This is a genomic window from Pelagovum pacificum, from assembly GCF_016134045.1.
GTDB lineage: Bacteria > Pseudomonadota > Alphaproteobacteria > Rhodobacterales > Rhodobacteraceae > Oceanicola > Oceanicola pacificus_A.
The window spans coordinates 1,107,713-1,216,371 of the sequence record NZ_CP065915.1; the positions used below are offsets into that span (position 1 = coordinate 1,107,713).

Sequence of the window (108,659 nt, forward strand, 5' to 3'; positions counted from 1 at the left end):
GCCCAAGACGCTGTCTCCCGCCTCGACACCTTTATTGCGCTCTCCGATTTCGATCGGCCGACGCTCGTCGTCGACCTCGACCGGGTCGAGCAGCAGTATCGCGCGCTCGACGCAGGCCTTGGCCGTGCCCAGATCCACTATGCCGTGAAGGCCAACCCGGCGGAGGAGGTGATCGACCGCCTCGTCACGCTCGGCAGCCACTTCGACGCCGCGTCGAAGGGCGAGATTTCGCTGTGCCTGTCGCGTGGCGCGAAGGCGCACCAGATCTCCTTCGGCAACACGATCAAGAAGCCGTCCGACATCGCCTGGGCCTGGGATCGCGGCATCACGCTTTTCGCCGCCGATGCCGAGGAAGAGCTTGAGAAGATTGCCGAAAACGCGCCCGGTGCACAGGTGTACATCCGCCTCATCGTCGAAGTGTCCGAGGCCGACTGGCCGCTGACGCGCAAGTTCGGCTGCGACGCCACGAAGGCGCTCGAGCTGCTCGACTACGCCCGCGACCTCTGCCTCGAGCCGGTCGGCTTCTCGTTCCACGTCGGCTCCCAGACCCGCCGTGCCGAGATGTGGATCCCCGCGCTCGACGCGCTCGCGCAGACCTGGAAAGCGGCGCAGGACGCCGGCCACGACCTGTCGGTGCTCAACATCGGCGGCGGTTTCCCGGCGTTCTACGGTGAGGAAGTCGACGCGCCCGAAGCCTACGCCGCCAAGGTGATGGAGCTCGTGACCGAGCGGTTCGGCGACGTGCGCCACATCATGGCCGAGCCGGGCCGCGGCATGGTCGCCGAGGCCGGGACGATCGTGGCCGAGTGCATGCTGGTATCGCGCAAGTCCGAGCGGGATCTTCACCGCTGGGTTTACCTTGATATCGGCCGTTTCTCCGGCCTTGCCGAGACCGAGGGCGAAGCGATCCGCTACCAGCTCGAGACCGCGCGCGACCACGAGGCGACCGGCCCCTGCATCCTTGCCGGGCCGTCCTGCGACAGTGCCGACGTGCTCTACGAGAAGCGTCCGGTTCAGCTTCCGGTCGGTCTGAAATCCGGCGACCGCGTGCTCATCCGCAACACGGGCGCCTACACGTCGACCTACTCGTCGGTTGGCTTCAACGGCTTCCCCCCGCTGGACGTCGTCTGCATCTGATCGGCTTGGACGTGTGCGGCGGTATACCGTCGCACACGTCTAACGTTCCGATCAGAAATGAAAACTCTGCTTACAGCGCCGGTCCGGATCCTTTTAGGTAACGCCACCCGAAGGACTCCGACAGATACCGTTCTAAGACCATCCCGACCGCTACGACGTCGCCAAAGAGCCGTACAAGGCGATGGCCATGCTCGGCCCCGTGACGGCGCTCGGCCCCGCCGATCGGATTCGCCGGATCGACGGCGGCCGTGGGGATATCAAAGACGACGCTTGGTGCCCTGCTGATGCTGCCGGTTGTCAGACTGGTCGCGCGGATCCGGCGGCGCATGGGGCATTAGGCCGCCGGGCCTTGTAGTGGCGCGGTGAGTGCGTCAGGGTCTGGCGGTCCACCAGATCGCGGAGCCTCCCCCATGCCCATCAAGAACCGATTCTCAGAGCTTCTGCCAGAGATCACGGAGTGGCGGCGCGACCTGCACCAGCATCCCGAGCTGTTGTTCGACACGCACCGCACGGCTGGCTTCGTCGCGGAAAAGCTTGAGGAATTCGGGGTAGATGAACTCGTGACCGGTATCGGACAGACCGGGGTCGTTGCGGTCATCAAGGGCAGGTCCGACAGCAAGGGCCGGGTCATCGGGCTGCGCGCGGACATGGATGCACTGCCGATCGAGGAGGCGACGGGGCTCGATTATGCCAGCCGCACTCCCGGACAGATGCACGCTTGTGGACACGACGGGCACACGGCGATGCTGCTCGGTGCGGCAAAATACCTAGCCGAGACGCGCAACTTCGACGGCACCGTCGTGCTGATCTTCCAGCCCGCCGAAGAGGGCGGCGGCGGCGGCAAGGTGATGGTCGACGAGGGGATGATGGACCGCTGGAACATCCAGGAGGTCTACGGAATGCACAACTGGCCGGGGTTGCCGCTTGGCACTCTCGCGATCCGTCCGGGGCCGTTCTTCGCCGCGGCGGACGAATTCAACATCGTTGTGACCGGCAAGGGCGGCCATGCGGCCAAGCCGCACGAGACGGTCGACAGCACCGTCGTCGCCTCGCACATCGTGATCGCGTTGCAGACCATCGTGAGCCGGGTCGTCGATCCGGTCGAGAACCTCGTCGTGTCGGTCACGGCGGTCGAATCCTCGTCAAAGGCACACAACGTGATCCCGGCGCGGGTGCACCTGCGTGGCACGGCCCGGACGATGGACGAAGGGGTGCGCAACATGGCCGAAGCGCGGATCACCCAGATCGCGGAGGGCATCGCGGCGAGCTTCGGTGCGACGGCACGTGTCGAATATGACCGCGGCTACCCCGTGATGGTCAATCACGAGACCGAAACCGGGCACGCGTCCGACGCGGCGACCGCGGTCGCCGGCGCCTGCGACGAGGCGCCGCTCGTGATGGGAGCGGAGGACTTCTCCTACATGCTGGAAGCGCGGCCCGGCGCCTACATCCTGCTCGGCAACGGGGACACGGCGCCGGTCCACCATCCGGAATACAACTTCAACGATGAGGCGATCCCCGCCGGATGCTCCTGGTGGGCGGAAGTCGTTGAGCAGAGGATGCCGGTCAGCTGACCGGTAACGGACATGGAAACGATTACGGTCGCCTGCATCAAGTGGGGCACGCTGTTCGGGCCGGAGTATGTGAACCGGCTCTACTCGGGCGTGCGGCGCAATCTCTCCGCGCCGGTGCGGTTTCTCTGCATGACGGAACATGCCGAGGGGCTGCACCCGGATGTCGAAGTTCTGCCGCTGCCCGAGGAGCCGTTTCACGCCGAGATGGCGGCCGCGCTCGCCGTGGCAAACCGGCAGGGGGCGATGCGCAAGGTGTCGCTGTTCCGGCCGGGGCTGATCGAAGGCCTGTCGGGACCGGTTCTGGGGTTCGACCTCGACGTCGTGATTACTGGCGATCTGTCCCCGATCTGGGAGATGGCGCCGGGCAAGGTCGCGATGCGCGCCGACTGGGTCGAGGCGCGGCGCGGACGGCCGACCGGACACGGGTCCGTTTTCAGATACGCGCCCGACAGGCATGGATATCTCTATGAAGACATCGCGAAGGCCCCGACTGCCGAGGTCGAGAAAGCCCGCGGGTCGGAGCAGCGTTACACCTCGCTGAAGGCGCAGGGTCGCGGCGATTTCGCCTATATCGACAAGGATCTCGTGGTCAGCTTCAAGCACGATTGCCTCGGCCTGCCGCCGGTGAACTGGCTGCGCCCCGCACGGCTGCCGGACAATGCACGGGTAGTCTGCTTTCACGGGCACCCGAAGATGCCGGAGGCGGTGGACGGCTACAGCGGATCGCTGCTTCGTTATGCGAAACCCGTGCCGTGGCTGCAGGATCACTGGATCGACAGGGCCCGCGACGATCTGGGCGCCGACTGGACGTAAGGGGCACTGGATCTTGCCGTCCCGATGGGGCAAGAGGTGGACAAAGGCCCGGAGGACACGATGAGCGTGCTGAACAGGATCAAACGCATCTTCACATGGTGGGACGGGCAGACGCTCAACACCCAGTTCTTCACCAGCCGTCACGGCAAGAAGGTGGGTGAGGACGCGCAGGGTAATATCTATTACCGCAATGCCGACGACAGCAAACGCTGGGTGATCTACAACGGCGAGATCGAAGGCAGCCGGGTAAGCCCCGACTGGCACGGCTGGCTGCACCGGACGTGGGACGAACCGCCGTCCGACAAGCCGCTGGTCCACAAGCCGTGGGAGAAGGAGCATATCCCGAACCTCACCGGCACGATGGCGGCCTATGCGCCGCCCGGCTCGATCCGGCGGCCGGAACCCGCGCCGCGGACGGACTATGAGGCCTGGACCCCCGAGTGATGCGCGAGAACACGACAGAAGTCGTCACCGGCGGCGTCGTGCTCGTCCTGGCGGTCGCATTCCTGTTTTACATGTTGCAGGTCGCCGGCGTGTCCGGCCGGACCGGCGGAGGCTATCCGCTGGTCGCGACGTTCAGCTCTGCCGAGGGGGTGAGCGTCGGGTCGGACGTGCGGCTTGCGGGCGTGAAGGTCGGCACGGTCACGGGGCTTGAGCTGAACCCGGAAACCTACCTCGCCGACATGGAAATCCAGGTCGTCAACGGCATCGAGGTGCCCGACGATTCGTCGCTCGCCGTCTCGTCCGAAGGGTTGCTCGGCGGGAACTTCATGGAAATCATTCCCGGTGGCTCCTTCGAATTCTTCGAGCCGGGGGGGCAGTTCCTCGACACGCAGAGCTCGGTCAGCCTGATCACCCTGCTGCTGCGCTACGTCGGCGGAAGCGGCGAGGAATGAGCCGCGCGCTTGGCCTCTGCCTTGCGCTGGCGGCCAGCCCGGTCGCCGCGCAGCAGGTGAACTCTGCCGGCGGCGGCGTGCTGCGGGTGCTCGACAAGGTGTCGGGCACCGTGCGCGATCTCGAGATGACGAGCGGCGAGACGCAGGGCGCGGGACTGCTGGAAGTCACGCTCGAGGAGTGCCGTTATCCGGCGGGCAACCCGTCGGGGGATGCCTTCGCGCTGCTGACGATCAGCTACCAGGACGAGCAGGTCTTTCGTGGCTGGATGATTGCCTCCGCACCGGCGCTGAACGCGCTCGACCATCCGCGTTACGACGTCTGGGTCATGCGCTGTATGACGTCCTGAGCGGGCGGCACCTGTCCTTGCAGATCGAAGTTCGCGGACCGGCGCAGCGCGTCGGCGAGCTGATCGCGATACTCGGCGCGCGGGATCTCGATCGCGCCGAGGCTGGCGAGGTGCGGGGTGAGGAACTGGGTGTCGAACAGCTGAAAGTCCCCGACCCGAAGCCGGTCGACGAGATAGGCGAGGGCGATCTTGCTGGCGTCGGTGGCGCGGCTGAACATGCTTTCGCCGAAGAAGGCCGCGCCGAGCGAGACGCCGTAGACGCCGCCGATCAACTCTCCCTCGTTGGTCCAGACCTCGAGCGAGTGGGCGTGTCCACTATCGAACAGCGCTTCGTAGAGCTCGTAGATCGTGTCGTTGATCCAGGTTTCCTCGCGATCCGCGCAGCCCTGCACCACGGCGGGAAAGGCGGTGTCGGTGGTGACGCGGTAGTCCGCGCGGCGCATCCGACGGGCGAGTGAGCGGGAGACATGGAAGCGGGTGAGCGGAAACACCCCGCGGTAGCGCGGGTCGACCCAGAAGATCTCAGGGTCGCTGCGGCTCTCCGCCATGGGGAAGATCCCAGTGGCGTAGGCCGTCAGCAACATATCCGGGGTCAGAGTTGCCGGTTCGCCCTTCATTCCGCCGATGTCTGTCGATAGCTTCTGAAGCAATTCTGGCAGGGGCGGGGAGGAATATGAACGGCTTTTTCGATTTTCTGGCGGATATTCCGCCATACGAGGACAGCCCGACGGTGATCGACCGGCTGAACAAGCGGCACGAGATGTTTATCGCGCCATTCGCGGAAGAAATCGCAGGCGCGCGGGTGCTCGACCTCGCGGCTCATGACGGGCGGTGGAGCCATGCCTTCGCCGGGGCCGGCGCACGCGAAGTGACCGGGATTGAGGGCCGGCAGGAGCTGGTCGACCGTTACGCGCACTATCCGTCGCCTGAGCTGAAAGCCCATGTGTCGCTGCGCACCGGGGACATCTTCGACGGGATGGAGGATCTCGTGAAGGCGGGCGAGACGTTCGACGTCGTCGGCGTCCTCGGCATCTTCTATCACATCATGGATCACTTCCGGCTGCTGCGGCTCGCCTCGCTTCTGAAGCCCAAGCTGATCATCATCGATTCGGAGTTTTCGCTGCGTCCGGGGCCGCTGATCATGCTGTCGCGCGAGCGGACGGCCAAGGATCTGAACGCGATCGAGCAGGTCGAAGGGCAGGAGACGGCGGTGATCGGCATCCCGTCGCGCGCGGCGACCGAGGTGATGGCCGACGTTCTGGGCTATTCGTGCGAATGGCTCGACTGGGAGGGGCGGCGCGGTGCGGCTCGGAAGAACCTTGCCGACTATTACCGGCCGGAACGGAAGCGGCGCGGGACCTGCATCCTGCGGCCTCGGCGCGCCTGAGTGGCGAGGCCTGATCCAGCGGTGAGGCGCCTGCGGCGCCTCGCTGTTTGCCGGAGCCCGTGACGCGGTCCGCTCGATTCCTGCCGGCGTCGGGCGGGCGGCACTGGGCCGCCTGCCTCCGGCGGGAGGTATTTTCGGCCAGATGACGGGGTTACGGTGTCGCGTACCGTTCCTTCAGCCAGCTTTCGAGCCAGTGGATCGTGTAGTTCCCGGTCTGGATATCGGGCTCTGCCAGCAGGTCGTGGAAGAGCGGGATCGATGTATCAATACCGTCGACGATCAGCTCGCCCAAGGCGCGGGCAAGGCGGGCAAGCGCCTCGGGCCGATCGCGGCCGTGCACGATCAGCTTGCCGATCAGGCTGTCGTAGTAGGGCGGCACGACGTAGCCGTTGAACAGCGCGCTGTCCATGCGCACGCCAAGGCCGCCGGGCGCGTGGTACTGGCTGATCCGACCGGGGCGCGGTGCGAATTCCGGAATCTTCTCGGCGTTGATGCGCACTTCGATCGCGTGGCCGCTGATCTGCAGGTCCTCCTGCGTGAAGGAGAGCGGCAGGCCTTCGGCGACGCGGATCTGCTCGCGCACGAGGTCGACGCCGAAGACCGCTTCGGTCACCGGGTGTTCGACCTGGAGGCGGGTGTTCATCTCGATGAAGTAGAATTCACCCTTCTCGTAGAGGAATTCGATGGTGCCGGCGCCGGCGTAGTTGATGCGCGCGACGGCATCGGCGCAGACCTTGCCGATCTCGGCGCGCTCGGCCGGCGTGATGACGGGGCCGGGCGCTTCTTCGAGAACCTTCTGGTGGCGGCGCTGGAGCGAACAGTCCCGCTCGCCGAGGTGGACGGCGTTGCCCTTGCCGTCGCCAAAGACCTGGATCTCGATATGGCGCGGCGTCGTGAGGTACTTCTCGATATAGACTTCGTCGTTGCCGAAGGCGTTCTTGGCCTCGGAGCGGGCGGTCTGGAAGGCGCGCTCCATCTCCTCGGCGGTGTGGGCGACCTTCATGCCGCGCCCGCCGCCGCCGGCGGTGGCCTTGACGATGACGGGGTAGCCGATCTCCGCACCGAGCTTCTGCGCCGTCTCGAGGTCGGGCACGCCGCCCTCGGAGCCCGGCACGCAGGGCACGCCGAGCGCCTTCATGGTGTCCTTGGCCGTAATCTTGTCGCCCATGACGCGGATGTGCTCGGCCCGGGGGCCGATGAAGGTGAGGCCGTGATCCTCGACCACCTGCACGAAGCTCGCGTTCTCGGAGAGGAAGCCGTAGCCGGGGTGAATGGCCTGCGCGCCGGTCACTTCGCAGGCCGAGATGATGGCCGGGAAGGACAGGTAGCTTTGCGGCGAGGGCGGCGGGCCGATGCAGATCGCCTCGTCCGCCATGCGGACGTGCATCGCGTCGGCGTCCGCTGTGGAGTGGACGGCAACGGAAGCGATGCCCATCTCGCGGCAAGCGCGGATCACGCGGAGGGCGATTTCGCCGCGGTTCGCGATCAGGATCTTTTCGAACATCGCGATGGCCTTATTCGATGATGAGGAGCGGAGCGCCGTATTCCACCGGTGTCCCGTCCTCGACCAGCACGCGTTTCACCGTGCCGGAGCGGGGGGCGGGAATCTGGTTCATGGTCTTCATCGCTTCGATGATGACCACGGTGTCGCCTTCCTTGACTTCCTTGCCCACGGCAATGAAAGGCGCGGCGCCCGGTTCGGCCTGCAGGTAGATGGTGCCGACCATCGGGGAGGTCACGGCGCCCGGGTGGCTTGCCAGGTCTTCGGGCGATGTCGCCGGGGCCGGCGCGGCAGCGGCTGTCGGAGCGGCGGCGGGCGCCGGTGCGGCGGGGGCCGCTGCGGGGGCGGGCAGCGCGGCCATCTGGCGGCTGACCGTCACGTTGAGACTGTCGTTTTCCCCGTACTCGCGCTTGACCTGCAGTTCGGTGAGATCATTGGCCCGGAGAAGTTCGGCCAGTGCACGGATGAAATCCACGTCGCTGTCGTGGGGGGATTGGTCGCTCATACTTTCCTCGGGCCTCTGCCTGTGCATCCGGAGGCACGCCGAGGGGGGCGCGCCATGCGGACGCTTATACGCAAGGCCCCCAATAGGGGAAAGCGGTCACGGTTGCAAAGCCCCGCGTCATCAGACCGGCGGATCTTCGGGCGGCGTTGCGTTCTGCGCGGTGTCCTGCGGGGCCGGTGGCGGGGTGCGATCGGCCTCCGCGGCGTCCCGTGCGGCGACTTCGGCCTTGGCATCGGCGTCGGCCTTGAGCGCCGCTGCCGCGTCCGCGCGGGCGGCGGCGGCGCGCGCCCTGTCGCGTGCGGCCTGCCGGGCGGCGTCGTCCGGGAGCATCCGAATGCCCCACGGTTTCAACGTGCGCTCCACCGGTGCGAGACTGCCGACTGCATCGGGGGACAGGCCGAGGCGGGCGGAGATGGTCGCTGCACCCTGAGACGTCGACGCGGGCAGGGGCAGCGGAGTTTCGGGCGTTGGGTCGCGGGCAAGCGCCGTCGCGTCCGCGGTGGGGCGCTGGTCGGCGACGAGGACGGGCGCCGCGATGGCCGGGCGAAAGGTGACCTCCAATCTGACCTCCATCTGTGAAGGGTTACGGGGGCGTTGCTGTGGACAAAACTACAACGAGCGTTGGGCCCGAGTCGTTAATGCGCCCCCGAAATCTTCACAGATGGTGAACCCCCGGTCAGGATCAGATGGCGAGGTACTGGGCGCGCAACTTCTCGTCGTCGAGCACGTCCTGCGCGGAGCCGTCGTAGACCACCTTGCCGATGTCGAGGATCACCGCGCGGTCGGCGAGCTTGAGCGCGGCGACCGCGTTCTGCTCGACGATGACGGTGGTGATGCCCTGGTCGCGGATCAGCTCCAGAGTCTTGGCGATCTCCTGGACGATGACGGGGGCGAGCCCCTCGTAGGGTTCGTCAAGCAGCAGGACCTTGATGTCCCGGCAGAGCGCGCGGGCGATGGAGAGCATCTGCTGCTCGCCGCCGGACAGCGTCACGCCTTCCTGGCGCCGCCGCTCGGCGAGGCGGGGGAACAGCTCGTAGACGCGGTCGAGCGACCAGCCGACGGGTGGGGCGATCTGCGCGAGCTGCAGGTTCTCCTCGACCGTGAGGCCGGGGATGATGCGACGGTCCTCGGGCACCAGCGCGATGCCGGCGCGCGCGGCCTCGTGAGCGCGCATCTTGTGGAGCGGCTGGTGGTCGAGCCAGATCTCGCCATGCCGCAGCGCGGGATCGTCGAGCCGGGCGATGGTGCGCAGGGTCGAGGTCTTACCCGCGCCGTTGCGGCCGAGCAGGGCGAGGATCTCACCCTCGTGGATGTCGAAGCTGACACCCTGAACGATGTAGCTTTCGCCGTAATAGGCTTCGATGTCCCAGACGCTCAGGTACTTGGCGTGGGTCGCGGCCATGTTGCGGTGGCGGTCGTAGGTGCCTTCGGCACGCAGCGTTTCGACGTTGGTCATGGCAGCTCTCCTCAGACCTGTGCTTCGCCGAGATAGGCTTCGCGGACCTTCGGGTGGCCCTTGATGTTCTCCGGCGTCTCCTCGACCAGCGGCGACCCCTGGGCGAGCACGGTGATCCGCTCGGCCAGCGAGAAGACGACATGCATGTCGTGCTCGATGATGCACATGGTGATGTCGCGCTTCTGCTTGATCTCCTTGAGCAGGTCGATCGTGTTGTTGGTGTCGGCGCGGGCCATCCCCGCCGTCGGTTCGTCGAGCAGCAGCAGGCGCGGGTTCTGCACGAGGCACATCGCCATCTCGAGCCGCCGCTTGTCGCCGCGCGAGAGCGAGGAGGCGAGCATGTCGCGCTTCTCGGCCATGTTGACGTCTTCCAGCATCGTCTCCGCCTGCTGGCGCAGGTCGCGTTCGCGGCTGACGCTTTCGAGCGCGTGCATCCGGAACGCGCCGTCGCGCTTGGCGAAGCAGGGGATCATCATGTTCTCGATCACCGTGAGATCGGCGAAGATCTCGGGCGTCTGGAACACGCGGGAGATGCCCATCTGGTTGATCTCGTAGGGTTTGCGCCCCAGCACCGACTGGCCGTCGAACATGACCGAGCCGCTGTCGGGGATCAGCTTGCCGACGAGGCAGTTGAGCAGGGTCGACTTGCCGGCGCCGTTCGGGCCGATGATTGCGTGGACTGTGTTCTCCTTCACGGAGAGGTTCACGTCGCCGAGCGCCTGCAGGCCGCCGAAGCGCTTGTTCACGCCTTTGACTTCAAGGATTCCCATGTCTCAGCTCCTCATTCGGCGGGTGTCTTGGAGGCATCGGCGGCGCGGCCTTCCCGCGACCGGCGGCGGCTGAAGAGCCGGCCGATCCGCTGGCCGCCCTCGACGAGGCCACCGGGCAGGAAGATGACGACGAGCATGAAGAGGATGCCGAGCGTCAGGTGCCAGCCCTGGCCAACGAAGGGGTGGATCACCGCGATCAGCCCATTCTCGAGCCAGTCGGGCAGGGCGGCGAACCAGCCGTGCAGGACCCCGTCGTTGATCTTGGAGAAGATGTTCTCGAAGTACTTGATGAAGCCCGCACCGAGCACCGGGCCGATCAGGGTGCCCGCGCCGCCGAGGATGGTCATCAGCACGACTTCGCCCGAGGCGGTCCACTGCATCCGCTCCGCCCCGGCGAGCGGGTCCATGCAGGCCATCAGGCCACCGGCGAGGCCGGCGTACATGCCCGAGATCACGAAGGCGGCGAGCGTGTAGGGCCGCGAGTTCAGACCGGTGTAGTTCATCCGGTTCTGGTTCGATTTCACGGCCCGCAGCATCATCCCGAAGGGCGAGCGGAAGATGCGGATCGCGAGGTAGAAGGCGACGATCATCACGACGGCACAGAGGTAGTAGCCGGCGTTGAAGTTGAAGGTCCAGAAGCTCTCCCCGAAGGCGCCGGGCAGGATCTGGGCGCTGCAGGTGGCGCCGTCGGTCGAGGCGGTGCCGCCGACCTTGAGCATGCAGCTCTCGCGCATCTCCAGCCCGAAGAGGTTGGTCGCCCCGGACGCGTTCGCACCGGCCAGGACCTGCGGATCGCTGGAATAGACCTGAAGCCCCGTCTCACCGTTGGTGAGGTTCACGAAGTTCGGGTTGCCGAGCACCGAGTAGGCCAGCGCGAAGGACATCTGCGCGAAGGCGAGCGTCAGGATCGAGAAGTAGATGCCCGAGCGCCGCAGCGAGATGTAGCCGATCAGCACCGAGAAGGCGCCGGCGACGACCACCGACAGGACGATCGCGGGCAGGACGTTGAAGCTGAGCAGCTTGAACATCCAGACCGCCGCGTAAGAGCCGACGCCGAGGAAGGCGGCGTGCCCGAAGGAGAGGTAGCCCGTCAGGCCGAACAGGATGTTGAAGCCGATCGCGAAGATGCCGAAGATCACGAAGCGCTGCATCAGGTCCGGGTAGCCGGCGTTGAACTGTGCGAGTCCCGAGGTCGCCGGGAACGGGTTGAGCAGGATCGGCGCGCAGATCGTCATGATGACGACGATCAACAGCATGACGCTGTCCTTCTTGCCAAGTCCGAGCATGGCTTATTCCTCCATCACGCCGCGGCGGCCGAGCAGGCCCCGGGGACGGGTGAGCAGAATGGCGATGGCGACGAGGTAGATGATGATCTGGTCGATGCCGGGGATGATGTCCTTGATCCAGTTCATGGAGGCGAAGGACTGCAGGATGCCGAGCAGGAAGCCCGCCAGCACCGCTCCGGGCAGCGAGCCCATGCCGCCGACGACCACCACGACGAAGCTCAGGACGAGGAAGTCCATTCCCATGTGGTAGTTCGGCGAGTTGATCGGCGTGTACATCACCCCCGCGAGCCCCGCGACGGCGGCCGCGATGCCGAACATCAGCGTGAAGCGCTTGTCGATGTCGATGCCGAGCAGGCCCACCGTCTCGCGGTCCGCCATGCCGGCGCGGACGACCATGCCGAAGGTGGTGAACTGCAGGAAGGCGAAGACGCCGGCGATGATGAAGGCCGAGAAGAAGAAGTAGACCAGCCGCCAGTAGGGATAGATGATCGTGTTGGGGTCGAAGCCGAGCCAGATACCGAAGTCCAGGCTGCCGCGGAACACGTCCGGCGCGGGTGTCGGGATCGGGTTGGCGCCGTAGATTTCCTTGATGATCTCCTGAAGCACGATGGCGAGGCCGAAGGTCACGAGGATCTGGTCGGCGTGGGGGCGCTTGTAGAAGTGCTTGATGAGGCCCCGCTCCATCACGAAGCCGACGAGCAGCATCACGGGAATGGCCAGCAGGATGGCGATCGGCACGGCCCAGTCGATGATCGTGTTGCCGAGCGACTCGCCGAACCAGGTGGTCACGTAGGGCACGTCGACCTCGAGCGGGTTGCCGAGGAAATCGGTCCGGCTGTTGTCCACGGTGGTGTAGGACAGCGACAGCAGCTTGCTCATCGTCACCGCGCAAAAGGCGCCGATCATGAAGAGCGCGCCGTGCGCGAAGTTGACGACACCGAGGGTGCCGAAGATCAGCGTCAGCCCGAGCGCGATCAGCGCGTAGGCCGAGCCCTTGTCGAGACCGTTCAGGAATTGGAGGATGATGGCGTCCATGTCCCCGCCTTCGTGGATGGAGTTCCGGATGGTGTAGGATGGGGGCGGACCCCCATCCTACGGTCGGGCATCAGGCGCCCGGGTTGCACTCGCCCAGTTCGCCGCCGGCGAACATCGGGTGGTCCTGCTCGTAGGTCACCTGGTCGACCGGGGTCGCCTCGACGATCTCGACGAGGTCGAACTCGTTCTCTGGGTTCTCCTTGCCGCGCACGACGATGACGTCCTTGAAGCACTGGTGATCGTCCGCCCGGTAGAGCGTCGGGCCGTTGCCCATGCCGTCGAACTCGAACCCTTCGAGGGCTTCCACCACCGCACAGGGGTTAAAGGAGTTCGCCCGCGTCACCGCGTCGGCATAGAGCAGCGTCTGCACGTAGCAGGTGTGCGCGGCCTGGCTCGGCGGGAAGCCGTACTTCTCACCGAAGGACTGCACGAAGGCGTTGGTGCCGGCGTAGCGGTCGCCGAGCTCGTTCTCGAGCTTCCAGTCCCAGTTCTGGGAGCCGGGGATGCCCTTGATGTTCTCGCCCGCACCACGGGCCATCAGCTCGGAGTAGAGCGGCACGACGATCTCGAACTGCTTGCCGTTCGCCTGCGCTTCGCGGAGGCCGAACTGCACGGCGTTGGTGAGCGAGTTCACCATGTTGCCGCCGTAGTGGTTCAGGATCAGCACGTCGGCGCCCGAGTTCAGGACCGGCGCGATGTAGGACGAGAAGTCGGTCTCGGCCAGCGGCGTACGGACGTCGTTCACCGTCTCCCATCCGATTGCCTCGGTCGCGGCGGCGATCGATTCCTGCTGCGTCCAGCCCCAGGTGTAGTCGGCGGTCAGGTGGTAGGCCTTGCGGTCGTTGCCGTAGAGGCTTTCCAGGACCGGTGCCATCGCGGCGGCGGACATGTAGGCGTTGAAGAAGTGGCGGAAGCCGTTGGCCTTGCGGTCCTTGCCCGTCGTGTCGTTCGAGTGCGTCAGGCCGGCCATGAAGATCACGCCCGCTTCCTGGCAGAGACCCTGCACGGCGACCGCGACGCCCGACGAGGAGCCGCCGGAGATCATGATCGCGCCGTCCTTCTCGATCATCGAGCGGGCGGAGGCGCGGGCGGCGTCCGACTTGGTCTGCGTGTCGCCGGTGACGTAGTTCACGCGGCGGCCCAGGATCCCGGTGCCGTCGAGGACCTTGGACGAGAAGGTGTTAAGCATCCCGCCGTCGCCTTCGCCGTTCAGGTGTTCGACCGCGAGTTCGAACGCGCGCAGCTCGTCCGCGCCTTCATCGGCATAGGGGCCGGTCTGGGGCACGTTGAAGCCGAGGGTGACTTCGCTGTCGCCGGGGGCGTTCAGGAAGCTTTCTTGTGCCCGCAGATACGTCGGCAGGGCCAGGCCCATGCCGGCCACCGAGCCGGTCCTGAGTAGCCCGCGGCGGGTAAAATTGGATTTCGACATGGATATCCTCCCTGTTTTGGTCCGGCGCGTTTCTCCTCAGAACGCGGTCCGGCGCGCTTTTCAGCGTGGACGGAGTATCGGGCGTCGGCGGAAAAATGATCAACAAGTGCCCGGTAGGCCCAATTTTTTCTGTAAATCTCTACACAGTGATGCGTTAATATTTGTAAAAGCGTTTTCTTGCTCATGCAGCAAAGCGACGGGAAAGGAGCCAGACATGCCGCAACGCCAGCTGACCGGCAGCCGCATCCGGTCGCGTCGGCTCGACCTCGGTCTGAGGCAGTCGGACCTTGCCCGCCTGGCCGGAATTTCCCCGTCCTATCTCAACCTTATCGAGCATAACCGCCGCCGGATCGCGGGGCGGTTGCTGAACGAGATCGCCCGCGCGCTGGAGGTGGAGACGGCCGCGCTGAGCGAAGGTGCCGAGGGCGAATTGGTCGAAAAGCTGCGCCGCGCCGCGGCACGTCCGGACCTTCGCGGGCGGCTCCGCGACCTTCCGGAGGACCATCGGGCAGAGGATTTCGCCGGTCGCTACCCGGGCTGGGCGGCGCTGGTCGGGGCGCAGGAGGACCGGATCTCCGCGCTCGAGGGGCGCGTTCGGGTGCTGTCGGACCGCCTCGCGCACGATCCGCAGCTCGCCGCATCGCTCCATGAGGTGATTTCCGCCGTCACCTCGATTCGCTCCACGTCGTCCATTCTCGTCGGGGGTGAGGAGGTCGACGCCGACTGGCAGAACCGTTTCCACCGCAACATCAACGACGACGCTCTGCGGCTGGCCGAGAGCAGCACGACGCTGGTGCGTTACCTCGACAATGCCGACAGCGGGCAGGCGGCGCCCTTGTCCGCCGGGGAAGAGGTGGAGCTGTTCTTCGGTCATGCGGGTGGCCGGTTCGAGGCGATCGAGGCGGAGGGCGCGGCAGCCATTCCGGCACTGCTCGACGCGTCGGAGGAGTTGACCTCGACCGATGCACGGGACGGCGCGACGCGGCGGCTGCTGCGCTACGCGGCCGATGCGGCGGCGCTGCCGCTGGAGGGCTTCGCGACGCTCGCGCGGGCGCGAAACTACGATCCCGTCCGGCTCGTCGCGGAGACCGGCGCGCCGTTCGACCGGGTGCTGCGTCGGCTCGCCAGCCTCCCGGCGGAGGAGGGGCATCCGCGCACCGGCCTCGCCATCTGCGACAGCGCGGGCGGGTTGCTGACCATGCAGCCGTTCGGGCAGGTGGCCTTTCCCACGACGAGCGCGGCCTGTCCGCTCTGGCCGATCTTCGCGGCGCTGTCGCGGCCCGGCCAGCCGCTGCGCGAGACGGTGGAGCTTCCGGCGCCCCGACAGCGTCGGCTCGTTGCGCACGCGATCGCGGTGCCGCTCGGCGCGCCGAGCTACGACCGGCCTTTCGGCCACGAGGCGACGATGCTCATCATGGCGGCCGACACGACGGAGGACACGCCCGCCCGGCCGGTCGGGCTGACCTGCCGAACCTGTCCGCGCGAGGCCTGCCCGGCCCGGCGCGAGCCCTCGATCCTCGGCGGTGCGCCCGCGTAAGTCGCTTTTGACATCCCGCACGGGCACCCCGATACTGCACCGACGACCGGACCCCGTGGGGAGGAGAGGGGAATGGGTAAGCGAGTTCTCGTGATCGAGGACGAACCCAACATCATTGAAGCGATCAGCTTCGTCCTGTCTCGGGACGGATGGACGGTGCACACCCATTCGGACGGGGAGACGGCGCTCGACCGGCTGCTGTCCTATCCGCCCGACGTGGTGATCCTCGACGTGATGCTGCCGGGCCGCAGCGGCTACGACATCCTGCAGGACATCCGCCGGACGGAGGCGCTCGCCCACCTGCCGGTGCTGATGCTGACCGCCCGTGGCCAGCTGAAGGACCGGGAGCTTGCGGAGCGGCTGGGCGTCGACCGGTTCCTGACCAAGCCCTTCTCGAACGCCGAAGTGCTGGAGCAGGTGCGAGAGCTGGCTGGGGCATGACCGGGCCGCCTCGGACGTCGACGTTCCTCGCCCGCGCGTCCTACCGGCGGCGGCGGATGCGGGACGCATCGCGGATGCTGCCGATCTTCGGCACCGTCCTTGTGCTGGTGCCGCTGCTTCTGGCGGTCGGCGAGGGCGCGAAGACGAGCGCCGTTCTGATCTATCTCTTCGTGCTCTGGACCGTGCTGGTCGTCGTGGCCGCCCTTCTGTCGCGTATCCGCGAGGACGAGACGGATCCCCCCGGCCGAGACGGTCCACCGCCGCCGGCGGCGGAGACAGGGGGCGGCTGATGGTGTCGTTCAATCTCCTGATCGCGGTCGCGCTGAGCTACGTCGCCTTCCTGTTCCTGATCGCCTTCGTCGCGGAGAACCGCGCCGCGCAGGGGCAGGACGCGTGGATGCGGTCGTCGACCATCTACACGCTGTCTCTGTCGATCTATTGCACCGCCTGGACCTTCTACGGCGCGGTCGGCTACGCGGCGCGGTCGGGGCTGGAATACCTGACGATCTACCTTGGCCCGACGCTGGTGATGGTCGGTTGGTGGTGGATCCTGCGCAAGCTGGTGCGGATCGGACGGTCGCAGAGGATCACCTCGATCGCCGACCTCGTGTCGTCCCGCTTCGGCAAGTCCGGCGCGCTGGGCGTGCTGGTGACGCTGATCGCCGTGGTCGGCACCGGCCCCTACATCGCGCTGCAGCTTCAGTCGGTCACCCAGTCCTTTGCCGTCTTCGCCGAGGCCGCCGGCCGGCCCTGGGGCGAGGCGGGGGTCGACGCGGCGGCGCTCTGGGTGGCGTCGGGGCTGGCGGTCTTCACCATCCTGTTCGGCACCCGCAACCTGAACGCAAACGAGCGGCACCACGGCATCGTCATCGCCATCGCGGTCGAGGCCGTGGTGAAGCTCTGCGCGCTGCTCGCCGTGGGCATCTTCGTCGTGTGGGGGCTGGCCGGTGGGGTGGGGCGCACGCTCGACCTGATCGACGCCTCGCGCCTCGCGGCGTGGGAGCCGTCGGGCGGTCGCTGGGCAGCGCTGACCTTCGTTGCGGGGGCCGCGATCATCTGCCTGCCCCGGATGTTCCAGGTGCTGGTGGTCGAGAACGCCGACGAGCGGCACCTCGCCACGGCCAGCTGGGCGTTCCCGTTCTACCTGATGCTGATGAGCCTCTTCGTCGTGCCGATCGCGGTCGTCGGGCTCGACCGGATGCCGGCGGGCGCGAACCCCGACTTGTTCGTGTTGACCCTGCCGCTGAGCGAAGGACGCAACGGGCTGGCCATCTTCGCCTTCCTCGGCGGGCTGTCGTCGGCGACCTCAATGGTGATCGTGGCGACCATCGCTATCGCGACGATGGTGTCGAACCATATCGTGGTGCCGGTCTGGCTGGCGATGCGCAGCGACGGCGCGGTGGTGTCGGGCGACGTGCGCGCAGTGGTCGTCATGGCGCGGCGGCTGTCGATCATCGGCGTGCTCGCCTTCGGCTATGGCTACTACCGGATGTCGGGCGGCGGCGCGGCGCTGGCGGCGATCGGCATCATCTCCTTCACCGGTGTGGTGCAAATCCTGCCCGCGCTGCTCGGCGGCATCTTCTGGCGCGGGGCGACTCGGTGGGGCGCGGCGGCCGGGCTCGTCACCGGGTTCGTGATCTGGGCCTGGTGCCTGTTCCTGCCGAGCTTCGGCGACGGGGCTGTCATCCCGGCGTCCGTGATGGAAGAGGGCCCCTTCGGCATCGGCATCCTGCGCCCCTACGCGCTGATGTCGATCGAGGGGCTGGACCCAGTCGTCCACGCCGTCTTCTGGTCAATGCTGCTGAACACGCTCACCTTCTTCGTCGCGTCGGTCGTCACCTTCCCAACCCCGGTTGAGCGGCTGCAGGGCGCGCAGATCGTCAACGTCTTCGAACATTCGACCAGCCCGCGCACCTGGTCCCGGCAGGGGGCGGGGGCCGAGGATCTGCTCATCATGTCGCAGCGCATCATCGGTGCGTCAGAGGCGCAGGCGCTGTTCCAGGCAGAGGCGAAGCGGCAGGGCAAGGGCGGCTACCTGCCCGACGTCACGCCCGATTTTGTGGAGTTCCTGGAACGCGAGCTCGCCGCCTCCGTCGGCGCGGCGACGGCGCACGCGATGGTCGGCCAGATCACCGAGGGGTCCTCCGTCTCGGTGGAGGATTTGATCGCGGTGGCCGACGAAGCGGCGCAGATCCTCGAATATTCCAACCGGCTCGAGGCGAAGTCCCGCGAGCAGGAGCGCACGGCCCGCGCCTTGCGCGAGGCGAACGCCAAGCTCACCGCGCTGTCGATCCAGAAGGATGCGTTCCTCAGCCAGATCAGCCACGAGTTGCGCACGCCGATGACCTCGATCCGGTCCTTCTCCGAGATCCTGCGCGATGGCGGCATCGGCGAGGCGGACCAGAGCCGCCATGCCGACATCATCCACCAGGAGGCGATCCGGCTGACGCGGCTGCTCGACGATCTGCTCGACCTGTCGGTGCTGGAAAACGGACAGGTGTCTCTCAGCCGGCAGGACGTGCTGCTGTCGGACCTGCTCGACCGGGCCATCGCCTCGTCCGGGGTAAAGAAGGAGATGGTGATCCTGCGCGACCGGGAGGCGGAATCGATCCGGCTGACGACCGATCCCGACCGGCTGGCGCAGGTCTTCATCAACCTCGTGTCGAACGCGCGGAAATATTGCCTCGCAGCGGAGCCCCGGCTGTCGATCCGGGTGAGCCGTGTGGCGGGGTCCACCGTGGTCGATTTCGTCGACAACGGCAGCGGCATCCCGGCAGAGCATCAGGAGATGATCTTTGAGAAATTTTCGCGGCTTACGGATCACGGCAAGGCCGGGGGTGCAGGGCTTGGCCTCGCCATCTGCCGCGAGATCATGGGGCGGCTCGGCGGGGCGATCGCCTATCAGCCGGGGCAGGGCGGCGCGGCGTTCCGCGTGACGTTGCCCGAGCGCGAGGCGCTCGCGGCCGAGTGACATTAGCGGGTTGGTAATCGCGCGGCTGTTAACCTGCCGTTGGACAACCCTGGATTAAGACGCGAGGCATGAGCGTTCAGCAGGACAGACCGATGCTCGCCCGCCTTGCGCGGGTCGGGGCGGCGCCGCCGGAGGGTGTCGTCACGCCTGCCCGCGCGCTGCGGCTGGCCTTCGCCCGCGCGGCAGAGGCGGTCGCCGGCGTGAAGCTGGCCGTCACCTCCGTCACGGAAGACACCACCGTTCTCGACGGGCTGGTCGCGATGCTGGGGCAGGGGGACCTGTTGCTGCCGCTTCACGGTGCCTCGGGGGTCGAAGGGGTTGCCGCCATCGACCCTGAACTGCGCAGCGCCATCGTCGAAAGCCAGACCACCGGTTTCCTGTCGACCGCCCCGGCGCCGGAACGGCCCGTGTCCATCGCCGATGCCGCGCTCGCCCGGCCGGTGATCGACGCCTTCATGGTCGAAGCGGTGATCTCGGCCGCGCCGACGAGCCTGGCCGGCTGGACAACGGGCCTGCGGGCCGGGGCGCGGCTCGACGGGCCGCGCGGGGCGGGCCTCACGCTGGACGAAGCTGGTTACAGGGTGGTGCGACTGACCGTCGATCTCGGCGTTGCCGACCGTCAGGGGCAGGTGCTGTTCGCCCTCCCGGCGGAGCGGGGGCGTGTTGCGGCGAAGGAAGCGTCCGGCGACTGGGGCACGCGGCTCGAGGGGGCAGTGCGGGCCGCGCCGGCGGTGCTGACCGCGGTTCTGCACCGGTTCGACATGACCGTTTCGCGGGCCGGATCGCTTGAAGTGGGGGAGGTTCTGCCGCTCGACGGGGTGTCCGTCACCTCCGTCCGGCTGGAAGGGCCGGGGCAGGTGGTCGCGGCCTTCGGGCGGTTGGGCCAGTCCGGCGGGCTGAAAGCCGTCCGGATCGAACCGCCGCCGCCGCCGACCTTGTCGGACGGTTCGCCGCGATCGTCGGTCGCGGCACTTGAGGCACTGCCGGACACGCCGGAAGGGGTGCCGGACCTCGCCGATCCCGTCGTGGACCTGCCGGGGTTTGCTGAACCGGAGGATGCTACAGCGTCCGATGCTGACGCGATGGACTTCGCCGCCGCAATGGACTGGAACGCCGAGGGCGCGGACTGACCTATTCGGTCAGCGAGTCGAGCTGCGGGCGGATGCGGTTCAAGTCATACCCCTGCGCGTCCGCCGTCGCGACGATCTGGTCGGGCGTCATGGACCTCGTCTTGGCCTGCGCGAGTCCCCAGAGGATCGTGCAGCGGTTGCCGGTCGCGCAATAGGCGAAGACCTTGCCCGCATCCTTCTCCATCGCGTCGAGTTGCCCGTCGACGAGGTCGAAGCTGAACGCCTGATGCGAAAACGGGTTCTCGAGGAAGGTGAGGCCCGCCGCCTCTGCCGCCTCGCGCACGTCGACGGCGCGCGCGTTCTCGGGTGCTTCGACGTCGGGGCGGTTGCAGATGATCGTGGTGAACCCGTCCGCCTTCAGGGTGGCGACGTCCTGCGGTTCAATCTGGCCGCTGACGGCGTAGGTGTCGGTGATGTACCGGTATTGCATTGGGGAACCTCCGCTTCTGTTTCGGTGTTAGGCCGGATCGCGAAGTGCGTCCAGCCTGACCCGGTCCGTGTTTGTCTGATCTTCGCCTATTGCCTCTCGCGCGTCTTCATGTGCTGAATCGACGCCGGTGAAATGTGCAGGATTTCGGTCCTGTGGGGCATGGCTCAACCCGGGGGGATCAGTTTGACGCCGGTTAAGTTCCGGATTCGTGACGATATTGCGATTGTCACCATGGCCAGCCCGCCGAGCAACGGGCTGACGCCCGAGATGCGGGCAGCTCTTGCCGCACGGCTCGAGGGGCTCGACCATTTTCCGGAGGTCCGCGCGGTGATCCTGTTGTCCGAGGGCGAGCACTTCTCGCTCGGACAGGATGTGCGCGAGGTCGGCGAGCACGAGCAATCCCCGAGTCCGGCCGAGCTCTGCAACCTCGTCGAGGGGCTGCATGTGCCGGTGATCGCCGCGATTCAGGGCCTCGCGCTTGGCGCAGGGGCGGAACTGGCGCTGGCCGCCCATTTCCGGGTGATGGAGCCGGACGCCCGAATCGGCCTCCCGCAGGTGACGATGGGGCTGGTCCCCGGGGCAGGGGCCACGCAACGGCTGCCGCGACTGATCGGGGCGGACCCCGCACTGCGGATGATGCTGACGGGCAAACCCGTGACCGCCAGCGCCGCGCGGGAGATCGGCCTCGCCAACGGAGTCGTCGTCGGCCACCTCGCGACGGGGGCGATGACGCAGGTGAAAGCGCTGCTCGAGAAGAAGACGCCGTGGCCGCGCACGCTCGCCCGACGCGACGGGCTGGAAGACGGCGCCGCTTTCATGCGCGCCATCGTGCAGCGGCGGCGCCAGACTGACGGCAGCAAGATGACCGCACCGGGCCAGATCGTCGATTGCGTCGAAGCGGCGCTCCTGCTGCCGGGACAGGCCGGTCTCGCGTTCGAGGCGTCCGCACGTCTGTCCAGCCTGCGCGACCCGCAATCCCGTGCGCTGCGCGGTCTCTATATGGCGGAACGGCGCATCGCCTCGCGCCTGCTGTCGAGCGCCGAGGGACGGCGGACGGTTGCGGAGCCGGACGGCCTCGACGTCGTTTCACGATTGCGGCACGCGCTTGGCCTCGCGATCCGGACCCTGCGCGAGATGGGAGAGAGCGCGGAGGCGGTGGACGCCGCCATGGCCTCGATCGGCTTCGCTGAGCTGCCGTTCGGAACGGGTGCGCAGGCAACCGGCGCGAAGCCGGAGGTCGTCCGCCGGATCGTCGCGGCACTGATGGCGGAGGGGTCGCGGCAGGTCGAATCCCGCAAGGTCGATCGGGCGTCCGATATCGACGTCCTGTCCGTTTACGGACTGGCGTTTCCGAAATGGCGTGGCGGGCCGATGCGGATGGCGCAGGAGCTGGGTCTGCTCAAGCTGCAACGCGAGATGTCGGGCTGGGCCGAGGACAGCTCCATCTGGGCGCCGACCCGTCTGCTGGGGGAGGCGATCAAGTTCGCCGGTGGCTTCGACCAGGTGGTCGTGCTGAGCGCGTGATGCGCGACGCGCGGGGGATTACCCCGCGCTCGCCGATTCTTTCTTCTCGTCAGCGTAGATCATCAGCGGCGTGGCGTCGGGGCCGACGGCCTCTTCGTTCACGACCACTTCGTTGACGCTGTCCATGCCGGGCAGGTCGAACATCGTGTCGAGGAGGATGTCCTCCATGATCGACCGCAGGCCACGTGCGCCGGTCTTCCGTTCGATCGCGCGCTTGGCGATGGCCGAGAGCGCGTCGTCGGTGAAGGTCAGCTTCGTATCCTCGAGCTCGAACAGGCGCTGGTACTGCTTGACCAGGGCGTTCTTCGGCGCGGTGAGGATGGTCACGAGGGCCTCTTCGTCGAGGTCCTCGAGCGTGGCGATGACCGGCAGACGGCCGACGAATTCCGGGATCAGGCCGAATTTCAGCAGGTCCTCGGGTTCGAGATCGCTGAAGATCTGGCCGACGCCGCGCTCGTCCACGTCACGGACATCGGCACCGAAGCCCATGCCGGACCCTTTGCCACGCTGGCTGATGATCTTGTCGAGGCCGGCGAAGGCGCCGCCGCAGATGAACAGGATGTTCGTCGTGTCGACCTGCAGGAATTCCTGTTGCGGATGCTTGCGCCCGCCCTGCGGCGGCACGGAGGCGACGGTGCCTTCCATGATCTTCAGCAGGGCCTGCTGCACCCCTTCGCCCGACACGTCGCGGGTTATGGAGGGGTTGTCCGACTTGCGGGTTATCTTGTCGACCTCGTCGATATAGACGATGCCGCGCTGCGCCCGCTCGACGTTGTATTCCGACGCCTGAAGGAGCTTGAGGATGATGTTCTCCACATCCTCGCCGACATAGCCGGCTTCCGTCAGGGTGGTGGCGTCTGCCATCGTGAAGGGCACGTCGAGGATGCGGGCGAGCGTCTGCGCAAGCAGCGTCTTGCCGCAGCCCGTGGGGCCGATCAGCAGGATGTTCGACTTCGCCAGTTCGATGTCGGTTTTCCCGGCATGGTTCAGGCGTTTGTAGTGGTTGTGGACGGCGACCGAGAGCACGCGCTTGGCGTGGAGCTGGCCGATGACGTAATCGTCGAGAACCTCGCAAATCTCACGCGGGGTGGGCACGCCATCGGAGGACTTGAGCCCGGAGCTCTTGGTTTCCTCGCGGATGATGTCCATGCAGAGTTCGACGCACTCGTCGCAGATGAACACGGTCGGCCCGGCGATAAGCTTGCGGACCTCGTGCTGCGACTTGCCGCAGAAACTGCAATACAGGGTGTTCTTGCTGTCGTTGCCTGACGCGTTGGCCATCTCGAAAATCCCTTGACGGTTTCCCGTTCGTCTGCCCTTCCCGCCACCCTATGGCAGCGGGAAGGACGCTACAACGCGAAAGTCGTCTCGCATTTGTTACGTGTCGCCGCCCGTCTCCGAGCCGCGCTGTTCGAAGATCTCGTCGATCAGGCCCCAGTCCTTGGCCTCCTCGGGCGACATGAAGTTGTCCCGCTCGAGCGCGGCCTCGACCTTCTTCAGGGTCTGGCCGGTGTGCTTGACGTAGATCTCGTTGAGGCGCCGCTTGAGCTTCAGCGTCTCCTCGGCGTGGATCATGATGTCGGTCGCCTGGCCCTGGTAGCCGCCGGAGGGCTGGTGGACCATGATGCGGCTGTTGGGCAGCGACAGGCGCATGCCCGGCGCGCCACCGGCGAGCAGGAGCGAACCCATCGAGGCCGCCTGGCCGATCACCAGGGTGGAGACCGCGGGTTTGATGTACTGCATCGTGTCGTAGATCGAGAGACCGGATGTCACCACGCCGCCGGGGCTGTTGATGTACATCGAAATCTCTTTCTTCGGGTTCTCCGCCTCGAGGTGGATCAGCTGCGCCACGATGAGCGAGGCCATGCCGTCGTGGACGGGGCCGTTCAGGAAGATGATCCGCTCCTTCAGAAGGCGGGAGAAAATGTCGTAGGCCCTCTCACCGCGGCTCGTCTGTTCGACGACCATGGGGACGAGGTTCATGTATGTTTCCAGGGGATCGTGCATCGCGTGGGCCTGCCTCTTGATGGGTGCGGTCTTTCTACTGCGGAAAACCTTCACGGAGTCTTAGTGGTGCCGTGACGGGGCTTCAAGGCGATGGCGCAACACAAAGGCGCCTTGACTCGAATCGTAAGCCATGACTTACCGTAAGTCGTGGCTGACCAACCTTCAACCCCCGCCGCCCCTCACGTCATCGAGGCGCTGGCCGATCCGACCCGCCGCGCCATCGTCGAGGCGCTCCGCGCGGGGCCTCAGCCTGTCTGCGTGATCGCCGGCGGATTGCCGGTGTCGCGACCGGCGGTGTCGCAACATCTGAAGGTTCTGACCGATGCGGGCCTCGCCCGTGTCACGCCGCGGGGCAACCGGCGATATTACGAACTCGCCCCCGAGGGGGTCGACAGTCTGCGCCGCTACCTCGATCAGCTCTGGGACGACGCGCTCGCCGCGTTTGCCCGGGCGGCGCACCGGAAATCGAAGGAATGACGATGGACCCGATCAAGAAGAGCCTCACCGTGCCGCTGACCCCGGCGGAGAGCTTCCGCCTGTTCACGGAGGGTATGGGCGAGTGGTGGCCGTCCGAGACGCACTCGCTATCGGCAGCGACGGGCGATCTGCCCGCCCGGATCGAGGTCGAGCCGCGCGTCGGCGGGCAGGTCCTCGAGACGCTGCAGGACGGACGCGTGATGCCCTGGGGCCGTGTGACCCGCTGGGACGAGGGACGCGCCTTCGGCGTCGACTGGCACGTCGGCCGCGACGAGGAGGAGGCGACGGACCTGCTGGTCGTCTTCTCGCCGGTCGAGGCGGGCACCCGGGTCGAGCTGACGCACGGCGGTTTCGACCGGTTGGGCGAGGCCGCGACCGCGCTGCAGGGCAATTACGAGACCGGCTGGGACCACGTCCTCGCCCGATGCTACGCCGGGCATTGCAAAATGCGGGTCACGGCCTGATCCGGCGGAGCGCGCTGGTGCGCGCACCGTATGAGCCTGCCCGTGCCGGGCAGGCGGGTCAGGGGGCTGTCTGCCCCTCCGGGCCTGCGGCCCATTCACCCCCGAGAGGTATTTATCGCCAGATGACAGGCAGGAGCGGCGTTAAGGTTAACGCGGGCCCGCTCTCTCATCTGGCCCCAAATACCTCCCGCCGGAGGCTCCGACGGTCGGGTCAGACCAGGCTCAGCCAAGCCGGGCGCAGAAGTCGGCAATCCGGTCGCAGGCTTCGACCAGCGTCTCATCCGCGAGCGCGTAGCTGATACGGAACGCCGGCGAGAGGCCGAAAGCCGCACCGAAGACCACTGCCACGCCGGCCTCGTCCAGCAGGGCCATCGCGAAGTCCTCGTCCGTCTCGATCGACTTGCCGCCAGCGCTCGTCTTGCCGATCAGGCCCTTGATCGAGGGATAGACATAGAAGGCGCCCTCGGGCTTCGGGCAGTCTATGCCCTCGATGGCGTTCAGCTTTTCCACCACGATATCGCGGCGGCGCACGAAGGCGGCGTTGCGGGGGGCGAGGAAGTCGTGCTCCCCCTCCAGCGCGGCGAGCGCGGCCCACTGGCTGATCGAGCTGGGGTTCGAGGTCGATTGCGACTGAACCTTGCGCATCGCGCCGATCAGCTGTTCCGGCCCCGCCGCGTAGCCGATCCGCCAGCCGGTCATGGAATAGGCCTTGGATACGCCGTTTACCGTGAGGGTGCGATCGAAGAGGCCCGGCTCGACCTCGGCCGGGGTCGTAAAGGTGAAACCGTCGTAGACGAGGTGCTCGTAGATGTCGTCGCTCAGCACCCAGACATGGGGGTGGCGCATCAGGACATCGGTCAGCGCCTTCAGCTCGGCCCGGCTGTAGGCGGCACCGGTCGGGTTGGACGGCGAGTTCAGGATCACCCACTTGGTCTTCTCGGTAATCGCGGCCTCGAGCTGGTCGGCCGTCATCTTGAAACCGGCCTCGAGCGGGCATTCGACGATCTTCGGCGTCCCGCCGGCGAGCAACACCATATCGGGGTACGAGACCCAGTAGGGCGCGGGGATGACCACTTCGTCGCCTGGGTTCAGCGTAGCCATCATGGCGTTGTAGAGCACCTGCTTGCCGCCGGTGCCGACGGTGACCTGCGACGGTTTGTAGTTCAGTGAATTGTCCCGCGCGAACTTCGCGCAGATCGCGCGCTTCAGCTCGGGCAGGCCGTCCACGGCGGTATAGCGGGTCTTGCCCTCCTGGATCGCCCGGATGCCGGCGGCGGCGATATGCTCGGGCGTGTCGAAGTCCGGCTCGCCGGCGGCGAGGCCGATCACGTCCTTGCCCTCCTCCTTCAGCTCCAGCGCGCGGCCGGACATGGCCACGGTGGGCGAGGGTTTCACGCGGTCGAGTGTCGCGGAGAGGATCTGCATGGTCGGCTCCCAGTGGAAATGACGGCGGCGCCATGTCATAGGAGAGCTCCGAAACCCGCACAAGCGCGAAGGGGAGCGTGATGGACGAGGGGACAGAGAGCGGCTGGTACAGCGACGAGTCGGCGACGTTCGGCGACAGGCTCGCAGCGGCGCGCGATGCGGCCGGGATGAGCCAGAAGGATCTGGCGAAACGCCTTGGCGTGAAGCTGTCGACGCTGCGCAACTGGGAAGACGACCTTGCGGAGCCGCGAGCCAACAAGCTGTCGATGGTGTCGGGTCTGCTGTCGGTGTCGCTGCCGTGGCTGCTGACGGGAGAGGGCGACGGGCTCGATGGGCCGGTGTCGGAACTTCCCGAGGACGTGAGCGCGATACTGTCGGAAATGCGCTCGCTGCGGACGCAGTCGAGCCGGATCGCGGACCGGCTCGGCATTCTCGAAAAACGTCTGCGGCAAGCGGTGACCGAAGGGTGAGCGAGACGCGGGACACCAGGCTGCGCCGCCTCGGCATGCGCTCCATGCGGCGCGGCATGAAGGAGATGGACCTCATTCTCATGGGGTTCACGCCGATGCTGGCGACCATGTCGGACGAAGAGCTCGACGCCTATGAAAGCCTGCTCGACGAGAACGATCAGGACCTTTACGCGTGGATCGCCGGCCAGTCCGCTCCGCCCGCCGAACATGGGGAAATGATCGACCGGATCAAGGCGGGGCTGCCCGCCTGATCCGTCGGATTGTCAGGGTGTCCTGACCTTTAGGACAGTCTCATCGGATGGCGCGGGGATGACGAACGTCTCCTAACTCATTGCTATCTCGAGTTGATCGGCGCCGTTAACCATGGGCAATGCCTGCGGTGTCGAGCCCGTTGGGCTTAACCCGATCTTCGGTCTTTTGATCCAGAACCCCTGTCGATCGAGCAGGAAGACGGAGATGAAGAGATGAGCGTGATGACCCCCGTCGTCCATCCGACGGCGTCGGCGGCCGAGGTCGGCTTCATGTCGTGGTACCTTGAATCCCTGACGCTGGTCGAGCGGCTGCACCGGCTGCTGCTCGACGTCATCAAGGACGAGTTCGAACGGCTCGGCATCATAGAGATCAATGCCGTGCAGGCGCTGCTGCTCTTCAATGTCGGGGACGCCGAACTTACCGCAGGAGAGCTGAAATCCCGCGGCTACTACCAGGGGTCCAACGTGTCCTACAATCTCAAGAAACTGGTCGAGCTCGGCTACATGCACCACCAGCGCTGCGAGATCGACCGTCGTTCAGTGCGCGTGAAGCTGACGCCGAAAGGGCGGGGAATCCGCGATGTGGTCGGCAAGCTCTTCGCAAACCACGCGCGCGGACTGCAGGACCGCGGAGTGCTGGACATGAACGGGATCGAGACGATCACCGCCGCCCTCAAGCGGCTGGAGCGGTACTGGACCGATCAGATCCGCTACATCTACTGACGTGGATCAGCCGCCGGCTCCGCCCGACTGACCACCCGCGAATGCGCCATTCACGTCCGCGATCGCCGCGATGCGGCTCGTGAACGTGCCGATGCCGATCGCAAGTATCGCAACGATCACCAAAGAGAGGATAACCTCTCCTCGCTTGAAGGGAGGTTTGGGCGTCATGCAGACACCGCAGCGACCGCCGAACAGTCTCATGTGGTGCCCACAATCGTGGCACCTGAAAACACGTATCGCCATTTTGACCCCTTAACTGCAAAGGCTCACGCCTCCGAGTCGTCCTAGCGTCAAACTAGGCATCCATTCGCTGACGTTGAAGTAAATCATGCGTAGATTGGCCCTTCCGCCCACGACTTTTTCGTGGCGCGAGCGGGCGGACAGCGGACCGCCCAAAAATCAACACTTCGGTGAACAGTCACCGTCGCGTATTGAGTGCTCAAGGGCAGTGCGTTGTGGTCGCAAGTCACTGAGATCAGGGGGTTAAGTTAGCGCGAAAGCTCAGATTGTTACTGCAGCATTATCAACTTTGGTCGCTGAGGGCGTCTGTCGCGGTTCGGCAAACGATCGCCGTTCAGAACCCCAGCCGATCCCGCAGCGCGTACCAGGTCATCGCCAGCGTCAGCAGCGGGGCGCGAGCGGCGGCGCCACCGGGGAACGGTGTGACGGGCAGGGTCGAGAGCGTGTCGAACCGTCCAGCGTCGCCGGCGATCGCTTCGGCCATCGCCTTTCCGGACAGCGTCGACAGGGCGACGCCGTGGCCGGAGAAGCCGCCGGCCGCCAGAACGCCGGGCGCGACACGCGAGATGTAGGGCAGGCGGCTCATCGTGATGCCGAGCGTCCCGCCCCAGTGGTAGTCGATGTTCACGCCTGCGATCTGGGGGAAGAGACGCTCCATCCGGGCGCGCAGCGCGGTGAGGATGTCGACGGGATACCCGATCGAATAGCTCTCGCGACCACCGAACAGCAGGCGCTTGTCCTCGCTCAGACGGTAGTAATTCACCACGAAGCGGCTGTCGGACACGGCCACATCGCGGGACAGAACCTCCGCCGCGCGGTCGCCGAGCGGCTCGGTCGCGGCGATGAAGGAGTTGATCGGCATGACCCGCGCCGCATAGGGCCGCGACAGTCCGGGCAGGTAGCCGTTGCCGGCAAGGATCACGTGCTTCGCCTCGACACGACCCTCCGGCGTGACGATGGTGGTGCCCTCGATCCGCGTCGCCTCTGTCCGTTCGAAGATTTGCGCGCCGGCGGCCTCGGCCCCGGTGGCGAGGCCGAGCACAAAGCGCAGCGGGTGGACATGCGCCGCAGACATGTCGAGAACGCCGCCGGCATAGACCGGCGAGCGGCAGATTTCGCGGAACTCGGGCCCGTCGAGGAACTGCGTCCTGTAGTCATACTTCCGGGCCAGCCAGTCGGCGTAGCGGCGGCTGTCGTCGGCGTCCGCCTCGGTCCAGTCGCCGTGCATCACGCCGCGGGTGAAGCGGGCGTCGGGGGCGTGCGTCGCGCAGAGATCGCCGACCAGCTCCTTCGCCTCCTCCGCGAGGTCCCAGAGCGCGCGCGCGGGACCGTCGCCGAGCTTGCGGGACAGCCACTGCTGATCCTTGTTGAACCCCGAGGTGACGTGCCCGCCGTTGCGCCCCGATGCGCCGAAGCCGACGCGGTGCGCCTCTATGACCGCGACCGAGAGGCCCCGCTCGGCCAGCGTCAGCGCGGCGGAGAGCCCGGTATAGCCTGCGCCGACGATCGCGACATCGGCCTTCTCCGTGCCGCGCAAGGGCGCACGCTCCGCGCCGATGAGGGCGGAGGCGGCGTACCAGCTTGGAGGATAGATGCCGGGGTCGTCGTTGCGGTAGAGCGGATTCATCAGACGTTCAGCAGGAGGTGTTCTCGCTCCCAGGGGGAGATGACCTGCAGGAACTCGTCGTATTCGGTCATCTTCACCAGCGAGTAGACGCGGGCGAATTCGGGGTGAAGAACCTCGTGCATCTCCTTGGCTTCGTTGAAAAGATCGAGCGCGGCATAGACCCCGCGCGGGATTGCGTCCTCGGCCTCGTAGGCGTCGCCATGGTAGCGCTTGTCGGGCCAGACCTCGTTCTTCATGCCGAGGTAGCCGCAGGCGAGCGAGGCGGCGATGCCGAGATAGGGATTGCAATCCATCCCCGCGATCCGGTTTTCGACCCGCCGCGCGGAGGGTTCGGAAATCGGGATGCGGATGCCGGTGGTGCGGTTGTCCCGGCCCCACTCGAGGTTGATCGGCGCGGCGTGGTCCTTCACGTAGCGGCGATAGGAGTTCACGTAGGGTGCCAGCAGGGCGACCACGCTGGGCAGGTGTTCCTGCAGGCCTCCGATGAAATGGAAGAAGGCGTCCGTCTCGCCGCCCTGGGGGCCGGCGAACAGGTTGCGGCCCGTCGAGTCCACGATCGAGTGGTGAATGTGCATGGCGGAGCCGGGTTCGCCCTCGATCGGCTTGGCCATGAAGGTCGCGAAGCAATCGTGCTTGAGCGCGGCCTCGCGGATCAGCCGCTTGAAGTAGAAGATCTCGTCGGCGAGCTTCACCGGGTCGCCGTGGCGGAGGTTGATCTCCACCTGGCCGGCGCCGCCTTCCTGCGTGATGCCGTCGATCTCGAACCCCTGGATCTCGGCGAACGAGTAGATGTCGTCGATGACGGGGCCGTATTCGTCGACGGCGGTCAGCGAATAGGCCTGCCGGGCAGCGGCCGGGCGGCCGGTGCGGCCCATCATGGGCACGATCGACTGGGCCGGATCGGTGTTGCGCCCGACGAGATAGAATTCCATCTCCGGCGCGACGATCGGGGTCCAGCCTTCGGCGTTGTAAAGCTCGACCACGCGTTTCAGCACGTTGCGCGGCGCCAGAGGGACCGGGTTGCCCTTCTGGTCGTAGGCATCATGGATGACCTGCAGCGTGCCGTCCTGCGTCCAGGGCGCAGCGGTCGCGGTGTCCATGACCGGCTTGAGGATCATGTCCGGCTCGGTGAAGCCGCCGAGCTCTTCATCCTCGCCCCAGTCGCCGGTGATGGTCTGGTAGAAGATCGAGTTCGGCAGGTGGAAATGCGTCAGCCGCTCGAACTTGGCGGCGGGCACGGCCTTGCCGCGCGCGATGCCCGGCAGGTCGGCGATGACGCACTCGACCTCGTCCAGCTTCTTGTCCTGAAGGTAGGCCTGTGCCGCCTGCGGCAGACGGTCGAAATAGCTGGTCATGCGACCTCCCGGGTCTTGAGGAAGGCGGCGATCCGATCGGCGAGGACGGCGTTGGCATTGTCGCGGCCGAGGTTCTGGCGCGCCTTGTCGACCAGATCCGGCGGAACGGCGTCGCTGCGGTGTTCGATCAGGCCCTCGATGAAATCGTCTCGGAACTCGGGGTGGGCCTGCACCGTGTAGGCCTTGTTGCCATAAGCGATGGCGGCGTTCGCGCATCCGCCGTTGCTGGCCAGTACGCGCGCCTCATCGGGCAGGGACACAACCTGATCCTGGTGCCAGGCGTTCAGCGCGATCTCGTCGCCCGACCAGTTGTAGGTCTGCCGGCCGACGACCCAGCCCCCGCCGAATTTCTCCACCTTGCCGCCGAGCGCCTGCGCGATGACCTGGTGGCCGAAGCAGATGCCGACGAGCGGCGTGCCGGCGTCGTAGATCGCGCGGATCAGCTCCTCGAGCGGCGGGATGAAGGGATGATCCTCGTAGGCGCCGTGGCGCGAGCCGGTGATGAGCCAGCCCTCTGCGGCGTCGGGGCCGTCAGGGAACTCCATGTCGACCACGTTCCACGTGGTGAAGGTGAAGCCGTGCCCGCCGAGCAGCCGCTCGAACAAGTCGGAATAGTCGCCAAGAGTGGGGCGCAGCGCGTCGGGCGCATGGCCGGTCTGGAGGATGCCGATGTGCATGAAACACCAATTCTGGTTGCCGCGCAGAGGGTAATTCCGCGCGGCATCCGGCGCAAGGGGAGGTCAGGCCACCTCGTCGAACACGAGGTCGAGCGCAGTCTCCAGCTTGGAGAACATCTCGTCCATCTGGTCGTCCGTCATGATGAACGGCGGGCAGAGCACGACGGCCTGCCCGAGCGGGCGGCAGATCAGCCCCTGGTCGGTGCAGGCGTTGGCGATGCGCTCGGACACCGACAGGCTGCCGGGGAAGGGCAGCTTGGTTGCCTTGTCCTGCACGGCCTCGACCGCGCCCATCAGGCCCATGCCCCGGGCCTCACCGATATTGTCCTTCTGCGCCAGTCGCTTGAGCCCCGCCTCAAAAGCAGGCGTGATGCGGCGGACGTTGTCGATCAGGGGCGGGTTGCCGTCGGCGCCCTCCATGATGACCTCGATCGCCTTCAGCGCGATGGCGCAGCCGACCGGGTGGCCGGAGGCGGTGAAGCCGTGGGGGAATTCCTCGATCGATTCCGAGGCCTTCTGCAGCCGGTCGGACAGTTCGGGGCCGAGGATGATGGCGCCCATCGGGAAGAAGCCTGCGGTCAGGTTCTTGGACGAGATGATCGCGTCAGGGGTAAAGCCATAGGCCTCCGCACCCCAGGCGTGGCCGGTGCGCCCGAATCCGCAGATCACCTCGTCGGAGATCAGCGGGATGCCGTGCTTCTGAAGAACGGGCTGTATCTTGTTGAAATAGCTCATTGGCGCGGGGATCACACCGCCTGCGCCCATCACCGGCTCGGCCACGAAAGCGGCGATCGTGTCGGCGCCCTCGGTCGCGATCGTCTCTTCCAGCTCGGCGACGAGGCGGTCGACGAAGGCCTCTTCGCTCTCGCCCTCCTGTCCCTCGCGCCAGTAGTGGGGGCAGGTCAGGTGGATGAAGCCGGGCAGCGGCAGGCCGAAGACCGAGTTGTAGGGCTTGCCGGTCATCGAGGCCGACACCGCCGTCACCCCGTGGTAGCCGTTCTTGCGCGTCAGGATCTTGCGCTTTTCGGGCTTGCCCTCGTGCGCGTTCAGGAACCAGAGCATCTTGACCAGAGTGTCGTTCGCCTCGGACCCGGAGTTCGTGTAGAACACGCGGCCCTCGGAATAGGGCGAAACCTCGATCAGCTTCTCAGACAGCAGCACGGTCTGGTCGGACATCCGTCCGAAAAAGGCGTGATAGCCGGGAAAACGGTCGTACTGGTCCTTGGCCGCCTGCGTCAGGCCGGGATGGTCGAAGCCGGCGACCATGTTCCACAAGCCCGAGTTCGCGTCGAGGTAGCGGCGGCCGTGGACGTCCGTCACGTAGGGGCCTTCGCCGCCGGTCAGCACGACCGTGCCGCGCTGCGCGATCGTGGGCAGGTCGGTGAAACCGTAGAAGCTGTTCGCGGCGGCGCGCGCTTCCCAGCTGTTGGGCGAGTCATCGGGCATTGGGGACCTCTGTTCTTGACGGTCGGAGCGTAAGCCCGCCCGTCGCGGTGTTCAATCGCCCGAGTGACGCGGCAGCCCGTCATCCATCAGCGCGCACGGCACGGCTGTGGCTGCGATGGCGCGATACGTCGGCGGGAAATCCGCCGGGTCGGACAGTGGCGTTGCCAGAGTGTCGCTTCCGCGTCGAAGCGACAGGCTGTGGCCCCGGAGTGTCCGGTTCGCGTCATATGTCCGGTATCCGCGTGTTGCCCGCCCCGGACAAGCCTTCTAACGTCCGCGCCATGGCGCAGAGGCAGGGCAAGATCACGCTTTGGGGAGTCGAGGTCTTCGTGGCCACGGCCGAGGAGGCGTCGATCACGGCTGCCGCGCGGCGGCTGTCGACGTCCGCCGCGACGATCAGCCAGCAGCTCACCAACCTCGAACGGGATGTCGGTGCGACGCTTCTGAACCGCTCGGAGCGGCCGATCTCGCTGACACCGGCGGGGGAGACGTTCCTGCGCCGGGCGAATGCGATTCTGAACGAGGCGGAGCAGGCGCGGACCGAGCTCGCGCTGGCCGGGCAGGGCGCCTTGCAGCGGCTCAGGCTCGGCATGATCGAGGATTTCGACGCCGACGTGACGCCGCGCCTCCTGTCGGCGCTCGCGGAGGAGATGCCGGGCTGCCAGTTCCTGCTGGAGACGGGGGCGTCGCACCGGCTGTTCGACCAGCTCGACGCGCGCGCGCTCGACATGGTTGTGACGACCGACATGGGGCTCAGCGACGCGGGCCACGAGGTGCATCCGCTGCTGGAAGAGCCGTTCGTCATCGCCGCCCCGCGCGGCCGGATCGAGCCGGCGCACGTGCTGCGCCAGCTGATGAGCCTGCCCAACATCCGCTACACGACCCGGCATCACATGGGCCGCGCCATCGCGGCGCACCTCGCGCAGCAGTCGCTGAACTTTCCGACGCGGTTCGAGCTCGACAGCTACCACGCGATCCTCGCGATGGTGGCAGAGGGTGCAGGCTGGACGATCCTGACGCCGCTCGGCTGGCGCCATGCGCGGCGCTTCCGGGACAGCGTGGAGATCCTGCCGCTGCCGGGACGGCCGCTTTCGCGCACGATCCTGCTCACCGCGCGGGGCGGCGTCCTGGGCGCGGCGCCAGCGCAGGTGGCGGAGCGTCTGCGGGGGATCATCCGCGAGATGGTGGTCGAACCGACGGTGTCGGAGTCGCCGTTCCTCGAGAAGTCGCTGCGGCTGCTCTGAGATCGGCGGCCTGATCCAGCGGGTCGCGCTTGCGCGCGCGCTGCCGTGAGCCCTCCCTGCCGGTCGGGCGGGTCAGGGGGCGTTCTGCCCCCTCTTGGGCCTGCGGCCCAATTCACCCCCGAGAATATTTGTCAGCCCAAAGAAGCGCCTTGGCGGTGCGTCAGAAGGGAAATCGCGAGCGACGCGAGGATACAGGCGGAAAACAGGTAAAGGCCCCACGCGACCTCGACCCGGCCGACGCCCATGCCCTTGGCGACGACGATATAAAGCGCGGCCAGAAAGATGTCGGCCATCGCGAGCTTCCCGAGCAGGGTCAGCGCGGGCATCACCCGCCGGTCGAGCAGTTCGAACTGAACGAGCGCGAGGCCGATCGTCTTCAGGTAGGGCGCGAAGAGCGCGAAGCCGGTCACGACGAGGGCGAGAAAGACGTCCGTCTCCCACAGGGATTGCAGGCCGGAGATGACCGATATCTCCGACATGCCGAACAGCGGCAGCAGGCCGGCGCGCAGCAAGGGCGCGAACCAGGCGACCGGGAACAGCAGGATCAGCGACAGGTTCGCGAGTTTCAGGGCCGTGGACATCGTCGCCTCGTTCGGAAGGCGCCAGTGTGCGGTCCCGCGGCCCGTGGTCAAGGGCGGCTCACTCGGCGGCGTGCTGCATCGGCATGCGGGTGACGTTGTCGTCGTCGCGCACCACAGTGATCCCCAGGTCGGGCAGGCAGAGCTCCAGCTGTTCCTCGAGCTGGGCGAGCTGGGAGGCGACGACCGCTTCCTCGACTTCGACCTGTTCGCGCCAGCGCTTGATCTCGCGGCAGGCATGGAGCGCCTCCACGATCTTCTCCTGCTGGCGTTCGGCCTCGGCCTGCCGCTGTTCGAGGAACTCGCGGGCGCGGGCGACCTTCTGGTCGTTGTAGGTCTCGGCAAGGTGGCGGCTTTGCTGGCTCATCTGCGCGGCGACTTCCATCACCTCCGGCTCGAGCTGTTCGAGGTCGGGATGGTCGCGCAGGTAGGCGAGACGTTCGCGGACCTGATCGAACTCGGAGGACATGGTGAACACGCCGGCCCGGTCGGCGGTGTGACAGTAGTGATAGGCGCGGGCCACGTCGTTCATCGACAGGTTGAAGCGCCGGTGGGAGTTCTCGAGCGCCATGATCCGCGTCGTCGAGGGTGCAAAGAACATCAGCGCGACGAGGATCGATGTCAGAGCGATCTGCGCGACGGGACCGGCTTCGGGAAAAAACCATTCGCCTACCTGCGCCTCGAACGTCAGCCACGGGGCGTAGCCCGAAGCCGAGGCCACCGTGTAGGCGAATGCCGCGATCGCCAGAAGCGCGAGCGCGACGAAAGACAGCGCATGCATGGAGCGATGCGCCGTCCGGAAAATGCTTATCATGGGCATGGAAGAGGTCCCTTCGGTCTCACGCGCGCCGGTGAAATCCGGCTTTTTGTCTACGGCAAGAAATCGCCGACTGTGCGATTTCAACACGGCGTGAGTGTCAGGGTTCCGGCGACGCGAGGTCAGGCCCAGATGGTGTAACCCCAAAGCCCCAGGAAACCGGCGAGCGCGAGGACGTGCAGGACGTCGATCCCCCACCAGCGCCGCCCCGGCAGAACGGCGGAGGCCAGCAGTGGGATCGAGGCCGCGACATTCATCCCGGCACCGCCCCACCACGACCTCCAGAAGCCGGCAGAGCGCACGATCGTGCCGTTTCGCAGGTCCAGAACCTCCGGCAGGTAGCGGGCCGACAGGCCGGCGAGGGCGACGACCAGCGCCAGCAGGGCCGCTTGCCGCGCGGCTCCGCGCGCAACGAGCGCGCGCACGAGCGCCAGCAGCAGGATCACCGGGAGGTAAACGATCTGTTTCACGGGAAGAAACGCCAGCAGGACGGGGTCTGGCTGGAAGTTGGTCGGGTCGAAATTCTCGAACATGGGCAGTCCTGGTCTGGCTCGTCCGCTCATTTAGCGCCCGGCGTCGCGTGGGGCGAGGACGATCTGCACGGGCAACGGCGGGGGCGTCAGACGGTGTCGAGGTAGAGGTCGACCTTCTCGGCGTCGGTGAGCTCTGCGAAATAGTGCAGTTCCTGCCGCTTGGTGGCCACGTAGTTCCGCACGAGTTCCTCGGGGAAGATGCGCGAGATGATGTCGGATTCCTCGAACGCGTCGATCGCCTGCGCCCACGTACCGGGCAGCTGGGGCAGATGCTGGTCGTAGGCGTTGCCGGTAATCGGCTCCGGCGGCTCCATCTCGTCCTCGATCCCGACGAGCGCTGCGCCGAGCACGGAGGCCAACATCAGGTAGGGGTTCACGTCGCCGCCCGCGACGCGGTGCTCGATCCGGCGGGCCTTGGGGCTGCCGGCGGGCACGCGGATCGCGGCGGTGCGGTTCTCGTAACCCCAGCAGACGCCGGTGGGGGCGTGTGCCTCGGGCACGAGACGGTCGTAGCTGTTGCCGTGCGGCGCGAAGATCAGCGCGGAAGCCGGCATCGCGGCGAGGCAACCGGCGACGGCATGGCGGAACAGGTCGGTGCCGCGCGACGTGCCGTCGTCGAAGACGTTGTTGCCGGCCTGATCGAGCAGCGAGAAATGCACGTGCATCCCGTTGCCGGAGTAATCCTCATAGGGCTTGGCCATGAAGGAGGCGGCGAAGCCGTGGCTGCGGGCGACGCCGCGCACCAGAAGCTTGAAGAGCCACGCGTCGTCGGCGGCCTTCAGGGCGTCGTCGACATGGGACAGGTTCAGCTCGAACTGACCGATCCCGGCTTCGCTGATGGCCGTCTCGGCGGGAATGTCCATCGCCTCGCAGCCGTCGTAGACCTCGGTGAAGAAGATGTCGAAGGCGTCGAGCGCCCGCAGGGACAGGATCTCGGCCCCCGGGCGACGCTTGCCGGAACGGGGCGAGGGCGGCACCCGAAGCTCCTTGCCGGAATCGTCGATTACGTAGAACTCGAGCTCGGTGCCGACGACGGGCGTCAGGCCGCGCGCGCGGAAGCGCGACAACACACGGGCGAGCGCGTGGCGCGGGTCACCGTCGTAGGGGCGGCCGTCCTCGCGATACATCCACATCGGCAGCAGCGCCGTCGGCGCGGAGAGCCACGGCAACGGCAGGTAGCCGCGCTCGGTCGGGTGGCAGATGCCGTCGGGGTCGCCGGATTCGAAGACGAGCGGACTGTCGTCGATGTCCTCGCCCCAGATGTCCAGGCTGAGCACGGAGAGCGGAAAGCGCGTGCCGTCCTCCATCGCCTTCTGTGCGAAGCGCCGGGGGATGCGCTTGCCGCGCGCAATGCCGTTGAGGTCGGAGGCGGCGACACGGATCGTGCGTACCTCCGGATGGTCTTCCAGCCAGGTCATCTTGCGAGCATCGCTCCGGGTCGCAGTTTCATGCGTGCGCGCTGAGTCGTCGGCAAGTGCCGGTTCAGGCGCCGGTTGATCGCTCCCATCACGCCGATGATGCAGAGCGTCACGAGGATGAAGTAGCAGGCCAGGATCGGATAGGGAACGAACGGGTTGAAAGTCTTGTCGGCAAAGTAGCTCGCATAGTAGAGCGCGTCGCCCTGCTGGCTGCGCGCCGGGAAGCCGGAGAAGAAGACCAGCGTCGTGGCGTGGAACAGGAAGATCGCCTCGTTCGTGTAGGCCGGCCAGGCGAGGCGCAGCATCGTCGGCCACGTGATCCGCCGGAACTTCGACCAGCCGGTGAAGCCGTAGGCATCCGCCGCCTCGGTATCGCCCTTGGGGATCGAGAGGAGCGCGCCGTAGAAGATCTCGCCCGAGTAGGCGGCGGTGTTCAGGAACAGCACGATCGCCGCACCGAGCCAGGCGGAGGTGAAGGGGTCGAAGAAGGCATAACTGCCCTTCAGCGACAGGAAGCAGAAGTAGGCGAAGAAGAACTGGATGAAGAGCGGGCTGCCCCGGAACAGCAGGATGAACCACTCCGCCGGCTTCCTCAGCCAGACGGAGGTCGACGCCTTGCCGAGCGCGAGCGCCGTGGCGAGGAAGAACCCGGTGCAGAGTGCGACGAGGCCGAAATAGACGTTCCAGATCATGCCTGAGCCGATCAGCACGACCTGCTGGCACAGATCGAAGTCCGTGCGCGGCAGGCGTTCGCCGTAACCGAGCGAGCGGAAGGCGTAGTCGCCGATGGTCTGCCAGCAGCTCATGCGGCGGCCTTTCTCTGACGTTCGCCGCCCGCGGTCGCCTGCCCCTTGGTGAGCCGGCGCATCAGCCGGTCGAGCACGACTTCGGAGAGGCGCGTGAAGGCGAGGTAGAAGACCAGCAGCGCGAGGAAGTACCACATGCGCCAGTCGCCGTGCGGGTAGGCGGTGAATTGCGGTGTCTTGGTGCCGCCGAGGTCGCGGGCCCAGTAGACGATGTCCTCGACCCCCAGCAGGAACAGCAGCGGTGTCGCCTTTATGAGTACCATCCAGAGGTTTGACAGACCCGGCAGGGCATAGACCCACATCTGCGGGATGAGGATGCGCCGGAAGGTCTGGCGCGAAGTCATGCCGTAGGCCTCCGCCGTTTCGATCTGGGCACGGGGCACGGCGCGCATCGCACCGTACAGGACGTTCGCGGCGAAGGCGCCGAAGACGATGGCGAAGGTCAGAACGGCCAGGGCGAAGCCGTAGCTCTCATGCACCCACTGCGGCGCTGAGGAGAGCGGCAGTTTCGCCTCGGCGCAGACGATGAAGTCGTTGCCCTGGTAGATCGGACTGTCCCACTCGGGGCATTTCACCTCGTGGCGCAGCCATTCGAACATCTGGTCGAGCGCGATCACGAAGAACAGGAAGAAGGCGATGTCGGGCACGCCGCGCACGATGGCGATGTAGCCCTTGCCGAGCCACGACAGCGGTGCGGGACCGCGCGCGACCGAGGCGCCGGCGAAGCCGAAGAGCAGCGCCAGTGGCGCGGTGATGGCCAGCAGCAGCAGGACGGTGCCGAAGGAGGCGTAGAACGCCATGTGCTTGCCGGTCGTGAGGTAACAGGCGAGCCACGATAGGCCGGACAGTTGTTCGGGATCGGCGCAGGCGGCGAACATCAGGCGGACTCCAGCTCTTTCGTCAGGTGGGCGACGACGCGGTCGGGATCTTCGAGCTGCGGCAGGTGGCCGAGCCCCTCGAGCGGTTGGAGCGGAACGCCGATGGCACGGGCCAGCGCCTCGCCCCGGGTGAGCGGGATCCACGGATCCGCTGTGCCCCACAGCACGGCGGCGGGACAGCGCAGGTCGCCATAGGCGGGTTCGACCTCGGCCGTGTAGCGCTCGTCGGCGAGGGCGAACTGGGTCCAGAACGCCTGTTGTCCCTCGGCCGACAGCCACGGCGTGTCGAGCCGGTCGTAATCCCCGGGCGCGAGCGGCCGGGCGAGTGCGCTGTCGATATAGGCGCAGACGATCGCCTTGTGGATATGAGGCGGCAGGCCCCGGAAGGCGTCGACGTGGGTCTTCACATGTTCGAAGAAATCCGACCCCCAGGGGCGCATCGCGACGACGTTCATCAGGATGAGCCGGGAATAGTCGGTGCCGTGCAGCAGGTGAGCGCGGAGCGTGACGGCGCCGCCGAAATCGTGCGCGACCACGGTGGGCGCGTCGAGGGACCAGTGATCGAGCATCTCGGCGAACACCTCGCCCTGCGTGTCGAGCGCGGGCGGCCGGGTGGGCGTCAGGGTCGAGCGGCCGAACCCCGGCATGTCGTACCAATGAACGTGGAAGCGGTCGGCGAGGAGCGGGATGACGCGGGACCACGCGAAGGAGGACCATGGCCAGCCGTGGGCGAGGACCAGCGCAGGCCCGTCGCCGGCAGAGCCGGCGGCAACGCGTCCGGCGGAGGTGTCCACCGTCTGATCCAGGGTCCAGGTCGTCATGTGTGGAGGTAGGATGGGCCGGGGCCCATCCTACGTGCCGGTCAGTAGGTCGTCGTTTCTTCGCCGAACCACTTGATGAGCAGCTCGTTGAGCGTGCCGTCTTCCTTCATCGAGGTGATCGCCGTGTCGAAGGCCTCTTTCAGCTCGGTGTCGCTTTCGCGCAGGCCGAGACCGATGCCGCCACCGAGCGGGATGTCGTCGCCGATGAACATCAGCTCGCCACCGGAGGCGTCGACGATCGGAACAAGGTAGTCCTTGTCGGCGAAGACCGCGTCGGCCTCGCCGTTGCGGACGGCGGCGACGGTTTCCTCGGGCGTGGCGAACTCGATCAGGTCGGCGTCACCTTCGGAGACGTGCCCGGCCTGGATCGTCGCGGTCTGCGCGGCGACGACACCGGCTTCCCAGTCGGCATCCTCGGACGCGCCGACGTAGGCGGAGGCGGTCGGCGGGAAGTAATCCTGCGTGAAGTCGATGACCTCGTCACGCTCGTCGGTGATCGACATGCCGGCGATGATCGTGTCGTAGTTGCCGGAGACGAGGTTCGGGATGATCGAATCCCAGTCGTTCGTCACCCACTCGCAGGTCAGCTCGGCCCGCGCGCAGAGCTCGTTGCCCAGCTCGATCTCGAAGCCGTCGACCTCGCCGTTGTCATTGAGGAAGTTGTAGGGAGGGTAGGCGCCCTCCGTGCCCATCCGGACGGTGTCCTGGGCAAATGCGGTCCCGGCGACGAGCGCCAGCGCGGCGGTGGTCAGGATCAGTTTCATTGGTAGTCTCCCTGGTCTTGGTTGGTTCTGTTTTGGTTGAGTGGTGTCATGTCGCAGCAAGGGCAGGCGGCGGCGCTGCCGGAGGTCCGGCCCCGCATCAGGCGGCCTGACCCGCTCGGAGGAAGCCGCGGAGCCGGTCGGAGCGCGGATTGCCGAACAGCTCCTCTGGACTGCCCTCTTCCTCGATCTTGCCCTGGTGCAGGAAGACGACGTGGTCGGACACGTCCGCCGCCATCTTCATGTCGTGGGTCACGAGCACCATGGTGCGGCCTTCCTCGGCCAGCGCCTTGATGACGCGCACGACTTCCTGCTCCAGTTCCGGGTCGAGGGCGGAGGTCGGCTCGTCGAACAACAGCGCCTTGGGTTCCATCGCGAGCGCCCGGGCGATCGCCGCGCGCTGTTGCTGGCCGCCGGAGAGCTGTGCGGGGTAGGCGTCCGCCTTGTCGCCGATCCCGACCTTGTCGAGATAGTCGCGGGCCTTGGCCTCGACCTCGGCCCGGTCGCGCTTCAGTACGGTCACCGGCGCTTCCATCACGTTCTGCAGGATCGTCATGTGCGCCCACAGGTTGAACTGCTGGAACACCATGCTGAGGTTGGTGCGGATGCGGATCATCTGCCGCTTGTCGCCGGGGTGGCGGGTCATGCCCGACCCCTTCCAGGTCACCGGCTCGCCCATGAAGATCACCTCGCCCTGCTGGCTGTCCTCCAGCAGGTTGGCGCAGCGCAGCAGCGTGGATTTGCCGGACCCTGACGATCCGATCATCGACACCACGTGCCCGGCGGGGGCGGTGATGTCGACGCCTTTCAGCACCTCGAGCGAGCCGTAGCTCTTGTGGAGGTTGCGGATCTCGATCACCGGGGCAGGCAGGCTCATGCAGCGGTCTTTCTTGTTGCGGCCCCGAGTAGGGCGCAGAAAGTGGCCGATTGCAACGGGTCGATCGACGTGACGTGCCGTATTCCGCGCCGATTGCCTAAGGAGCGGGCGGTGTCGGGACGGCGAGGTAGGCCTCGGTCGGGATCGCGGCGAAACCGACGATGCCAAGCCGGGTGCGATCGGCGTCGGACATTTGTCCGATGGCCGTCTCGATCGCCGTCGACAGCTCCTCGGCGTCCGTGTTCGGCCCCGTGATGAAGGGCAGGCCCGGCGTCGGCTCGGTGCGGCCCACTTCGTGCAGGTCGCTCGCCTCGGCATCCCAGGCCCGTGCCTGCGCCCATGTTCGCGCGTCGATGCAGGCGATGTCCGCCGTGCCGTTCGCGACTGCCGTGATCGAGGCGAGGTGTGCACCGGTCGAGACAGTGCGATCGAAGCTGAGCCCGAGCCCGATCATGTGGTTCTGCGGCGCGGCCCAGCCCGACTGCGAATTGCGGCTGTTGTAGGCGAGGCGCAGCGTCGCCCAGTGCGCGGGGTCGTCGGACTCCTCACCGGGGCGCATCACGAAGACGGAGTTGTAATGCCCCGGCGGACAGCCCGGCAGCCCGTAGTCTGCTGTCCCGACGATGCGGGCGGTTCCGTGCAGGCGGGCGCGATAGGGCAGGCTGCAGGCCTGCGTGAAGATGAGGTCCTCGGACAGCCAATGGTCCCAGAGGCTCGAGACGCTCTCGAGCGTCGCCGGCGTGTCGTAGGAGAGATTGGCCCGGACGTCCTGCCACAGGCGGTCCTGGGCCTCCCGCGTTTCGGGACGTTCGTACATCGGCATCGCGGCGCGGGGCTGGTCGCTCACTTGCGCCGGGCCTCGACCCGCTGGCGGGCCAGCGCGCTGTCGGGATCGGACACGCCGAGCAGCGGCGCGACCATGCGCAGCAGCGCGTCCTCTTCCTCGTCCCGTTCACCGTCGGCGAGCACGACATCCCAGAGCGCCTCGATCACCGCTTCGCGTTCGGCGTAGGGCACGGCGTGCTTGATGGCACGGGTGAAGCGGACGGTGTCGGGCGCTTCGGCCTCGAGGCCCTCGGCACTGGCGCGCAGCTTGGCGGCCTCGACCGGGTTCATCTCGTAGCGCGAGGCCACGATGCGGTCGATGCGGGCAATCTCCTCGGCGGCATAGTTGCCGTCGGATTTCGCGATCCGCACCAGCAACGCGGTCAGCGCCATGCGCGCATCCACGTCGGGGAGCGGTTCCGGGGCGGGCGCCGTCAGGCGTTTGAGCAGGTCTCCGAACATGAACGCCTAGTTAGGGCGGTCAGGGCCCGGAGGAAAGAGGCTGGAGAGCCGCTCCAGTTCACCTTTCAATCCGAACGGCGGATTGATGAGCACGAGGCCCGACCCGACCATGCCGTGCCCCTCCCGTGCCGGGGGGAAACCGATCTCGTGGATTTCTGCTTCGGGCAGCGCGTCACCGATGGCGCGCAGCATGGGGCGATGCGCGCCCGAAGTCAGCACCGGGTACCACAGGATCAGCACGCCCACGGACCAAGCGCGGTGCAACTTGGCCAGTAGCCGAGGCATCTCCTGGTAGTCCGACTTCACCTCCCAGGAGGGATCGATGAGGCAGAGCCCCCGGCGCGGATCCGGCGGCGCGAGCGACATGGCGAGCTTCGCGCCGTCCTGACGGTAGACTTTCGGGCGCGGTGTCTGCTGCCGCATCACGCGGGCAAGCGCGTCATGTTCCTGCGGGTGCAGTTCGGCGAGATGCATCCGGTCTTCGTCGCGCAACAGCCCCGTCGCGATAAGCGGAGAGCCGGCGTAGGCGTCGCGCCCGTGCCGCGCGCGCACCGCGTCGAGGACCCGGCCGAGGGGGTGACCGTCGGGCAGGGCCTGAGTGCCGATTCCCCGTGCGGCTTCGCCGGTGCGGGCCGCCTCGGGACCGGCGAGATCGTAAAGACCGCGTCCGGCGTGCGTCTCTATATAGGTGAGGGGCTTCGGCTTCTGCACAAGATAGTCCAGCGCGACAGCCAGAACCGAGTGCTTGTGCAGGTCCGCCATGTTCCCGGCGTGATAAGCGTGCTGATACGACAACATATGCCGGTGATGATACTCCGCAGGCGGCAGGGCAAGCCCGGGAATCGTTGGCAGGACCGTGACTTCGGCCTATGTTCGATATCGAGGACAAGAGCACGGAGATCCCCGATGAAGGGTGCCATGACGATCGCCGCAGTAGCGGTTGCCACCACCCTTGCAGGCGCGGGGTCTGTCCGCGCGCAGGACGGTCTGTCGTTCACGCTGCGTGGCGGTGCTTTCATGCAGCCCGGCTACTTCGGCTCCGACGATCTGGCCTACGGTCCGGATTTCTCGATCAGCAACCTTCAGTTGAACTACGGCGGGCGTGAACTTGGCGGCGGACCGCAGGACGGCCTCGGCCTGCGCGGCAGCTTTCGCTACATCGGCGAGCGCACCGCCGACGATTACAGCGAGCTTGCCGGCCTCGATGATGTCGACGCCAGCCTCGAGCTTGGCCTTGGCTACGGCTACGTCAGTCGCAACTTCGAAGCCTTCGCGGACCTGCGCTATGGCGTGATCGGGCACGAATCGCTCGTCGCCTCCGTCGGTGCCGACGCGGTCTTCTACCCGACCGGCGCTCTGACCATGCGCTTCGGCCCTCGTGTGCTGTTCGGCAGCGAGGAATATGCCAACACCTACTTCGGTGTCTCGGCGGCGGAATCGGTGGCGTCTGCCGGCCAGTTCGACGCTTACGAGGCCGATGGCGGTCCCATGACGGCGGGTGTCGAACTCGGCATGACCTACCAGATCAACGAGGACTGGGGCATCGACGGTGCCGTTGCCTACGAGCAGTTCGTCGGCGCCGCCGCGGATTCGCCGATCGTCGAGCAGGGCTCGGAAGAGCAGCTGTCGATTCGCCTCGGCGTCACGCGGAACGTGTCGCTCGGCTTCTGATCAGGGTGGCGGCCGGTCGGTCGCCCGTTTTCCCGGCTCATCGACGAACAGGCTCGGCAGCACCTCGACTTCGGAGATGCTGTCGACCGCGAGTTCCGCGAAATCCGCCCGCGCGTCGTCCCAAGCGAGCAGCGTCCACAGCCTCCCCCAGAAATCGAGCCGGAGCGGGCGCATCGTGCGCCCGTCCACCTTCAGCTTCTGACGCGCCCGGATCGCCTGGCGCAAGGTGGCGAGATGGGGCAAGGCGCGCGCCGCCGCTGCGATCGGGCGCGGCGCGATCCCGTCTTCCGGCAGCAGCGCGTCGAGCCTGTCGGACAGGCGTCCGGCAACTCGCGCCATCTCCGCATCCGCCGATTGCGCGACGGCAGCGAGGCCGATCTGCAGCGTCTCCAGCTCTTCCGGTGTCAGGTGCAGGGGCGGCAGGCTGACCGTCGCGGTGATCCGGTAGCCGACACCGCGCGTCCCCTCGACAGGCACGCCGGCCGCCGAAAGGTCGGCGATGTCGCGATAGATCGTGCGCACCGTCACCCCGAGGTCGCGCGCCAACGCCTCCGCCCGGTGGGGGCCGGGACGCTTGAGCGCGAGCATGAGCGCGGAGAGGCGATCGGAGCGGGCCATGAGATACTGACAGTTTTCTGTCACAAATTCGGGCGGCGCACCAGCCGCGCGCCGCGATCTGCGGGAATCGCCCTTCCGGGCCGGCCCGTCGTCCAGCTATCACCAAGGGCGAACAACAGTGCGGCGTCCCGGAGAGAGTGGCGCCATTCGGGAGAAGTGACATGCTCAACAATATCGGCCTGCCGGGCCTTCTGCTGATCGCCGTCGTCGTGCTCGTCCTGTTCGGGCGCGGCAAGATTTCTTCGCTGATGGGTGAGGTCGGCAAGGGCATCACGGCCTTCAAGCGCGGAGTCGAGGACGGCAAGAACGAGATCGAGGAGTCCGGCAAGGATGACGAGACCGTCGCCAGCCGCGACGTGACCCCCAGCGAGGACAAGGAACGGGCGTAACGCCCTTTTCCCTGAGGTAACGCAATGTTCGGACTCGGCTGGACCGAGATGATGGTCATCGGGATCGTGGCGCTGATCGTCGTCGGTCCCGAAGACCTGCCGCAGATGTTTCGCCAGGTCGGCAAGTTCACCGGCAAGGCTCGCGCCATGGCGCGCGAGTTCTCCAAGGCGATGAACGACGCCGCCGATCAGTCCGGCGTGAACGAAATCAACAAGACGATCCGCGCCGCGGCGAACCCGTCGAAGTTCGGCACGGACCAGCTGAAGAAGGCGACGGGGCTCGGACCCGAGACGACGAAGCTCTCCGAGGAGCGCAAGGCGTCGAAGGAGAAGTTCTCCAAGATCGCCGCCGAGAAGGCCGAGGCGCGCAAGGCTGCCGAAGCCGCCGCCTCCGCGCCGCCGGCGGTCGAGGCGGACGTGCCGGCCCATGTCGATCACGAGCCGGACCCGGAGCTGTTCGACCACGAGCCCGATCCCGAACCCGCGCCCGTCGCCGCTGAACCGAAGGCCGACCGCACATGACCCACGCCGACCAGCTCGACGATTCGTCGGCGCCGCTTATCGAACATCTGCGCGAGCTGCGCACGCGGCTGATCCACTCGGTCGTCGCCTTCATCATCGGCATGTGCATCTGCTTCGCGGTCGCCACGCCGATCTTCAACTTCCTGACCAACCCGCTGTGCGAAGTGCTCGCGACACGCGGTCAGGATTGCGACCTGATCTTCATCTCGCCGCAGGAAGGTTTCTTCGTCGCGGTGAAGGTGTCGCTGCTCGGCGGGCTTATCCTGTCGTTTCCCTACATCGCCTCGCAGATGTGGCGGTTTGTTGCGCCGGGGCTCTACCGGTCGGAAAAGGGTGCGTTCCTGCCGTTCCTCGTGGCATCGCCCTTCATGTTCCTGCTCGGCGCGTCTTTCGCCTTCTACGTGGTGACGCCGCTCGCCTACGACTTCTTCCTCGGCTTCCAGCAGTTCGGCAACGACGGCACCGCCGTGCCGGCCGACGGGGTCGGAGACGGGCTGTCAGTTGTCTTCCAGGGCTCGGCGCAGGAATATCTGAACCTTACGGTGAAATTCATCGTGGCCTTCGGTCTCTGTTTCCAGCTGCCGGTCCTGCTGACGCTGATGGGCAAGGCCGGCCTCGTCACCTCGATGGGCCTTCGAGCGGTGCGCAAGTATGCCGTCGTCGGCATCCTCGTGCTCGCCGCCGTCGTGACACCGCCCGACGTCATCACGCAGATCATCCTGTTCGTCGTGGTCTACGGCCTCTACGAGATCTCGATCCAGCTGGTGAAGCGCGTCGAGAAGAAGCGCGAGGAACAGCTCCGCGCCGAGGGTGTGCTGGGTGAGAACGAAGGCCTCTACGACCAGTTCGAGGACGACGACGAGGACGGCACCAGGTGATGAAGGATCCGCTCGAGAGGATCGCGGCCGCGCTGGAGCGACTGGCGCCGCCGCCTCACCCGGCGCCGGAATTCACCGCGTCCGCCTTCGTCTGGATGACCGAGCCTGACCGGCTCACCCCCGTCAGCCGGGTCAATCGGGTCGATGTCGACCTGCTGGTCGGGATCGATCGCTCCCGAGACACGCTGATGGCCAACACGGAGCGCTTCGCGCGCGGCCTGCCGGCGAACAACGCCCTGCTCTGGGGCGCACGGGGGATGGGAAAGTCGAGCCTCGTCAAGGCGATTCACGGCAAACTTCACACCGAGCATCCCGGCCTCAAGATCGTGGAAGTCCAGCGCGAGGACCTTCCGTCGATCGGGCGTTGCCTCGCCATGCTGCGCAATCGCGACGAACGGTTCATCCTGTTCTGCGACGACCTCTCCTTCACCAACGACGATGCGCATTACAAGTCGCTGAAGGCGGTGCTCGACGGCGGGATCGAGGGGCGTCCGGACAACGTGGTGCTCTATGCCACGTCCAACCGGCGCCACCTGATGCCGCGCGACATGATCGAGAACGAGCGCTCCTCGGCGATCAACCCTTCGGAATCGGTCGAGGAGAAGGTCTCGCTCTCCGACCGCTTCGGCCTCTGGCTCGGCTTCCACCCCTGCGACCAGGACGCCTACCTCGCGATGATCCGCGGATATTGCGACGCCTACGGCGTCGCGATCTCCGACGAGGAGCTCCGCGCCGAGGCGATCGAGTGGCAGGCCACGCGCGGCGGCCGCTCGGGCCGGGTCGCCTGGCAGTTCTTCACCGATCTCGCGGGTCGGAAGGGCGTTCACCTCTCCTGAGGCGGCTCTCTCATCTGGCCGGAAATACCTCCGGGGGAGTCGCCGCAGGCGACGGGGGCAGCGCCCCCCTCCCGGACCTGACACCTCAGCGGATCGTCTCGATCGGTCCCTCGGCGCGTCCGTGGATGAACTGATCGACGTAAGGGTCCGCCGCGCCGTCCATCTCCGACACCGGCCCCGACCAGCGTATCTTGCCACCGTGGAGCATCGCGACGCGGTCGGCGATGGCGCGGACGGAACTCATGTCATGCGTGATGGTCACCGCCGTCGCGCCCATCTCGGTCACGATTTCACGGATCAGGTCGTTGATGACGCCCGCCATGATCGGGTCCAGCCCCGTCGTCGGCTCGTCGAAGAAGATGATGTCGGGCTCTGCGGCGATGGCCCGGGCGAGGCCGACGCGCTTCTGCATGCCGCCCGACAGTTCCGCCGGCAGCCGGTCGGCCACCTCCGGCCCCAGTCCGACGCGGCGCAGCTTCTCGATCGCGATATCGCGCGCCTCGGCCCTGGGGCGCTTCGCCTCGCCCCGCATCAGGCGGAACGCGACGTTCTGCCAGACGGGCAGGGAATCGAACAGCGCGGCGCCCTGGAACAACATGCCGAAACGGGCCAGCATCGCCTCGCGCGTCCGATGCGTCATCGCCGTGCCGTCGACCCTGATCGTCCCCCCGTCCAGCGTCAGCAGGCCGAGGATGCACTTCAGGATCACCGACTTGCCGGTGCCCGAGCCGCCGATCACGACGAGGCTCTCGCCCTTCGCGACGGACAGGTCGATGCCCCGCAGGACATGGTTGGAGCCGAAGCTCTTGGTGACGCCGGAAAGCTCGATCATGCGGAGAAGAACGCCTCCGTCAGCAGGAAGTTCGCGGCAAGGATCAGGACCGAGGCCGCGACCACGGCGCTTTTCGTCGCGCGGCCCACGCCCTGCGCGCCACGGGCCGAGTGCATCCCGAAGTAGCACCCTGTCAGCCCGGCAAGCGTGCCGAAGACAGCCCCCTTGGCGAGCGAGGAGACGACGTCGAGCGCCTCGAGGAAATTCACCGTGTTCTGCAGGTAGTTCGCCGCGTTGAAGTCGAGCCGCCAGATCGCGACGAGGTAGCCGCCGAGGATGCCGATCACGTCGCCGACTCCGACCAGCACCGGCACGGTCAGCGCGGCGGCGAGCACGCGGGGCACGGTGAGGTATTTCATCGGGTTGGTCGACAGCGTGACGAGCGCGTCGAGCTGCTCGGTCACCTTCATCGTCGCGATCTCGGCGGCGATGGAGGAGGTGACCCGCGCCGCGACCATCAGCCCGACGAGGACCGGCCCGAGCTCGCGCACCATACCGACGGCGACGATCTGGGGCACCAGCGCCTCCGCCTCGAAGCGCGAGCCGCCGGCGTAGATCTGCAGCGCCAGCGCGCCGCCGGTGAAGAGCGCGGTCAGACCCACGACGGGCAGGGTCTGCCAGCCGACCGACATGATCGCTGCGCCGAACTCGCGGATGTAGAACGGCGGCCGGACAAGGTGCGACAGCATCGAGAAGACGAAGAGAGAGGCGCGCCCGATCCCGGCGAGCAGTCCGAGCGCCGCCGCGCCGATCCGGGCGAGGAGGTGCATCATGCGCCCGCGTACCGCCGGCTGTAGCGCAGGCCGAGCTGTGTGAGGATCTCGTAGCCGATGGTGCCGGTCTGCCCGGCGATATCGTCGACGCCCTGGTGTTCGTTCAGCAGCGACAGCGCCTTCGGCTCCTCGGGCAGGTCTGTGATGTCGACGCCGATCAGGTCCATCGAGACGCGGCCACGGATCGGGCAGGGGATATCGCCATGCCAGAGCGCGCCCTTGTGCGACAGGTGACGGGTGATGCCGTCAGCATAGCCGCCGCTGACGGTGGCGATGGTCGTCGGCCGCTCCGCCGTCCAGGTGTTGCCGTAGCCCACCGTCTCGCCCGGCTCGAGGCTGCGGGTCTGGATCACCGGCAGGTCGAGCTGCACCACCGTCCGCGCCTCGTTGAAGGGCTGGCCGCCGTAAAGGCCGATACCGGGCCGTGTCATGTCGAAATGGTAGTCAGGGCCGAGCAGGATGCCCCCCGTCGCGGCGAGCGAGCGCGGCACGCCGGTGCCGTCGGTCATCCGGCGGAATTCCTCGAGCTGATGGGCGTTCATCGGGTGATCGGGCTCATCCGCGCAGGCGAGGTGGCTCATCAGCAGGACCGGCTTCTGCGCCAGCGCGATGTCGGCGACCGCCGCCCAGTCGGAGAACTCCATCCCCAGCCGGTTCATCCCGGTGTCGAGCTGGATACCGAACGGATGTCCGGGCAGCGCCTCGAAGTGACGCAGCACCTGGTCGAGCGAGTTGAGCATGGGCACGAGACCGAGGTCGGAGATCATGTCGGTGTCGCCCGCCATGTGACCGCCGAAGACGCAGATGTCGGCGTTCGGGCCAAGCGCCTGCCGGAGCGCGGCGCCCTCTTCGGCCACGGCGACGAAGAACCGGCGCGCGCCGGCGTTCATCAGGGCGCGCCCCGTCTTCGAGACCCCGGTGCCATAGCCATCGGCCTTCACGACCGCGGCCGCTTCGGCGCTGCCCATCCCGGCGAGCGCCTTGTAATTCGCGACCAGCGCGTCGAGGTCGATTGTAAGATGCCCGGTGCCCATGACCGCGTTTTGACAGGGTGCGCGTCAGGGTCAAGCATTTGCCGGCCCTCGCGACACCAAGCGCTCGCACAAGCGTGATGCTGCACCGCATCGCGAACGCAGGGAGCGTCCGCGCCTTGCAGCGCAACGGCAATGCCGCATTGCGGCGGGCGAATTTGCGCCGGCCTACGTCAAATCTGTTACTGATTTTTCACCGACCTGTCGCATCATGTGAACAGGACCCTAAGTAGGGGACACAAGGAGACGTCAAAGCCTCCGAACCCAAGGGGAGGAAATCAGCGTGACCCACGGATATGGCTCCTCGGGCCTGAACCTGATCGTCGTGGAAGACGAGACGCTTGTCTCCATGGACCTCGAAGCAACGCTCGAAGAGCTTGGCCACCGCGTGATCGGTGTGGCGAGCCATGTCGAGCGGGCGCTTGAACATATCGCCGGCGCGGGCACCGCGCTCGACGCAGTCATCCTCGATCTCACGCTGGCGGGGCGCAGTGCGCAGCCCGTGGCGGAGCGTCTGCACCGTCAGGGCACGCCCTACGTGGTCGTGACGGGGCTTGAGGAAAGCGACGTGCGTCGGCACGGCTTTTCCGGGCCCTACGTGCCGAAACCCTACCAGCCGGAGCGGCTCCATCAGGCGCTGCTCGGGGTCGTGGCGGACCTGCGTCCGGGCTACTGCGGTTCCTCTTCGGTAGAGTTACCGTCGTCCTCGTCCGCGGACGTCGTGATGAGCCGGTACGATTCCAGCTCCGCCTGCGTCAACAGGTAGATCTCGCCCGGCGGGGTGATGAGCGCGGGCTGCATCAGCATCGGGTCGATCCCCATCTCGTCGAGATATTCCATCACCGCGCCCTGTCCGCGCTGAATATCCTCCACCGCGAGGAAGGCGGGCAGGGCGGTGTTCTCCCCGAAGAAATGCTGGTGGACGCCCACCATCGCGCCCTCTTCGACCTCGCGCACGGTGCCGGAGGCGAGGATGTAGGGGCAGGCCGACATGCAGATGTCGGATTCCGTCATTCGCGTCTCGACCTCCAGGCCGCGCAACTGCCTCCCGATGGCGAGCGCGTCGCTGACCGAACCGCCGGGGGAGTTCAGGTAGACGAGTTCCGGCTGCGTGGTCGCCTCCGTGAGGAAGCTGGACAGGCGCTCGGCATCGCCGGCCTCGATCCGGCCTGTCAGGGTCAGGGTCGGCCGCGTCTCCCACGTGGTGCTTTCCATCAACAGGCGCGAGGGCATGTCCTCGGTCACCGGGATCGGGCGGCTGCCGGGACGCGCGGTGCGCAATTCCAGATCCGCCGGACGATAGCGGCGGGTCTGATCGCCGGGGCGCAGCGGCTCGTCGATCTCCGGCGCGGAGGACGGCATGGTGAGCTCGGGCAGGATGCGCAGGAAGTCGGAGCCGAACAGCACCGTGGCAAGCCCGACCTGGACCCACAGGATCCACATGATCGTGCGCTTCACCTGGCGGCCGGGGCCTGACGTCTTCGGTGGGTCCTGCGTCGCATCAGCCATTCGCGGCGTCGATCCGGTGGCCGGCCTCGATCAACGCGCGGAAGGCGACGTCCTGCTCATCGGCACGCACCAGCAAGTAGTCCCGCAGGTATGTCGATATCACGAAAACGCCGAGCTCCGCTTCCGCCACCGGCTGGACGGCGGACAGGATCACCCCGGGTTCGTCGAGATCGGCCGTCGTCTCGACCTTCAGGGCGCGCCAGCCGCGCTCGGCCTCCGTCGTCTCTGGGACCCGGTCGGAGAGACAGACGATCGACAGCTCGTCCTCGGCGATGGTGACGCTGACAAGACCATCGCCGCCGACCCACTCGGGCAGGGCGCTGCCGGCGGGCAGCTTGCTGATGGCGTAGTCGCCGGGTTGCGGGATCAGGGAGAACTTCGGCAGATCAGTCATTCGGCAGGGCGTCCGGTATCGACAGCGGAAAGGTTTCGGCGGGGCGCGGACTCGTCGGCCTCCTTCGTCGGCGGCGTCTCGGACTTCGCGGGCCGGTCGAGGCCGCTTTCCACTTCGCGCAGGGCCCGCACGGCGGCGCGCAGCTCCGCCAGCGTCATCAGGTCTTCGGTTGCCGCCCGTTCGCGGCCCGAGCGGATCGCGCTCTGCGTGATGGCCACGATGAAGACGAGAACCGCCGGCAGAAGGTCGATCGCGATCGCCCCGGCCCACGATGGGACGAAGTTGTTGGCGTAGCGGATCACCGCGTCGGCGGTGGAGATCGGGGTGTAGGTCGTGTCCGACGGCGGCGGCATGGCAACGACCGCCTCCGCTGCCTGCCGCAGCGTATCGGCCCGCTGGCCGAGCACGGTGAGGACGGAATTCATCGTCGCTGACTGGTTCTGCCGCGTCTCGGCGGTCGATCCGTCGAGTTCGGGCAGCACGACCGAGCGTTGCAGATCGTTCGCCGCCCGGATCACCAGCGGCGCGACGGAGAGTTGGCGCAACCGGGTGATCTCGTTGGCGAGTTGCACCGCCTCTTCGGAGAACTGGACTGAGCGGGGATCGACCGCGCCCGGCTCCACCGTCAGGGCGCGCATCCGGCTGAGAATGGCGTTCCCGCGTGAGAATGCCTCGTCCAGCAACGGCTGCTGGCTGGCGATCTGGGATTCCAGTGCGTTCAGCTCGTCCGACTTCTGGCGAAGCAGGCGGAAGACGGCGCCCTCACCGGCGAACCCGGACAATTGTCCGGTCGCTTCCTGCTGGGACAGGTCCTCGAACGACTGGCGCACCCGCGCCACGTCCCTCTCGAGGCCCTGGCTCGCCACCGCGATGGCGTTCGCCTGCTCGAGCGCGCCCTGGTAGTTCTGCACGGTCGTCGCCATGTGCTGCTCGACCGCCGCCGACCCGGCGAGCGCGGCAGCGTTGAGCCACGACGACATCGCGATGATCGCAAGGCTGCCGGCGATCATCGACAGGAACAGCCCAATCCGCGCACCGGCGGTGCGCACGGCGGGCAGCAGGCGCATCAGGTAGGACCAGAAAACGAAGATGCCGACGGAGACGGCCACCGAGTAGGCCATCGCCGCGAAGAAGGAGAGCGCGCCGGTGTCGTCGAGCAGCGATGACACCCCGAGGTAGGTATAGATGCCCGACGCCACGGCGAGCACGCCAAGCGCCGCGCCGGTGAAGCTGTCGAGCCACGTCAGGTGGCCCTCCAGCTCGCGCGAATAGCGCACGCCGCGCGCTTCGGTGCGGCTGAGCCGGCTTTCATCTTCCATGTACGAACCCTCCAGGTCGGACCGAAGGTATGATTAACCAGCCCTGACGCCAATCAGGTTTGACTTTACAGTGAGGTGATCGCACGATCATGGCTCAAACCGATACGTTTTACTAATTTTATTTCGCGGAGAAGAATTGATGAGGAACAAAGTTCGCATCGCGCTGTCGCTTGCCACCTTGCTGGCGCCGCTGGCCGGTCCGCTGGCCGCGCAGACGGCTGACGAGGAAGTCGCCGCCGAGATCGCCGAGTGCATCGAGCGGCGCTGCTCGACGCTTTCGCTCGACAACATCACCGGGCTGACGGCGATCCCGAACGAAGTCCTGTCCGCCCCCGGCATCAGCGGCTTGCGCCTGTCCCGGTCGCCCGTGACGGACCTGTCGCTGCTGAACAAGATGAGCTGGCTGGAAGAGCTCGACCTCGGCAGCACGCCGGTCACCAACCTGTCGATCCTCACCGGCCTGACGGCGCTGCGCGACCTCGACCTCGGGGACACCGCGCCCGCAGACCTCGGCCCGGTCGGCAACCTTCCGGCGCTTGTCGAGCTCGAACTTCGCAGCGCGCGGGTGAGCGACCTCTCGGCGATCTCCGGCCTTGTGGGGATGGAGTACCTGGGCCTTGCGGACACCGATGTCACCGATCTTGCGCCGCTGGCGGGAATGAAGGCGCTGCGTCGGCTCGACCTCGACAACAGCCGGGTCGGCGATTTCGGACTGTTGGCCGAATTGCCGGCCCTGAACACGATTTTCCTGCGGCGGGCGCTCATCGCGGACCTGGCGCCCCTGACCGGGCTCCAAGGGCTGCGGACGCTCTATATCGACCGGACCGGGGTCAGCGACCTCGCTCCGCTCTCCAACACGCGCGCCCTGGAATATCTCAGTGCTCAGGCGACCGCCGTGACCGATCTCACACCGCTGATCGCGCTGACATCTCTCCGCTCGCTCGACCTGTCGGAGACGCCGGTGTCCGATATCGCACCTCTGTCCGGAATGCGGCTGATGCGGTCGCTCTACCTGCGCGATACCCAGGTCGCCGACATCGCGAGCGTCGCCTACATGCCGATGCTTGAGCGGATCTATCTGGACAACACGCCGGTAACGGACATCGGTCCGCTGGCGGACCACGTTTGGCTGACGGACATCTACCTGCGCGGCACCGGGGTGTCCGACATCTCTGCTCTGGCGTCGCTGCCGAAACTGCGCTCCGTCGACCTGCGCGAGACGGCGGTGACCGACCTGTCGGCGTTGACCGGGCTGGAGGAGCTGTCGAGCGTCTACCTCGGTGAGCCGACGCAGGCCAATCCCGAGCATGTCGCCGCGCTCGAGGCGAACGGCGTGACGATCCGCTGACGGCATCCGGTCAGGGCAAGGTGCCCCAGGCCGGGCGGTTCCGCTCCCAGATCTTCTCACCTATCAGGCAGTCGTAACGCTCGGCCTGCGCCGGTATCACTTGCGGTGCGGGCAGGGTGCCCGCGATCTCCAGCACAAGCTTGCGGCGGATCGCCTCGGCGAAGTCGGGCCAGTCCTGCACCGCGATGACGAAGGACCCCGCACCGCCTGTCACGCAGGCGGCATAGTAGGCGTCAAGGTCGTCGACGGACCAGCGGTCATAGCCATCGTTGAAGGCCATGATCGGCAGGCCGTTGATGATGATGCCCCGGTTCAGAGTCGCCTGCCGCGCGTCGAGCACCGGGCCGCCGGAATTGTTCGGGCCGTCGCCCGAGATGTCGATCACCCGGCGCAGACCCTGAAAGCCGTTGTTGTCGAAATGGTCCGCCCCGAACCTCAACGCGGAGCTGATCGAGGTGCGCGACACCGCATAGGGATCGCTCAGCAGGAGGGCCTCGGCGAACGCGGTCGCGTCGCCGGGGGATGCGATCTCTGTCCAGTCGACGACCACGCGCTCTCCGCCCGCGCCGGCCCATTCGACGTAGGACAGGGCAATGCGGCCGATCATGCCTTCACCGATGGAGCCGAGCACCTGTTCGCTGGTCAGGGCGGCGGCGTAGCCTTCGCGTTGGATACGATGTTCCTCGATCGTCATGGAGCGGGAGACGTCGACCATCAGCAGCAGTTCGACATCGACCTCGACAGGGCGGGGGCCGTCCTGCGCCGCGGCAGGGTGGGCGACGAGAAAGACGAGAAGCAGGAGCCAGGGGCGCGACATGGGGTCAGCTTCGACAGCGGCGCCACGGTCTGTCCAATGACGAGGTGGTGAACGTAGGGTGCGCGCTCGATGCGCACCCCCGGTGTGGGTGGGACGGCCGCCGGGTGCGCATCGAGCGCGCACCCTACGCCTTGCGGCGGAAGGGGGGGGCAGGTGGTGCGGGACTCTGCGCGCGGCAGCGGTGATGGGAACGCGCGTTCCGGGTTGCCGCCGGGACGGCGGAAACCATCCCGGAGCCGGCGCTTTTCCCACGCACTTATCCACACCCTTTCCAGAGGAAAAAGTGTTGTATTACTTGCCGTTAGATCGTTATCGGGGCAGGCGCGGACCTAGAAGTCCCTGTCCTCCCCGGTCTGCCATGGCTTCACCAGGTTGCCGAAGCGGGTGAAGCGGCCCTCGAAGGACAGATCCACGGTGCCGATCGGCCCGTGACGCTGCTTGCCGATGATGACTTCGGCCCGTCCGTGCAGCTTTTCCATCTCATCCTGCCAGGCGGCCATCTTCTCCATCTCGTGGTCGCCGGGTTTTTCACGTTCCTTGTAGTATTCCTCACGGAACACGAACATCACGACGTCCGCGTCCTGCTCGATCGAGCCGGATTCGCGAAGGTCGGAGAGCTGCGGTCGCTTGTCATCGCGGCTCTCGACCTGACGGGAGAGCTGGGACAGGGCGATGACGGGGATGTCGAGCTCCTTGGCGATCGCCTTGAGGCCCTGGGTGATCTCGGACACCTCGTTCACGCGGCTGTCCTTGGCCGAAGCCGGACGCACGAGCTGGAGATAGTCGACCATCAGCACGTCGAGCCCGTGTGTCCGTTTCAGCCGCCGCGCACGTGCGGCGAGTTGGCTGATCGGCAGGGCGGGCGTGTCGTCGATGTAAAGCGGGCAGGCCTCGAGCGTCTTGGCGGCCTCGACGAAGCGGCGGAATTCACCCTCCGTCATGTTACCGCGCCGGATCTGCTCGGACGGGACCTCGGACGCTTCGGAAAGGACGCGGGCGGCGAGCTGCTCGGCGCTCATCTCCAGCGAGTAGAAGCCCACCACGCCGCCGTCGACGGCGACGTCGCGGCCCTCGCTGTCGGTGCCACGGCGATAGGCCTTGGCGATGTTGAAGGCGATGTTGGTGGCAAGCGAGGTCTTCCCCATCGAGGGACGGCCGGCGAGGATCAGAAGGTCGGACTTGTGCAGGCCGCCGAGCTTCTTGTCGAGGTCGGTGAGCCCGGTCGAGATGCCGGCCAGCCCACCGTCGCGCTTGTAGGCCGTCGCGGCGACTTCCACCGCATCGGTGACGGCGCGCAGGAACGACTGGAAGCCGCTTTCGGTCTGGCCCTGCTCGGCAAGCTTGTAGAGCTTCTGTTCCGCCGCGACGATCTGGTCGCGCGGTTCGCTGTCGACCGTGACGCTGGCCGCCTGTCCGGCGATATCGTGACCGAGCGAGATCAGCTCCCGCCGGATGGCGAGGTCGTAGATCATCTGCGCGTAGTCGCGGACGGCGTAGGTCGAAATCGCGAAGCCGGCGAGCCGGGCGAGATAGGCCGCGCCACCGAGTTCCTTCAGCCCTTCGTGGTCGGCAAGGTAGGAGGCGAGCGTCACCGGCGACGCGAGCGCGTTCTTGGTGATCCGCTGGGCGGCGGTCTCGAAGATCGCGGCATGGACGGGGTCGTAGAAGTGCTGCGGCCCGATCACCATGGCGATGCGGTCATAGACATCGTTCGTCGTCAGAATTGCGCCGAGAAGCTGCTGTTCCGCCTCGATCGAGTGAGGCAGCGTCATGCCCTCGTCGGTCTTTACGGACTCGTCCACCTTCGCCGCGCGCAACGGCGTAATGTCATTCATGCCGGTGTCCCACTCTGGCTCGATTCCCTGCCGAAGGTGTTACGCGATCGCTCGCGACACCTTCAATCTGGATATCCTGTGCATAGCTTCGTGTCGGATCGGAATTGGCCAGATGATGCGGCCAACAGGCGATGCCGGTCAACATCTCGGTGTCGCGAAGCAATTGACCTAGCGTCGCTCAGGCGGACGGCTGCCAATCTCTGGGCGCCTTGAGGTACCCCTCCACCGCGTCGAGCGTGGCGTCGTCGAAGGCGTCGCGCCGACGGGCCTCCGCCAGCACGTCCCACCATGTGCAGAGGTGAATCAGCTGGACGCCGTGATCGGCGAGCCGCCCGGTCGTCTCGGGGTAGATGTCGTAATAGAAGATCACCGCCGTCGCGCCACAGGTCGCGCCGGTGTCGCGGATCGCGTCGACGAAGGAGAGCTTGCTGCCGCCGTCGGTCGTGAGGTCCTCGACCAGCAACACGCGCTGACCCTCCGACATCGCGCCCTCGATCCGGGCGTTGCGGCCGTAGCCCTTCGGCTTCTTGCGCACGTAGGTCATCGGCAGGGCGAGCCGCTCTGCGACGAACGCCGCGAAAGGGATGCCCGCCGTCTCGCCGCCGGCGATGTTGTCGAACGCCTCGAAGCCCGCCTCGCGCATGATCGTCACCGCGAGGAAATCCATCAGCGTGGCGCGGATTCGCGGGAAGGAGATCAGCTTGCGGCAGTCGATGTAGGTCGGGGCCTTGTTGCCGCTGGCGTGGGTGAACGGCTCGGTCGCGTTGAAGTGGACCGCGCCGATCTCCAGCAGCATCGAGGCGGAGAGTCGCGCGATTTCGGACTTGTCGGGAAAGCCGGAAGGGATCATCGCACGTCTCCTTGTTGCGCAGGTCGGTCCGCCTCAGACCACTTTCCGCCGACGCTGTCCAGATTCACGGAATCTCAACGAAATTCCGATATCGATTTTTCGGCGAAAAATCGGGGATCAGGGCAGGTAGCCATTCGGATCGACGCTTTGCAGACCTTCGCGGGTCTCGAAATGCAGGTAGGCCGGGTCGCCATTCGGGATCCGGGCCAGCGTCTGCCCCTGGCTGACGCTCTGGTCCTTCTGCACTTCGAGGTCGGTCAGGTTCACGTAGACCGTCAGCAGGTTGTCGGGGTGACGGACCACCACGATCGACGCCCCGTCGGTATCCTGCGTGATCGCGGCGACCGTACCGGCGGCGGCGGCCCGCACCGGCGCACCGGGGGAGGACAGGATGTCGATCCCCTCGTTCCGGCCGCGTGCGAATTCACGGATGATGGAGCCATCGACCGGCATGATCAGCGGCGCGTCGGAGCTTGGCGCCGTCGTCCGCTGCTCGCCGAGGTCGGGGGCCGGCGGCGGCGCGGGAGCGTCTTCGGCCTCTGCCGTGTCGTTCGAGGTGACCGGCATCGGGTCCTCGTCCGGCAGTGGCGCGCTGGAGGAGGGCGGAAGCGGCGTCGGGCTGCCCTCGCCGGGGATCGTGGTCACCGCGACGGCGTCGGTCGCGGGCTCGGCCGGCGCGGCGGCGCCGCCCTGCGGGATCAGGAGTTGCTGGCCCTCGCGCACGGCGAGGTCGGCGCCGAGGCCGTTCCAGTCGGCGATGCCGCGGACCGGCACGTTATAGAGCCGGGAGATCGTGTAGATCGTCTCTCCCCGCTGGACCTGGTGGCGCAGCGGCTCCGCCCCGGCGGGGGCGGCCGGGCGCACCTGCGTCGTGCTGCTGGTCGCGCCGCCGGCACGGTCGATGGCGGCGGAGGCGAGCTCTGTCACGTTGACCTGGCCCGGCGCCTGCAGGCTGTTGCCGGCGTCGACGCGCGCGGGCAGGGCGAGGACTTCGCCGGCACGCAGCGGCGCCTGCAGCTCGACCCCGTTGAAGCGGGCGAGGCTCTCCGCCTCGAGCCCGAGACGGGCGGCGACCGAGGTCACCGTGTCGCCCTGCCGGGCGACAACGACCTGCGTGTTGGGATAGGTGATGACCCCGCGCTCGTCCGCGGCCGGGCGCGCCGCGTAGTCGGCGCTCGCCGCCTCGCTGGTGTCGAAGCCGTTGCCGAGGTTGCGCAGGTCCGGATCGAACTGCCCGTTGCTGCAGGCCGCCACGAGCCCGAGGAGGCCCGATGCCGCGATCAGCCGGCCGGCGGTTGGAAATGCTCTCGTCGCCATTCTCTCGTCCTCAAATGTCCCGCGCCCCGTTGGATCGGGACGTTCTGCTGTGCCTGTCACCGACGCCCTGCCGGGGCGCCGCACTCATTCCTGTCCGAGCCCCTCGACGAGCGGCACGAACCGCACGGCGCGAAGCTCCTCGTACTCGTAGCCCTCGTCGGTCCGCTCCACGCGGATCAGGCTCTGTACCGCGTCGGACTGGCCGACGGGCAACACCATGATACCGCCTGGACGGAGTTGCGCCAATAGGGGGCCCGGCGGGTCCTCCGCGGCGGCCGTGACGATGATCTTGTCGAAGGGGGCCTGTTCGGGCACGCCGTGGCTGCCGTCGGCGGTCATCGAGGTGATGTTGACCAGGCCGAGCTCGTCGAACACCGCCTGGGCGTCGCGCACCAGCCGCCGGTGCCGGTCCACGGTGTAGACCCGCCTTGCGAGGTGGCTGAGGATCGCGGCCTGGTAGCCGGAACCGGTCCCGACCTCGAGCACCTTGTCGCGGGGCTGCACGTTCAGCGCCTGTGTCATCAGGCCGACGACGGAGGGCTGGCTGATCGTCTGGCCGCAGGAGATCGGCAGCGGCATGTCCTCGTAGGCGCGTTCCGCGAACAGGCCGGTGACGAAGCGCAAGCGGTCCGTCTGCTCCATCGCGTGCAGCACACGGGCGTCGGTGACCCCGCGCGAGCGCAGGGCGAAGAGGAACTGCATCTTGCGTTCGGCCTCGGTGGTCACGAAAGCGCGTCCCCGACGGCGTCCAGCATCTCGGACGCGGTGAAGTCGGCCCGCATCGGGGTGACCGAGATCCGCCCCTCGAGGTTGGCGTTCGCGTCCGTCCCCGGCGCGCAGGGCGCGCGCTGGTCGCCGTTCTTCACCCAGAGGAACCGGCGACCGCCGGGGGAGACATGCGCCTCGACCGAATGGCGGACGTTCTTGCGCTGGCCCTGGCGGGCGACTTCGAAGCCGGACACCTCGGCGGCCGGGATCGGTGGGAAGTTCACGTTGTAGAACAGGCGGTAACTGCCGCTGTCCCACGGGGCGTCGGCGATCAGCCGGCGGACGATGTCGACACCGTGGGCCGCCGCGGCCTCGAACGGGTTGTCGAGCTTCACGTTCCCCGGGCCCATGTATTGCGACAGAGCGATTGCGGGCACGTCCTGAAGGGCCGCCTCCATCGCCGCGCCGATGGTGCCGGAATAGGCGGCGTTCTCGGCGGCGTTGTTGCCCCGGTTCACGCCGGAGAGCACGAGGTCGGGCGGGGTGCCGTCGAGCACGTCATAGAGCCCGGCAAGGACGCAGTCGGCAGGCGTGCCCTCGGCTGCGAAGCGGCGGGGGCCCATCTCGGCGATCATGGTCGGGTGAACGTAGGAGATGCAGTGCGCCACGCCCGATTGCTCGAACGCCGGCGCGACGGTCCAGACTTCGCCGTCAGGACCCGCGACTTCGGTCGCGATGTCATGCAGAACCGCGAGGCCCGGCGCGTTGATGCCGTCGTCGTTGGTGATGAGGATGCGCATTGCTGCCCGGTCGTCGCCTTTTGTCCTTCCTATGCGAGGTGGTCGCGGGCGGCAAGGCGGCGGGCGGCATTAAGGTCCGGCAGCGTCAGCCGAGGATTTCGGGCAGCAGCCGGGCGGCCTCGTCCGTGGGGCTGGCCAGCGGCGAGCGATCCTCGCCGGGGTGGAACCGTGCGCGCATGGCGGTCGGCATCGGGTTCGGCGTCAGGATCTTCACCTGCGGGCCGGTCCGCGCGGTTTCGGCCTGCCAGCTGCGGGCGATCGCGATCTGTGCGGCCTTGGTGGCGCCGTAGGTGGCATAGAACGCCTCGCCGCCACGCGGATCGTCGAAGAACACGGCGCGGCCGTCGGTGCCGAGCAGCGGCGCGACATAACTGACGAGGCGCTGGGTCGCGGCGATATTGACGTCGACCGAGCTGGCGAAGTCCTTCGGCCCGATGTTCGGCGCTGGCGCCAGCGGCGCGGCGTGGATCGCGGCGTGTACGAAGAGCGACAGCCGGCCCCAGCGGTCGTGGATCGACCGGCAGAGCTGCTGCATCGCGGCGTCCGTCGTGATGTCCATCGGCGCGAGCGTCGCCTCACCGCCTGCGGCGCGGACGAGGTCGTCGAGCTCTTCCAGTGCGCCGGTCGTGCGGGCGCAGGCCACGATATGATGCGTGGGGGCGAGCGCCACGGCGAGCGCGTGGCCGAGCCCGCGCGAGGCTCCGGTGATAAGGGCTACCTTGGTCATCGCCGCGTCTTGGCGCGGTGGCGGCACGGGGTCAAGAGGCGGTGGCGTTGTGCCGTTCGGCAAGCTCTTTCAGGCCGGCGTCGATGTCGCCGGTCGCCCCGATCCAGTCGACGAAGCGCGGAAAGTCCTGCTCCATCGTCTCGAGCTTCATGGCCATCACGTGCGTCTTGTCCTTGAGGAACGCGCGGATGTTGGCGGTGACGGTATCGACGTAATCGAGGGCGACGTCCGTCCGGGCCGGCGGTTCGGCCCGCCAGCCGGAGCCGAGCAGGATGCCGTTCCGGTAGGCCTGCAGGATGCCGGGATTCTTACGTGCGGCGAAGCTCGCCGCCACCTCTTCCCGAATGCGGGTCAGGTGCACGTAGGCCGCGTCGTCGCCCCATTCCTCGTCAAGTCGGCCGAGGAGCCACGACAGGCGATTGTCGATCTCGATGTGATCGACGTCATAATCCAGACGCGCATCACCGAGGAGATGCGTCCGGCTTGCGCTTGCGGACGTGTGGCTCGTCAGGTGGCCACAGGCGCGGGCCAGCGTGGTGGAGCCGCAGCGGCCGGTGCTGAGAACGAAGATATTGCGTGGAAAGCTCATGTTGTCCCGTGTGCCGCGCAAGCGTGGCGAGTTTGGGTCAGCCGCGCGGCATCGTCAGGATTCTCTGCCCGCGTTGCCCCTGGAGCACGACCTGCACCTGGTCGATGGCCACCACCCGGCCGGCTTGCGTCAGATCGCCCGGCGCGACGGTATCGATCGTGCCTTCGGGATAGCGCAGCATGGCGCGCGGTCCGTCGGCGCTCGTGATGAGCCCGACGAGGATTGTGTCGCGGGTGTCGATTGCGCCACTGTCGGTCGCGGCCGACGCGACCGTCTCGTTGGTCTGTTCTTCCATGGTCCGTACGTCCTTCCGTCTCGCGGTGGCGCTCTTGTGCGGGCGCTCTGTGCGAAGCCGGCGGGATATGGGGCAGGGGAGACGGATGCGAAACCCCGTTCGCTGCAGAGCAGCGCGATCCTGCCGGCGGGGACGGGTCGACCGGCGAAGAAGTTCCGAAAAGGCCTGCATGGCGCGAAAAGGCGCCATGCAGCCAACGAAACCTCAACGATTTCGTGAGTGCCTACTCGGCGGCAGTCTTCATCTGGAAGCCCTGTTCGACCATGTCGGCGGGCTCGACCGGGTATTCGCCGGAGAAGCAGGCGTCGCAATATTGCGGGCTGGCATTGTCGCGGCCGTTGGCCTCACCCACGGCGCGGTACAACCCGTCGAGCGAGATGAAGCGCAGCGAGTCGACCTGCAGATGCTCGCGCATTTCGTCCTCGGACATCGTGGCGGCGAGCAGCTTTTCCCGCTGCGGCGTGTCGACACCGTAGAAGCACGGCCAGGCCGTCGGCGGGGAGGCGATGCGGAAGTGGACCTCCTTCGCGCCAGCGTCGAGGATCATCTCCTTGATCTTCCGGCTGGTGGTGCCGCGCACGACGGAATCGTCGACGAGGATCACCCGCTTGCCCTTGATCAGGGCGCGGTTGACGTTGAGCTTCAGCCTCACGCCCATGTTCCGGATCTGCTCGGTCGGCTCGATGAAGGTGCGGCCCATGTACTGGTTGCGGGTGATCCCCATGGCGTAGGGGATGCCGCTTTCCTGGCTGTAGCCGATCGCCGCCGGAGTGCCGCTGTCGGGCACCGGGCAGACGAGGTCGGCATCCACCGGGGCCTCGCGCGCTAGTTCGACACCGATCTGGCGGCGGCTTTCGTAGACGGAGCGGCCGCCGAGGATGCTGTCGGGGCGGCTGAAATAGACATGCTCGAAGATGCAGAAGCGCGACCGCTTGGGGCGGAAGGGGTGCTGGCTCTCGACACCCTTATCGGTGATCACGACCATCTCGCCCGGCTCGATCTCGCGGACGAACTCGGCCCCGATGATGTCGAGCGCACAGGTTTCGGACGCCAGCGCCCAGCCCTCGCCAACCCGGCCGAGGACGAGCGGCCGCACGCCGAGCGGGTCGCGGACGCCGATCAGCTTGGTGCGGGTCATCGCAACGACGGAGAAGGCGCCCTCGACCCGGCGCAGCGCATCTTCCATCCGGTCGGGAATCGACTTCTGGAGAGAGCGCGCCATCAGGTGAATGATGCATTCGCTGTCCGACGAGCTCTGGAAGATCGAGCCGCGTTCGATCAGCTCGCGACGGAGTGCATTGGCGTTGGTGATGTTGCCGTTATGCGCGATCGCCGCCCCGCCCATGGCGAATTCGCCGAAGAAGGGCTGCACGTCGCGGATCGCAGTCTGGCCCTTGTTGCCGGCGGTGGAGTAGCGGACGTGGCCGATCCCGATGGAGCCGGGCAGCATGCCCATCGTCTCGGGGTCGGTGAAATTGTCGCGCACGTAGCCGAAGCGGCGGACGGAGTGGAAACCACCCTCGGGCTCGTGCGTCACGATGCCGCCGGCCTCCTGTCCGCGGTGCTGGAGGGCGTGCAGGCCAAGCGCGACGAAGTTCGCGGCATCGGCAACGCCGATGACGCCGAAGATCCCGCACTCCTCCTTCAGCTTGTCATCATCGAAGGGGTGGGCGGGTGGCATGTTTTTGGGCAAGGGCAGCAGCTCCGAATCCCGAAGGTTCGCATGTGCCCCACATAGGCGGTCTGAAGCGGCGTGTCACGAAACTATCAAGATAGTCTTAACATACCTGTCAGTCTGCGGACGCCCTGCCTCGAATGCCGTCAGGTGCGTCACCGGGCGAGGCAGGGGTGCGACATCTGCGGCAGAAGTGCGCACTGCACTTTCGGAACGCGCGATCCGGTCTATGCTTTTAACCAGTTTTGAAAGGGTAGTTGGGGACATCATGGACACTTTCCTTGGGCTGGAAGCACTGGTTCTTGCACGGGTGCAGTTCGCCTTCACGGTCGCGTTCCACTTCATCTTTCCGGCCATTTCGATCGGCTTGGCCAGTTACCTCGCCGTCCTGAACGGCATGTATCTGTGGACAAAGGACGAGGCCTACCTGCGCCTGTGGCGTTACTGGGTGAAGATTTTCGCGATCGCCTTCGCGATGGGCGTCGTCTCTGGCATCGTCATGTCCTACCAGTTCGGCACCAACTGGTCGGTCTTCTCCGATCTGACAGGGCCGGTCCTTGGTCCCCTGATGGCCTATGAAGTGCTGACGGCCTTCTTCCTCGAGGCCGGCTTCCTCGGCATCATGCTGTTCGGCCGCGGGCGGGTCGGGCCGACGCTGCACATGATCGCAACAGCGATGGTGGCGGTGGGCACCGCGGTCTCGGCGACATGGATCCTGTCGGTCAACTCGTGGATGCAGACGCCGCAGGGCTTCACCATGAACGAGGTCGGCCAGTTCGTCCCCGAAAGCTGGTGGGACGTGATCTTCAACCCGTCCTTCCCCTACCGGCTCGCCCACACGCTGACCGCTGCCTACCTGACGACGGCCTTCATCGTCGGCGGCGTCGCCGCGTGGCACCTGCTGCGGGGGCGGGTCGCGAACCTCGGCGTACAGACCATGTTCTCGATGGCGATGTGGATGATCGCGGTCACCGCGCCGCTGCAGATCGTCATCGGCCACGAACACGGGCTCAACACGCTCGAACATCAGCCGGTGAAGATCATGGCGATGGAGGGCCACTTCGAAAGCCATGAGGACGGCGTGCCGCTGGTCCTGTTCGGCTGGCCCGACCAGGACGCCGGAGAGATGCATTATACCATCGAGGTGCCCCGCGTCGGCGGCCTGATCCTCGACCAGGGGTGGAACGGCTCGATGGCCGGGCTCGACACCGTCGCGGCGGAGGACGAACCGCCGGTCGGGATCGTGTTCTTCGCGTTCCGCATCATGGTCGGTATCGGGATGCTTATGCTCGGCATCGGTATCTGGGGCCTGATCGCGCGCTTTACCGGTCGGCTCTACGACTCCCGCTGGCTGCACCGGGCCGCACTGGTGATGGGCCCGTCCGGCCTCGTCGCGGTGATCGCGGGCTGGTTCACGACCGAGGTCGGCCGCCAGCCGTGGGTCGTCTATGGCCAGCTGCGGACCGCTGACGCCCTGTCGCCCGTCGGGGCGGAAGCCGTGGGCGCCTCGCTCATCGCCTTCGTGGTGATCTACTTCCTCGTCTTCGGGGCAGGGGTCTTCTACATCCTGCGGCTGATGAACCATCCGCCCGAACCGGGCGAGACGGGCCTGCGCGACGAGGCCGGTCCGGTCCGGGTCGCCGGTCTTAACCCGCACCAGCAGGTGCAGGAAACGGGCGGTCCGCGCCCGCACGGGGGAGAGAACTGAGATGACCGACCTGACACTGATCTGGGCGCTGATCCTCGCCTTCGCCGTCTACACCTACGTGGTGCTCGACGGCTTCGACCTTGGGCTCGGCATCCTCTACCCGTTCTTCCCCAAAAAGAAGGACCGGGACCTGATGATGAACACGGTTGCCCCGGTCTGGGACGGCAACGAGACGTGGCTCGTCCTCGGCGGCGGCGGCTTGTTCGCCGCCTTCCCGCTGGCCTACGCCATCATCCTGCCCGCGCTCTATCCACCGATCCTCGCCATGCTGCTGGCGCTCGTCTTCCGGGGTGTCGCGTTCGAGTTCCGCTGGCGCGCGACCAGCCGCTACGGCCAGAGACTCTGGGATTATGCCTTCATCGGGGGCTCGGTTGTCGCGGCGATGGCGCAGGGCATCACGCTCGGCGCTGTGTTGCAGGGGATCGAGGTCGATGGCCGCGCTTATGCCGGCGGCTGGTGGGACTGGCTGACGTGGTTCACGCTGCTCACCGGCGTGTCGGTCGTGCTCGGCTACGCGCTGCTCGGCGCCTGCTGGATGAACTGGAAGCTCGAGGGCGATATCCAGCACAGGGCACGTGAACTGGCGCGGGGCGCCGCGGTGCTGACGGTGATGGGGATCGTCTTCGTCTCCGCCGCGACGCCGTTCCTGGAGCAGGGCTATTTCGAGCGTTGGCTCGCCTGGCCGGGCATCCTGGAGGTGGCGATCGTCCCCGTGCTGGTCGGAGCGCTGATCCTGGGTCTCGCCCGCTCGCTCTTCATGGAAGGGCGCGACTGGCTCCCGTTCCTGCTGACGCTGCTTCTGTTCCTGCTTTGCTTCGTCGGGCTCGGCATCTCGATGTGGCCGGACGTCGTGCCGGGCGCTGTCTCGCTTCAGGACGCGGCAAGCCCGAGGGAGAGCCAGATCTTCATGCTGGTCGGGGCGCTGTTCCTGATCCCGATCATCCTCGCCTACACGATCTACGCCTACTGGGTCTTCCGCGGGAAGATCGACCCGGAGGAGGGCTACCACTGATGGGCAAGAAGCTGCTCTGGTTCGTTGCGCTCTGGGTCGCGGGAGTCGGCACGCTCACGATCGTCGCCTACGGGATCCGGCTGATGATCCTGTGACGCGATGATCCTGTGACGGGGCCGGGCCAGCGCCCGGCCTCCCATCATTGCTGCTGTTCGTCGATCTCGTCGAGGGTCGGGCCTTCGTCCGACGGGGGAAGGTCGGCCTCGACCGGCTCGGCCGGCGTGCCGCACTCGCCGACAAGCTGCTCGTACTGCGTCGTGACCCAGCCGAGCGCGGCTTCGGGGTCCTGCTCTTCCAGTTCACCGGTGAACTGGCCGAAGACCCGCGCCGCGCGGCTGTCGTCGATCATCGCGATGTCCTGCGCGGACAACACGGTGTCGTAGAGGAAGAAGCAGACGGCGACGAGCAGAAGACCGCGCGCCACGCCGAACAGGAAGCCGAGCGCCTGGTCCAGTCCGCCGAGCCGCGACCGCTGGATGACGGAGGAAAAGAGCGGCGTGAACAGCGACACCACCAGCAGCGCCACCGCGAAGACCGCGGCAAAGGCAGCGATGATCGACAGTTCGCAGGAATCGCCGATGAAATCGCCGACCACGGGCAGCGACCGGATCATCGGCTGGATCTGGTCGGCAAAGATGAAGGCGAGCACCGTTGCGGCAACCCAGCCCGCGATGGCCATCAGTTCGCGGACGAGCCCGCGTGAATAGGCCAGCAACGCAGAGAGCACGATGACAACGGCAACCACCGCGTCAACGACCGTAAAGCCTTCCATTCCGTACCCTCGCGCCTGTCTCTTTTACCGCTCGCCGAACAGGGCTTCGACGAACGCGGGCAGGTCGGCCATGTGGCGCAACTCGAGACCGGATTCGCCGCCCCGTTTCCGGGCCTGCGGCAGGATGGCCTGCGTAAAACCAAGTTTCTGCGCTTCCTTCAACCGGTTTTCGGTCTGGGCGACGGGACGTATGGCACCGGAGAGACTGATTTCGCCGAAGATCGCCGCATCCGAGGGCAGCGCCGCGTCCTCACGGGCGGACATCAGCGCAGCCGCGACGGCCAGATCGGCGGCGGGATCGGAGATGCGCAGGCCTCCCGCGACGTTCAGGTAGACGTCGAGACCGGCGAAGGCGACGCCGCAGCGGCTTTCGAGCACGGCGAGAATCATCGCGAGCCGCCCGCCGTCCCAGCCGAGCACGCTGCGCCTCGGCTGGCTGGTGGGGGAGGGCGCGACCAGCGCCTGGAATTCGCAGAGCACCGGGCGGGAGCCCTCGATCCCGGCGAAGACGGCCGATCCCGGCGCGGGCTCGCCCCGTTCGGACAGGAACAGGGCAGAGGGGTTCTTCACCTCGATCAGCCCGCGACCGGTCATCTCGAAGACGCCGATCTCGTCGGCCGGGCCGAAGCGGTTCTTGTGGGCGCGCAGCACCCGGAACTGGTGGCCGCGCTCGCCCTCGAAATAGAGCACCGTGTCGACCATGTGCTCGACCACGCGAGGGCCTGCGAGCTGGCCTTCCTTCGTCACGTGGCCGACCAGGACCATCGAGATCCCCCGCCGCTTGGCGAAGCTCGTCAGTTCATGCGCGGCGGAGCGGACCTGGCTGACGGAGCCGGGCGCGCTGTCGACGGTGTCGAGCCACATCGTCTGGATCGAATCGATCACCGCGAGGTCGGGGGCCTCCGCCTCGAGCGTGGTGAGGATGTCGCGCAGGTTGGTGGCGGCGGCGAGCTGCACCGGGCTTTCGGTCAGGCCGAGGCGCTGGGCGCGCATCTGGATCTGGCCGGCCGACTCTTCGCCCGAGATATACATCACCTTCATGCCGCCCCGCGCGAAGCGGGCGGCGGCCTGTAGCAGCAGGGTCGACTTGCCGATCCCCGGATCGCCGCCGACCAGCACCGCGCTCGCCTTCACCAGCCCCCCGCCGAGCACGCGGTCGAGCTCGGTCACGCCGGAGACGGTGCGCGGCGGTTCCTTCTCGGCGCTCGACAGGTCGGTGAGCGTCAGCGGCGTGCCCCGTGACTTGCCGAGCGCCTTGCCGCCCGGCCCGTCGGAGAGCGGTTTCACCTCTTCGATGGTGTTCCAGGCGCCGCATGTTTCGCACCGGCCGGACCATTTGGAGGTGGTGGCGCCGCAGGCGGTACAGACGAAGGAGGGGGACTTGGCCATGCCGGCTCAATGCCGCGAAACGGCGGCCTCGGCAACGGGGGTCAGAAGCTCGTCTTCTTGAAGATCGGCTCCGGCACCGCGCGGATCACCATCATCACCGGCCGCCAGATGCCCGCGGTGTAGATCACGTTCCGCTTGCGGGCGAGGCCCTTGAGGATCGCGTCCGCGACTGCTTCGGGCGTGGTCATCAGCGGCATCTTCATGCCCCAGGTCATCGCCGTGTCGACCGGGCCGGGCTTGACCGTCATGACGTGCACGCCCTTGCGCGCCATCCGGTTGCGCAGGCCGGAGAGATAGGCGGCGAAGCCCGCCTTCGCGGCGCCGTAGACATAGTTCGTCACGCGCCCCCGGTCGCCCGCGACGGAGCCGACGCCGGCGATGCTGCCGCCGCGTTCTTCCAGGAGCGGCGCGATCTCGTGCAGGAACCGCGCCGGGCCGGTCAGGCTATCGGCGATGGTGCCGTCGATCAGCGCCGGATCGGCGTCGATCTCGGATTGCTCCGGCATGGAGCCGACGAAGACCGCGACGTTGACCGGGCCGTCCAGCGTGTTCACGGCGGCGATCACCGGGGCGAACGTATCGGGATTGCGCACGTCGATGCCGTGCACTTCCGCGCCCGCCGCGCCGCGCGCCAGCGCGTCGGCGGCCGTCGCCTGCATGTCGGCATGGTCGCGCCCGCAGAGCAGCAGGTGCGCACCGCGCCCGGCCAGCCGCCGCGCCATGACCCGCGCGATCGACGAGGTCGCGCCGAGGATGATCCAGGTCTCGCTCATGCGTCGCTCCTCAGGTCCAGACGCCGCACCATGTCGGTGAGGTAGAGCCCGTCCGGGTCGCGGGCGCGCACCTGCTCCAGCCAGTCGGCATGTTCGGGATACATCGCCTTGATGCGCGCGCCGTCCGCCAGCGAGTCCTTGGCGAGGTAGAGCCGCCCACCAGCCGCTTCGGTCATCGCCTCGAGCTCGCCGATGAGGGCCACGGCCTTGTCGCGGTTCGGGAAATCGACGGCGAGCGTGTAGCCCTCCATCGGGAAGGACATATGCCCGGCGCGGCCCGCACCCATCCGCTTCAGCACAGCGAGCGGGGAGGCGAGGCCGGAAGCGGCGATCTTCTCCAGCATGTCGCGCAGCACGCCCACGGCAGCGAGCGGCACGACGCACTGGAACTGGTGGAAGCCGCGCTTGCCGTAGAGCCGGTTCCAGTCGTGCACCTTGTCGAGCGGGAAGAAGAACTTGCCGATGGGGCGCACGACGGTACGGCCCGACTTCGGCACGCGGCGATAGTAGAGCTCGTTGAAACCCTTCACGATGGGTGGGGCGAGCGCGAAGCCCGGCGCATCGAACGGCACCTTGCGGGAGGGTTTCGGCTTGGGGACGAGGCCCGGCCCGGTCTCGCCTTCCTCGACGATGCCCCTCCCGAGCGCGGCACCCGTCGCGGTGGCGTCGATCCAGCCGACGACATAGGTCGCCTCGGACCCGTCAAGCAGGGCGATATGGTCGTCCCAGTCCTTCGCCCGCCGCTCGGTCACCATCATGATGTCGCCCTTGCAGCGCTTCATGGCGATCTTCGCCCGTGCGATGATCCCGGTCTGGCCGAGGCCGCCGAGCGTCGCGCGGAACAGGGGCAGGTCCTCTGGTGTGACAGCTTGCTCGCCCGCCGGTCCGACCAGCGTGACTTCGGTAACGTGCGCGCCGAAGGAGCCGGCGCCGTGGTGGTTCTTGCCGTGGACATCCATCGCAATCGCCCCGCCGAGCGTCGCGAACCCGGTGCCCGGCATGACCGGCGGCAGCCAGCCCCGCGGCGCGAAGACCTCTGCCAGCTCGCCGAGCATGATGCCGGCCTCGGCTTCGAGGATGCCGGTCGTCTCGTCGAAGGACAGGATCCGGTCGAGCCGCGTCATGTCGGTGATCCGCCCCCCGCCATTCAGCGCCGCGTCCCCGTAGGAGCGGCGATTGCCCATCGCCGGCCCTTCGAGCGAGAGCGGTTTGAGATCGCGCGACCTCTCGGGGCGCGCGACGTGACCGTGGGCGCTCAGCGCGCGGCCCCAGCCGGCGTAATCCATCTCTTTCCAGCGCATCAGACCCTCGCCGATTGCCGTTCCGCCAGCGGGAAGACCACCAGCCCGATGCCGATCGCGAACCAGAGCGTGGTGACCCGGATGATCGCTGTCGCGGGCAGCGACACTTCGAGCGGCACGCCCTCCAGCGACAGGAGCGCGACCATCGCCGCTTCCGCCCCGCCGACACCGCCCGGCGCGCCGGTCAGGCCACCCGCGAGCGTCGCGAAGGTGAAGATGGCGAGCGCCTTGGCCAGCCCGATGTCGGCGCCCATCCAGCCGAGCAGCAGATCGAATGCCACACCTTCCGCCGCCCAGCCGATCAGGCCGAGCGCGAGGCTTCCCGCCGCGACGGGCAGCGTCGTGAAGGCGGCGAGCGATCGGGCCGCGGCGCGGGCGCGCGCCATCAGGCGCGGCTTCAGCCCGGTCGCGCGGTAGATCAGCGTGGCGATCCCCGCGACCAGCTTCGGCCGTGTCGCCATCCAGCCGGCGGCAAGCGCGGCGAGCGCGACGGGAAGGCCGAGCGTGACGTTGCTCGCCGACAGCGCGACGGAGGCGGCGAGCAGGACGGCCATCGCGGACAGGTCGGAGGCCCGGTCGACGAGGACGAGCGGCGCCGTGCGCTCCACGGCCCAGCCTGTTTCGCGGCGCAGCCAGCGCATTCGGATCAGCTCTCCCACCCGGCCGGGGGTGACGGACATCGCGAAGCCGCCGAGGAAATGGCGCATGTTCTGCCCGAGCCGCGTGTCGAGCCCGAGGCGGCGGGCGAAGAGATGCCAGCGCAGCCCGCGCAGCACGTAGTTCACGAGGCTGAGCGACAGCAGCGCGATCACCTGCGGCAGGCCGAGCTTCATCAGCTGGGCGCGGGTTTCCTCCCAGCCAGTCGCGGCGGCGAGCCCGGCAAGGCCCGCAATGACCAGCACGAACAGCCCGCCGAGCAGCGCGATGTCGCGCCACCTCCGGCTGGTGGACTCGGGCACCGGCGGGGCCGGCACGTCATGGGGCAGGGGCTCTCTCATTGCCTGCCGGATTAGAGACGGAATTGGGCAGGATCATGGCGTTGTCGCGCAAACGGAAACGATTTTGCGGGGTTTGGCGCGATGTCGTATCGGCTGCACACCGTACGCCGACGGTCTGTGTAGGGTGCGCGCTCGATGCGCACCCGACCCCATATTGTCCGGGGTGCGCATCAAGCGCGCACCCTACGCCGCCACACCCACGACCAACCCCGCCGCCAGCCCGTCCGCCCGACGCGCGACGGAGGCATACGCCCCGTTCCCCGCTCGGCGCGCGATCCCGTCCGCCCGGTTCGTGACGTTGCGCGGTTCACCCCGGCTGTAGCTGTCGACGCTGCCGTAGATCGTGTCGCTGATCGTGTCGTCGAAGAAAAGCTGGCTCGTCAGAACGGTTTGCCGGTCGAGGTAGACGATGTAGTGGATGTGCGGCGTGCGCCCGCGATACCAGCCCGGATAGATCGTCCGGAACGTCGCCACGCCGTCGCGGTCGGTCTGCTGTATGCCCCGCAGGAAGCTCTGGCCGCTGGTGTCCAGTGTCCGGTCCGACCCCTGGGAGACATAGCCCGAGTAGTTGCCCTGCGCATCGCAATGCCAGACATCGACACGCGCGCCGGAGATCGGCTCGCAATCGGCTCCGACCACCTGCAGCGAGAGCTCCAGCCGCACGCCCTCGCGGTCCTCGGTGATGTCGGAGCGCACGAGGCCGGGGTCGTAGTAGTATGGACCGGCGGTCGTCTCGGGCGTCAGCGTGCAGACGGCCGCAGTGATCAGGCCGGCGCTGCCGGCGGCCTCCTCCGCCCAGGCCCGGGCGGAGAGCGATAGCGGCAAGGGCGACATGGCGAGTGTCTTCAGCACATGGCGTCGGTTCATGGTCGATCATCCTTCGGTCAGATGATCCTTATACGTTCGACAGGGCCATTTCGGTCGCCGTTGCGCGAAACATTGCGACGGTCTGGCGCAACCGTGATGTCGGTGTCAGACGATCGTCGCCTCGGTCGCGGCGCGGATCTCGTCCTCGGTCACGCCGTCTGCGGTCTCCACGATCTTCAGACCGCCCTCGACGACGTCGAGCACGCCGAGGTTGGTGATGATGCGGTTGACGACGCCGGTGCCGGTCAGCGGCAGGGTGCAGGCCTTCAGAAGCTTGCTTTCGCCCGCCTTGTTCTGGTGGTCCATGACGACGATGACGCGCCGCACGCCGGCGACGAGGTCCATCGCGCCGCCCATGCCCTTCACCAGCTTGCCGGGGATCATCCAGTTGGCGAGGTCGCCGTTCTCGGCCACTTCCATCGCGCCGAGGATCGCCATCGCGATCTTGCCGCCGCGGATCATGCCGAACGACATTGCGCTGTCGAAATAGGCGGTGTGCGGCAGCTCCGTGATGGTCTGCTTGCCGGCATTGATGAGGTCGGGATCCTCCTCGCCCTCGATCGGGAAGGGCCCCATGCCGAGCATCCCGTTCTCGGACTGCAGCGTCACGTTCACGCCCTCGGGGATGTAGTTCGGCACCAGCGTCGGGATGCCGATGCCGAGGTTCACGTAGGTGCCGTCTTCAAGCTCCTGTGCCGCGCGTGCGGCCATCTGGTTGCGATCCCAGGGCATCAGTTCACCTCTTTCGCTTCATTGCCGACCATCCGGGGCGCGGCGCTGTTTCATCTGGAGCCCGCCGGGTGCGGCGGGGGCAGTTCCTCGGGCTGCGCGTCGGGTGGCCCCGTGCGGCGCGCCCGGTGCCATCCGTCTCAGGCCGCACGGACCGTGCGCTGCTCGATCCGCTTTTCATGCTCGCCCTGGATCAGGCGGTGAACGTAGATGCCGGGCAGGTGGATGTTGTCGGGGTCGAGCGTGCCGACGGGCACGATCTCCTCGACCTCCATGACGCAGACCTTGCCGCACATCGCGGCGGGCGGGTTGAAGTTGCGGGCGGTCTTGCGGAACACGCAATTGCCGGTTTCGTCCGCCTTCCAGGCCTTCACGATGGAGACGTCGGCGAAGATGCCACGCTCGAGGATGTAGTGTTCCCCGTCGAACTCCTTCACTTCCTTGCCTTCGCCGATCTGCGTGCCGTAGCCGGTCTTGGTGTAGAAGCCGGCGATGCCGGCGCCACCGGCGCGCATCCGCTCCGCCAGCGTGCCCTGCGGGTTGAACTCGAGCTCCAGCTCGCCGGAGAGGTACTGGCGCATGAACTCCGCGTTCTCGCCCACGTAGGAGGACATCATCTTCTTGATCTGGCGCGTCTGTAGCAACAGGCCGAGCCCGAAATCGTCCACCCCGGCATTGTTGGAGGCCACGGTGAGGTCTTTCACGCCGCTGTCGACGATCGCCTTGATGAGAAGCTCGGGTATGCCGCACAGGCCGAAGCCCCCCGCGGCGATCAGCATTCCGTCATGCAGCAGCCCGTCGAGGGCCTCCGCGGCGGTTCCGTAGACTTTCTGCATCTGCATCCTCGCTGGAGTTGTGCGCTCGAACCTACGCGAGGCCACGGCCAAGTCAACGCGGCGAGAGATGCTCGGCCCGCTCCGCGACCCACAGGTGCTCGGGCCGGAACCGGGTGATCGCGATCCCGAATGTGAGGATGCCGAGCCGCCCGGCGGTCATCAGCACGATCAGGATCAGCTTGCCCCACGGAGTCAGGTCCCCCGTCAGGCCGGCCGAAAGTCCGACGGTGCCCATGGCCGAAACCGTCTCGAACAGGACCGCCTCGAAGGCGGCGCCACTCTCGGTCATCAAGAGCAACAGCAGGGCGACGCACATCACGGTGCAATAGTAGGCGAGCGTTGCGGCGGCGATCCGCACCTTCTCGTCCGGCAGGCGATGGCCCCAGAGCGCGGCGCCGCGCTTGCCACGGAGCGTGGCGCGCACCAGCGCGACCAGCGTGGCGAAGGCGGTTGTCTTGATCCCGCCACCGGTCCCTGCAGGCGAAGCGCCGATCACCATCAGGATCACCAGCGCCATCAGCATCGCCGCCGAAAGGCCGCCGATGGGCACGGAGTTGAAGCCGACGGTCGTGGCTGCCGTCATCGACTGGAAGAACGCCGCGAGCATACGCTCTCCGAAGGGCAGGGCGGCGATCGCGGGGTCGGCGACGAAGAGCAGCAGCGTCGCGATCGCGATCAGCGCGGCCGTGACCCGCACGATGATCCGTGTCGTGAAGCCGAGCCGCGCGCGCCGCTTATGCAGGGCGCGCCAGACGTCGACCACGATCAGAAAGCCCATCGCCCCGAACAGGCTGAGCGCGGAAACCACGAGCAGGACCCCCGGATGCCCGGAGAACCGCTCGAGACTGTCGGGAAAGAGCGAAAACCCGGCCGTGCAGAAGGCCGACACCGCGTGGAACAAGGCCGACCAGCCCGGATCGGCGACGCCCGCGCCCTTGAACATCAGATAGAGCGCCGCCGCGCCGAGCGCTTCGATCGTCAGTGTGAACAGGACGACGGCACGCAGAAATGCGCCGAGCTTGATTTCACCAGGCAAGTCGAAGGCGGTGCGGGTCAGGGCCTCGCGCGGCGCCGACAGCCGCTCCTGGAACGTCAGGAGCGCGACAGAGCCGATGGTCATGTAGCCGAGCCCGCCGACCTGGATCATCAGCAGGATCGCGATTTCGCCGAACAGGCTGAAGGTCGTGCCGGGATCCACGGTGACCAGCCCCGTCGTCGAGACGGCGGAGGTCGCGATGAACAGAGCATCGAGAGGGGAGACGGGCAGGACTCGCGACAGCGGCAAAAGCAGAACGAGCGTACCCAGAAGGATGTAGATGGAGTAGCCGGCGAGCAGCGCGGTCGCGGGGCGGCCGCCGATCCTCGCGAGACGGGACGCGGTTACCGCAGGCTCGTCCTGCAGCAGCGGCGCATCCCCAGTGTCGGGGTGTGTCATGGGGGTATCTGGAAAAGGTCGATTGGCGCGGATGGCGCCGGCGACGTCCTTGTTGAGTCAAGCTTCCAAGATCGAATCTGCGCCTCCGCCCGGGCAGAGTCAATCGCCGAAAAGTGGCGTCGCGACGGCCTCGCCAGCCCCTCGAAAAGTGCTCGGGAAGGCGCCGGCAAGCGCCTCCCGGGTCAGGATTTCTTGGCTGCCGTGGACTTCGTCGCGGTCGTCTTCTTCGCGGCGGTGGTCTTCTTGGCCGCCGTCTTCTTCGGCGCGGCCTTCTTGGCGGGCGCCTTCTTCTTGGCGCCACCCTTCTTGGCCGACTTCTCCGCGATGAGCTGAACGGCCATGTCCATCGTGACGCTGTCCGGGTCAGTGTCCTTCGGCAGCGTGGCGTTCACCTTTTCCCACTTCACGTAGGGCCCATAGCGGCCTTCCATGACATTCACCGGCCCGCCCTCGTCGGGATGTTCGCCGAGCTCCTTCAGCGCCTTCGCGGCGCTGCGCCCGCGACCGGGGTTGGCGCGCTTTTCCGCCAGCAACTCAACCGCGCGGTTCATGCCGATCTCGAAGACGTCGTTCGGGTCCTTGAGGTTGGCATAGACCGGCTTCGGATCGTCCGGCTTCTTGTGCATGATGTAGGGCCCGAACCGGCCGAAGTTCGACGTGATCGGTGCGCCGTCCTCGGGGTGGGCGCCGATCTGGCGCGGCAAGGACAGCAAAGTCAGTGCCTTCTCGAGGTCCATGTCGTCGGGAGCCCAGCCTTTCGGCAGGCTCGCGCGCTTGGGCTTCTTGTTCTCCTCGGTCACTTCCCCGCGCTGCACGTAAGGCCCGAAGCGGCCGGAGCGCAGGCTGATCTCGTCGCCGTCATCCTCGCCGAGGACGCGGTCGCCCTGCTCGGCGGCGTCGCCACCGATCGGGCGCGTGTAGCGGCACTCCGGGTAGCGCGAGCAGCCGACGAAGCCGCCGGTGCGCGAGGTCTTCAGATGCAGACGGCCCTCGCCGCAGAGCGGGCATTCGCGCGGATCCGTGCCGTCCTCGCGCGGCGGATAGAGCTGCGGCGCAAGCGCGTCGTCGAGCACGTCCAGCACCTCGGAGATCCGCAGATCGGACGTCTCCTCGATCGCCTTGTGGAAATCGCGCCAGAAGGTCGCCAGCAGTTCCTTGTAGTCACCGCGACCGCCGGAGACATCGTCGAGGCTTTCTTCCAGTTCGGCGGTGAACTCGTAGCCGACATATTTGCGGAAGAAATTCAGCAGGAAGATCGTGACGATGCGGCCCTTGTCCTCGGGGATGAGGCGGCCCTTGTCCTTGCGGACATACTCGCGGTCCTCGATCGTCGACAGCACGCTGGCGTAGGTGGAGGGACGGCCGATGCCGAGCTCTTCCATCTTCTTGACCAGCGTCGCCTCGGTGTAGCGGGGCGGCGGCTGGGTGAAGTGCTGGCTGCCGAGCACCGCGCCGTTGCCCGACAGCAGGGCGGCACCGTTCCGGCGGATACCGTCCGGCTTGCCGGCATCGCCGGGGTCGACCACGCTGTCGGGCTGGGTCGACTTGTCGAAGTCGGCCTGCAGGCCACCGTCCGCGAACTTCGCAGCCTCGCCCTGCGTGAGGGCCGGGAGGCGCTTGTCGTCATCGTCGGCCGAGATGTCGTCGCGGCCTTCCTCGTAGATAGCGAGGAAGCCGTCGAACAGGATGACCTGTCCGGTGGCGCGCAGACCGACCTGCTGGTCGCGGCTCGCGATCTCGACCGTGGTGCGCTCGAGCCGGGCAGCTTCCATCTGGCTGGCGATGGTGCGCTTGTAGATCAGGTCATAGAGCCGGCGCTGGTCGGATTCCGACAATCGCAGATCCTCGGCGGACTTCATCATGTCCGTCGGGCGGATGCACTCGTGGGCTTCCTGCGCGTTCTTCGCCTTGTTCTTGTACATGCGCGGCTGGTCGGGGACGTAGTCCTTGCCGAACTTGGCGGCGATCGCGTCGCGGGCGGCGTGAACCGCTTCGGGCGCCATGTCGATGCCGTCGGTCCGCATGTAGGTGATGTGGCCGGCCTCGTAGAGGCGCTGCGCGGCGTTCATGCAGGCCCGCGCACCCATCGAGAACTTGCGCGACGCCTCCTGCTGGAGGGTCGAGGTCATGAAGGGCGGCGAGGGGTTGCGGGTGCCCGGCTTCGCCTCGACGCTGTCGATATGCAGTTCGCGCGATGTGATCGCCTGCACGGCCATCTCGGCCTGCGTCTCGTCCTTCAGGTCGTAGCGGTCCAACTTCTTGCCGGCGAGCGTGACGAGCCGGGCCTCGTAGGTCTGGCCGCGCGGTGTGCTGAGCGTCGCCTTCACCGACCAGTATTCGCGAGGCTTGAAGGCCTCGATCTCCATCTCCCGCTCGACGACGAGGCGCAGGCAGACGGACTGCACCCGGCCGGCGGAGCGCGCGCCGGGCAGTTTGCGCCATAGCACGGGAGAGAGGTTGAAGCCGACGAGGTAGTCGAGCGCGCGGCGGGCGAGGTAGGCCTCGACCAGATCGCCGTCGATGTCGCGCGGGTTCTGCATCGCCTCGGTCACCGCCTTCTGGGTGATGGCGTTGAAGGTGACGCGGCTGACGGCGGTGTCCTTCTTGATGGAGCGCCGCTTGGTCAGCGCTTCCTGCAGGTGCCAGGAAATCGCCTCTCCCTCGCGGTCGGGGTCAGTGGCGAGGATCAGCGCGTTGTCGGTCTTCAGCGCGTCGGCAATGGCCCGGACGTGCTTCTGGCTGTCGCTACCGACCTCCCATTTCATTTCGAATCCGGAGTCGGGATCGACGGATCCGTCCTTTGGCGGCAGGTCGCGGACGTGTCCATAGGAGGCGAGCACCGTGTAGTCGGATCCCAGATACTTGTTGATTGTCTTGGCCTTGGCCGGGGATTCGACGACGACGACGGGCATGGGGACTCCTTTGCTGAGCGCCGGGGCGCTGGCGGCGCAACATGTGGGCGGGCTTCGCGGATTGTCAATGCAGGGGCTCCGGCAGTCGGCGCTCGCCGCCGCCTGCCGGCGCGGCATCGCCCCGCCCGCCGTCCCGCCTCGACGGCCCGAGGGGGACAATCGGGGGCGGTTTTGCCCCTCCGGCCGCTACGTGCCCTTCGTTCACACGTTGCCGTGACCGGCATGCATGGCCCGGTCCCGCACCTCAAGCCGGCCGTGCTCCCGTCACATCGACCGCGCCAGAAGGCCGCCCGGCTGACGGGTGATCGCGCCGTCGAGTTCGAGCTCCGTGAGGGCTGATCCGACGTCCCGCGACGGTGCGCGCAGATCGCGGATCAGCTGATCCTCGGCCACCGGCGCGGCGCCGAGCCGGTCGAGGATGCGCCGGTGCAGGCCCGCGACCCGGCGCAGCGGCCGGCGCGGCGGCTCCGTCGGCTCCAGCACCATGTCGGTTTGTGCGGGGCGCGATTGCGGCGGCGCCAGCGCCTCGATCACGTCGGACCCGTTTCGCACCAGCGTCGCCCCGTCGCGCAACAGCGCGTTGCAGCCGGAGGCGCGCGGGTCGAGCGGGTGGCCTGGCACCGCGAACACCTCCCGCCCCTGGTCGAGCGCCGTGCGTGCCGTGATGAGGCTGCCCGACCGCGCCGCCGCCTCGACCACGATGGTCGCGGGGCAGAGCCCCGAGACGATCCGGTTGCGCGCCGGGAAGTGCCGCGCCTGCGCGGCGAGGCCGATCGGCTGTTCCGACAGGATGACGCCCTCAGTCGCGATCCGTTCGTGCAAGGCGGCGTTCTCGGACGGATAGATCACGTCCACGCCGCCCGCCACCACGGCCAGGGTTCCGGTCGGCAGCGCGGCATCATGGGCGATCGCGTCGATCCCGCGCGCCAGACCGGAGACGAGCGTGTATCCCGCCGCGCCGAGTTCGCCGGCGAGGCCACGGGCCATCCGGGTGCCGAGAGAGGAGGCGTTGCGTGCCCCGACCATGGCCAGCATCGGCCGATCCAGCAGATCGGCGCGGCCGCGCATCCAGAGGATCGGCGGCGCATCCTCGAGCTCCGCCAGCAGGGGCGGGTAGGGCGCCTCTCCCCGGAACAGCAGCTTCGCGCCGAGCCTGCGCCCGGCTTCGAGCTCCGCCCGGGCGCGTTCTGCGCTGCAGGGGGAATAGTCGTTCACGCCGGCCCGTTGTGCCAGGGAGGGCAGCACATCGAGCGCGGCGGAGGCGCCGCCATGTTCCGACAGTAGGCGCCAGTAGGTTGCCGGGCCGACCCGGCGAGAGCGCAGCAGGCGAAGCCGGTCGAACCGGTCGTCTTCCGTGGTGGGTGGGAGTGGGGGGTGAGTGGAAGAGTGTTCGTCCCCGGTCATCCCGTGCTCCGCCTGATGCGACTCGGACTCTATGGTGACGGTCTTAACAGCCAGTTAACAACTTTAGGTTGCATATCCCATCAGCGGGGCGCGACCGCCTCGGGCCGGCGCCAGCGCAGGACGAGCCACAGGAGTATCGCGTAGACCATCCCGTAGGGACTGCCGATCAGGCAGATCAGGGCGCGCATCGCCAGACCCGTCTCGCGCGCTTCACCGAGCGTGTTTACGCTGCCGACGATGAACAGGAACAGCCAGCCCGCCAGTGCGCCGCCAAGCAGTGCGCTTGCCCAGCCGGCGAGGCCCCGGGACATCGCCAGCAGCCCGACCCCCATGCCCAGCGGCACGAGCAGGATCGCGGGAAAGCTGGCGAGGAAGAAGACCGAGGTGACGCCGACGAGACCGGGCACCCACGAGGTCGCGACTGCGAGCCCCAGCGGCGCGGCGAAGGCGAGGAGGATCGCGATGAAGATGTCGCTCCGCCGCACGAAGCGGTGTCCTCCCCGACGGGTCCGGACAGCGGGCCAGCCCACAGCCCTGCTCACGGCGCGAGCGGCTTGACCATCACGACCAGCTCCATCTCGAAGCCGCCGGCCGAGGTGTCGACCGTCCGCAACTCGCGGCCGCGCACCTGCCAGCCGCAGCGTTCGTAGAAGCGCCGGGCCCGGGCGTTCTGTTCGACGACGTCGAGCATTGCTTCCCGGTGGCCTGCCGCGGCGATGCGCGCCTCGCCATCGGCGATCAGCGCGGCGGCGGCCCCGGTGCCGCGCGCCCCGGCCGCGACGAAGAGCTGGTAGATCTCGTTGTCCCGCACGGCGCAGAAGCCAGTCGGCGCGCCCTCGGGGCCCGTGACACGCACCGTGTCTGGCATCCGCGCAAGCCGGGCGCGGAAGTCCTCGAGGGTGCGCAGGGCGGTCAGCTCAGCCGGAACGTGGTCGAGATGCGCGTCGCGCCACCCGTCGAACCAGAGCTCGGCGAGCGCGTCGAGTTCGCCCGGCGTGGCGGGACGGGGGATCACCCGCCCGAGCCGCCGACCGTGAGGCCGCCGATCAGCAGCGAGGGCTGGCCGACACCGACCGGCACCCACTGGCCGGCCTTGCCGCAGTTGCCGATGCCGGGATCGAGCGCGAGATCGTTGCCCACGCCCCGGATCTTCTGCAGCGCGGTTGCGCCGTCGCCGATCAGGGTCGCGCCCTTCACGGGCCGGCCAACCTTGCCGTCCTTCACGCGGTACGCCTCGGTGCAGGAGAAGACGAATTTGCCGTTGGTGATGTCGACCTGCCCCCCGGCGAAGCCGACGGCGTAGATGCCGTCCTTCACGTCGGTCAGCAGATCACCCGGCGTCGCGTCGCCGGCCAGCATGTAGGTGTTGGTCATCCGCGTCATGGGGATGTGGGCGTAGCTTTCGCGCCGTCCGTTGCCGGTCGGCTCCACCCCGGTGAGACGGGCGGACTGGCGGTCCTGCATGTAGCCAACCAGCTTGCCATCCTCGATCAGCGTCGTCTTGTGCGAGGGCGTGCCCTCGTCGTCCACGGTGATCGAGCCGCGCCGGTCGGGGATCGTGCCGTCGTCCAGCACGGTGACGCCCTTCGCGGCGATCTGCTGGCCCATCAGGCCGGCGAAAGCCGAGGTGCCCTTGCGGTTGAAATCGCCCTCCAGCCCGTGACCGATCGCCTCGTGCAGCAGGATACCGGGCCAGCCGGGGCCGAGCACGACGTCGAAGACCCCGGCGGGGGCAGGCTCCGCCTCTAGGTTGACGAGCGCGATCCGCAGCGCCTCGCGGGTGGCGTCCTGCCAGAAGTCTGGCGACATCAGGCCAAGCAGCCCGGTGCGCCCGCCGGCGCCGGTGTAGCCGGACTCGCGGCGACCGCCGTCCTCGACGATGACCGAGACATTCAGCCGCGCCATCGGGCGGATGTCGGTGACCAGAGTGCCCTCGGGCCGCAGGATCACCACTTCCTGGTGCGAGGCGGCCAGCGCGGCCGAGACCTGCACGACGCGCGGGTCAAGCGCACGGGCGAAGGCGTCGATCTCGCGCAGCAGGTCGACCTTGCCGGGGAAGGCGGCGTCGAGCATCGGGTCGGCGTCAGTATAGAGTGTCCGATTGGTGCCGGCGGGCGGGCCGGCAAGGGTGCCGCCACCATCGCCGACGGCGAGCCGGGCCGTCGCGACCGCGCGCCGCAGGGCGTGTTCGTCGATGGTGGTCGAATGGGCGTAGCCCGCGGCCTCCCCCCGGACGGCGCGGAGCCCGAACCCCTCGGAGGCGTCGTAGCTGGCGTTCCGCAGCCGGCCGTCGTCGAAGCTCAGGGTTTCCGACCGCTTGCGCTCGAGGAATAGCTCCCCGTCATCGGCACCGGCGGTCGCCTCTCTAACGAGGGCGAGGGCGGTGTCCTGGTCGAGAGCCGTCTCGAACGGGCGGAACGGAGCGTCTGCCATGCGTCAGTCCTTCGGATTTGCCATGATCAGGATCAAGAAGAGGCACATTGCCGCAACAGTCCTTCTTGAGTGTCGGGGCACGATATGGGAAACCCCGAGCCGGATACAACGGGATTCCGGGCATTGCCGGAGTCGCAAGCGCGTGCCCCGACCGGCCGGGCACGCATGAGGGAACAGGGTTGCAGATGAAGATGATGACTCTCGCGAAACGGGGCCTGCTCACCGCCGTCTCCAGCATGGCCGCGGTCGCGGCGTACGCCCAGGAGGCACCGGATTTCGGCGAGCTCGAGATCATCGGCGCACCGCATGCCAGCGGCGTCGGCTTCCAGGAGGCGGGGACCAACCTCGCCACGCAGATTCACCGGCTCGACGGCATGCTGCTCATCATCATCACGGCGATCACGCTGCTGGTGATGGGCCTGCTCGCCTGGGTGATCCTGCGGTTCAACTCCCGCGCCAACAAGAACCCGGCGACCTTCACGCACAACTCTCCGCTGGAGATCACGTGGACCATCGTGCCGATCGTGATCCTGGTGTTCATCGGGGCCTTCTCGCTGCCGGTTCTGTTCGACCAGCAGGAAATTCCCGAGGGCGATATCCACGTGAAGGTGACCGGCTACCAGTGGTACTGGAGCTACGAGTACACCGATGAAGAGATCTACTTCGAAAGCCGCCTGATCGGCACCGGACAGGGCAACCTCAACGACGAGATCATCGCCAACCTCGAGGCCGCCGGCTATTCCGAGGACGAATGGCTGCTCGCCACCGACAACGCGGTGATCCTGCCGGTCGGCGCGACGGTCGTCATGGACGTCACCGGGTCGGACGTGATCCACTCCTGGACGATCCCGGCCTTCGGGGTGAAGCAGGACGCCGTGCCGGGCCGCCTCGCGCAGCTGTGGTTTGCCCCTGAGAAGGAAGGCATCTACTTCGGCCAGTGTTCCGAGCTCTGCGGCAAGGACCACGCCTACATGCCGATCACCGTAAAGGTGGTCAGCCAGGAGGACTACGACGCCTGGCTCGAATACGCCCGCGAAGAGTTCCCGGCGTAAGCGGGATGGGGCCCCGCCCCATCCTACCCTCGACGATCAACCACAGGACGGGGCCGTGCCCCGTCCGACCCGAAGGACACCGATGACCGACCTCAGCGCACAGGACGTCAGCACTCAGGAGCCCGGGCTCGGCGATTATTTCGCCCTGCTGAAACCGCGGGTGATGTCGCTCGTCGTGTTCACCGCGTTCATCGGGCTCGTTGTCGCACCGGTCCACGTGCACCCGTTCATCGCCTTCGTCTCGATCCTCTGCATCGCGGTCGGGGCAGGGGCTTCGGGCGCGCTGAACATGTGGTGGGACGCCGACATCGACACCCGGATGCGCCGGACTGCCGGTCGCCCGATCCCCTCGGGCCGGGTCAACAAGGAAGAGGCGCTGGCCCTCGGCCTGGCGCTGTCGGGCTTCTCGACGGTGCTGCTCGGCCTCGCGGCCAACTGGCTCGCCGCCGGCATCCTCGCCTTCACCATCTTCTTCTACGCCGTCGTCTACACGATGTGGCTGAAGCGCTCGACACCGCAGAACATCGTGATCGGCGGTGCCGCCGGGGCCTTCCCGCCGCTGCTCGGCTGGGTCTGCGCCACGGGCGGCGTCAGCCTCGAGGCGTGGCTGATGTTCGCGCTGATCTTCATGTGGACGCCGCCGCACTTCTGGGCGCTCGCCCTGTTCGTGAAATCCGACTACGGCAACGCCGGCATCCCGATGATGACCGAGGCGAAAGGCCGCCCCGCGACCCGCCGCCAGGTGCTGGCCTACTCGCTGCTGCTTGCGCCCGTCGCGATCGGCCTCGGCTTCACCTCGATCGGCGGGCCGCTGTACCTCGCCGCCGCCGTGATCCTGAACGCCCGCTTCGTGATCGGCGCCGTCGCCGTCGCCCGCCGGGATGAGACTATGGCGGAGGCCGACAGTTACGCGGCCGAGAAGGGCCTGTTCAAACAATCGCTCTACTACCTGTTCCTGCATTTTGCCGCGCTCGGCGCAGAGGCCGGCCTCGCGGCGCTCGGCTACGGGGGGTGGTAACCATGGCACTCGACGTCGAACACGAACTCCACCAGCGCCGCCGGACGAAGAACGCCGGTGTGGGACTTCTGCTGCTTGGATTCGTCGCGATCATCTTCGGGCTCACCGTCGTGAAGGTCCTGTCGCTTGGCGACATCTCCCAGATGGAGAGCTTCGACCACGTCGCGCGCCCGCAGATCGAACCGGCCGCCATCGAAGCGGCAGAGGAGGCCCGTCAATGAAACGCTGGTGGCTTTCCAAGGACGCCAACACCCGCACCGCGCTCGGCGCGCTGGCGGTCGTGCTGACTATGGGTTCGCTCGCCTGGGCGGCCGTGCCGTTCTACAGCTGGTTCTGCCGGGTCACGGGCTTCGGCGGGGCGACAAACGTCGCGGAAAGCGGCAGCGACCGCGTGCTGGACGAGACGATCACCATCCGCTTCGACGGCAGCCTGGCCAAGGGCATGCCCTGGACCTTCAAGCCGGCGCAGCGCGAGATGGAGCTGAAGATCGGCGAGACGGGCCTCGCCTTCTACGAGGCGTCCAACCCGACCGACCACCCGATCGCGGGGCAGGCGACCTACAACGTCGCGCCCTACGATGCCGGCGCCTTCTTCGACAAGATCGACTGCTTCTGCTTCACCGAGCAGGTGCTCGAGCCCGGCGAGACCGTGATGATGCCCGTAAGCTTCTACGTCGACCCCGATATCGTGGACGACCGCGAAGGGCAGTATATTCACACCATCACGCTGAGCTATACCTTCAACGAGATCGACCTGCCCGAGACGTACGAGCAGGCCGCCCTCGACACCGGCAATTAACGACCGTTCGCAGGAAACGACGACATGGCCCATGAAAAGAACCACGACTACCACATCCTGGCCCCGTCTCCGTGGCCGCTCATCGCTTCGGTCGGTGCGCTCGTCATGCTCGTCGGAGCCGTGCTCTGGATGCACGGCAGCTGGCCGGTCATCTTCCTGATCGGCTTCGTCGCCGTCGCCTACACGATGTTCGGCTGGTGGCGCGAAACGGTGATCGAGAACCAGGCCGGCGATCACACCCCGGTGGTGCGGATCGGCCTCCGGCTCGGCTTCATCCTGTTCATCATGTCCGAGGTGATGTTCTTCGTGGTCTGGTTCTGGACCTTCTTCAAGAACGCCATGTACCCGATGGGCCCCGAGAGCCCGCGCGTCGACGGTGTGTGGCCGCCGGAAGGCATCCAGACTTTCGACCCCTGGCACCTGCCGCTGATCAATACGCTGATCCTGCTCTGCTCCGGTGCCGCGGCGACCTGGGCGCACCACGCGCTTGTTCACGAGGACAACCGCGACGACATCAAGTGGGGCCTGATCCTCGCCATCGTGCTCGGCGCGATCTTCTCGGTCTTCCAGGCCTACGAATACAGCCACGCGGCCTTTGGCTTCGGCGGCAACGTCTACGGCGGCATCTTCTTCATGGCGACGGGCTTCCACGGCGCGCACGTCATCATCGGCACGATCTTCCTCTTCGTCTGCCTGATGCGGGTGATGGCCGGCCACTTCACCAAGGAAAGCCACGTCGGTTTCGAAGCGGCAGCCTGGTACTGGCACTTCGTGGACGTCGTCTGGCTGTTCCTGTTCGTCGCCGTCTACGTCTGGGGCGGCTGATCCCGGCGCGGAAGGCCCAGTGACGGGCCTTCCCTCGCGATCCTTGATATCGCGTGAAAAGCGGCGTCGACGCCGCTTTTTTCCGTCCTGAGACGAACACACGGCAGGGGCATCGACCATGCGGCGGCTGATCTTCCCGATCCTCTACGGCCTTGGTGGCTGCGCGATCCTCATCGCGCTCGGCGTCTGGCAGATCCAGCGGCTCGAGTGGAAGACCGCGATCCTCGACGAGATCGAGGCAACCATCGCCGCCGACCCCGTGCCGCTCCCCTCCGACATCGACCCCGAGGCCGACCGCTACCTGCCGGTCGAGACGGACGGTCAGGTCACGGGGCAGGGGCTCCGGGTGCTCGTCACGCCCTCCGGCCTCTCGGCCGGCTATCGGCGCATCGTTCCCTTCGAGGTGGGCGATCGGACGATCCTGCTCGACGCCGGCTGGGTTGAACTTCAGGACGACCCCAGGATTCCCGAGGAAGCGCTGCAAGTCGTCGGCAACCTGCACTGGCCGCAGGAGCGCGACGGCTGGACCCCGGAGCCCGAGGGCGACCTCTGGTTCGTGCGTGACGTCGCGGCGATGGCCGAAGCGCTCGACACCGAGCCGGTGATGCTGATCGGCCGGTCGTTCTCCCCGACCATCCCCACGGTCCCGCTGCCGGTCGGCACCGAAGGGATCAAGAACGATCACCTCGAATACGCGATAACATGGTTCCTTTTGGCCCTCGTATGGGCGGGCATGACGGGGTATCTCGTCGTCCGGACGCTACGGAAGAAGGAAGAGTGATGCGCTACGTCTCGACGAGGGGAGCCGCCCCCGCACTCGGCTTCGAGGACACGATGATGACCGGCCTCGCCCGCGACGGTGGCCTCTACGTGCCCGAGGACGTGCCCACCATGTCCGCCGCCGATATCGCCGCGCTCGCCGGACTGCCCTACGAAGAAGCCGCCTTCCGCGTCATCCGCCCCTTCGTCGCCGATGCCTTCACCGAGTCGGAACTGCAGGACCTGATCGCCAGGGCCTACGCCGGCTTCGGCCATCCCGCCCGCGCACCGCTGAAGCAACTCGGCCCGAACCAGTTCCTGCTTGAGCTGTTCCATGGCCCGACGCTCGCCTTCAAGGACTTCGCGATGCAGCTGATCGGCCAGCTGATGCAGGCCGCGCTGCAGCGCTCTGGCGAGCGGATCACGATCGTCGGCGCCACCAGCGGCGACACCGGCTCCGCCGCGATCGAGGCGTTCCGCGGCCTGCCCAACGTCGATGTCTTCATCCTCTACCCGCACGGCCGGGTGTCCGAAGTGCAGCGCCGCCAGATGACCACCCCGGTGGAGGACAACGTCCATGCCCTCGCGCTCCACGGGCATTTCGACGATTGCCAGGCGCGGCTGAAGGACATGTTCAACGATCACGAGTTTCGCGACGGCGTGCGGCTCGCCGGCGTGAACTCGATCAACTGGGCGCGGGTGCTCGCGCAGGTCGTCTACTACTTCACCGCCGCGACCACGCTCGGCGCGCCGCATCGCACCATCGACGTCACCGTGCCGACCGGCAACTTCGGTGACATCTTCGCCGGCTGCATCGCGCGCCGGATGGGGCTGCCGCTCGGCCGGCTCTATGCCGCAACCAACCAGAATGACGTGGTGAACCGCGCGTTGAAATCCGGTCTCTACCAGGCCACGGACGTCACGCCCTCCTACAGCCCCTCGATGGATATCCAGGTGTCCTCCAACTTCGAGCGCGCGCTGTTCGACGCCTACGGGCGCGACGGCAACGCCGTGCGCCAGCTGATGGATGACATGCGCGACCACGGCCAGTTCAAGATCAGCCAGGGCGCGCACGAAGCCCTGACCGAGGTGCTCGGCTCCGGCATGACGCTCGAAAGCGCGACGCTCCAGCGGATCCAGACGACCCTGGCCGAGACGGGGGAACTCGTCTGCCCGCACACGGCCGTCGGCCTCGACGTGGCAGAGCGCAAGGCGGGCGACGCGCCCATGATTACGCTCGCCACGGCGCATCCCGCAAAGTTCCCTGACGCCGTGGAAGAAGCGACCGGCATACGTCCGCCTCTTCCATCCCGCATGTCGGATCTCTATGACAGGCCGGAACGGGTGACGGAGGTCGAGAACGACCTCGGTGCCCTTCAGCAGCTTATCAGGGACCGCATTTCCAAGTGACCGTCCAGACCCATACGCTTTCCAACGGCTTCCGTATCGTCACCGAACTGATGCCGAGCATGAAGTCAGCCTCGCTCGGGATCTGGATCAATGCAGGCGGCCGGCACGAGCGGGCGGACCAGAACGGTATCGCCCACTTCCTCGAACATATGGCCTTCAAGGGCACGAAGCGGCGCAGCGCGCTGCAGATTGCCGAAGAGATCGAGGACGTCGGCGGTTACATCAATGCCTACACCAGCCGCGAGATGACGGCCTACTACGCGCGCGTGCTGGAAGAGGATGTCGACCTCGGCCTCGACCTGATCGCGGATATCCTCCTCAACCCGGTCTTCGACGAGCGCGAGATCGAGGTGGAGCGCGGCGTGATCCTGCAGGAAATCGGTCAGGCGCTCGACACGCCGGACGACATCGTCTTCGACTGGCTGCAGGAAGTGGCCTATCCCGATCAGCCGATGGGCCGTTCGATCCTCGGCCCGGCGGAGCGGGTGCGCCAGTTCGGCAGGCAGGACCTGACCGGCTTCATCGGCGAACATTACGGTCCCGGGCAGATGATCCTCGCCGCGGCGGGCAAGGTCGATCACGATCACCTCTGCCGCGAGGCGGAGCGCCTGTTCGGCCACCTCGATCCGGTGAACATCAACTTCCAGACCGAGCCCGCGATCTTCGGCGGGGGCGAACGCCGAGAGCACAAACGCCTTGAGCAGGTGCATTTCGCGCTTGCCCTCGAAGGGCCGGACTACCGCGACCCGGCGATCTACACGGCGCAGGTCTATGCCACGGCGCTTGGCGGCGGCATGTCCTCCCGCCTGTTCCAGGAACTGCGCGAGAACCGTGGCCTCTGCTACACGATCTTCGCGCAGGCCGGTGCCTATGCCGATGCCGGGCTGACCACGATCTACGCCGGCACCGCCGCCGATCAGATCGAGTCGCTGGCCCACCTCACCATCGACGAGATGAAGAAGGCCGCCGACACACTGACGGAGCCCGAGATCGCCCGTGCCCGCGCCCAGATGAAGGCGGGGATGCTCATGGGGCTCGAAAGCCCGTCCAACCGCGCCGAACGGCTGGCGCGGATGATCTCCATCTGGGGCCGCGTGCCGACCATCGACGAGACCGTCGAACGCATCGACGGCGTCACCCGCACCGCCGTCCACGACTTCGCCGCCCACATGGCCGGGCAGGCGGGCACCGCCCTCGCGCTTTACGGGCCGATCGAGACTGCCCCGAGCCTCGATTCCCTGCGCGAGCGTTTTGCCGCGTGATGCTGAGGGTGCGTCGCAAGGTCCGCCTGGAAACAGAGCGCCTGACCTTACGCCCGCCGCAACATGCCGATTTTACGCCCTGGTCGACCCTCCGCCGCGTCAGCGCCGACTTCCTGAAACCGTGGGAACCGACCTGGGCTGACGATCACCTTACGCGCAAATCCTTTACGAACCGTGTCTACTGGGCCCAGCGGGCGATCGCCGGTGGCACGGAGATCCCGCTCTTCCTGATCCGGCGGAGCGATCAGGCCCTGCTCGGCGCGATCACGCTCTCCAACATACGGCGCGGGCCCGCGCAGGCGGGCACCACAGGCTACTGGATCGGCCAGCCCCATGCGCGGCAGGGCTACATGCAGGAAGCAATCGAAGCGGTCGTTCACCACGCCTTCCACGTCCTCGACCTCTCGCGGATCGAGGCCGGCTGCCTGCCCGAGAACACACCCTCCCGCCAGCTGCTCGAGAAGTGCGGCTACAAGTACGAGGGCGTCGCGCAGAGCTACCTCCAGATCAATGGCCGCTGGCGCAATCATGTGCTCTACGCCAATCTTCGCAGCGACCGGCGCGGCAAGACCGAGGTCGGCTGACACTTCACGCGAATGCGAACACGGGGGCGGCGCCGACTCGCTTAACCTTTGGTCATGCGCCATCTCCTCAGCCTCGCCCTCAGCCTCGCCACCGGCTCCGCCCTCGCGCAGGAGGGGCGGATGTCCCACTGCATATCCCTCGTCGAAAACGTTCACGGGCTGGAGGTCATCCCCGCCGCCTACACCGATCCGGTGCCGGGCGACTCCGTGCGGATCACCTACATCGATCACTCCCAGTTCCTGATCCAGACGGAGGGCGGCTTGTCCGCCATCACCGACTACAACGGCTGGATCGGCCCGGCCCGGGTCGTGCCGGACGTGGTAACCATGAACAACGCGCACAGCAGCCATTGGACCGCGCTTCCCGACCAGCAGATCCCTCACATCCTCGAAGGCTGGGGCACCGTCGAAAATCCGCAGCGCCATCACCTCGATCTCGAGGAAATGCTGGTTCGCAACGTCCATACCAACACGCGCTCGGGCATGGGGGAGCGGATCAACGGAAACTCCATCTTCGTATTCGAGGCCGCCGGCCTCTGCATCGGCCACCTCGGCCATCTTCACCATGAACCGACGTCCGAGCAGTACGCCGCGATCGGTCGCCTCGACGTCGTGATGGCTGCCGTCGATGGCGGCCTGACGGTCGACCTGCCGACCATGGTCAGTATCATCGAGCGATTCCGCTCCTCCGTCGTGATCCCGATGCACTGGTTCGGTCGCGCCACGCTCGACCGGTTCCTTGACGACATGGACGGCCAGTTCGCAATCGAACGCGTGTCCGGTAACGAACTCACCGTGTCGCTGCGCACGCTGCCCGACATGCCGACCATCATGGTGCTGGAACCGCGTCTTCTTTCGGACGAGTGACTTGCACCGGACACCTGTCGGTGCATTGTCCTCCCCATGCTGAACGATGCCGATGACGACTTCCTGTCCCGCCTCGACCTTCCCGACGCCGCCTTCCGGGAGACGACCGAAGCCTACCTGAAAGAGCCGCGTGGCCGATATCACGGCAAGGGCCGCGTGATTGCGCCGGGCTCCACCGATGAGGTCTCTCGCCTCCTGCGTGCCTGTCACGAGGCCGCGGTGCCCGTGGTGCCGTACAGTGGCGGCACCGGCCTCGTCAGCGGTCAGATCATGGAGAGCGGGGCGAAACCCGTGATCCTGTCCCTCGAGCGGATGTCTGAGGTCCGGGCGCTGCACCTCACCGAAAACGTTCTCGTCGCCGATGCGGGCTGCATCCTCGCCGATGTCCAGAAAGCTGCAGCCGACGTGGATCGCCTGTTTCCGCTGTCGCTCGCGTCCGAGGGCTCCGCCCGGATCGGCGGCTTGCTCGGCACCAACGCGGGGGGCGTTAACGTTCTCCGCTATGGCAATGCACGCGCGCAGGTGCTCGGGCTTGAGGCCGTGCTTGCCGACGGCACGGTCTGGAACGGGCTCGGGCGGCTCCGCAAGGACAACACCGGCTACGATCTGAAGGATTTGCTGATCGGCAGCGAAGGCACGCTCGGCATCATCACCGGCGCGAGCCTGCGGCTGATGCCACGCCCCGCCGTCGAAGGTGCCGCCATCTTTGCCGTCCATTCACCACAAGCCGCGCTCGACCTGTTGGCGCTCGTTCAGGGTCAGGTGGCGGAAGGCGTCTCCGCGTTCGAGCTGATGCACCGGCAGGGTCTTGATTTTCTGGCGGAATCCGGCCCCGAAGTCCGCACGCCTTTCGCCGAACAGCCCGACTGGATGGTCCTGATCGACCTCGGTCTGCCCGCTGGTCTATCGCCTGACGAGGCACTTGAAACCCTGTTCGAAGCCGCGGTGGAGGCCGACCTCGCCTACGATGGCGTCATCGCCCGGTCGGAGGCGCAGCGCCAGGAATTCTGGACGATGCGCGAGACGATCCCCGAAGGAAACCGGCGCACCGGCTCGATCTCGTCGCACGACGTTTCGATCCCGCTGTCGAGCATCCCTCACTTCATCGAAGAAGGTCGCCGCCGGATCGCGAAGCTGGGTGACATGCGGATCAATTGCTTCGGCCACCTCGGCGACGGTAACCTTCATTACAATGTCTTCCCCGGTCCGGGCCGGAAGCGGGAAGAATACGCCAACCAGCAGTCCGAGGTGAAGCGCACCATTCATGATCTCGTGCACGAGATGGAAGGGTCGATCAGCGCCGAGCATGGAATCGGTCGTGCCAAGGTCGAGGATCTGGCCCGCTACGCCGACCCAACCAAGCTGTCGATGATGCGGGCGATCAAGCAGGCGCTGGATCCGCAGGGCATCCTTAATCCGGGCGTTATCCTTGAGACGTGAAAGGTGCTCGCCAGTCAGCCGTTGACGATTTGTTAAGCAACTGGGGCGATTGTGAAATTACGGCTGGAGCTGCCTCGAGTCCCCTCAAGGTGCACAGTTGCCCCGTCCCTCTCGCTCTGTCTGTCGGAGCAGGTCCAAAACGGACCGGGGGCGGGGTGTTTGCCGTGATCAGAGGCCTTCGAACGCGCAAAGTGCGTGCACTTCCATTCCCTTGGCCTCGAGGACTTTGCGCCCGCCAAGCTCTGGCAGGTCGATGATGAAGGCACAGCCCACGACCTCCGCCCCGAGCCGCTCCAGAAGGTTAATGCCAGCGCTTGCGGTGCCACCCGTGGCAAGCAGATCGTCGACCAGAAGAACACGCTCGCCGGGTTCGATGGCGTCGTCGTGCAACTCCATCACCGCTTCGCCGTATTCGAGTTGATAAGCCTCCGATATGGTTGCGCCCGGCAGTTTACCTTTCTTGCGGATCGGGACGAAGCCGACCGAAAGCTGGTGCGCCATGGCGCCGCCCACGATGAAGCCGCGCGCCTCGAGGCCCGCAACCTTGTCGATGCGCAGGCCTGCAGAAGGGTGCAGCAACTGGTCGACGGCGATACGGAAACCCCGCGGATCGGCGAACAGCGTCGTCACGTCCCGGAAAAGGATCCCCTCGTGCGGGAAATCGACGATCGTTCGGATGTAATCCCTGACCGTTCGGGTATCTGGCATCGGGGCGGCTCCTTTTCGCTGACAGGGTTAACCCTGTCCCGAAGCGCCGCACCGTCGCAAGGCCGATCAGCGGCGGCGAAGATTGCGGTAGAGGACGTCAGCGATCCAGTTCAGATGCGGGCGGCTCCAGTCCAGACGGTCCGTCGTGAAGTAGGATTTTGCAGCAATCAAAGACATTTCCAATTCCCTTCCAATCGCGGGGTGGTTAACACCTCCCCGTGGCCTGTATATGATATGTATATACACGAGCTATACGCTAATTCAAGGCGGGATCGGACGACGAGGTAAGGATTTGGTAAAGAAAGACACCGGAAAGGCGGGCAAGAAGGACAGCCAGCTCATCCTGCGCCTCGACAAGGAAGAGCGTGACGAGTTCATCAAGCTCTGCAAGAAGATGGATACCAGCGCCGCGCGGGAAATCCGCGCGTTTATCCGCAAATTTCTGAAAGATAACGGTTAAAGGACCCGTCCGGCCACCGCGTCGAGCTTCGCCAGCAGGGTTGGATCGCGCTTGTCCGGGGCTGTCATGATCGCATGTTCCAGCGCGCGGTCGCAGCCGCAGGGGCAGGGCGACAGTGCGGATTCACGCGATGCGATCGCGAGGATCAGACGACGCGCATTGTCCGCATTGGCCCGCAAGGTCGCCCCGATCTGGGCGATATCGACCGTGCCGTGGTCCGGATGCCAGCTGTCGTAGTCGGTCACCATTGCGACTGACGCGTAGCAAAGCTCTGCCTCCCGGGCGAGCTTGGCCTCCGGCATGTTGGTCATGCCGATGACGTCGGCGCCCCAGCTTTCGCGGTACATCTTCGACTCGGCGAGGGAGGAGAACTGCGGCCCCTCCATGGCAAGGTAAACGCCCCCGCGATGGTAGGGGACGCCGATCGCCTCCGCGGCCTGTTGCGCGATATCGCCAAGTCGCTGGCAGACAGGATGTGCAACGCTGACATGGGCGACACAGCCCGCGCCGAAAAAGCTCTTCTCGCGGGCGTAGGTCCGGTCGATGAAATCGGAAACGATTACGAAGTGCCCGGGCGCCATGCGCTCTCTGAACGAGCCGACGGCGGACATCGAAATGACCTCCGTGCAACCAAGTCGCTTCAACGCATCGATATTCGCGCGGTAAGGGACACTCGTCGGAGAATGGACATGGCCTCTCCCGTGTCTCGGCAGGAAGGCCATCGGCACATCATCGAGCGTCCCCGTCAGGATCTGGTCGGAGGGAGCGCCCCAGGGCGTTTCGACACTCTGCCATTCCGCATCGTGAAGCCCGTCCACATCGTAGATACCGGAGCCCCCGATCACGCCGATCATGCGGTTAACCATGCCGTCAGTCCTGCGTTGCCCTGAGACAGAGTGCGTCGCCGAAAGTACACGCGCACGCCGATATGCGCTTGACGCATACCCGCTATGCATCGGGTAAACGTGCCTTTCGGGACATGATGACATACTCCCCCAGCGGATATCCGCTAGATGACGTTTGGAGACAGCATGGCGCGCACAGCATTGGCCGCCTTTGGCGAAAGCATTGGTCGCGGGCTTGTCCCGCCCACCCTGAGTGGCGGACAGCTCCGGACCGAGGTCCTTTCCGGCCTGACCGTCGCGCTCGCACTCGTGCCCGAAGCGGTCGCGTTTGCCTTCGTTGCTGGCGTTAACCCTCTTGTCGGTCTTTACGCCGCCTTCATCGTGGGCCTCATCACGGCCCTGATCGGCGGGCGACCGGGCATGATCTCGGGCGCGACCGGTGCACTTGCCGTCGTGATGGTAAGCCTCGTTGCAGAGCACGGGGTCGAGTACCTGTTCGCCACCGTCGTTCTGATGGGCGTGATCCAGATCGCGGTTGGCGTTCTGAAATGGGGTAAATTCATTCGGCTCGTTCCGCATCCGGTGATGCTCGGCTTCGTGAACGGCCTTGCGATCGTCATCTTCCTCGCCCAACTCACGCAATTCCAGGTCCCGGGTTCCGCCGAAGTGTCCGGTCACGGAATGTCGGGCGGCGAATGGCTCTCGGGTGCGTCCCTGTATCTGATGCTGGCTCTCGTTGCGCTAACCATGGCGGTCATTTGGTTGATGCCGCGATTGACCACGACCATCCCGGCGCCGCTGGCCGGCATCGGTCTCGTCGCGGTGATCGTCATCGTCTTCGGCCTGGACGTGCCGCGGGTCGGCGACATGGCCAGCATCCAGGGCGGGCTGCCGCCGTTCCATGTGCCGCTCGTCCCGCTCAATTGGGAAACGTTTGAGATCATCCTGCCTTACGCGGTGATCCTTGCCGCGATCGGCTTGATCGAGAGCCTGCTGACCCTGAACCTGGTGGGCGAGATCACGAACGAGCGGGGCGGCGCGAGCCAGGAATGCGTGGCGCAGGGCGTGGCGAATACCGTGACCGGCTTCTTTGGCGGCATGGGTGGTTGCGCCATGATCGGCCAGTCGATGATTAACGTTAAATCCGGTGGGCGGACCCGAATCTCCGGCGCTTGCGCGGCAATCTTCCTCCTGCTCTTCATCCTCGTCGGGTCTTCGATCATCGAGCAAATCCCGCTCGCCGCGCTGGTGGGTGTCATGTTCATGGTGGTCATCGGGACGTTCGCCTGGAACTCCCTGAAAATCATGACGAAAGTTCCGCGCGCGGATGCGTTCGTCACGATCCTGGTGACCATTGTCACCGTCGCGACGGACCTTGCCACGGCGGTGGTGGTCGGCGTCATCGTCTCCGCGCTGACCTATGCCTGGCAGAACGCGACGCGCATTTCCGCGTCGACCTACGTCACGCCGGAAGGCGCGAAGGTTTACCGTATCGTCGGCCCGCTGTTCTTCGGCTCCACCGACGGCTTCATCGAGATGTTCCAGCCGGAGTCCGATCCGGCGCTTGTCATCGTCGACTTCGAGGCGAGCCGTGTCGTCGACCAGTCAGCGCTGCAAGCGATCGAGGCGCTGGCCGCGAAATACGAGGCGGTCGGCAAGCGGCTGCAATTGCGACATCTTTCCCATGATTGCCACCGGCTTCTGTCGAAAGCCGGACACCTCATGGTCGATTCCGATGACGATCCCGATTACGCCCTCGCAGTGGACTACGGCGTGCGGACCGGGATCCTCGGCGGGCACTGAACAGGTAAAGGGCTGCGTTAACGCACAGCCCTTTAACCATCTCGCAGCTTGAGAGGAGCGGGGCGGTTAATCGTCCGGTCGCGTCAGCGCGAACTTCTCTGTCACGCGCGTGTAGTCGCGGTAGCCCATCCGGGCCAACGCTTCGTATCTGGTCGGGTCGAGCTCGCCGTTCACCATGGCATCGTCGGCAATGTGAACCCCGACGACTTCGCCGAATGTGACGAAGTTGGCCTCGCCCGGAAGTTCGACGATCTTCACGAGCCTGCATTCGAGCGTCGCCGGCGCAGCAGCTACGCGGGGGCAGTCGATCTGATTGCACTCGGCCTTCTCGATCCCGGCGATCTCGAACTCGTCGACTTCCATCACGACGGAAGCGGAGCTCGCGTTCATCGCGTCCTTCAGCGCGTAGGAGACGAGGTTAACGGCGAAGACCTCGCTCTCCCGAATGTTGGCGACGCTGTCCTTGGTGCCGTCCCTGTCGGCTTTGGCCGATGTGGAGGCGAACATCACCTGCGGCGGCGTGTAGGCGACCGCGTTGAAGAAGGAATAGGGCGCGAGGTTGTCGCGACCCTCCGAGCGGGTCGAGATCCAGCCGATCGGCCGGGGCACCACGATTGCGCTGAACGGGTTGTGGGACAGGCCGTGGCCGTCTTCGGGGCGATAGAACATCGGCGCTCCTTTGCGGTGGTTTGATCCCGGCATACCTGCGTGTTAACCGCGCTTCCAGCAGGGATCGGGAGGGGGCATGGACGGGCTCGCGCGTGAGCAGGCAGCGGATTGGTGGGAGGTCGAGGCGCTCTACGACCTTTGCTTCGCCCCGGGCCGCACCATGCTGTCCTCTTATCGCCTGCGCGACGGTGTCGAGCCCATTGCGCCCCTGTGCCTCGTCTGGCGGGACGACAGCGGCATCCTTGGCGGAGCGATCCGCGTCTGGCCGATCCGGATCGGCGCCGAAGAGGCCCTCCTCCTTGGTCCCGTGGCGGTTCACCCGACCCGGCAGGGCGAGGGGCTCGGTGCGATGCTGATCACCTCTGTCATCGAGCGCGCCGCGGCGCACGGTCACGCGCGGATCCTGCTGGTGGGCGATGCGCCCTATTATGGTCGCTTCGGTTTCATCCGGCTTGACGATGTGGAAATGCCGCCACCGACGAACCCCGACCGGGTGCTGGGGCTCGCCTTGGTCGAGGGAGCATGGGATGGCCTATCAGGGGTCGTAACCTCCGTCCGAGATTGAAATGGTTCCGGCATCGGACCATCTTGAGTTCATGGATCCGACCAAACACGACATGAAGCACGTCAACCCCGAGCCGCCGCCGGCCATTCTGGACGATGCGGCGCGGGAGGAGATCGCCGCCCTGGTCGATCGCCAGCGTCGTGCGCGGGGCCTTCTGATGCAGGTCGTCACCTTCGCTGGCGGTCAAGTCGAAGATGCCATGAAATTCTTGCCAAAAGGTGTACGTGGCAGGCTCGATCGCGCGGCGCGGGACGCCTTGGAGCGGTCTTACGAGGTCGCTTCGAAAACGTCCGGGCGGGCCACGGGCGACCGGTCCAACAAGGTGATCGCCACGATCTCTGGCGCTCTCGGTGGTCTTGGCGGGCTTCCGACAGCGCTTGCCGAATTGCCCGTCGCCACGACAGTGATCTTTCGCGCCGTTCAGGACGTGGCGAGCCGCAACGGCGAGGACCCGCTGTCGGCGGAAACCCGGACCGAGTGCCTTCGCGTGTTCGGCTCTGGCGGGCCGGGGGACGGCGACGACGGCGTCGACACGACGTTTGTCGGGGCCCGGCTCTCCCTGTCCGGGCCGGCAGTCCACAGGCTGATCGCGACGGTCGCGCCGAGGTTCGCGGCGTTGCTGTCACAGAAACTGGCCAGTCAGGCCGTTCCTGTTCTGGGCGCGGCCGCCGGAGCGGGCACGAATTATGCCTTCACCGGCTATTTCGTCGAGATGGCGCATGTCCATTTCGGCCTGCGACGGCTTGCCCGCACCTTTGGCGAGGAGCAGGTCCTCGACGAATTCCACCGCGTCCTTGCCAGCCGCAGCTACCCGGTCAAGCGCGCCTAGAGCCTCTTCGCGATGGCCGACAATAGGCTCGGGGCGACGGCGATAAGCAAGACTATTCGGACAACATGGTGAACGGTGATGTAAGCCACTTCGGCGTCCATCGACAGCGCGACCAGCGACATCTCCGTCAGCCCGCCGGGCGCGTAGGCGAGGAGAACCTGGGCGACTGTCTGCCCGAACACGCCTGCAAAAACCACGGCGAAACCAAGGCTTACCGCCAACATCACCGTTGTGGCACCAAGGCTCAGCAGCAAGGCGCGGGCGATGATCTGGGGTGGGGTGCCAAGGAACCGGCAGCCCATGATCGTGCCGAGGATGACCTGTGCCGCCATGACCACCCAGCCCGGCGGCACACCGCCCGTCCAGCCGAGCATATGCACCGTTCCGCTCACGATCATTGGCCCTATCAGGCCTGGCGCGGGCAGGTTCAGTCGAGTTCCGAAAACGTATCCGATCAGTCCGCTACCGATCAGTAGTGCGATGTCGGACAGTGCGAGCGGTGCGTGGCCGTCGCTCATCGAAACACCCGAGACGTCGAGCCCAAGCACGACGCGGAAGAAGAACGCGATAGAACCGATGGTGATGACGATCCGGGCCGCGTGGGCGAGGATGATACGGCGGCCGTCGCCACCCATGCTTTCCCCAATAAGCATCATCTCGGAAATACCGCCCGGCATCGCGGCGAAGAAGGCCGTCGGCGGGTCCATGCGCCCGATCTTGAGGTAGAACGGCACGACGAGGGCCGCCGCGACGATCATGTAGATGACGAGCACAAAGATCGACAGCAGCCAGCCGCTGATGTCCCCGAGCAACTCCGGGCTGAAGTTCGAGCCGAGGAGCACTCCGATAACGGTTACGGTGGGCTCGCGAATGCGCTCGGGTGGCAGCAGGGGCGCGCGAAGGAGAACCGCGATCAGGGTAAAGATCATCGCCCCAAGCATCCAGGCCAGCGGCAGCCCCAGCAGGAAGAAGATGGCGCCCCCGCTCGCCCCGATCGCGAGCGCAAGCCCCATGCGCGCTAGGATGCGGCGCGTTGTCCTGTCACGTAAGGCGTTGATCAATCGGCTTTCTCCGCCGTTCAGTCGGGCGCGCTGAAGGGAGCGGTGCGCCTGCGCGTTGGTCTAGGCCGCCTCTTCGGGGGATACAACCTCGGCCGGGAGTGGCGGAAAACGGACGGACGTCCAGTACCGGACAGCTGTCCGCTTTGCTGCACGCAGGCAGAGAGCGACAGCCAAGGGTTTTCCTCGGCGCTCAGGAAAGCTATTTCAGCCGCGATTGACTGAGGATCCACCGATGCCCATGGAAAAGACCTTCGACGCCGCCGAGGCGGAGCCGCGCCTCTACGACGCCTGGGAGAAGGCCGGCGCCTTCAAGGCCGGCGCCAATGCCCGGCGTGACGAGAGCTTTACCATCATGATCCCGCCGCCGAACGTGACCGGCGCGCTGCACATGGGGCACGCCTTCAACAACACGCTGCAGGACATCCTGATCCGCTGGCACCGGATGCGCGGCTTCGACACGCTTTGGCAGCCGGGACAGGACCACGCCGGCATCGCGACCCAGCTTCAGGTCGAAAAGATGCTTGCGTCTCAAGGCAATGAGGGACGGCGAGAGCTCGGTCGGGAGAAGTTCCTCGACAAGGTCTGGGAGTGGAAGGGCGAGTACGGTTCGACCATCGTCAACCAGCTTCGCCGGCTCGGGTCGTCCTGTGACTGGTCACGCAACGCTTTTACCATGGCCGGTGCGCCCGGTGATCCGCGCACGGGTCACGAAAATTCGCCCGACTTCCATGATGCCGTCATCAAGGTCTTCGTCGAGATGTACGACAAGGGCCTCATTTACCGTGGCAAGCGGCTCGTTAACTGGGATCCGCATTTCGAGACCGCGATCTCCGACCTCGAGGTCGAGAATATCGAGGTCGACGGCCACATGTGGCACTTCAAGTACCCGCTCGCCGGCGGCGAGACATATACCTACGTCGAGAAGGACGAGGACGGAAACGTGCTCTTCGAAGAGGAGCGCGACTACATCTCGATCGCCACGACCCGGCCGGAAACCATGCTGGGCGACGGGGCGGTCGCGGTTCATCCGTCGGATGAACGCTACGCCCCAATCATTGGAAAACTTTGCGAAATTCCTGTCGGTCCGAAAGAACAGCGGCGCTTGATCCCGATCATCACCGATGAATATCCCGACCCCGACTTCGGCTCTGGCGCGGTCAAGATCACGGGGGCACACGACTTCAACGACTACCAGGTCGCGAGCCGCGGCGGCATCCCGATGTACCGTCTGATGGATTCGCGCGGCCGGATGCGCGACGACGGGGCGCCCTATGCGGAAGCCGCGACCGAAGCACAGAACATTGCTGGTGGAGCCGAATTTACCGTCGCCGGCGTCGACGCCCTTAACCTTGTTCCCGATGACCTGCGCGGCCTCGACCGGTTCGAGGCGCGCGATGCCGTCGTGGCCCAGATCACCGAAGAGGGGCTGGCGGTCATGTGTCCGAAAACGGACCCGCGTCTCGGCCAGGTGAAGAAACCCGTCGCGCCGGAAGAAGGCGGAGAGGCGCGGGACGACGAACTCGTCCCCCTCGTTGAAGCGAAGAAGATCATGCAGCCGTTCGGCGACCGCTCCGGCGTCGTGATCGAGCCGATGCTGACCGACCAGTGGTTCGTGGATTCCCAGCAGATCGTCGGGCCCGCGCTCGACGCCGTTCGCGAAGGCCGGACGGTCATCATGCCCGAGAGTGGCGAGAAGACCTACTTCCACTGGCTGGAGAATATCGAGCCCTGGTGCATTTCGCGCCAGCTCTGGTGGGGGCACCGAATCCCGGTCTGGTACGACGAGGACGGTAACCATTATTGCGCTGCGACCGAGGCGGAAGCGATCGAGAAATCCGGTGGCAAGACGCTGGTCCAGGACGAGGATGTTCTCGACACCTGGTTCTCCTCGGGGTTGTGGCCGATCGGGACGCTCGGATGGCCTGAACAGACCGACGAGTTGCGCCGGTACTTCCCGACCGACGTCCTGATCACGGGCTTCGACATTCTCTTCTTCTGGGTCGCCCGGATGATGATGATGCAGCTCGCCGTCGTTGGCGAAGAGCCGTTTCACACCGTTTACCTGCACCAGCTCGTTCGTGACGAGAAGGGGCAAAAAATGTCGAAGACAAAGGGCAACGTCATCGACCCGCTCGAAGTCATCGACGAATACGGCGCCGACGCGCTGCGCTTTGCCAATGCCTCAATGGCGGCGATCGGCGGGGTGCTCAAGCTGAGCGTCGATCGCATCAAGGGCTATCGGAATTTCGTCACGAAGATCTGGAACGCCTGCCGTTTCGCCGAAATGAATGGTGTGTTCGAAAACTACAAGTCCGAGGGCTCGCAGCGACCTGAACCGACTGAAACGGTCAATAAATGGATAGTCGGTGAGACACTCCGGATCCGGCAGGAAGTCGATGAGGCGTTGGCGTCCTACCGGTTCAACGACGCTGCGAACGCGCTTTATGCCTTTGTCTGGGGTAAGGTCTGCGACTGGTATGTCGAGTTTTCCAAGCCGCTGTTGATGGACGGCACGGACGCCCAGAAGGCGGAAACCCGGGCCACGATGGCGTGGGTTCTGGACCAGTGTCTCATCCTGACGCACCCGTTCATGCCCTTCGTGACCGAGGAACTCTGGGGCCAGCTCGCCCCGCGGACCCGCCTGCTGGCGCTCACCGACTGGCCCGAGGATGACGTCGTGATCGACGCCGCGGCGGACGCCGAGATGACGTGGACGATCGGCTTCATCGAGGGGGTCCGGTCCGCGCGCGCGCAGATGAACGTGCCGGCGGGGTTGCGCGTCCCGGTGCTGCGGATCGAGTCCGACGAGGCTGCGCGCGAGGCGTGGCAGAACAACTCTGCGTTGATCCAGCGGCTGGCCCGTATCGAGAGCGTCGAGGACGCTGACGAGGCGCCCAAAGGTTCGATCACGATAACCACGAAAGGGGCGACGTTCGCGCTGCCGCTCGCTGATATCATCGACGTCGGCGCGGAGAAGGAGCGGCTTGAGAAGGTGCTCGGCAAGCTCGGCAAGGAGCTCGGTGGTCTGCGCGGGCGGCTCAACAATCCGAATTTCGTCGCGTCGGCGCCGGAAGAGGTGGTCGCGGAGGCCCGCGAAAACCTCGCGCTTCGTGAGGAGGAGGAGGCTCAACTGAAGTCGGCGCTTTCCCGGCTGGCGGAAATCGCCTGAGCCTTTTCAATCGGTCGCGTTCGGCTAGGGTCGAAGCATGAGTTTCTTCCTTCGCTTCCTTGCCGAACGCCAGATCGAGAAGGCGCAGTCCGATGGACAGCTGTCCGGAATCGCTGGCGAGGGGGCACCCTTGCCGGTCCGCGAGTCGTCGGGCGAGGATGCGGTGTCCGAAATCGGACACCGTGTGATGGCAGAGGCCGGGGCCGTGCCGGCGGAGGTCCAGTTGATTAACGATCTCTCGACGGCGAAGCGCGCCTGGCAGGCTGCGATCACTCCGGAGGAGAAGAAGGTCGCGATGGCGCGGTTCGCGGAGCTCGAGATGCGGCGAAACATGGCGGCGGAGCGCCGGCGTCGCGGCTGATCACCGCAGCGCCGTGACCCAGTTCATCGAGTCGAAGATCGGCAAATAGGCCCGTGCCAGACCGCGGAGCGACTCCCCGGTCAGGCTGTCCCGGATGTCCCACGCCTTGCTCGCGACGCCGAGGATTCGGGGGGCCAGCATAGGTTCGATCTGTTGATCGGACGTCGTGAATTCTGCCCAGAAACAGCCCTCTACACCGATGATGCGGTCCGCGATGTCCTCTGCGCCGCTGGGGACGGGCGACCAGTTGATCGTCTCTTCGAGCGGGATGAACGCGGCCCAGGACGCACCCCAATCGTCGGTTTCGGCACTGTGCGCCATGTCGAGGTAGACGTGCTGGGCCGGGCTCATGATGATGTCGTAGCCGGCGCGGGCGGCGTCGATGCCGGGACCCTGGCCGCTCCAGCTCTGAAGGATCGCACCGTGGCCGATGCCGCCATTGCTTCCGCGTGCGGCTTCTTCCCAAGCTACAGGGCTGTGTCCGTTTTCGGCCAGCTGTCCGGCGAGGCGTGCCATGGTCCAGCCCTGAACATCGTCGCGGGATGAGAGGCCTTCACGCTTCTTCAGCGCGTCGATCGCGGGCGATCCGTCCCACGCGCCGTCGGGAAGCTCATCACAGCCAAGGTGAATGAGGCCGAGCGGGAAAAGGCCGGCGACCTCGGCGGACAATTGTCCGAGAACCTCCCAAGTCTGGTCTGACGCGGGGCTGAGAACGTTTTCGGGATAGCCTTGAACGCTCGTTTCGGCCCCGGTGTCGGCGTCGTCACGCAGGCCGGGAAGAACCTTCGCCATGCCGTAGGAGTGAGCGGGAACCTCGATCTCGGGCAGCGTTCCGATATTGAGCGCCTGTCCGTGAGCGATGATTTCGGCAACGTCATCAAGGCTATACGTCCCACCTGCACGGGGGCCGCCGCCGAAGAGGCCAGGCAGCAACTCGCCTTCTCCCCGGAACGCGGTCTTCTGCCAGAGCTCCGGGACGCTCTCCACTTCGACCCGAAAGGCCTCGTCGTCGGCGAAGTGCCAATGGAAGCGGTTCATCTTGAGAAGCGCCATGAGGTCCATCAGGCGCTTGATCGTCGAGGGTTCGAAGAAGTGGCGGGCGCAATCGAGGTGCTGACCGCGCCATTCGAAGCGGGGCGCGTCCTCGATCTCACCCAAGGGGAGCTGACCTTCGTGAGTGTGCAGCAGCGTCAGAAGGGTGATCGCGCCGTAGAATCGGCCGCTCTCTGAGGATGCGGCGAGCGACACGCCGGACTCGGTGATGTTGAGCCGGTACGCCTCGGTTGCGAGCTGGCCGTCGACCTCCTGAATCAGGGGCAGGCCGTCGGGAATTAGGAAAGGGCCGAGCCCCGTGCGCTCGGCCAGCTGGACGACAGGCTCGAAATCGTCGCTGTCGGACACGAATCCGGTAACGGACACCTGTCCGCCAACAGGGCTCCACCGGGTCACGGGCGGGACGATACGGAGGTCGGGCATCTCGCCGGGCGGCAAGTCGCCTTGAGTCACACCGGCGGGCAGCGCGGGCAGCTCGATGATTTCACCTTCCGCGCGGAGATAGGCGCCAAGCGGGAGCCAGGCGCGGTTCGCGGGGCGAAACCCGCCGAGGTGCTGCAGGACGATTTCATGTCCTGTACCGGGCACGAGATCGGGAAGTTCGACTTCATGATAGCTGGCAACGGCCTGGACGAGCGTGCCGCCCCTTACGACTTTGGCCGGGGCCATCAGAGAGAAACAGAAGACCGGAGCGGAGAGGGGCCGGTCGCTGGTGACCTCTACGATTATCGAGAGGTCATCGAGTCTGGCGGACAGGTTCATGGTGGCCTCCGATCTTGAGCATCGCGGTCGAGGAATGCGCGTGCCGCCAAAGCTTTGCAAGTGTCGCAGGGGAGCGTTGCAGCCTTGCGGTGGTTGACGGCTTCGGCCATGCAACCAGAAGGAAAGTGAATCGGACGTGATGAGTGACGCGCTGACCCAGTGGACGACCTGGCGAGAGATCGGGGCCCAGCCTGACATCTGGCGGAGGTGGGAGCAGGACTTTGCGTTGCAGGACGTGCGGGCGTGGATTGCGGGACTGGATGTCGATGAAGTCTGGTTCTGCGGTGCTGGCAGCTCTGCTTTTATCGGGGATATCGTCGCGAGCGGGATAAAAGGCGAGCGGCCTTTCCGTTCTGTTCCCACGACGGACCTGATCAGTCGGCCGGATTTCTATCTGTCGGACAGGCGTCCGTTAGTGGTCAGTTTCGGGCGGTCGGGAGGGAGCCCGGAGACGCTGGGGTCGTTCGACGCGCTCGACGTGCTCACGCCTGACGCGCCGCGACTGAACGTGACCTGCAATCCCGACGGGGCGCTCGCCAAGCGAAAGGCGACGGGGGAATGCGGGGTGGTGGTGCTGCCGCCGCAGGCGCTGGACCAAGGCTTTGCCATGACCTCCAGCTTCACGACGATGCTGCTGACTGCGCTTGCCCTGTTCGATGCCGAGTCGCGCCAGCGGCCGTTCACGCAGCTCGCCGATGCGCTCGATATCCTGCTGCCGGAGTTTACCGCACTCGCGTCCGATACCGATCGGCCATCGCGTATCGTCTTTCTCGGCACGGGCGCGATGTCCCACGCGGCGCGGGAATCGGCGCTGAAGGTCCTGGAGCTGACGGCAGGGCGCACGGCGGCGATCTGGGACAGCCCGCTCGGGTTTCGCCACGGGCCAATGAGTTTCGTCGACGACGAGACACGGATTGTGCTCTTCACCAGTCGCGAGCCGCAGGCTGCGCGCTATGAGGCCGACTTGCTGGACGAGCTGTCGCGGCAATTCCCCGGGCAGGGCCTGACGACCGTGGGGGCGAATGCGGATTTCGACCCGAACGTCGATCTCCCCGACGCGTGGCTGACACCGATCGCTGTCGCTCTCGCACAGGTGCTTGGCGTGACCTGGTCCGATCGACTCGGCCTTGATGTGGATGATCCGTTCGCCGGCAAAGGCACGCTGTCCCGGGTCGTCAGCGGTGTGACGCTCTACCCCGTTCGCCGAAGCTGACGGACAAACGTCCGCTAACGGACGGCATCGAAATCGTTTCCATGTCCTGAAAATGAAAAACGGCGACGCCAGGGAGGAGGAGAGGCGCCGCCGTTTAAATCGTCAGACGCTCAGGGAGGAGGAGAGAGCGCCTTCCGATATGGTCCCGGTCCTGAGCCGCAGGGAGGAGGAGAGCGGCGTTCGGTCCGGGTCATCGATATCCCAGGGAGGAGGAGGGGCACCGACGAAGTCTTGCGAAGCTCGCGGTGGCATCCAGGGAGGAGGAGAGGATGCCACCGCGTCTTTGCATCGCAGACCCCAGGGAGGAGGAGAGGAGCCTGCGAATAGGGTCCGAAGAGGCGTCGGGCTCAGGGAGGAGGAGAGAGCCCTTCGGTCTTCGGATCGGCGATCCCCAGGGAGGAGGAGAGGGAACCGCCGAAACTGTTGGTCCTGGAAGGCGGCGACACCCAGGGAGGAGGAGAGGGTGCCGCCGCTTCTTCTAGGTGCGATCCGCTCAGGGAGGAGGAGAGAGCGAACCGCGCTCAGAGCTCTCAGGGAGGAGGAGAGAGAGCTCCGAACCTTGAATTACTTGCCGTAGGCGGCCTCACGGGCGATGCCACGGATTTGCGACCGGTGAACGCCGAGGTCGGCGAGATCGCGGTCGGTCAGCTGGCCGAGTTCGACCAGCGTTTGACGATAAACCTGATGACGGGCCTGGTGTTCCCGGAATTCGGAAACGAAGCCGTTGAAACGGGCGAAAAGGTTGTTGCCGGCGAGGCCGCGGGTGTCGGTATAGGTGGCCATGTTAGGCTCCTGCTGCTCAGTTCAAATTCGCTGCGCCGTTTGGCGCTCTCGAGACGATAGATAGGGAAATGCTGCAGCCGCACAATCCGTCACGTGCTCAACGCTGCCATGCAGAAAGTGCAAGGGATACGAATAATCGCTCGCGAAAGGCCAATGGTGAAAATTTTAGCGGAGTGTGAATGGATTCTCACCCTGGAACCCATATCTCGGAATTGAATGCCCGATTTGGACCAAATATCGACGACTGCGGGTGTAACTAAAAGGTAACGGCACGATGGCAAAAGAAGCTGTGCTCGAGGCACTGGAAAGAATCGGACTGCCGGACGGGGGCACGCTGGTCAGCCGGGACATGGTTCGCGCGCTCGCGGTCGAGGGTGGCGCGGTCAGATTCGTCATCGAAGCCCCGACGCCGGACATGGCCCGCGCGATGGAGCCGGTCCGCGCGGCGGCGGAACGTGTGGTGAAGGAGCTCGACTGGGTAACGTCGGTCTCCGTCGTGCTGACGGCGCACGGGCCGAAGGAAGCGCCGCCGGAGCCGGCGCCGTCACTGAAGGTCGGCCGGCACCCGACGAAGTCCGACGGGCCGGCGAAGGTCGCGGGGGTCGATCGCATCATCGCGGTCGGCTCCGGCAAGGGCGGCGTGGGCAAGTCGACCGTGGCGACGAACCTCGCGGTCGCGATGGCGCGGGAAGGGCGGCGGGTCGGGCTG

115 protein-coding genes (2 of these 115 running past the window's edge) are annotated in these 108,659 nt (G+C 66.6%); 48 read left to right on the plus strand and 67 right to left on the minus strand.

Features of this window, described 5'->3' with window-relative positions; all coding sequences use genetic code 11:
• The 6 genes from I8N54_RS05555 to I8N54_RS05580 all read left to right on the plus strand — a co-directional run.
• Window positions 1-1,137, plus strand: partial view of a type III PLP-dependent enzyme gene (locus I8N54_RS05555; RefSeq protein ID WP_140193513.1) — the 3' portion only. 27 nt of this gene lie to the left of the window's left edge; the window shows 1,137 of its 1,164 coding nt (coding positions 28-1,164); the start codon falls outside the window, past its left edge; its stop codon occupies window positions 1,135-1,137.
• A 410-nt stretch (window positions 1,138-1,547) separates the two neighbouring features.
• On the plus strand, window positions 1,548-2,711 hold the full coding sequence (locus I8N54_RS05560; RefSeq protein ID WP_140193512.1) for a M20 aminoacylase family protein: 1,164 nt from the start codon (window positions 1,548-1,550) through the stop codon (window positions 2,709-2,711).
• A gap of 12 nt (window positions 2,712-2,723) precedes the next feature.
• Window positions 2,724-3,524, plus strand: coding sequence for a glycosyl transferase (locus I8N54_RS05565; protein WP_140193511.1), 801 nt, complete (start codon window positions 2,724-2,726; stop codon window positions 3,522-3,524).
• A gap of 60 nt (window positions 3,525-3,584) precedes the next feature.
• Window positions 3,585-3,968 (plus strand): NADH:ubiquinone oxidoreductase subunit NDUFA12, encoded by a 384-nt coding sequence (locus I8N54_RS05570; RefSeq protein WP_140193510.1) that lies wholly within the window; start codon window positions 3,585-3,587, stop codon window positions 3,966-3,968.
• Window positions 3,968-4,420: an outer membrane lipid asymmetry maintenance protein MlaD gene (gene mlaD / locus I8N54_RS05575; protein ID WP_140193509.1), complete on the plus strand. Its 453-nt coding sequence runs from the start codon at window positions 3,968-3,970 to the stop codon at window positions 4,418-4,420. The genes I8N54_RS05570 and mlaD overlap by 1 nt, the downstream gene beginning before the upstream one ends.
• Window positions 4,417-4,767, plus strand: coding sequence for a DUF2155 domain-containing protein (locus tag I8N54_RS05580; protein ID WP_140193508.1), 351 nt, complete (start codon window positions 4,417-4,419; stop codon window positions 4,765-4,767). Before mlaD ends, I8N54_RS05580 begins: the two co-directional genes overlap by 4 nt.
• On the opposite strand, the gene aat is transcribed toward I8N54_RS05580, so the two are convergent.
• Window positions 4,731-5,384, minus strand: coding sequence for a leucyl/phenylalanyl-tRNA--protein transferase (aat, locus tag I8N54_RS05585; RefSeq protein WP_140193507.1), 654 nt, complete (start codon window positions 5,382-5,384; stop codon window positions 4,731-4,733). The genes I8N54_RS05580 and aat overlap by 37 nt on opposite strands.
• A 56-nt stretch (window positions 5,385-5,440) precedes the next feature.
• On the opposite strand from aat, the gene I8N54_RS05590 reads away from it, so the two are divergent.
• The gene (locus tag I8N54_RS05590) at window positions 5,441-6,154 is read left to right on the plus strand and encodes a class I SAM-dependent methyltransferase (RefSeq protein WP_140193506.1); all 714 of its coding nucleotides are present in this window, start codon (window positions 5,441-5,443) and stop codon (window positions 6,152-6,154) included.
• Window positions 6,155-6,305: 151 nt separating this feature from the next.
• Here I8N54_RS05590 and accC read toward each other — a convergent pair whose 3' ends face one another.
• The 8 genes from accC to I8N54_RS05630 form a co-directional block, all read right to left on the minus strand.
• A complete protein-coding gene (accC, locus tag I8N54_RS05595; RefSeq protein ID WP_140193505.1) occupies window positions 6,306-7,658 on the minus strand; it encodes an acetyl-CoA carboxylase biotin carboxylase subunit in 1,353 nt (450 codons plus the stop codon).
• 10 nt (window positions 7,659-7,668) lie between these two features.
• Window positions 7,669-8,160: an acetyl-CoA carboxylase biotin carboxyl carrier protein gene (gene accB / locus I8N54_RS05600; protein ID WP_140193504.1), complete on the minus strand. Its 492-nt coding sequence runs from the start codon at window positions 8,158-8,160 to the stop codon at window positions 7,669-7,671.
• 120 nt (window positions 8,161-8,280) lie between these two features.
• Window positions 8,281-8,721, minus strand: coding sequence for a hypothetical protein (locus I8N54_RS05605; RefSeq protein WP_198571754.1), 441 nt, complete (start codon window positions 8,719-8,721; stop codon window positions 8,281-8,283).
• Between the two features lie 121 nt (window positions 8,722-8,842).
• Window positions 8,843-9,616, minus strand: coding sequence for an ABC transporter ATP-binding protein (locus I8N54_RS05610; RefSeq protein ID WP_140193502.1), 774 nt, complete (start codon window positions 9,614-9,616; stop codon window positions 8,843-8,845).
• Between the two features lie 11 nt (window positions 9,617-9,627).
• Window positions 9,628-10,386, minus strand: a complete 759-nt coding sequence (locus I8N54_RS05615; RefSeq protein WP_140193501.1) for an ABC transporter ATP-binding protein — start codon at window positions 10,384-10,386, stop codon at window positions 9,628-9,630.
• A gap of 11 nt (window positions 10,387-10,397) precedes the next feature.
• The gene (locus I8N54_RS05620; protein WP_140193500.1) at window positions 10,398-11,672 is read right to left on the minus strand and encodes a branched-chain amino acid ABC transporter permease; all 1,275 of its coding nucleotides are present in this window, start codon (window positions 11,670-11,672) and stop codon (window positions 10,398-10,400) included.
• Between the two features lie 3 nt (window positions 11,673-11,675).
• Window positions 11,676-12,707 carry a branched-chain amino acid ABC transporter permease gene (locus I8N54_RS05625; protein ID WP_140193499.1) on the minus strand — a complete coding sequence of 344 codons (1,032 nt, stop codon included), beginning with the start codon at window positions 12,705-12,707 and terminating at the stop codon, window positions 11,676-11,678.
• 70 nt (window positions 12,708-12,777) lie between these two features.
• Window positions 12,778-14,136, minus strand: a complete 1,359-nt coding sequence (locus I8N54_RS05630; protein ID WP_140193498.1) for a substrate-binding protein — start codon at window positions 14,134-14,136, stop codon at window positions 12,778-12,780.
• A gap of 214 nt (window positions 14,137-14,350) precedes the next feature.
• Here I8N54_RS05630 and I8N54_RS05635 point away from each other — a divergent pair, with 214 nt between their 5' ends.
• From I8N54_RS05635 to I8N54_RS05655, 5 genes are all read left to right on the plus strand, one after another.
• Window positions 14,351-15,673 carry a helix-turn-helix transcriptional regulator gene (locus I8N54_RS05635; RefSeq protein WP_140193497.1) on the plus strand — a complete coding sequence of 441 codons (1,323 nt, stop codon included), beginning with the start codon at window positions 14,351-14,353 and terminating at the stop codon, window positions 15,671-15,673.
• A 72-nt stretch (window positions 15,674-15,745) separates the two neighbouring features.
• Window positions 15,746-16,114, plus strand: a complete 369-nt coding sequence (locus I8N54_RS05640) for a response regulator transcription factor (RefSeq protein ID WP_140193496.1) — start codon at window positions 15,746-15,748, stop codon at window positions 16,112-16,114.
• The gene (locus tag I8N54_RS05645; RefSeq protein ID WP_140193495.1) at window positions 16,111-16,404 is read left to right on the plus strand and encodes a hypothetical protein; all 294 of its coding nucleotides are present in this window, start codon (window positions 16,111-16,113) and stop codon (window positions 16,402-16,404) included. The genes I8N54_RS05640 and I8N54_RS05645 overlap by 4 nt, the downstream gene beginning before the upstream one ends.
• Window positions 16,404-19,085 carry an ATP-binding protein gene (locus I8N54_RS05650; RefSeq protein ID WP_140193494.1) on the plus strand — a complete coding sequence of 894 codons (2,682 nt, stop codon included), beginning with the start codon at window positions 16,404-16,406 and terminating at the stop codon, window positions 19,083-19,085. Before I8N54_RS05645 ends, I8N54_RS05650 begins: the two co-directional genes overlap by 1 nt.
• A gap of 92 nt (window positions 19,086-19,177) precedes the next feature.
• Complete coding sequence (locus tag I8N54_RS05655) at window positions 19,178-20,215, plus strand: FliM/FliN family flagellar motor switch protein (RefSeq protein WP_232790437.1); 1,038 nt, start codon at window positions 19,178-19,180, stop codon at window positions 20,213-20,215.
• 1 nt (window position 20,216) lies between these two features.
• Here the strand turns inward: I8N54_RS05655 and I8N54_RS05660 are convergent, their stop codons facing one another.
• Entirely contained in the window at window positions 20,217-20,645 is a 429-nt protein-coding gene (locus I8N54_RS05660) for a TIGR01244 family sulfur transferase (protein ID WP_140193492.1), read from the minus strand.
• Between the two features lie 159 nt (window positions 20,646-20,804).
• Here I8N54_RS05660 and I8N54_RS05665 point away from each other — a divergent pair, with 159 nt between their 5' ends.
• Window positions 20,805-22,169 carry an enoyl-CoA hydratase/isomerase family protein gene (locus I8N54_RS05665; protein ID WP_269434060.1) on the plus strand — a complete coding sequence of 455 codons (1,365 nt, stop codon included), beginning with the start codon at window positions 20,805-20,807 and terminating at the stop codon, window positions 22,167-22,169.
• Between the two features lie 18 nt (window positions 22,170-22,187).
• On the opposite strand, the gene clpX is transcribed toward I8N54_RS05665, so the two are convergent.
• Window positions 22,188-23,450, minus strand: coding sequence for an ATP-dependent Clp protease ATP-binding subunit ClpX (gene clpX / locus I8N54_RS05670; RefSeq protein WP_140193490.1), 1,263 nt, complete (start codon window positions 23,448-23,450; stop codon window positions 22,188-22,190).
• Window positions 23,451-23,546: 96 nt separating this feature from the next.
• Window positions 23,547-24,176, minus strand: a complete 630-nt coding sequence (locus tag I8N54_RS05675; RefSeq protein WP_140193489.1) for an ATP-dependent Clp protease proteolytic subunit — start codon at window positions 24,174-24,176, stop codon at window positions 23,547-23,549.
• 147 nt (window positions 24,177-24,323) lie between these two features.
• On the opposite strand from I8N54_RS05675, the gene I8N54_RS05680 reads away from it, so the two are divergent.
• Window positions 24,324-24,653 (plus strand): ArsR/SmtB family transcription factor, encoded by a 330-nt coding sequence (locus tag I8N54_RS05680; RefSeq protein ID WP_140193488.1) that lies wholly within the window; start codon window positions 24,324-24,326, stop codon window positions 24,651-24,653.
• Between the two features lie 2 nt (window positions 24,654-24,655).
• Entirely contained in the window at window positions 24,656-25,117 is a 462-nt protein-coding gene (locus I8N54_RS05685; RefSeq protein WP_140193487.1) for an SRPBCC domain-containing protein, read from the plus strand.
• 222 nt (window positions 25,118-25,339) lie between these two features.
• Here I8N54_RS05685 and I8N54_RS05690 read toward each other — a convergent pair whose 3' ends face one another.
• Entirely contained in the window at window positions 25,340-26,542 is a 1,203-nt protein-coding gene (locus tag I8N54_RS05690) for a pyridoxal phosphate-dependent aminotransferase (RefSeq protein WP_140195591.1), read from the minus strand.
• Window positions 26,543-26,622: 80 nt separating this feature from the next.
• Between I8N54_RS05690 and I8N54_RS05695 the strand changes: the two genes are divergently transcribed.
• From I8N54_RS05695 to I8N54_RS05705, 3 genes are all read left to right on the plus strand, one after another.
• Window positions 26,623-27,012: a helix-turn-helix domain-containing protein gene (locus I8N54_RS05695; protein WP_140193486.1), complete on the plus strand. Its 390-nt coding sequence runs from the start codon at window positions 26,623-26,625 to the stop codon at window positions 27,010-27,012.
• Entirely contained in the window at window positions 27,009-27,263 is a 255-nt protein-coding gene (locus tag I8N54_RS05700; protein WP_140193485.1) for a succinate dehydrogenase assembly factor 2, read from the plus strand. The genes I8N54_RS05695 and I8N54_RS05700 overlap by 4 nt, the downstream gene beginning before the upstream one ends.
• A 213-nt stretch (window positions 27,264-27,476) precedes the next feature.
• The gene (locus I8N54_RS05705; RefSeq protein ID WP_140193484.1) at window positions 27,477-27,986 is read left to right on the plus strand and encodes a MarR family winged helix-turn-helix transcriptional regulator; all 510 of its coding nucleotides are present in this window, start codon (window positions 27,477-27,479) and stop codon (window positions 27,984-27,986) included.
• Between the two features lie 6 nt (window positions 27,987-27,992).
• Here the strand turns inward: I8N54_RS05705 and I8N54_RS05710 are convergent, their stop codons facing one another.
• From I8N54_RS05710 to I8N54_RS05730, 5 genes are all read right to left on the minus strand, one after another.
• Window positions 27,993-28,187, minus strand: a complete 195-nt coding sequence (locus I8N54_RS05710; RefSeq protein WP_140193483.1) for a hypothetical protein — start codon at window positions 28,185-28,187, stop codon at window positions 27,993-27,995.
• Window positions 28,188-28,560: 373 nt separating this feature from the next.
• Window positions 28,561-29,853 (minus strand): NAD(P)/FAD-dependent oxidoreductase, encoded by a 1,293-nt coding sequence (locus I8N54_RS05715; protein WP_140193482.1) that lies wholly within the window; start codon window positions 29,851-29,853, stop codon window positions 28,561-28,563.
• A complete protein-coding gene (locus tag I8N54_RS05720; RefSeq protein ID WP_140193481.1) occupies window positions 29,853-31,208 on the minus strand; it encodes a glutamine synthetase family protein in 1,356 nt (451 codons plus the stop codon). Before I8N54_RS05720 ends, I8N54_RS05715 begins: the two co-directional genes overlap by 1 nt.
• Window positions 31,205-31,885: a type 1 glutamine amidotransferase gene (locus I8N54_RS05725; RefSeq protein ID WP_140193480.1), complete on the minus strand. Its 681-nt coding sequence runs from the start codon at window positions 31,883-31,885 to the stop codon at window positions 31,205-31,207. Before I8N54_RS05725 ends, I8N54_RS05720 begins: the two co-directional genes overlap by 4 nt.
• Before the next feature lie 63 nt (window positions 31,886-31,948).
• Entirely contained in the window at window positions 31,949-33,331 is a 1,383-nt protein-coding gene (locus tag I8N54_RS05730) for an aminotransferase (RefSeq protein WP_140193479.1), read from the minus strand.
• Between the two features lie 281 nt (window positions 33,332-33,612).
• Between I8N54_RS05730 and I8N54_RS05735 the strand changes: the two genes are divergently transcribed.
• On the plus strand, window positions 33,613-34,575 hold the full coding sequence (locus I8N54_RS05735) for a LysR family transcriptional regulator (RefSeq protein WP_140193478.1): 963 nt from the start codon (window positions 33,613-33,615) through the stop codon (window positions 34,573-34,575).
• Window positions 34,576-34,706: 131 nt separating this feature from the next.
• Here I8N54_RS05735 and I8N54_RS05740 read toward each other — a convergent pair whose 3' ends face one another.
• The 12 genes from I8N54_RS05740 to rlmJ form a co-directional block, all read right to left on the minus strand.
• Window positions 34,707-35,156, minus strand: coding sequence for a paraquat-inducible protein A (locus tag I8N54_RS05740; RefSeq protein WP_140193477.1), 450 nt, complete (start codon window positions 35,154-35,156; stop codon window positions 34,707-34,709).
• Between the two features lie 58 nt (window positions 35,157-35,214).
• Complete coding sequence (locus I8N54_RS05745) at window positions 35,215-35,973, minus strand: DNA repair protein (protein WP_140193476.1); 759 nt, start codon at window positions 35,971-35,973, stop codon at window positions 35,215-35,217.
• A gap of 119 nt (window positions 35,974-36,092) precedes the next feature.
• A complete protein-coding gene (locus tag I8N54_RS05750; protein WP_140193475.1) occupies window positions 36,093-36,503 on the minus strand; it encodes a hypothetical protein in 411 nt (136 codons plus the stop codon).
• An 86-nt stretch (window positions 36,504-36,589) separates the two neighbouring features.
• Window positions 36,590-37,921, minus strand: coding sequence for a glutamine synthetase family protein (locus tag I8N54_RS05755; RefSeq protein ID WP_140193474.1), 1,332 nt, complete (start codon window positions 37,919-37,921; stop codon window positions 36,590-36,592).
• The gene (locus tag I8N54_RS05760) at window positions 37,918-38,727 is read right to left on the minus strand and encodes an ABC transporter permease (protein ID WP_140193473.1); all 810 of its coding nucleotides are present in this window, start codon (window positions 38,725-38,727) and stop codon (window positions 37,918-37,920) included. Before I8N54_RS05760 ends, I8N54_RS05755 begins: the two co-directional genes overlap by 4 nt.
• Window positions 38,724-39,605: an ABC transporter permease gene (locus I8N54_RS05765; protein ID WP_140193472.1), complete on the minus strand. Its 882-nt coding sequence runs from the start codon at window positions 39,603-39,605 to the stop codon at window positions 38,724-38,726. The genes I8N54_RS05760 and I8N54_RS05765 overlap by 4 nt, the downstream gene beginning before the upstream one ends.
• The gene (locus tag I8N54_RS05770) at window positions 39,605-40,426 is read right to left on the minus strand and encodes an alpha/beta fold hydrolase (RefSeq protein WP_140193471.1); all 822 of its coding nucleotides are present in this window, start codon (window positions 40,424-40,426) and stop codon (window positions 39,605-39,607) included. Before I8N54_RS05770 ends, I8N54_RS05765 begins: the two co-directional genes overlap by 1 nt.
• 41 nt (window positions 40,427-40,467) lie before the next feature.
• Window positions 40,468-41,190, minus strand: a complete 723-nt coding sequence (locus I8N54_RS05775; protein WP_140193470.1) for a transporter substrate-binding domain-containing protein — start codon at window positions 41,188-41,190, stop codon at window positions 40,468-40,470.
• A 97-nt stretch (window positions 41,191-41,287) separates the two neighbouring features.
• A complete protein-coding gene (locus I8N54_RS05780; protein ID WP_140193469.1) occupies window positions 41,288-42,064 on the minus strand; it encodes an ABC transporter ATP-binding protein in 777 nt (258 codons plus the stop codon).
• A gap of 97 nt (window positions 42,065-42,161) precedes the next feature.
• The gene (locus tag I8N54_RS05785) at window positions 42,162-42,911 is read right to left on the minus strand and encodes a phosphate/phosphite/phosphonate ABC transporter substrate-binding protein (RefSeq protein WP_140193468.1); all 750 of its coding nucleotides are present in this window, start codon (window positions 42,909-42,911) and stop codon (window positions 42,162-42,164) included.
• Window positions 42,908-43,351: a tellurite resistance TerB family protein gene (locus I8N54_RS05790; protein ID WP_140193467.1), complete on the minus strand. Its 444-nt coding sequence runs from the start codon at window positions 43,349-43,351 to the stop codon at window positions 42,908-42,910. The genes I8N54_RS05785 and I8N54_RS05790 overlap by 4 nt, the downstream gene beginning before the upstream one ends.
• A gap of 6 nt (window positions 43,352-43,357) precedes the next feature.
• Complete coding sequence (rlmJ, locus tag I8N54_RS05795) at window positions 43,358-44,149, minus strand: 23S rRNA (adenine(2030)-N(6))-methyltransferase RlmJ (RefSeq protein WP_140193466.1); 792 nt, start codon at window positions 44,147-44,149, stop codon at window positions 43,358-43,360.
• 108 nt (window positions 44,150-44,257) lie between these two features.
• On the opposite strand from rlmJ, the gene I8N54_RS05800 reads away from it, so the two are divergent.
• Entirely contained in the window at window positions 44,258-45,022 is a 765-nt protein-coding gene (locus tag I8N54_RS05800; protein ID WP_197097489.1) for a MipA/OmpV family protein, read from the plus strand.
• Here I8N54_RS05800 and I8N54_RS05805 read toward each other — a convergent pair whose 3' ends face one another.
• A complete protein-coding gene (locus I8N54_RS05805) occupies window positions 45,023-45,640 on the minus strand; it encodes a helix-turn-helix transcriptional regulator (RefSeq protein ID WP_140193464.1) in 618 nt (205 codons plus the stop codon).
• A 161-nt stretch (window positions 45,641-45,801) separates the two neighbouring features.
• Between I8N54_RS05805 and I8N54_RS05810 the strand changes: the two genes are divergently transcribed.
• The 4 genes from I8N54_RS05810 to I8N54_RS05825 are packed head-to-tail and all read left to right on the plus strand — an operon-like array spanning window position 45,802 to window position 48,265.
• On the plus strand, window positions 45,802-46,029 hold the full coding sequence (locus I8N54_RS05810) for a twin-arginine translocase TatA/TatE family subunit (RefSeq protein ID WP_140193463.1): 228 nt from the start codon (window positions 45,802-45,804) through the stop codon (window positions 46,027-46,029).
• A 24-nt stretch (window positions 46,030-46,053) separates the two neighbouring features.
• Entirely contained in the window at window positions 46,054-46,551 is a 498-nt protein-coding gene (gene tatB, locus I8N54_RS05815; RefSeq protein ID WP_140193462.1) for a Sec-independent protein translocase protein TatB, read from the plus strand.
• Window positions 46,548-47,429 carry a twin-arginine translocase subunit TatC gene (gene tatC, locus I8N54_RS05820; RefSeq protein ID WP_140193461.1) on the plus strand — a complete coding sequence of 294 codons (882 nt, stop codon included), beginning with the start codon at window positions 46,548-46,550 and terminating at the stop codon, window positions 47,427-47,429. The genes tatB and tatC overlap by 4 nt, the downstream gene beginning before the upstream one ends.
• Complete coding sequence (locus I8N54_RS05825) at window positions 47,429-48,265, plus strand: ATP-binding protein (RefSeq protein ID WP_408635350.1); 837 nt, start codon at window positions 47,429-47,431, stop codon at window positions 48,263-48,265. Before tatC ends, I8N54_RS05825 begins: the two co-directional genes overlap by 1 nt.
• 85 nt (window positions 48,266-48,350) lie before the next feature.
• Here I8N54_RS05825 and I8N54_RS05830 read toward each other — a convergent pair whose 3' ends face one another.
• Genes I8N54_RS05830 through alr form a run of 3 tightly spaced genes read right to left on the minus strand, consistent with a single transcriptional unit; the run spans window position 48,351 to window position 50,904 of the window.
• Window positions 48,351-49,097, minus strand: a complete 747-nt coding sequence (locus I8N54_RS05830; protein WP_140193459.1) for an ABC transporter ATP-binding protein — start codon at window positions 49,095-49,097, stop codon at window positions 48,351-48,353.
• Complete coding sequence (locus tag I8N54_RS05835) at window positions 49,094-49,870, minus strand: MlaE family ABC transporter permease (protein ID WP_140193458.1); 777 nt, start codon at window positions 49,868-49,870, stop codon at window positions 49,094-49,096. The genes I8N54_RS05830 and I8N54_RS05835 overlap by 4 nt, the downstream gene beginning before the upstream one ends.
• Entirely contained in the window at window positions 49,867-50,904 is a 1,038-nt protein-coding gene (gene alr, locus I8N54_RS05840) for an alanine racemase (protein ID WP_140193457.1), read from the minus strand. Before alr ends, I8N54_RS05835 begins: the two co-directional genes overlap by 4 nt.
• A gap of 280 nt (window positions 50,905-51,184) precedes the next feature.
• On the opposite strand from alr, the gene I8N54_RS05845 reads away from it, so the two are divergent.
• Entirely contained in the window at window positions 51,185-51,667 is a 483-nt protein-coding gene (locus I8N54_RS05845; protein ID WP_140193456.1) for a response regulator, read from the plus strand.
• Here I8N54_RS05845 and I8N54_RS05850 read toward each other — a convergent pair.
• Genes I8N54_RS05850 through I8N54_RS05860 form a run of 3 tightly spaced genes read right to left on the minus strand, consistent with a single transcriptional unit; the run spans window position 51,571 to window position 54,123 of the window.
• A complete protein-coding gene (locus I8N54_RS05850) occupies window positions 51,571-52,410 on the minus strand; it encodes a COG3904 family protein (RefSeq protein ID WP_140193455.1) in 840 nt (279 codons plus the stop codon). The genes I8N54_RS05845 and I8N54_RS05850 overlap by 97 nt on opposite strands.
• On the minus strand, window positions 52,403-52,804 hold the full coding sequence (locus I8N54_RS05855) for an ACT domain-containing protein (RefSeq protein WP_140193454.1): 402 nt from the start codon (window positions 52,802-52,804) through the stop codon (window positions 52,403-52,405). The genes I8N54_RS05850 and I8N54_RS05855 overlap by 8 nt, the downstream gene beginning before the upstream one ends.
• Window positions 52,801-54,123: a hypothetical protein gene (locus I8N54_RS05860; protein ID WP_140193453.1), complete on the minus strand. Its 1,323-nt coding sequence runs from the start codon at window positions 54,121-54,123 to the stop codon at window positions 52,801-52,803. Before I8N54_RS05860 ends, I8N54_RS05855 begins: the two co-directional genes overlap by 4 nt.
• Before the next feature lie 139 nt (window positions 54,124-54,262).
• Between I8N54_RS05860 and I8N54_RS05865 the strand changes: the two genes are divergently transcribed.
• Entirely contained in the window at window positions 54,263-55,471 is a 1,209-nt protein-coding gene (locus tag I8N54_RS05865) for a leucine-rich repeat domain-containing protein (protein WP_140193452.1), read from the plus strand.
• Between the two features lie 10 nt (window positions 55,472-55,481).
• On the opposite strand, the gene I8N54_RS05870 is transcribed toward I8N54_RS05865, so the two are convergent.
• The 10 genes from I8N54_RS05870 to purF all read right to left on the minus strand — a co-directional run bounded on the left by I8N54_RS05870 (window position 55,482) and on the right by purF (window position 65,090).
• Window positions 55,482-56,288 (minus strand): DUF1194 domain-containing protein, encoded by an 807-nt coding sequence (locus tag I8N54_RS05870; RefSeq protein ID WP_140193451.1) that lies wholly within the window; start codon window positions 56,286-56,288, stop codon window positions 55,482-55,484.
• Between the two features lie 329 nt (window positions 56,289-56,617).
• Window positions 56,618-58,123: a replicative DNA helicase gene (locus I8N54_RS05875; RefSeq protein ID WP_140193450.1), complete on the minus strand. Its 1,506-nt coding sequence runs from the start codon at window positions 58,121-58,123 to the stop codon at window positions 56,618-56,620.
• A 178-nt stretch (window positions 58,124-58,301) separates the two neighbouring features.
• Entirely contained in the window at window positions 58,302-58,973 is a 672-nt protein-coding gene (locus I8N54_RS05880; protein ID WP_140193449.1) for an orotate phosphoribosyltransferase, read from the minus strand.
• Between the two features lie 117 nt (window positions 58,974-59,090).
• A complete protein-coding gene (locus tag I8N54_RS05885) occupies window positions 59,091-60,290 on the minus strand; it encodes a peptidoglycan DD-metalloendopeptidase family protein (RefSeq protein WP_140193448.1) in 1,200 nt (399 codons plus the stop codon).
• Between the two features lie 84 nt (window positions 60,291-60,374).
• Complete coding sequence (locus I8N54_RS05890; RefSeq protein ID WP_140193447.1) at window positions 60,375-61,016, minus strand: protein-L-isoaspartate(D-aspartate) O-methyltransferase; 642 nt, start codon at window positions 61,014-61,016, stop codon at window positions 60,375-60,377.
• The gene (gene surE / locus I8N54_RS05895) at window positions 61,013-61,798 is read right to left on the minus strand and encodes a 5'/3'-nucleotidase SurE (protein ID WP_140193446.1); all 786 of its coding nucleotides are present in this window, start codon (window positions 61,796-61,798) and stop codon (window positions 61,013-61,015) included. Before surE ends, I8N54_RS05890 begins: the two co-directional genes overlap by 4 nt.
• An 85-nt stretch (window positions 61,799-61,883) precedes the next feature.
• Window positions 61,884-62,525: an SDR family NAD(P)-dependent oxidoreductase gene (locus I8N54_RS05900; protein ID WP_140193445.1), complete on the minus strand. Its 642-nt coding sequence runs from the start codon at window positions 62,523-62,525 to the stop codon at window positions 61,884-61,886.
• A gap of 31 nt (window positions 62,526-62,556) precedes the next feature.
• Window positions 62,557-63,114, minus strand: coding sequence for a hypothetical protein (locus I8N54_RS05905; protein ID WP_140193444.1), 558 nt, complete (start codon window positions 63,112-63,114; stop codon window positions 62,557-62,559).
• Window positions 63,115-63,151: 37 nt separating this feature from the next.
• Window positions 63,152-63,409: a pilus assembly protein PilP gene (locus I8N54_RS05910; protein WP_140193443.1), complete on the minus strand. Its 258-nt coding sequence runs from the start codon at window positions 63,407-63,409 to the stop codon at window positions 63,152-63,154.
• A gap of 223 nt (window positions 63,410-63,632) precedes the next feature.
• On the minus strand, window positions 63,633-65,090 hold the full coding sequence (purF, locus tag I8N54_RS05915) for an amidophosphoribosyltransferase (protein WP_140193442.1): 1,458 nt from the start codon (window positions 65,088-65,090) through the stop codon (window positions 63,633-63,635).
• 262 nt (window positions 65,091-65,352) lie between these two features.
• On the opposite strand from purF, the gene I8N54_RS05920 reads away from it, so the two are divergent.
• Genes I8N54_RS05920 through I8N54_RS05930 form a run of 3 tightly spaced genes read left to right on the plus strand, consistent with a single transcriptional unit; the run spans window position 65,353 to window position 67,899 of the window.
• The gene (locus tag I8N54_RS05920; protein ID WP_140193441.1) at window positions 65,353-66,792 is read left to right on the plus strand and encodes a cytochrome ubiquinol oxidase subunit I; all 1,440 of its coding nucleotides are present in this window, start codon (window positions 65,353-65,355) and stop codon (window positions 66,790-66,792) included.
• A 1-nt stretch (window position 66,793) separates the two neighbouring features.
• Window positions 66,794-67,804: a cytochrome d ubiquinol oxidase subunit II gene (gene cydB / locus I8N54_RS05925; RefSeq protein WP_140193440.1), complete on the plus strand. Its 1,011-nt coding sequence runs from the start codon at window positions 66,794-66,796 to the stop codon at window positions 67,802-67,804.
• Entirely contained in the window at window positions 67,804-67,899 is a 96-nt protein-coding gene (locus I8N54_RS05930) for a DUF2474 family protein (RefSeq protein WP_140193439.1), read from the plus strand. Before cydB ends, I8N54_RS05930 begins: the two co-directional genes overlap by 1 nt.
• A 44-nt stretch (window positions 67,900-67,943) precedes the next feature.
• Here I8N54_RS05930 and I8N54_RS05935 read toward each other — a convergent pair whose 3' ends face one another.
• The 14 genes from I8N54_RS05935 to tldD all read right to left on the minus strand — a co-directional run bounded on the left by I8N54_RS05935 (window position 67,944) and on the right by tldD (window position 83,653).
• Window positions 67,944-68,576 carry a CvpA family protein gene (locus I8N54_RS05935; protein WP_140193438.1) on the minus strand — a complete coding sequence of 211 codons (633 nt, stop codon included), beginning with the start codon at window positions 68,574-68,576 and terminating at the stop codon, window positions 67,944-67,946.
• A 24-nt stretch (window positions 68,577-68,600) separates the two neighbouring features.
• A complete protein-coding gene (radA, locus tag I8N54_RS05940; protein ID WP_140193437.1) occupies window positions 68,601-69,965 on the minus strand; it encodes a DNA repair protein RadA in 1,365 nt (454 codons plus the stop codon).
• A 41-nt stretch (window positions 69,966-70,006) separates the two neighbouring features.
• A complete protein-coding gene (locus I8N54_RS05945; RefSeq protein WP_140193436.1) occupies window positions 70,007-70,738 on the minus strand; it encodes an SDR family NAD(P)-dependent oxidoreductase in 732 nt (243 codons plus the stop codon).
• Window positions 70,735-72,039 carry an FAD-binding protein gene (locus tag I8N54_RS05950; RefSeq protein ID WP_140193435.1) on the minus strand — a complete coding sequence of 435 codons (1,305 nt, stop codon included), beginning with the start codon at window positions 72,037-72,039 and terminating at the stop codon, window positions 70,735-70,737. The genes I8N54_RS05945 and I8N54_RS05950 overlap by 4 nt, the downstream gene beginning before the upstream one ends.
• On the minus strand, window positions 72,039-73,037 hold the full coding sequence (locus I8N54_RS05955) for a lysylphosphatidylglycerol synthase transmembrane domain-containing protein (RefSeq protein ID WP_140193434.1): 999 nt from the start codon (window positions 73,035-73,037) through the stop codon (window positions 72,039-72,041). Before I8N54_RS05955 ends, I8N54_RS05950 begins: the two co-directional genes overlap by 1 nt.
• Window positions 73,038-73,220: 183 nt before the next feature.
• Window positions 73,221-73,904: an intradiol ring-cleavage dioxygenase gene (locus I8N54_RS05960; RefSeq protein ID WP_198571755.1), complete on the minus strand. Its 684-nt coding sequence runs from the start codon at window positions 73,902-73,904 to the stop codon at window positions 73,221-73,223.
• Between the two features lie 105 nt (window positions 73,905-74,009).
• Window positions 74,010-74,636, minus strand: a complete 627-nt coding sequence (locus I8N54_RS05965) for a CoA transferase subunit B (protein WP_140193432.1) — start codon at window positions 74,634-74,636, stop codon at window positions 74,010-74,012.
• A gap of 137 nt (window positions 74,637-74,773) precedes the next feature.
• Window positions 74,774-75,469, minus strand: a complete 696-nt coding sequence (locus I8N54_RS05970; protein ID WP_140193431.1) for a CoA transferase subunit A — start codon at window positions 75,467-75,469, stop codon at window positions 74,774-74,776.
• A gap of 52 nt (window positions 75,470-75,521) precedes the next feature.
• Window positions 75,522-76,904, minus strand: coding sequence for a TrkH family potassium uptake protein (locus tag I8N54_RS05975; RefSeq protein ID WP_140193430.1), 1,383 nt, complete (start codon window positions 76,902-76,904; stop codon window positions 75,522-75,524).
• A 182-nt stretch (window positions 76,905-77,086) separates the two neighbouring features.
• The gene (topA, locus tag I8N54_RS05980) at window positions 77,087-79,816 is read right to left on the minus strand and encodes a type I DNA topoisomerase (protein WP_140193429.1); all 2,730 of its coding nucleotides are present in this window, start codon (window positions 79,814-79,816) and stop codon (window positions 77,087-77,089) included.
• Between the two features lie 264 nt (window positions 79,817-80,080).
• On the minus strand, window positions 80,081-81,220 hold the full coding sequence (gene dprA / locus I8N54_RS05985) for a DNA-processing protein DprA (RefSeq protein WP_140193428.1): 1,140 nt from the start codon (window positions 81,218-81,220) through the stop codon (window positions 80,081-80,083).
• Window positions 81,221-81,300: 80 nt separating this feature from the next.
• Window positions 81,301-81,705, minus strand: a complete 405-nt coding sequence (locus I8N54_RS05990) for a fused MFS transporter/spermidine synthase family protein (protein WP_140193427.1) — start codon at window positions 81,703-81,705, stop codon at window positions 81,301-81,303.
• 53 nt (window positions 81,706-81,758) lie between these two features.
• Window positions 81,759-82,235 (minus strand): GNAT family N-acetyltransferase, encoded by a 477-nt coding sequence (locus tag I8N54_RS05995; RefSeq protein WP_140193426.1) that lies wholly within the window; start codon window positions 82,233-82,235, stop codon window positions 81,759-81,761.
• Entirely contained in the window at window positions 82,232-83,653 is a 1,422-nt protein-coding gene (gene tldD / locus I8N54_RS06000) for a metalloprotease TldD (protein WP_140193425.1), read from the minus strand. Before tldD ends, I8N54_RS05995 begins: the two co-directional genes overlap by 4 nt.
• A 191-nt stretch (window positions 83,654-83,844) precedes the next feature.
• Between tldD and coxB the strand changes: the two genes are divergently transcribed.
• The 11 genes from coxB (at window position 83,845) to I8N54_RS06055 (ending at window position 93,669) form a co-directional block, all read left to right on the plus strand.
• On the plus strand, window positions 83,845-84,705 hold the full coding sequence (gene coxB / locus I8N54_RS06005) for a cytochrome c oxidase subunit II (protein WP_408635370.1): 861 nt from the start codon (window positions 83,845-83,847) through the stop codon (window positions 84,703-84,705).
• 82 nt (window positions 84,706-84,787) lie between these two features.
• The gene (gene cyoE / locus I8N54_RS06010) at window positions 84,788-85,723 is read left to right on the plus strand and encodes a heme o synthase (protein WP_140193423.1); all 936 of its coding nucleotides are present in this window, start codon (window positions 84,788-84,790) and stop codon (window positions 85,721-85,723) included.
• 2 nt (window positions 85,724-85,725) lie between these two features.
• Window positions 85,726-85,944: a hypothetical protein gene (locus tag I8N54_RS06015; protein WP_140193422.1), complete on the plus strand. Its 219-nt coding sequence runs from the start codon at window positions 85,726-85,728 to the stop codon at window positions 85,942-85,944.
• Window positions 85,941-86,522, plus strand: coding sequence for a cytochrome c oxidase assembly protein (locus tag I8N54_RS06020; RefSeq protein WP_140193421.1), 582 nt, complete (start codon window positions 85,941-85,943; stop codon window positions 86,520-86,522). The genes I8N54_RS06015 and I8N54_RS06020 overlap by 4 nt, the downstream gene beginning before the upstream one ends.
• Before the next feature lie 24 nt (window positions 86,523-86,546).
• Window positions 86,547-87,347: a cytochrome c oxidase subunit 3 gene (locus I8N54_RS06025; RefSeq protein ID WP_140193420.1), complete on the plus strand. Its 801-nt coding sequence runs from the start codon at window positions 86,547-86,549 to the stop codon at window positions 87,345-87,347.
• A 118-nt stretch (window positions 87,348-87,465) separates the two neighbouring features.
• The gene (locus I8N54_RS06030; RefSeq protein ID WP_140193419.1) at window positions 87,466-88,128 is read left to right on the plus strand and encodes an SURF1 family protein; all 663 of its coding nucleotides are present in this window, start codon (window positions 87,466-87,468) and stop codon (window positions 88,126-88,128) included.
• On the plus strand, window positions 88,128-89,516 hold the full coding sequence (gene thrC, locus I8N54_RS06035) for a threonine synthase (RefSeq protein ID WP_140193418.1): 1,389 nt from the start codon (window positions 88,128-88,130) through the stop codon (window positions 89,514-89,516). The genes I8N54_RS06030 and thrC overlap by 1 nt, the downstream gene beginning before the upstream one ends.
• On the plus strand, window positions 89,513-90,778 hold the full coding sequence (locus tag I8N54_RS06040) for a M16 family metallopeptidase (RefSeq protein ID WP_140193417.1): 1,266 nt from the start codon (window positions 89,513-89,515) through the stop codon (window positions 90,776-90,778). Before thrC ends, I8N54_RS06040 begins: the two co-directional genes overlap by 4 nt.
• Window positions 90,778-91,362, plus strand: a complete 585-nt coding sequence (locus I8N54_RS06045) for a GNAT family N-acetyltransferase (protein WP_140193416.1) — start codon at window positions 90,778-90,780, stop codon at window positions 91,360-91,362. The genes I8N54_RS06040 and I8N54_RS06045 overlap by 1 nt, the downstream gene beginning before the upstream one ends.
• A gap of 54 nt (window positions 91,363-91,416) precedes the next feature.
• Window positions 91,417-92,229, plus strand: coding sequence for an MBL fold metallo-hydrolase (locus tag I8N54_RS06050; protein WP_140193415.1), 813 nt, complete (start codon window positions 91,417-91,419; stop codon window positions 92,227-92,229).
• Window positions 92,230-92,265: 36 nt separating this feature from the next.
• Window positions 92,266-93,669, plus strand: a complete 1,404-nt coding sequence (locus I8N54_RS06055; protein WP_140193414.1) for an FAD-binding oxidoreductase — start codon at window positions 92,266-92,268, stop codon at window positions 93,667-93,669.
• A gap of 168 nt (window positions 93,670-93,837) precedes the next feature.
• Here I8N54_RS06055 and I8N54_RS06060 read toward each other — a convergent pair whose 3' ends face one another.
• The gene (locus I8N54_RS06060) at window positions 93,838-94,377 is read right to left on the minus strand and encodes an adenine phosphoribosyltransferase (protein WP_140193413.1); all 540 of its coding nucleotides are present in this window, start codon (window positions 94,375-94,377) and stop codon (window positions 93,838-93,840) included.
• Between the two features lie 292 nt (window positions 94,378-94,669).
• On the opposite strand from I8N54_RS06060, the gene I8N54_RS06065 reads away from it, so the two are divergent.
• A complete protein-coding gene (locus I8N54_RS06065; RefSeq protein ID WP_197097488.1) occupies window positions 94,670-94,837 on the plus strand; it encodes a hypothetical protein in 168 nt (55 codons plus the stop codon).
• On the opposite strand, the gene I8N54_RS06070 is transcribed toward I8N54_RS06065, so the two are convergent.
• Window positions 94,834-95,703: an S-methyl-5'-thioadenosine phosphorylase gene (locus I8N54_RS06070; RefSeq protein WP_140193412.1), complete on the minus strand. Its 870-nt coding sequence runs from the start codon at window positions 95,701-95,703 to the stop codon at window positions 94,834-94,836. The genes I8N54_RS06065 and I8N54_RS06070 overlap by 4 nt on opposite strands.
• A gap of 165 nt (window positions 95,704-95,868) precedes the next feature.
• Here I8N54_RS06070 and I8N54_RS06075 point away from each other — a divergent pair, with 165 nt between their 5' ends.
• Window positions 95,869-97,485 (plus strand): SulP family inorganic anion transporter, encoded by a 1,617-nt coding sequence (locus tag I8N54_RS06075; RefSeq protein WP_140193411.1) that lies wholly within the window; start codon window positions 95,869-95,871, stop codon window positions 97,483-97,485.
• Window positions 97,486-97,551: 66 nt separating this feature from the next.
• On the opposite strand, the gene I8N54_RS06080 is transcribed toward I8N54_RS06075, so the two are convergent.
• On the minus strand, window positions 97,552-98,154 hold the full coding sequence (locus tag I8N54_RS06080; RefSeq protein WP_140193410.1) for a flavin reductase family protein: 603 nt from the start codon (window positions 98,152-98,154) through the stop codon (window positions 97,552-97,554).
• A gap of 76 nt (window positions 98,155-98,230) precedes the next feature.
• Here I8N54_RS06080 and I8N54_RS06085 point away from each other — a divergent pair, with 76 nt between their 5' ends.
• Both I8N54_RS06085 and I8N54_RS06090 read left to right on the plus strand, forming a co-directional pair.
• Window positions 98,231-98,719 carry a GNAT family N-acetyltransferase gene (locus I8N54_RS06085; protein ID WP_140193409.1) on the plus strand — a complete coding sequence of 163 codons (489 nt, stop codon included), beginning with the start codon at window positions 98,231-98,233 and terminating at the stop codon, window positions 98,717-98,719.
• Between the two features lie 31 nt (window positions 98,720-98,750).
• Window positions 98,751-99,548: an EcsC family protein gene (locus I8N54_RS06090; RefSeq protein ID WP_231592458.1), complete on the plus strand. Its 798-nt coding sequence runs from the start codon at window positions 98,751-98,753 to the stop codon at window positions 99,546-99,548.
• On the opposite strand, the gene I8N54_RS06095 is transcribed toward I8N54_RS06090, so the two are convergent.
• Window positions 99,545-100,609 carry an AbrB family transcriptional regulator gene (locus tag I8N54_RS06095; RefSeq protein WP_232790440.1) on the minus strand — a complete coding sequence of 355 codons (1,065 nt, stop codon included), beginning with the start codon at window positions 100,607-100,609 and terminating at the stop codon, window positions 99,545-99,547. The genes I8N54_RS06090 and I8N54_RS06095 overlap by 4 nt on opposite strands.
• Window positions 100,610-100,841: 232 nt before the next feature.
• Between I8N54_RS06095 and I8N54_RS06100 the strand changes: the two genes are divergently transcribed.
• Complete coding sequence (locus I8N54_RS06100) at window positions 100,842-103,778, plus strand: valine--tRNA ligase (protein WP_140193407.1); 2,937 nt, start codon at window positions 100,842-100,844, stop codon at window positions 103,776-103,778.
• Window positions 103,779-103,815: 37 nt separating this feature from the next.
• On the plus strand, window positions 103,816-104,139 hold the full coding sequence (locus I8N54_RS06105) for a DnaJ family domain-containing protein (RefSeq protein WP_140193406.1): 324 nt from the start codon (window positions 103,816-103,818) through the stop codon (window positions 104,137-104,139).
• Here I8N54_RS06105 and I8N54_RS06110 read toward each other — a convergent pair whose 3' ends face one another.
• On the minus strand, window positions 104,140-105,954 hold the full coding sequence (locus tag I8N54_RS06110; protein WP_140193405.1) for a beta-N-acetylhexosaminidase: 1,815 nt from the start codon (window positions 105,952-105,954) through the stop codon (window positions 104,140-104,142).
• A 139-nt stretch (window positions 105,955-106,093) separates the two neighbouring features.
• Here I8N54_RS06110 and I8N54_RS06115 point away from each other — a divergent pair, with 139 nt between their 5' ends.
• Entirely contained in the window at window positions 106,094-107,167 is a 1,074-nt protein-coding gene (locus I8N54_RS06115) for an SIS domain-containing protein (protein WP_140193404.1), read from the plus strand.
• A gap of 564 nt (window positions 107,168-107,731) precedes the next feature.
• Here the strand turns inward: I8N54_RS06115 and I8N54_RS06120 are convergent.
• On the minus strand, window positions 107,732-107,950 hold the full coding sequence (locus I8N54_RS06120; RefSeq protein ID WP_140193403.1) for a DUF1127 domain-containing protein: 219 nt from the start codon (window positions 107,948-107,950) through the stop codon (window positions 107,732-107,734).
• Window positions 107,951-108,224: 274 nt separating this feature from the next.
• Between I8N54_RS06120 and I8N54_RS06125 the strand changes: the two genes are divergently transcribed.
• Window positions 108,225-108,659, plus strand: partial view of an Mrp/NBP35 family ATP-binding protein gene (locus I8N54_RS06125; RefSeq protein WP_140193402.1) — the 5' end (the start) only. It continues 636 nt past the right edge of the window; the window shows 435 of its 1,071 coding nt (coding positions 1-435); the start codon lies at window positions 108,225-108,227; the stop codon falls past the right edge of the window.

What these genes read in the sequence shown, in the direction of transcription:
- I8N54_RS05560 (WP_140193512.1), top strand. Translation starts at nt 1,548, where the DNA reads ATGCCCATCAAGAACCGATTCTCAGAGCTTCTGCCAGAGATCACGGAG.
- I8N54_RS05565 (WP_140193511.1), top strand. Translation starts at nt 2,724, where the DNA reads ATGGAAACGATTACGGTCGCCTGCATCAAGTGGGGCACGCTGTTCGGG.
- I8N54_RS05570 (WP_140193510.1), top strand. Translation starts at nt 3,585, where the DNA reads ATGAGCGTGCTGAACAGGATCAAACGCATCTTCACATGGTGGGACGGG.
- mlaD (WP_140193509.1), top strand. Translation starts at nt 3,968, where the DNA reads ATGCGCGAGAACACGACAGAAGTCGTCACCGGCGGCGTCGTGCTCGTC.
- I8N54_RS05580 (WP_140193508.1), top strand. Translation starts at nt 4,417, where the DNA reads ATGAGCCGCGCGCTTGGCCTCTGCCTTGCGCTGGCGGCCAGCCCGGTC.
- aat (WP_140193507.1), bottom strand. Translation starts at nt 5,384, where the DNA reads ATGAAGGGCGAACCGGCAACTCTGACCCCGGATATGTTGCTGACGGCC.
- I8N54_RS05590 (WP_140193506.1), top strand. Translation starts at nt 5,441, where the DNA reads ATGAACGGCTTTTTCGATTTTCTGGCGGATATTCCGCCATACGAGGAC.
- accC (WP_140193505.1), bottom strand. Translation starts at nt 7,658, where the DNA reads ATGTTCGAAAAGATCCTGATCGCGAACCGCGGCGAAATCGCCCTCCGC.
- accB (WP_140193504.1), bottom strand. Translation starts at nt 8,160, where the DNA reads ATGAGCGACCAATCCCCCCACGACAGCGACGTGGATTTCATCCGTGCA.
- I8N54_RS05610 (WP_140193502.1), bottom strand. Translation starts at nt 9,616, where the DNA reads ATGACCAACGTCGAAACGCTGCGTGCCGAAGGCACCTACGACCGCCAC.
- I8N54_RS05615 (WP_140193501.1), bottom strand. Translation starts at nt 10,386, where the DNA reads ATGGGAATCCTTGAAGTCAAAGGCGTGAACAAGCGCTTCGGCGGCCTG.
- I8N54_RS05620 (WP_140193500.1), bottom strand. Translation starts at nt 11,672, where the DNA reads ATGCTCGGACTTGGCAAGAAGGACAGCGTCATGCTGTTGATCGTCGTC.
- I8N54_RS05625 (WP_140193499.1), bottom strand. Translation starts at nt 12,707, where the DNA reads ATGGACGCCATCATCCTCCAATTCCTGAACGGTCTCGACAAGGGCTCG.
- I8N54_RS05630 (WP_140193498.1), bottom strand. Translation starts at nt 14,136, where the DNA reads ATGTCGAAATCCAATTTTACCCGCCGCGGGCTACTCAGGACCGGCTCG.
- I8N54_RS05635 (WP_140193497.1), top strand. Translation starts at nt 14,351, where the DNA reads ATGCCGCAACGCCAGCTGACCGGCAGCCGCATCCGGTCGCGTCGGCTC.
- I8N54_RS05640 (WP_140193496.1), top strand. Translation starts at nt 15,746, where the DNA reads ATGGGTAAGCGAGTTCTCGTGATCGAGGACGAACCCAACATCATTGAA.
- I8N54_RS05645 (WP_140193495.1), top strand. Translation starts at nt 16,111, where the DNA reads ATGACCGGGCCGCCTCGGACGTCGACGTTCCTCGCCCGCGCGTCCTAC.
- I8N54_RS05650 (WP_140193494.1), top strand. Translation starts at nt 16,404, where the DNA reads ATGGTGTCGTTCAATCTCCTGATCGCGGTCGCGCTGAGCTACGTCGCC.
- I8N54_RS05655 (WP_232790437.1), top strand. Translation starts at nt 19,178, where the DNA reads ATGCTCGCCCGCCTTGCGCGGGTCGGGGCGGCGCCGCCGGAGGGTGTC.
- I8N54_RS05660 (WP_140193492.1), bottom strand. Translation starts at nt 20,645, where the DNA reads ATGCAATACCGGTACATCACCGACACCTACGCCGTCAGCGGCCAGATT.
- I8N54_RS05665 (WP_269434060.1), top strand. Translation starts at nt 20,805, where the DNA reads ATGGCTCAACCCGGGGGGATCAGTTTGACGCCGGTTAAGTTCCGGATT.
- clpX (WP_140193490.1), bottom strand. Translation starts at nt 23,450, where the DNA reads ATGGCCAACGCGTCAGGCAACGACAGCAAGAACACCCTGTATTGCAGT.
- I8N54_RS05675 (WP_140193489.1), bottom strand. Translation starts at nt 24,176, where the DNA reads ATGCACGATCCCCTGGAAACATACATGAACCTCGTCCCCATGGTCGTC.
- I8N54_RS05685 (WP_140193487.1), top strand. Translation starts at nt 24,656, where the DNA reads ATGGACCCGATCAAGAAGAGCCTCACCGTGCCGCTGACCCCGGCGGAG.
- I8N54_RS05690 (WP_140195591.1), bottom strand. Translation starts at nt 26,542, where the DNA reads ATGCAGATCCTCTCCGCGACACTCGACCGCGTGAAACCCTCGCCCACC.
- I8N54_RS05695 (WP_140193486.1), top strand. Translation starts at nt 26,623, where the DNA reads ATGGACGAGGGGACAGAGAGCGGCTGGTACAGCGACGAGTCGGCGACG.
- I8N54_RS05705 (WP_140193484.1), top strand. Translation starts at nt 27,477, where the DNA reads ATGAGCGTGATGACCCCCGTCGTCCATCCGACGGCGTCGGCGGCCGAG.
- I8N54_RS05710 (WP_140193483.1), bottom strand. Translation starts at nt 28,187, where the DNA reads ATGAGACTGTTCGGCGGTCGCTGCGGTGTCTGCATGACGCCCAAACCT.
- I8N54_RS05715 (WP_140193482.1), bottom strand. Translation starts at nt 29,853, where the DNA reads ATGAATCCGCTCTACCGCAACGACGACCCCGGCATCTATCCTCCAAGC.
- I8N54_RS05720 (WP_140193481.1), bottom strand. Translation starts at nt 31,208, where the DNA reads ATGACCAGCTATTTCGACCGTCTGCCGCAGGCGGCACAGGCCTACCTT.
- I8N54_RS05725 (WP_140193480.1), bottom strand. Translation starts at nt 31,885, where the DNA reads ATGCACATCGGCATCCTCCAGACCGGCCATGCGCCCGACGCGCTGCGC.
- I8N54_RS05730 (WP_140193479.1), bottom strand. Translation starts at nt 33,331, where the DNA reads ATGCCCGATGACTCGCCCAACAGCTGGGAAGCGCGCGCCGCCGCGAAC.
- I8N54_RS05735 (WP_140193478.1), top strand. Translation starts at nt 33,613, where the DNA reads ATGGCGCAGAGGCAGGGCAAGATCACGCTTTGGGGAGTCGAGGTCTTC.
- I8N54_RS05740 (WP_140193477.1), bottom strand. Translation starts at nt 35,156, where the DNA reads ATGTCCACGGCCCTGAAACTCGCGAACCTGTCGCTGATCCTGCTGTTC.
- I8N54_RS05745 (WP_140193476.1), bottom strand. Translation starts at nt 35,973, where the DNA reads ATGCCCATGATAAGCATTTTCCGGACGGCGCATCGCTCCATGCATGCG.
- I8N54_RS05750 (WP_140193475.1), bottom strand. Translation starts at nt 36,503, where the DNA reads ATGTTCGAGAATTTCGACCCGACCAACTTCCAGCCAGACCCCGTCCTG.
- I8N54_RS05755 (WP_140193474.1), bottom strand. Translation starts at nt 37,921, where the DNA reads ATGACCTGGCTGGAAGACCATCCGGAGGTACGCACGATCCGTGTCGCC.
- I8N54_RS05760 (WP_140193473.1), bottom strand. Translation starts at nt 38,727, where the DNA reads ATGAGCTGCTGGCAGACCATCGGCGACTACGCCTTCCGCTCGCTCGGT.
- I8N54_RS05765 (WP_140193472.1), bottom strand. Translation starts at nt 39,605, where the DNA reads ATGTTCGCCGCCTGCGCCGATCCCGAACAACTGTCCGGCCTATCGTGG.
- I8N54_RS05770 (WP_140193471.1), bottom strand. Translation starts at nt 40,426, where the DNA reads ATGACGACCTGGACCCTGGATCAGACGGTGGACACCTCCGCCGGACGC.
- I8N54_RS05775 (WP_140193470.1), bottom strand. Translation starts at nt 41,190, where the DNA reads ATGAAACTGATCCTGACCACCGCCGCGCTGGCGCTCGTCGCCGGGACC.
- I8N54_RS05780 (WP_140193469.1), bottom strand. Translation starts at nt 42,064, where the DNA reads ATGAGCCTGCCTGCCCCGGTGATCGAGATCCGCAACCTCCACAAGAGC.
- I8N54_RS05790 (WP_140193467.1), bottom strand. Translation starts at nt 43,351, where the DNA reads ATGTTCGGAGACCTGCTCAAACGCCTGACGGCGCCCGCCCCGGAACCG.
- rlmJ (WP_140193466.1), bottom strand. Translation starts at nt 44,149, where the DNA reads ATGTTGTCGTATCAGCACGCTTATCACGCCGGGAACATGGCGGACCTG.
- I8N54_RS05800 (WP_197097489.1), top strand. Translation starts at nt 44,258, where the DNA reads ATGAAGGGTGCCATGACGATCGCCGCAGTAGCGGTTGCCACCACCCTT.
- I8N54_RS05805 (WP_140193464.1), bottom strand. Translation starts at nt 45,640, where the DNA reads ATGGCCCGCTCCGATCGCCTCTCCGCGCTCATGCTCGCGCTCAAGCGT.
- I8N54_RS05810 (WP_140193463.1), top strand. Translation starts at nt 45,802, where the DNA reads ATGCTCAACAATATCGGCCTGCCGGGCCTTCTGCTGATCGCCGTCGTC.
- tatB (WP_140193462.1), top strand. Translation starts at nt 46,054, where the DNA reads ATGTTCGGACTCGGCTGGACCGAGATGATGGTCATCGGGATCGTGGCG.
- tatC (WP_140193461.1), top strand. Translation starts at nt 46,548, where the DNA reads ATGACCCACGCCGACCAGCTCGACGATTCGTCGGCGCCGCTTATCGAA.
- I8N54_RS05825 (WP_408635350.1), top strand. Translation starts at nt 47,429, where the DNA reads ATGAAGGATCCGCTCGAGAGGATCGCGGCCGCGCTGGAGCGACTGGCG.
- I8N54_RS05830 (WP_140193459.1), bottom strand. Translation starts at nt 49,097, where the DNA reads ATGATCGAGCTTTCCGGCGTCACCAAGAGCTTCGGCTCCAACCATGTC.
- I8N54_RS05835 (WP_140193458.1), bottom strand. Translation starts at nt 49,870, where the DNA reads ATGATGCACCTCCTCGCCCGGATCGGCGCGGCGGCGCTCGGACTGCTC.
- alr (WP_140193457.1), bottom strand. Translation starts at nt 50,904, where the DNA reads ATGGGCACCGGGCATCTTACAATCGACCTCGACGCGCTGGTCGCGAAT.
- I8N54_RS05850 (WP_140193455.1), bottom strand. Translation starts at nt 52,410, where the DNA reads ATGGCTGATGCGACGCAGGACCCACCGAAGACGTCAGGCCCCGGCCGC.
- I8N54_RS05855 (WP_140193454.1), bottom strand. Translation starts at nt 52,804, where the DNA reads ATGACTGATCTGCCGAAGTTCTCCCTGATCCCGCAACCCGGCGACTAC.
- I8N54_RS05860 (WP_140193453.1), bottom strand. Translation starts at nt 54,123, where the DNA reads ATGGAAGATGAAAGCCGGCTCAGCCGCACCGAAGCGCGCGGCGTGCGC.
- I8N54_RS05865 (WP_140193452.1), top strand. Translation starts at nt 54,263, where the DNA reads ATGAGGAACAAAGTTCGCATCGCGCTGTCGCTTGCCACCTTGCTGGCG.
- I8N54_RS05870 (WP_140193451.1), bottom strand. Translation starts at nt 56,288, where the DNA reads ATGTCGCGCCCCTGGCTCCTGCTTCTCGTCTTTCTCGTCGCCCACCCT.
- I8N54_RS05875 (WP_140193450.1), bottom strand. Translation starts at nt 58,123, where the DNA reads ATGAATGACATTACGCCGTTGCGCGCGGCGAAGGTGGACGAGTCCGTA.
- I8N54_RS05880 (WP_140193449.1), bottom strand. Translation starts at nt 58,973, where the DNA reads ATGATCCCTTCCGGCTTTCCCGACAAGTCCGAAATCGCGCGACTCTCC.
- I8N54_RS05885 (WP_140193448.1), bottom strand. Translation starts at nt 60,290, where the DNA reads ATGGCGACGAGAGCATTTCCAACCGCCGGCCGGCTGATCGCGGCATCG.
- surE (WP_140193446.1), bottom strand. Translation starts at nt 61,798, where the DNA reads ATGCGCATCCTCATCACCAACGACGACGGCATCAACGCGCCGGGCCTC.
- I8N54_RS05900 (WP_140193445.1), bottom strand. Translation starts at nt 62,525, where the DNA reads ATGACCAAGGTAGCCCTTATCACCGGAGCCTCGCGCGGGCTCGGCCAC.
- I8N54_RS05905 (WP_140193444.1), bottom strand. Translation starts at nt 63,114, where the DNA reads ATGAGCTTTCCACGCAATATCTTCGTTCTCAGCACCGGCCGCTGCGGC.
- I8N54_RS05910 (WP_140193443.1), bottom strand. Translation starts at nt 63,409, where the DNA reads ATGGAAGAACAGACCAACGAGACGGTCGCGTCGGCCGCGACCGACAGT.
- purF (WP_140193442.1), bottom strand. Translation starts at nt 65,090, where the DNA reads ATGCCACCCGCCCACCCCTTCGATGATGACAAGCTGAAGGAGGAGTGC.
- I8N54_RS05920 (WP_140193441.1), top strand. Translation starts at nt 65,353, where the DNA reads ATGGACACTTTCCTTGGGCTGGAAGCACTGGTTCTTGCACGGGTGCAG.
- cydB (WP_140193440.1), top strand. Translation starts at nt 66,794, where the DNA reads ATGACCGACCTGACACTGATCTGGGCGCTGATCCTCGCCTTCGCCGTC.
- I8N54_RS05930 (WP_140193439.1), top strand. Translation starts at nt 67,804, where the DNA reads ATGGGCAAGAAGCTGCTCTGGTTCGTTGCGCTCTGGGTCGCGGGAGTC.
- I8N54_RS05935 (WP_140193438.1), bottom strand. Translation starts at nt 68,576, where the DNA reads ATGGAAGGCTTTACGGTCGTTGACGCGGTGGTTGCCGTTGTCATCGTG.
- radA (WP_140193437.1), bottom strand. Translation starts at nt 69,965, where the DNA reads ATGGCCAAGTCCCCCTCCTTCGTCTGTACCGCCTGCGGCGCCACCACC.
- I8N54_RS05945 (WP_140193436.1), bottom strand. Translation starts at nt 70,738, where the DNA reads ATGAGCGAGACCTGGATCATCCTCGGCGCGACCTCGTCGATCGCGCGG.
- I8N54_RS05950 (WP_140193435.1), bottom strand. Translation starts at nt 72,039, where the DNA reads ATGCGCTGGAAAGAGATGGATTACGCCGGCTGGGGCCGCGCGCTGAGC.
- I8N54_RS05955 (WP_140193434.1), bottom strand. Translation starts at nt 73,037, where the DNA reads ATGAGAGAGCCCCTGCCCCATGACGTGCCGGCCCCGCCGGTGCCCGAG.
- I8N54_RS05960 (WP_198571755.1), bottom strand. Translation starts at nt 73,904, where the DNA reads ATGAACCGACGCCATGTGCTGAAGACACTCGCCATGTCGCCCTTGCCG.
- I8N54_RS05965 (WP_140193432.1), bottom strand. Translation starts at nt 74,636, where the DNA reads ATGCCCTGGGATCGCAACCAGATGGCCGCACGCGCGGCACAGGAGCTT.
- I8N54_RS05970 (WP_140193431.1), bottom strand. Translation starts at nt 75,469, where the DNA reads ATGCAGAAAGTCTACGGAACCGCCGCGGAGGCCCTCGACGGGCTGCTG.
- I8N54_RS05975 (WP_140193430.1), bottom strand. Translation starts at nt 76,904, where the DNA reads ATGACACACCCCGACACTGGGGATGCGCCGCTGCTGCAGGACGAGCCT.
- topA (WP_140193429.1), bottom strand. Translation starts at nt 79,816, where the DNA reads ATGCCCGTCGTCGTCGTCGAATCCCCGGCCAAGGCCAAGACAATCAAC.
- dprA (WP_140193428.1), bottom strand. Translation starts at nt 81,220, where the DNA reads ATGACCGGGGACGAACACTCTTCCACTCACCCCCCACTCCCACCCACC.
- tldD (WP_140193425.1), bottom strand. Translation starts at nt 83,653, where the DNA reads ATGGCAGACGCTCCGTTCCGCCCGTTCGAGACGGCTCTCGACCAGGAC.
- coxB (WP_408635370.1), top strand. Translation starts at nt 83,845, where the DNA reads ATGATGACTCTCGCGAAACGGGGCCTGCTCACCGCCGTCTCCAGCATG.
- cyoE (WP_140193423.1), top strand. Translation starts at nt 84,788, where the DNA reads ATGACCGACCTCAGCGCACAGGACGTCAGCACTCAGGAGCCCGGGCTC.
- I8N54_RS06015 (WP_140193422.1), top strand. Translation starts at nt 85,726, where the DNA reads ATGGCACTCGACGTCGAACACGAACTCCACCAGCGCCGCCGGACGAAG.
- I8N54_RS06020 (WP_140193421.1), top strand. Translation starts at nt 85,941, where the DNA reads ATGAAACGCTGGTGGCTTTCCAAGGACGCCAACACCCGCACCGCGCTC.
- I8N54_RS06025 (WP_140193420.1), top strand. Translation starts at nt 86,547, where the DNA reads ATGGCCCATGAAAAGAACCACGACTACCACATCCTGGCCCCGTCTCCG.
- I8N54_RS06030 (WP_140193419.1), top strand. Translation starts at nt 87,466, where the DNA reads ATGCGGCGGCTGATCTTCCCGATCCTCTACGGCCTTGGTGGCTGCGCG.
- thrC (WP_140193418.1), top strand. Translation starts at nt 88,128, where the DNA reads ATGCGCTACGTCTCGACGAGGGGAGCCGCCCCCGCACTCGGCTTCGAG.
- I8N54_RS06045 (WP_140193416.1), top strand. Translation starts at nt 90,778, where the DNA reads ATGCTGAGGGTGCGTCGCAAGGTCCGCCTGGAAACAGAGCGCCTGACC.
- I8N54_RS06050 (WP_140193415.1), top strand. Translation starts at nt 91,417, where the DNA reads ATGCGCCATCTCCTCAGCCTCGCCCTCAGCCTCGCCACCGGCTCCGCC.
- I8N54_RS06055 (WP_140193414.1), top strand. Translation starts at nt 92,266, where the DNA reads ATGCTGAACGATGCCGATGACGACTTCCTGTCCCGCCTCGACCTTCCC.
- I8N54_RS06060 (WP_140193413.1), bottom strand. Translation starts at nt 94,377, where the DNA reads ATGCCAGATACCCGAACGGTCAGGGATTACATCCGAACGATCGTCGAT.
- I8N54_RS06070 (WP_140193412.1), bottom strand. Translation starts at nt 95,703, where the DNA reads ATGGTTAACCGCATGATCGGCGTGATCGGGGGCTCCGGTATCTACGAT.
- I8N54_RS06075 (WP_140193411.1), top strand. Translation starts at nt 95,869, where the DNA reads ATGGCGCGCACAGCATTGGCCGCCTTTGGCGAAAGCATTGGTCGCGGG.
- I8N54_RS06080 (WP_140193410.1), bottom strand. Translation starts at nt 98,154, where the DNA reads ATGTTCTATCGCCCCGAAGACGGCCACGGCCTGTCCCACAACCCGTTC.
- I8N54_RS06085 (WP_140193409.1), top strand. Translation starts at nt 98,231, where the DNA reads ATGGACGGGCTCGCGCGTGAGCAGGCAGCGGATTGGTGGGAGGTCGAG.
- I8N54_RS06090 (WP_231592458.1), top strand. Translation starts at nt 98,751, where the DNA reads ATGGATCCGACCAAACACGACATGAAGCACGTCAACCCCGAGCCGCCG.
- I8N54_RS06100 (WP_140193407.1), top strand. Translation starts at nt 100,842, where the DNA reads ATGCCCATGGAAAAGACCTTCGACGCCGCCGAGGCGGAGCCGCGCCTC.
- I8N54_RS06105 (WP_140193406.1), top strand. Translation starts at nt 103,816, where the DNA reads ATGAGTTTCTTCCTTCGCTTCCTTGCCGAACGCCAGATCGAGAAGGCG.
- I8N54_RS06110 (WP_140193405.1), bottom strand. Translation starts at nt 105,954, where the DNA reads ATGAACCTGTCCGCCAGACTCGATGACCTCTCGATAATCGTAGAGGTC.
- I8N54_RS06115 (WP_140193404.1), top strand. Translation starts at nt 106,094, where the DNA reads ATGAGTGACGCGCTGACCCAGTGGACGACCTGGCGAGAGATCGGGGCC.
- I8N54_RS06120 (WP_140193403.1), bottom strand. Translation starts at nt 107,950, where the DNA reads ATGGCCACCTATACCGACACCCGCGGCCTCGCCGGCAACAACCTTTTC.